The 115,343-nt window shown below is 38.9% G+C and carries 116 protein-coding genes and 1 riboswitch (1 of these 117 cut by a window edge); of the genes, 78 read left to right on the forward strand and 38 right to left on the reverse strand.

Annotated features, from left to right (window positions below):
- From J2X77_RS13130 to J2X77_RS13155, 6 genes are all read right to left on the reverse strand, one after another.
- Positions 1 to 931, reverse strand: the 5' end (the start) of a protein-coding gene (locus tag J2X77_RS13130) for a DNA repair ATPase (RefSeq protein WP_209577631.1). It extends 3,914 nt beyond the left edge of the window; the window shows 931 of its 4,845 coding nt (coding positions 1–931); the start codon lies at positions 929 to 931; its stop codon lies beyond the left edge, outside the window.
- Positions 932 to 1,033: 102 nt separating this feature from the next.
- A complete protein-coding gene (locus tag J2X77_RS13135; RefSeq protein WP_209577633.1) occupies positions 1,034 to 3,151 on the reverse strand; it encodes a flotillin family protein in 2,118 nt (705 codons plus the stop codon).
- Positions 3,152 to 3,239: 88 nt separating this feature from the next.
- Positions 3,240 to 3,965 carry an OB-fold-containig protein gene (locus J2X77_RS13140; protein WP_209577635.1) on the reverse strand — a complete coding sequence of 242 codons (726 nt, stop codon included), beginning with the start codon at positions 3,963 to 3,965 and terminating at the stop codon, positions 3,240 to 3,242.
- A 12-nt stretch (positions 3,966 to 3,977) separates the two neighbouring features.
- Positions 3,978 to 4,172, reverse strand: a complete 195-nt coding sequence (locus J2X77_RS13145) for a DUF4177 domain-containing protein (protein WP_293882039.1) — start codon at positions 4,170 to 4,172, stop codon at positions 3,978 to 3,980.
- Positions 4,159 to 4,866 (reverse strand): PspA/IM30 family protein, encoded by a 708-nt coding sequence (locus tag J2X77_RS13150; RefSeq protein WP_209577639.1) that lies wholly within the window; start codon positions 4,864 to 4,866, stop codon positions 4,159 to 4,161. The genes J2X77_RS13145 and J2X77_RS13150 overlap by 14 nt, the downstream gene beginning before the upstream one ends.
- A gap of 4 nt (positions 4,867 to 4,870) precedes the next feature.
- Positions 4,871 to 5,260 carry a YbjN domain-containing protein gene (locus tag J2X77_RS13155; RefSeq protein ID WP_209577641.1) on the reverse strand — a complete coding sequence of 130 codons (390 nt, stop codon included), beginning with the start codon at positions 5,258 to 5,260 and terminating at the stop codon, positions 4,871 to 4,873.
- Between the two features lie 91 nt (positions 5,261 to 5,351).
- Here J2X77_RS13155 and J2X77_RS13160 point away from each other — a divergent pair, with 91 nt between their 5' ends.
- Entirely contained in the window at positions 5,352 to 6,011 is a 660-nt protein-coding gene (locus J2X77_RS13160; RefSeq protein ID WP_209577643.1) for a helix-turn-helix domain-containing protein, read from the forward strand.
- A 111-nt stretch (positions 6,012 to 6,122) separates the two neighbouring features.
- Here J2X77_RS13160 and J2X77_RS13165 read toward each other — a convergent pair whose 3' ends face one another.
- The gene (locus J2X77_RS13165) at positions 6,123 to 6,518 is read right to left on the reverse strand and encodes a single-stranded DNA-binding protein (protein ID WP_209577645.1); all 396 of its coding nucleotides are present in this window, start codon (positions 6,516 to 6,518) and stop codon (positions 6,123 to 6,125) included.
- Positions 6,519 to 6,692: 174 nt separating this feature from the next.
- Here J2X77_RS13165 and J2X77_RS13170 point away from each other — a divergent pair, with 174 nt between their 5' ends.
- A complete protein-coding gene (locus J2X77_RS13170) occupies positions 6,693 to 7,058 on the forward strand; it encodes a hypothetical protein (RefSeq protein WP_209577646.1) in 366 nt (121 codons plus the stop codon).
- Positions 7,059 to 7,089: 31 nt separating this feature from the next.
- Here J2X77_RS13170 and J2X77_RS13175 read toward each other — a convergent pair whose 3' ends face one another.
- Positions 7,090 to 7,680: a helix-turn-helix domain-containing protein gene (locus tag J2X77_RS13175; RefSeq protein WP_209577648.1), complete on the reverse strand. Its 591-nt coding sequence runs from the start codon at positions 7,678 to 7,680 to the stop codon at positions 7,090 to 7,092.
- Positions 7,681 to 8,103: 423 nt separating this feature from the next.
- Between J2X77_RS13175 and J2X77_RS13180 the strand changes: the two genes are divergently transcribed.
- Positions 8,104 to 8,634, forward strand: a complete 531-nt coding sequence (locus J2X77_RS13180; RefSeq protein WP_209577650.1) for a tetratricopeptide repeat protein — start codon at positions 8,104 to 8,106, stop codon at positions 8,632 to 8,634.
- Positions 8,635 to 8,729: 95 nt separating this feature from the next.
- Here the strand turns inward: J2X77_RS13180 and metE are convergent, their stop codons facing one another.
- The 3 genes from metE to J2X77_RS13195 all read right to left on the reverse strand — a co-directional run bounded on the left by metE (position 8,730) and on the right by J2X77_RS13195 (position 14,032).
- A complete protein-coding gene (gene metE / locus J2X77_RS13185; protein WP_310081068.1) occupies positions 8,730 to 11,042 on the reverse strand; it encodes a 5-methyltetrahydropteroyltriglutamate--homocysteine S-methyltransferase in 2,313 nt (770 codons plus the stop codon).
- Between the two features lie 77 nt (positions 11,043 to 11,119).
- Positions 11,120 to 11,223, reverse strand: a riboswitch (SAM riboswitch).
- A 185-nt stretch (positions 11,224 to 11,408) separates the two neighbouring features.
- Positions 11,409 to 12,098 carry a response regulator transcription factor gene (locus J2X77_RS13190; RefSeq protein ID WP_209577652.1) on the reverse strand — a complete coding sequence of 230 codons (690 nt, stop codon included), beginning with the start codon at positions 12,096 to 12,098 and terminating at the stop codon, positions 11,409 to 11,411.
- Between the two features lie 101 nt (positions 12,099 to 12,199).
- Positions 12,200 to 14,032, reverse strand: a complete 1,833-nt coding sequence (locus tag J2X77_RS13195; RefSeq protein ID WP_209577654.1) for a sensor histidine kinase KdpD — start codon at positions 14,030 to 14,032, stop codon at positions 12,200 to 12,202.
- A 400-nt stretch (positions 14,033 to 14,432) separates the two neighbouring features.
- Here J2X77_RS13195 and J2X77_RS13200 point away from each other — a divergent pair, with 400 nt between their 5' ends.
- On the forward strand, positions 14,433 to 14,765 hold the full coding sequence (locus J2X77_RS13200; RefSeq protein ID WP_209577656.1) for a hypothetical protein: 333 nt from the start codon (positions 14,433 to 14,435) through the stop codon (positions 14,763 to 14,765).
- Between the two features lie 44 nt (positions 14,766 to 14,809).
- Here J2X77_RS13200 and pyk read toward each other — a convergent pair whose 3' ends face one another.
- On the reverse strand, positions 14,810 to 16,237 hold the full coding sequence (gene pyk, locus J2X77_RS13205) for a pyruvate kinase (RefSeq protein ID WP_209577658.1): 1,428 nt from the start codon (positions 16,235 to 16,237) through the stop codon (positions 14,810 to 14,812).
- Between the two features lie 134 nt (positions 16,238 to 16,371).
- On the reverse strand, positions 16,372 to 16,836 hold the full coding sequence (locus J2X77_RS13210; RefSeq protein WP_209577660.1) for an IPExxxVDY family protein: 465 nt from the start codon (positions 16,834 to 16,836) through the stop codon (positions 16,372 to 16,374).
- Between the two features lie 317 nt (positions 16,837 to 17,153).
- Here J2X77_RS13210 and J2X77_RS13215 point away from each other — a divergent pair, with 317 nt between their 5' ends.
- The 8 genes from J2X77_RS13215 (at position 17,154) to J2X77_RS13250 (ending at position 25,770) form a co-directional block, all read left to right on the forward strand.
- Positions 17,154 to 17,390 (forward strand): acyl carrier protein, encoded by a 237-nt coding sequence (locus J2X77_RS13215; RefSeq protein WP_028070665.1) that lies wholly within the window; start codon positions 17,154 to 17,156, stop codon positions 17,388 to 17,390.
- A gap of 27 nt (positions 17,391 to 17,417) precedes the next feature.
- The gene (gene fabF, locus J2X77_RS13220) at positions 17,418 to 18,671 is read left to right on the forward strand and encodes a beta-ketoacyl-ACP synthase II (RefSeq protein WP_209577662.1); all 1,254 of its coding nucleotides are present in this window, start codon (positions 17,418 to 17,420) and stop codon (positions 18,669 to 18,671) included.
- 84 nt (positions 18,672 to 18,755) lie between these two features.
- Positions 18,756 to 19,496 (forward strand): ribonuclease III, encoded by a 741-nt coding sequence (rnc, locus tag J2X77_RS13225; RefSeq protein WP_209577664.1) that lies wholly within the window; start codon positions 18,756 to 18,758, stop codon positions 19,494 to 19,496.
- Positions 19,497 to 19,520: 24 nt separating this feature from the next.
- Positions 19,521 to 20,903, forward strand: a complete 1,383-nt coding sequence (gene hisS, locus J2X77_RS13230; protein ID WP_209577667.1) for a histidine--tRNA ligase — start codon at positions 19,521 to 19,523, stop codon at positions 20,901 to 20,903.
- 243 nt (positions 20,904 to 21,146) lie between these two features.
- Positions 21,147 to 22,142 carry a pyruvate dehydrogenase (acetyl-transferring) E1 component subunit alpha gene (gene pdhA, locus J2X77_RS13235; protein ID WP_209577668.1) on the forward strand — a complete coding sequence of 332 codons (996 nt, stop codon included), beginning with the start codon at positions 21,147 to 21,149 and terminating at the stop codon, positions 22,140 to 22,142.
- 29 nt (positions 22,143 to 22,171) lie between these two features.
- Positions 22,172 to 23,800: a pyruvate dehydrogenase complex dihydrolipoamide acetyltransferase gene (locus J2X77_RS13240; RefSeq protein WP_209577670.1), complete on the forward strand. Its 1,629-nt coding sequence runs from the start codon at positions 22,172 to 22,174 to the stop codon at positions 23,798 to 23,800.
- 377 nt (positions 23,801 to 24,177) lie between these two features.
- Entirely contained in the window at positions 24,178 to 25,368 is a 1,191-nt protein-coding gene (locus tag J2X77_RS13245; RefSeq protein ID WP_293938464.1) for a serine hydrolase, read from the forward strand.
- A gap of 42 nt (positions 25,369 to 25,410) precedes the next feature.
- Complete coding sequence (locus tag J2X77_RS13250; RefSeq protein WP_209577672.1) at positions 25,411 to 25,770, forward strand: CoA-binding protein; 360 nt, start codon at positions 25,411 to 25,413, stop codon at positions 25,768 to 25,770.
- Here J2X77_RS13250 and J2X77_RS13255 read toward each other — a convergent pair.
- From J2X77_RS13255 to J2X77_RS13265, 3 genes are all read right to left on the reverse strand, one after another.
- Positions 25,767 to 27,017: an ROK family transcriptional regulator gene (locus tag J2X77_RS13255; RefSeq protein WP_209577674.1), complete on the reverse strand. Its 1,251-nt coding sequence runs from the start codon at positions 27,015 to 27,017 to the stop codon at positions 25,767 to 25,769. The genes J2X77_RS13250 and J2X77_RS13255 overlap by 4 nt on opposite strands.
- A 151-nt stretch (positions 27,018 to 27,168) precedes the next feature.
- Positions 27,169 to 30,570, reverse strand: coding sequence for a DUF1080 domain-containing protein (locus J2X77_RS13260; RefSeq protein WP_209577676.1), 3,402 nt, complete (start codon positions 30,568 to 30,570; stop codon positions 27,169 to 27,171).
- A gap of 12 nt (positions 30,571 to 30,582) precedes the next feature.
- A complete protein-coding gene (locus tag J2X77_RS13265; protein WP_209577678.1) occupies positions 30,583 to 31,851 on the reverse strand; it encodes a Gfo/Idh/MocA family oxidoreductase in 1,269 nt (422 codons plus the stop codon).
- A 560-nt stretch (positions 31,852 to 32,411) separates the two neighbouring features.
- Between J2X77_RS13265 and J2X77_RS13270 the strand changes: the two genes are divergently transcribed.
- Complete coding sequence (locus J2X77_RS13270; protein WP_209577679.1) at positions 32,412 to 33,659, forward strand: glycoside hydrolase family 88 protein; 1,248 nt, start codon at positions 32,412 to 32,414, stop codon at positions 33,657 to 33,659.
- Positions 33,660 to 33,787: 128 nt separating this feature from the next.
- Here J2X77_RS13270 and J2X77_RS13275 read toward each other — a convergent pair whose 3' ends face one another.
- Positions 33,788 to 37,681 carry a response regulator gene (locus J2X77_RS13275; RefSeq protein WP_310081077.1) on the reverse strand — a complete coding sequence of 1,298 codons (3,894 nt, stop codon included), beginning with the start codon at positions 37,679 to 37,681 and terminating at the stop codon, positions 33,788 to 33,790.
- 136 nt (positions 37,682 to 37,817) lie between these two features.
- Between J2X77_RS13275 and J2X77_RS13280 the strand changes: the two genes are divergently transcribed.
- The 8 genes from J2X77_RS13280 (at position 37,818) to J2X77_RS13315 (ending at position 48,259) form a co-directional block, all read left to right on the forward strand.
- Positions 37,818 to 41,138, forward strand: coding sequence for a TonB-dependent receptor (locus J2X77_RS13280; RefSeq protein WP_310081079.1), 3,321 nt, complete (start codon positions 37,818 to 37,820; stop codon positions 41,136 to 41,138).
- Between the two features lie 107 nt (positions 41,139 to 41,245).
- Complete coding sequence (locus J2X77_RS13285) at positions 41,246 to 43,138, forward strand: RagB/SusD family nutrient uptake outer membrane protein (RefSeq protein WP_209577687.1); 1,893 nt, start codon at positions 41,246 to 41,248, stop codon at positions 43,136 to 43,138.
- A gap of 110 nt (positions 43,139 to 43,248) precedes the next feature.
- Positions 43,249 to 44,514, forward strand: coding sequence for a DUF2264 domain-containing protein (locus J2X77_RS13290; protein WP_209577689.1), 1,266 nt, complete (start codon positions 43,249 to 43,251; stop codon positions 44,512 to 44,514).
- Between the two features lie 44 nt (positions 44,515 to 44,558).
- The gene (locus J2X77_RS13295; RefSeq protein ID WP_310081081.1) at positions 44,559 to 45,833 is read left to right on the forward strand and encodes a glycoside hydrolase family 88 protein; all 1,275 of its coding nucleotides are present in this window, start codon (positions 44,559 to 44,561) and stop codon (positions 45,831 to 45,833) included.
- Positions 45,834 to 46,134: 301 nt separating this feature from the next.
- Complete coding sequence (locus J2X77_RS13300; protein WP_310081083.1) at positions 46,135 to 46,353, forward strand: hypothetical protein; 219 nt, start codon at positions 46,135 to 46,137, stop codon at positions 46,351 to 46,353.
- Between the two features lie 96 nt (positions 46,354 to 46,449).
- Complete coding sequence (locus J2X77_RS13305; protein WP_310081085.1) at positions 46,450 to 46,773, forward strand: hypothetical protein; 324 nt, start codon at positions 46,450 to 46,452, stop codon at positions 46,771 to 46,773.
- 115 nt (positions 46,774 to 46,888) lie between these two features.
- The gene (locus J2X77_RS13310) at positions 46,889 to 47,035 is read left to right on the forward strand and encodes a hypothetical protein (RefSeq protein WP_209577693.1); all 147 of its coding nucleotides are present in this window, start codon (positions 46,889 to 46,891) and stop codon (positions 47,033 to 47,035) included.
- A gap of 213 nt (positions 47,036 to 47,248) precedes the next feature.
- Positions 47,249 to 48,259 (forward strand): YafY family protein, encoded by a 1,011-nt coding sequence (locus J2X77_RS13315; protein WP_310081087.1) that lies wholly within the window; start codon positions 47,249 to 47,251, stop codon positions 48,257 to 48,259.
- Between the two features lie 50 nt (positions 48,260 to 48,309).
- On the opposite strand, the gene J2X77_RS13320 is transcribed toward J2X77_RS13315, so the two are convergent.
- Complete coding sequence (locus tag J2X77_RS13320; protein WP_209577697.1) at positions 48,310 to 48,780, reverse strand: DinB family protein; 471 nt, start codon at positions 48,778 to 48,780, stop codon at positions 48,310 to 48,312.
- 334 nt (positions 48,781 to 49,114) lie between these two features.
- Between J2X77_RS13320 and rplC the strand changes: the two genes are divergently transcribed.
- The 34 genes from rplC to J2X77_RS13490 all read left to right on the forward strand — a co-directional run bounded on the left by rplC (position 49,115) and on the right by J2X77_RS13490 (position 69,292).
- Positions 49,115 to 49,732: a 50S ribosomal protein L3 gene (rplC, locus tag J2X77_RS13325; RefSeq protein ID WP_046674864.1), complete on the forward strand. Its 618-nt coding sequence runs from the start codon at positions 49,115 to 49,117 to the stop codon at positions 49,730 to 49,732.
- 5 nt (positions 49,733 to 49,737) lie between these two features.
- Entirely contained in the window at positions 49,738 to 50,367 is a 630-nt protein-coding gene (gene rplD, locus J2X77_RS13330; RefSeq protein ID WP_209577699.1) for a 50S ribosomal protein L4, read from the forward strand.
- A 1-nt stretch (position 50,368) separates the two neighbouring features.
- Positions 50,369 to 50,659, forward strand: coding sequence for a 50S ribosomal protein L23 (gene rplW, locus J2X77_RS13335; protein WP_046674866.1), 291 nt, complete (start codon positions 50,369 to 50,371; stop codon positions 50,657 to 50,659).
- Positions 50,660 to 50,665: 6 nt separating this feature from the next.
- Entirely contained in the window at positions 50,666 to 51,493 is an 828-nt protein-coding gene (rplB, locus tag J2X77_RS13340) for a 50S ribosomal protein L2 (RefSeq protein WP_046674867.1), read from the forward strand.
- A complete protein-coding gene (gene rpsS, locus J2X77_RS13345; RefSeq protein ID WP_002997495.1) occupies positions 51,493 to 51,759 on the forward strand; it encodes a 30S ribosomal protein S19 in 267 nt (88 codons plus the stop codon). Before rplB ends, rpsS begins: the two co-directional genes overlap by 1 nt.
- A 6-nt stretch (positions 51,760 to 51,765) precedes the next feature.
- A complete protein-coding gene (gene rplV / locus J2X77_RS13350; protein WP_070570408.1) occupies positions 51,766 to 52,200 on the forward strand; it encodes a 50S ribosomal protein L22 in 435 nt (144 codons plus the stop codon).
- An 11-nt stretch (positions 52,201 to 52,211) separates the two neighbouring features.
- Positions 52,212 to 53,006: a 30S ribosomal protein S3 gene (gene rpsC, locus J2X77_RS13355; protein ID WP_046674869.1), complete on the forward strand. Its 795-nt coding sequence runs from the start codon at positions 52,212 to 52,214 to the stop codon at positions 53,004 to 53,006.
- Positions 53,007 to 53,067: 61 nt separating this feature from the next.
- The gene (gene rplP / locus J2X77_RS13360; RefSeq protein ID WP_046674870.1) at positions 53,068 to 53,490 is read left to right on the forward strand and encodes a 50S ribosomal protein L16; all 423 of its coding nucleotides are present in this window, start codon (positions 53,068 to 53,070) and stop codon (positions 53,488 to 53,490) included.
- A gap of 91 nt (positions 53,491 to 53,581) precedes the next feature.
- On the forward strand, positions 53,582 to 53,800 hold the full coding sequence (gene rpmC / locus J2X77_RS13365) for a 50S ribosomal protein L29 (protein ID WP_153844935.1): 219 nt from the start codon (positions 53,582 to 53,584) through the stop codon (positions 53,798 to 53,800).
- Between the two features lie 13 nt (positions 53,801 to 53,813).
- On the forward strand, positions 53,814 to 54,068 hold the full coding sequence (gene rpsQ, locus J2X77_RS13370) for a 30S ribosomal protein S17 (protein ID WP_046674872.1): 255 nt from the start codon (positions 53,814 to 53,816) through the stop codon (positions 54,066 to 54,068).
- Position 54,069: 1 nt separating this feature from the next.
- Positions 54,070 to 54,438: a 50S ribosomal protein L14 gene (rplN, locus tag J2X77_RS13375; RefSeq protein WP_046674873.1), complete on the forward strand. Its 369-nt coding sequence runs from the start codon at positions 54,070 to 54,072 to the stop codon at positions 54,436 to 54,438.
- Positions 54,439 to 54,440: 2 nt separating this feature from the next.
- Positions 54,441 to 54,785 (forward strand): 50S ribosomal protein L24, encoded by a 345-nt coding sequence (gene rplX, locus J2X77_RS13380; RefSeq protein WP_070570406.1) that lies wholly within the window; start codon positions 54,441 to 54,443, stop codon positions 54,783 to 54,785.
- Entirely contained in the window at positions 54,785 to 55,354 is a 570-nt protein-coding gene (gene rplE / locus J2X77_RS13385; protein WP_046674875.1) for a 50S ribosomal protein L5, read from the forward strand. The genes rplX and rplE overlap by 1 nt, the downstream gene beginning before the upstream one ends.
- A complete protein-coding gene (gene rpsN, locus J2X77_RS13390; protein ID WP_209577701.1) occupies positions 55,347 to 55,616 on the forward strand; it encodes a 30S ribosomal protein S14 in 270 nt (89 codons plus the stop codon). Before rplE ends, rpsN begins: the two co-directional genes overlap by 8 nt.
- 136 nt (positions 55,617 to 55,752) lie before the next feature.
- On the forward strand, positions 55,753 to 56,154 hold the full coding sequence (gene rpsH, locus J2X77_RS13395; protein WP_223584601.1) for a 30S ribosomal protein S8: 402 nt from the start codon (positions 55,753 to 55,755) through the stop codon (positions 56,152 to 56,154).
- Positions 56,155 to 56,175: 21 nt separating this feature from the next.
- A complete protein-coding gene (gene rplF, locus J2X77_RS13400) occupies positions 56,176 to 56,730 on the forward strand; it encodes a 50S ribosomal protein L6 (protein WP_310081114.1) in 555 nt (184 codons plus the stop codon).
- A complete protein-coding gene (gene rplR / locus J2X77_RS13405) occupies positions 56,727 to 57,089 on the forward strand; it encodes a 50S ribosomal protein L18 (RefSeq protein ID WP_370877906.1) in 363 nt (120 codons plus the stop codon). Before rplF ends, rplR begins: the two co-directional genes overlap by 4 nt.
- Before the next feature lie 12 nt (positions 57,090 to 57,101).
- Complete coding sequence (rpsE, locus tag J2X77_RS13410; protein ID WP_209577706.1) at positions 57,102 to 57,620, forward strand: 30S ribosomal protein S5; 519 nt, start codon at positions 57,102 to 57,104, stop codon at positions 57,618 to 57,620.
- Between the two features lie 5 nt (positions 57,621 to 57,625).
- The gene (gene rpmD, locus J2X77_RS13415; RefSeq protein WP_046674880.1) at positions 57,626 to 57,805 is read left to right on the forward strand and encodes a 50S ribosomal protein L30; all 180 of its coding nucleotides are present in this window, start codon (positions 57,626 to 57,628) and stop codon (positions 57,803 to 57,805) included.
- A gap of 119 nt (positions 57,806 to 57,924) precedes the next feature.
- Positions 57,925 to 58,371, forward strand: a complete 447-nt coding sequence (gene rplO, locus J2X77_RS13420; RefSeq protein ID WP_046674881.1) for a 50S ribosomal protein L15 — start codon at positions 57,925 to 57,927, stop codon at positions 58,369 to 58,371.
- Positions 58,372 to 58,374: 3 nt separating this feature from the next.
- Positions 58,375 to 59,712: a preprotein translocase subunit SecY gene (secY, locus tag J2X77_RS13425; protein ID WP_310081116.1), complete on the forward strand. Its 1,338-nt coding sequence runs from the start codon at positions 58,375 to 58,377 to the stop codon at positions 59,710 to 59,712.
- A gap of 9 nt (positions 59,713 to 59,721) precedes the next feature.
- Positions 59,722 to 60,504, forward strand: coding sequence for a type I methionyl aminopeptidase (gene map, locus J2X77_RS13430; protein ID WP_209577710.1), 783 nt, complete (start codon positions 59,722 to 59,724; stop codon positions 60,502 to 60,504).
- A 73-nt stretch (positions 60,505 to 60,577) separates the two neighbouring features.
- On the forward strand, positions 60,578 to 60,796 hold the full coding sequence (gene infA, locus J2X77_RS13435) for a translation initiation factor IF-1 (protein WP_002997456.1): 219 nt from the start codon (positions 60,578 to 60,580) through the stop codon (positions 60,794 to 60,796).
- A gap of 45 nt (positions 60,797 to 60,841) precedes the next feature.
- The gene (gene ykgO / locus J2X77_RS13440; protein ID WP_013665024.1) at positions 60,842 to 60,958 is read left to right on the forward strand and encodes a type B 50S ribosomal protein L36; all 117 of its coding nucleotides are present in this window, start codon (positions 60,842 to 60,844) and stop codon (positions 60,956 to 60,958) included.
- 30 nt (positions 60,959 to 60,988) lie between these two features.
- Positions 60,989 to 61,366 (forward strand): 30S ribosomal protein S13, encoded by a 378-nt coding sequence (rpsM, locus tag J2X77_RS13445; protein ID WP_209577713.1) that lies wholly within the window; start codon positions 60,989 to 60,991, stop codon positions 61,364 to 61,366.
- A 10-nt stretch (positions 61,367 to 61,376) separates the two neighbouring features.
- Entirely contained in the window at positions 61,377 to 61,766 is a 390-nt protein-coding gene (gene rpsK / locus J2X77_RS13450; protein ID WP_046674885.1) for a 30S ribosomal protein S11, read from the forward strand.
- Positions 61,767 to 61,826: 60 nt separating this feature from the next.
- A complete protein-coding gene (rpsD, locus tag J2X77_RS13455; protein WP_209577715.1) occupies positions 61,827 to 62,435 on the forward strand; it encodes a 30S ribosomal protein S4 in 609 nt (202 codons plus the stop codon).
- A gap of 95 nt (positions 62,436 to 62,530) precedes the next feature.
- Positions 62,531 to 63,523, forward strand: a complete 993-nt coding sequence (locus tag J2X77_RS13460) for a DNA-directed RNA polymerase subunit alpha (protein ID WP_046674887.1) — start codon at positions 62,531 to 62,533, stop codon at positions 63,521 to 63,523.
- A 130-nt stretch (positions 63,524 to 63,653) separates the two neighbouring features.
- Positions 63,654 to 64,157, forward strand: a complete 504-nt coding sequence (gene rplQ, locus J2X77_RS13465) for a 50S ribosomal protein L17 (protein WP_209577717.1) — start codon at positions 63,654 to 63,656, stop codon at positions 64,155 to 64,157.
- 157 nt (positions 64,158 to 64,314) lie between these two features.
- A complete protein-coding gene (locus J2X77_RS13470; RefSeq protein ID WP_293887612.1) occupies positions 64,315 to 65,460 on the forward strand; it encodes an aspartate aminotransferase family protein in 1,146 nt (381 codons plus the stop codon).
- A 132-nt stretch (positions 65,461 to 65,592) separates the two neighbouring features.
- Positions 65,593 to 66,555, forward strand: a complete 963-nt coding sequence (locus J2X77_RS13475) for an acetylornithine carbamoyltransferase (RefSeq protein ID WP_310081143.1) — start codon at positions 65,593 to 65,595, stop codon at positions 66,553 to 66,555.
- 51 nt (positions 66,556 to 66,606) lie between these two features.
- Positions 66,607 to 67,404: an acetylglutamate kinase gene (gene argB / locus J2X77_RS13480; RefSeq protein WP_293884702.1), complete on the forward strand. Its 798-nt coding sequence runs from the start codon at positions 66,607 to 66,609 to the stop codon at positions 67,402 to 67,404.
- A gap of 27 nt (positions 67,405 to 67,431) precedes the next feature.
- Positions 67,432 to 68,238, forward strand: coding sequence for a pyrroline-5-carboxylate reductase (proC, locus tag J2X77_RS13485; RefSeq protein ID WP_293938481.1), 807 nt, complete (start codon positions 67,432 to 67,434; stop codon positions 68,236 to 68,238).
- A complete protein-coding gene (locus J2X77_RS13490) occupies positions 68,228 to 69,292 on the forward strand; it encodes a M20 family metallo-hydrolase (protein ID WP_293938483.1) in 1,065 nt (354 codons plus the stop codon). Before proC ends, J2X77_RS13490 begins: the two co-directional genes overlap by 11 nt.
- A gap of 36 nt (positions 69,293 to 69,328) precedes the next feature.
- Here the strand turns inward: J2X77_RS13490 and J2X77_RS13495 are convergent, their stop codons facing one another.
- A complete protein-coding gene (locus tag J2X77_RS13495) occupies positions 69,329 to 69,802 on the reverse strand; it encodes an Lrp/AsnC ligand binding domain-containing protein (RefSeq protein WP_046674894.1) in 474 nt (157 codons plus the stop codon).
- A 385-nt stretch (positions 69,803 to 70,187) separates the two neighbouring features.
- Between J2X77_RS13495 and J2X77_RS13500 the strand changes: the two genes are divergently transcribed.
- Positions 70,188 to 71,234, forward strand: coding sequence for a hypothetical protein (locus J2X77_RS13500; protein WP_293938484.1), 1,047 nt, complete (start codon positions 70,188 to 70,190; stop codon positions 71,232 to 71,234).
- Here the strand turns inward: J2X77_RS13500 and ruvC are convergent, their stop codons facing one another.
- Positions 71,235 to 71,801, reverse strand: a complete 567-nt coding sequence (ruvC, locus tag J2X77_RS13505; protein WP_209577727.1) for a crossover junction endodeoxyribonuclease RuvC — start codon at positions 71,799 to 71,801, stop codon at positions 71,235 to 71,237.
- A 100-nt stretch (positions 71,802 to 71,901) separates the two neighbouring features.
- Here ruvC and J2X77_RS13510 point away from each other — a divergent pair, with 100 nt between their 5' ends.
- Positions 71,902 to 72,876 (forward strand): lysylphosphatidylglycerol synthase domain-containing protein, encoded by a 975-nt coding sequence (locus tag J2X77_RS13510; protein ID WP_293938486.1) that lies wholly within the window; start codon positions 71,902 to 71,904, stop codon positions 72,874 to 72,876.
- Positions 72,860 to 73,990, forward strand: coding sequence for a glycosyltransferase (locus tag J2X77_RS13515; protein WP_293938488.1), 1,131 nt, complete (start codon positions 72,860 to 72,862; stop codon positions 73,988 to 73,990). Before J2X77_RS13510 ends, J2X77_RS13515 begins: the two co-directional genes overlap by 17 nt.
- A 7-nt stretch (positions 73,991 to 73,997) precedes the next feature.
- Here the strand turns inward: J2X77_RS13515 and J2X77_RS13520 are convergent, their stop codons facing one another.
- On the reverse strand, positions 73,998 to 74,732 hold the full coding sequence (locus tag J2X77_RS13520; protein ID WP_293884696.1) for a lysophospholipid acyltransferase family protein: 735 nt from the start codon (positions 74,730 to 74,732) through the stop codon (positions 73,998 to 74,000).
- A 123-nt stretch (positions 74,733 to 74,855) separates the two neighbouring features.
- Between J2X77_RS13520 and J2X77_RS13525 the strand changes: the two genes are divergently transcribed.
- Entirely contained in the window at positions 74,856 to 75,179 is a 324-nt protein-coding gene (locus tag J2X77_RS13525; protein WP_293938490.1) for a DUF2089 family protein, read from the forward strand.
- Positions 75,180 to 75,390: 211 nt separating this feature from the next.
- Positions 75,391 to 76,764, forward strand: a complete 1,374-nt coding sequence (locus J2X77_RS13530; RefSeq protein ID WP_293938492.1) for a S9 family peptidase — start codon at positions 75,391 to 75,393, stop codon at positions 76,762 to 76,764.
- Between the two features lie 112 nt (positions 76,765 to 76,876).
- Here J2X77_RS13530 and J2X77_RS13535 read toward each other — a convergent pair whose 3' ends face one another.
- From J2X77_RS13535 to J2X77_RS13545, 3 genes are all read right to left on the reverse strand, one after another.
- Positions 76,877 to 77,584, reverse strand: a complete 708-nt coding sequence (locus tag J2X77_RS13535) for an SDR family oxidoreductase (RefSeq protein WP_293938494.1) — start codon at positions 77,582 to 77,584, stop codon at positions 76,877 to 76,879.
- A 1-nt stretch (position 77,585) separates the two neighbouring features.
- Positions 77,586 to 78,500 (reverse strand): lysylphosphatidylglycerol synthase transmembrane domain-containing protein, encoded by a 915-nt coding sequence (locus tag J2X77_RS13540; RefSeq protein ID WP_293938496.1) that lies wholly within the window; start codon positions 78,498 to 78,500, stop codon positions 77,586 to 77,588.
- An 88-nt stretch (positions 78,501 to 78,588) separates the two neighbouring features.
- Entirely contained in the window at positions 78,589 to 78,921 is a 333-nt protein-coding gene (locus J2X77_RS13545; RefSeq protein ID WP_310081153.1) for a hypothetical protein, read from the reverse strand.
- Between the two features lie 54 nt (positions 78,922 to 78,975).
- Between J2X77_RS13545 and J2X77_RS13550 the strand changes: the two genes are divergently transcribed.
- From J2X77_RS13550 to J2X77_RS13560, 3 genes are all read left to right on the forward strand, one after another.
- Positions 78,976 to 79,530 carry a lipocalin family protein gene (locus tag J2X77_RS13550; protein WP_293938498.1) on the forward strand — a complete coding sequence of 185 codons (555 nt, stop codon included), beginning with the start codon at positions 78,976 to 78,978 and terminating at the stop codon, positions 79,528 to 79,530.
- A 242-nt stretch (positions 79,531 to 79,772) separates the two neighbouring features.
- A complete protein-coding gene (gene gmd, locus J2X77_RS13555; protein ID WP_209577742.1) occupies positions 79,773 to 80,924 on the forward strand; it encodes a GDP-mannose 4,6-dehydratase in 1,152 nt (383 codons plus the stop codon).
- Positions 80,925 to 81,014: 90 nt separating this feature from the next.
- Positions 81,015 to 81,941, forward strand: a complete 927-nt coding sequence (locus J2X77_RS13560) for a hypothetical protein (RefSeq protein WP_209577744.1) — start codon at positions 81,015 to 81,017, stop codon at positions 81,939 to 81,941.
- A gap of 207 nt (positions 81,942 to 82,148) precedes the next feature.
- Here J2X77_RS13560 and J2X77_RS13565 read toward each other — a convergent pair whose 3' ends face one another.
- From J2X77_RS13565 to J2X77_RS13585, 5 genes are all read right to left on the reverse strand, one after another.
- The gene (locus J2X77_RS13565) at positions 82,149 to 85,901 is read right to left on the reverse strand and encodes an ATP-binding protein (protein WP_293938500.1); all 3,753 of its coding nucleotides are present in this window, start codon (positions 85,899 to 85,901) and stop codon (positions 82,149 to 82,151) included.
- Positions 85,902 to 86,067: 166 nt separating this feature from the next.
- On the reverse strand, positions 86,068 to 86,841 hold the full coding sequence (locus tag J2X77_RS13570; RefSeq protein WP_293938502.1) for a succinate dehydrogenase/fumarate reductase iron-sulfur subunit: 774 nt from the start codon (positions 86,839 to 86,841) through the stop codon (positions 86,068 to 86,070).
- Positions 86,842 to 86,855: 14 nt separating this feature from the next.
- Entirely contained in the window at positions 86,856 to 88,790 is a 1,935-nt protein-coding gene (locus J2X77_RS13575; protein ID WP_209577748.1) for a fumarate reductase/succinate dehydrogenase flavoprotein subunit, read from the reverse strand.
- Positions 88,791 to 88,847: 57 nt separating this feature from the next.
- Positions 88,848 to 89,618 carry a succinate dehydrogenase cytochrome b subunit gene (locus J2X77_RS13580; RefSeq protein ID WP_209577750.1) on the reverse strand — a complete coding sequence of 257 codons (771 nt, stop codon included), beginning with the start codon at positions 89,616 to 89,618 and terminating at the stop codon, positions 88,848 to 88,850.
- 171 nt (positions 89,619 to 89,789) lie between these two features.
- Positions 89,790 to 90,398, reverse strand: a complete 609-nt coding sequence (locus J2X77_RS13585) for a porin family protein (RefSeq protein WP_293938505.1) — start codon at positions 90,396 to 90,398, stop codon at positions 89,790 to 89,792.
- Positions 90,399 to 90,485: 87 nt separating this feature from the next.
- Here J2X77_RS13585 and J2X77_RS13590 point away from each other — a divergent pair, with 87 nt between their 5' ends.
- The 6 genes from J2X77_RS13590 (at position 90,486) to pruA (ending at position 94,918) form a co-directional block, all read left to right on the forward strand.
- Positions 90,486 to 90,695, forward strand: coding sequence for a hypothetical protein (locus J2X77_RS13590; RefSeq protein WP_209577754.1), 210 nt, complete (start codon positions 90,486 to 90,488; stop codon positions 90,693 to 90,695).
- A complete protein-coding gene (locus tag J2X77_RS13595; protein WP_209577756.1) occupies positions 90,692 to 91,033 on the forward strand; it encodes a tRNA-binding protein in 342 nt (113 codons plus the stop codon). The genes J2X77_RS13590 and J2X77_RS13595 overlap by 4 nt, the downstream gene beginning before the upstream one ends.
- Positions 91,034 to 91,042: 9 nt before the next feature.
- Positions 91,043 to 91,510, forward strand: coding sequence for a nucleoside deaminase (locus tag J2X77_RS13600; RefSeq protein WP_209577758.1), 468 nt, complete (start codon positions 91,043 to 91,045; stop codon positions 91,508 to 91,510).
- A 100-nt stretch (positions 91,511 to 91,610) separates the two neighbouring features.
- A complete protein-coding gene (locus J2X77_RS13605; RefSeq protein WP_209577760.1) occupies positions 91,611 to 92,219 on the forward strand; it encodes a superoxide dismutase in 609 nt (202 codons plus the stop codon).
- 248 nt (positions 92,220 to 92,467) lie between these two features.
- Positions 92,468 to 93,121: a peptide-methionine (S)-S-oxide reductase MsrA gene (msrA, locus tag J2X77_RS13610; protein WP_310081158.1), complete on the forward strand. Its 654-nt coding sequence runs from the start codon at positions 92,468 to 92,470 to the stop codon at positions 93,119 to 93,121.
- Positions 93,122 to 93,280: 159 nt separating this feature from the next.
- Complete coding sequence (gene pruA / locus J2X77_RS13615) at positions 93,281 to 94,918, forward strand: L-glutamate gamma-semialdehyde dehydrogenase (RefSeq protein WP_209577764.1); 1,638 nt, start codon at positions 93,281 to 93,283, stop codon at positions 94,916 to 94,918.
- A gap of 307 nt (positions 94,919 to 95,225) precedes the next feature.
- On the opposite strand, the gene recA is transcribed toward pruA, so the two are convergent.
- From recA to J2X77_RS13635, 4 genes are all read right to left on the reverse strand, one after another.
- Complete coding sequence (recA, locus tag J2X77_RS13620) at positions 95,226 to 96,251, reverse strand: recombinase RecA (protein ID WP_209577765.1); 1,026 nt, start codon at positions 96,249 to 96,251, stop codon at positions 95,226 to 95,228.
- A 68-nt stretch (positions 96,252 to 96,319) separates the two neighbouring features.
- Entirely contained in the window at positions 96,320 to 96,997 is a 678-nt protein-coding gene (gene nth / locus J2X77_RS13625; RefSeq protein WP_293884705.1) for an endonuclease III, read from the reverse strand.
- Positions 96,998 to 97,159: 162 nt separating this feature from the next.
- Positions 97,160 to 97,351, reverse strand: a complete 192-nt coding sequence (locus tag J2X77_RS13630; RefSeq protein ID WP_209577767.1) for a hypothetical protein — start codon at positions 97,349 to 97,351, stop codon at positions 97,160 to 97,162.
- Positions 97,352 to 97,431: 80 nt separating this feature from the next.
- A complete protein-coding gene (locus J2X77_RS13635; protein WP_209577769.1) occupies positions 97,432 to 99,057 on the reverse strand; it encodes a S8 family serine peptidase in 1,626 nt (541 codons plus the stop codon).
- Between the two features lie 338 nt (positions 99,058 to 99,395).
- Here J2X77_RS13635 and J2X77_RS13640 point away from each other — a divergent pair, with 338 nt between their 5' ends.
- Positions 99,396 to 101,504 (forward strand): S9 family peptidase, encoded by a 2,109-nt coding sequence (locus J2X77_RS13640; protein ID WP_209577771.1) that lies wholly within the window; start codon positions 99,396 to 99,398, stop codon positions 101,502 to 101,504.
- A gap of 24 nt (positions 101,505 to 101,528) precedes the next feature.
- Here J2X77_RS13640 and J2X77_RS13645 read toward each other — a convergent pair whose 3' ends face one another.
- A complete protein-coding gene (locus J2X77_RS13645) occupies positions 101,529 to 101,792 on the reverse strand; it encodes a hypothetical protein (protein ID WP_209577773.1) in 264 nt (87 codons plus the stop codon).
- A gap of 575 nt (positions 101,793 to 102,367) precedes the next feature.
- On the opposite strand from J2X77_RS13645, the gene J2X77_RS13650 reads away from it, so the two are divergent.
- The 4 genes from J2X77_RS13650 to J2X77_RS13665 all read left to right on the forward strand — a co-directional run bounded on the left by J2X77_RS13650 (position 102,368) and on the right by J2X77_RS13665 (position 107,322).
- The gene (locus J2X77_RS13650; RefSeq protein ID WP_209577775.1) at positions 102,368 to 103,084 is read left to right on the forward strand and encodes a GNAT family N-acetyltransferase; all 717 of its coding nucleotides are present in this window, start codon (positions 102,368 to 102,370) and stop codon (positions 103,082 to 103,084) included.
- 183 nt (positions 103,085 to 103,267) lie between these two features.
- Positions 103,268 to 104,452 carry an argininosuccinate synthase gene (argG, locus tag J2X77_RS13655; protein ID WP_209577777.1) on the forward strand — a complete coding sequence of 395 codons (1,185 nt, stop codon included), beginning with the start codon at positions 103,268 to 103,270 and terminating at the stop codon, positions 104,450 to 104,452.
- A gap of 100 nt (positions 104,453 to 104,552) precedes the next feature.
- On the forward strand, positions 104,553 to 105,566 hold the full coding sequence (argC, locus tag J2X77_RS13660; RefSeq protein ID WP_209577779.1) for an N-acetyl-gamma-glutamyl-phosphate reductase: 1,014 nt from the start codon (positions 104,553 to 104,555) through the stop codon (positions 105,564 to 105,566).
- Positions 105,567 to 106,029: 463 nt separating this feature from the next.
- Positions 106,030 to 107,322 (forward strand): DUF3472 domain-containing protein, encoded by a 1,293-nt coding sequence (locus J2X77_RS13665; RefSeq protein ID WP_209577781.1) that lies wholly within the window; start codon positions 106,030 to 106,032, stop codon positions 107,320 to 107,322.
- 399 nt (positions 107,323 to 107,721) lie between these two features.
- On the opposite strand, the gene J2X77_RS13670 is transcribed toward J2X77_RS13665, so the two are convergent.
- Positions 107,722 to 108,558, reverse strand: a complete 837-nt coding sequence (locus J2X77_RS13670; protein ID WP_209577782.1) for a hypothetical protein — start codon at positions 108,556 to 108,558, stop codon at positions 107,722 to 107,724.
- A gap of 273 nt (positions 108,559 to 108,831) precedes the next feature.
- Between J2X77_RS13670 and J2X77_RS13675 the strand changes: the two genes are divergently transcribed.
- The 4 genes from J2X77_RS13675 to J2X77_RS13690 are packed head-to-tail and all read left to right on the forward strand — an operon-like array spanning position 108,832 to position 111,152.
- Positions 108,832 to 109,347 (forward strand): RNA polymerase sigma factor, encoded by a 516-nt coding sequence (locus J2X77_RS13675; protein WP_209577784.1) that lies wholly within the window; start codon positions 108,832 to 108,834, stop codon positions 109,345 to 109,347.
- 42 nt (positions 109,348 to 109,389) lie between these two features.
- A complete protein-coding gene (locus J2X77_RS13680; protein ID WP_209577786.1) occupies positions 109,390 to 110,073 on the forward strand; it encodes a hypothetical protein in 684 nt (227 codons plus the stop codon).
- Between the two features lie 6 nt (positions 110,074 to 110,079).
- On the forward strand, positions 110,080 to 110,601 hold the full coding sequence (locus J2X77_RS13685) for a DUF4252 domain-containing protein (protein WP_209577788.1): 522 nt from the start codon (positions 110,080 to 110,082) through the stop codon (positions 110,599 to 110,601).
- 5 nt (positions 110,602 to 110,606) lie between these two features.
- Entirely contained in the window at positions 110,607 to 111,152 is a 546-nt protein-coding gene (locus J2X77_RS13690; RefSeq protein ID WP_209577789.1) for a DUF4252 domain-containing protein, read from the forward strand.
- A gap of 98 nt (positions 111,153 to 111,250) precedes the next feature.
- On the opposite strand, the gene hemL is transcribed toward J2X77_RS13690, so the two are convergent.
- The 3 genes from hemL to hemC all read right to left on the reverse strand — a co-directional run bounded on the left by hemL (position 111,251) and on the right by hemC (position 115,228).
- Positions 111,251 to 112,561, reverse strand: coding sequence for a glutamate-1-semialdehyde 2,1-aminomutase (hemL, locus tag J2X77_RS13695; protein ID WP_310081168.1), 1,311 nt, complete (start codon positions 112,559 to 112,561; stop codon positions 111,251 to 111,253).
- Positions 112,562 to 112,564: 3 nt separating this feature from the next.
- Positions 112,565 to 113,548, reverse strand: coding sequence for a porphobilinogen synthase (gene hemB / locus J2X77_RS13700; protein WP_209577791.1), 984 nt, complete (start codon positions 113,546 to 113,548; stop codon positions 112,565 to 112,567).
- Positions 113,549 to 113,641: 93 nt separating this feature from the next.
- Positions 113,642 to 115,228, reverse strand: a complete 1,587-nt coding sequence (gene hemC / locus J2X77_RS13705) for a hydroxymethylbilane synthase (protein WP_209577792.1) — start codon at positions 115,226 to 115,228, stop codon at positions 113,642 to 113,644.
- Positions 115,229 to 115,343: the final 115 nt, after the last annotated feature.

The following is a 115,343-nucleotide window of genomic DNA, read 5'->3' on the forward strand; positions in this document are numbered from 1 at the left end:
CATTCGAGAAAATAATCCCTTGGTTGTCTGGTAACAATATTGCGGATTCATTCAGTGATTTGAGGTTGACAACTTCCTTAGTCCGTTGGTTATAGACAAAGGCTCTGAAATCTTCCTGATAAGGCTTGATGCGAACTGCGATAAGATTGCCAAGATCAGCATAGTAATAATCTGCATCATCCAGTTGTTGGTCTGCATTGACCACTTTTTCGGAATAGATCCCTTTGCCGCTGTCTGTGTTGTTTTCGATCTTGAAGGTGATGTCACCATTGATTGCTTCGATAAAGATCTTATCCATAATCGATATATGGGGATGCTTACCGAGCCGACGGTCTTCAAGCGTGGTTTTCGTCCAGTCAAATTCAAATTGATTGGGCAATTTGACTTCGTGAATGCTGCGGTCATCCTGATATTGGAGCTGACCATCTTTGATTAACCATTTGAATGCTTTCAGATCAGCGGGATTTTTGCTGGTCTGAAAGATCATGTACAAATAATTCTCCGTCCTACGAAATTTGGAGAATATGGAGTCCCGATAGTATTTATATAGATTTTGATAATCTGAGATGAAATTTTGATCATTGATCAGGTCGAGGGGCTGCGGAATAAATTGATTATTCTCAAATGCGTAAACACTGAAAACATCTTCCAGCTTAATCTCGGTCCGCAGTCCGAAGTGCACATTATACCCAAAAATACATTGATTATCCAAGGCCAGAATGCCGCGGGCAACACAGTTGTTTTCTGTGGTGATCCGTTGATTGGCCTTGAGGACAAAGCTCGTTGAATTGAAGACTTCTTTACGGGCTTCATTCAACTGTTGGAGCTTGGTCGCAAGTTCTTCTTTTTGTGTAAGAAGTCGTTTTCGGATAATCTCATATGCACCTTGATCAAGGCTATCGTTCTGATTTATTACGTTTTCTTCTGGCATAAAATGGACAGTTCTCTACTGTATTGCTGTGAAAAAATCAATGTAGTGCGTGTGAGAAGTTTTCGCTTATCTCACACGCAGTATGTGTTGGCTTAACATGTATTAAGACAACTTCTTGTTTGAAATGCCTAAGTTTTTTGCCAACCCAAATAGGGAATTGATAAAGCCTGCATCTTCACCGTTCTCGGCATCTGTAGCTGCCTGTTGCAATTTGATCAACGCAGCAGAAACTGTTAAGTTCTTGATGTCATTGGATGAGATCCCATATTTATCTGCTAATCCACGTACTTTTTCAGCAAGATCACCTTTGCCGTCTGGGCCCAATAGTGAATTCTTGATATCAGTAGCATGTTTAGAATTGTCGATCAGATGGTCAAAACCTTTGGCATTGGATACCTGACGTACAATGTTTTCGAAGAACATGGTTTCACCACCAACGATGTCAATCTTCGCTGTTTTAAGTGCTTCGGACAATACACCAGCCTGTGCTTGTGCAATATCCTTTTGGATATTGATCTGTGCAAGTTCGATGTCACGTTCTTTCTGTAACTGTAATTTGAACTCCTCGTGGTCTTTACCCACACCATCCAGTTTTTTCATGGCCTCGGCTTTCTCTTCGATACCTTTTGCCTCCGCAAGTGCTTTTTCACGAACAACTTCCGCCTGTGCTAAACCTTCTTTGCGCATCGCTTCGGCTTTTTTCTCGATCACATTTGCCTGTACTGTACCTTGCTTTTCTTCGGCTTCGGCTTTTGCCACCATTACTTCGGCTTCTGACAAGCCTAATGCGGCTTCTTCTTTCGCCTGCGCTTCAGCTATGATCTTACGGCTTTCAGCCTCTTTGAGTGACGCTTCTTTTTTCGCTTCGGCGTCTATTAATAATTCCTGTGCACGTTTTTCAGCAATCTTACGTGCTGCTTCAGCGTCGATCACTTTTTTCTCAGCTTCTTGTTCTGCCGCAATTTTCGCTGCTTCAGCAGCTTTTACCGTAGAAATTAATTTCTCTTCGGCTTCTTGTGATGCTGCGATAACGCCTGCTTGTTTCTTCCGTTCTACTTCGCGGAATACTTCAATATCTCGGACTCCCTGTTGTTCTTCAATAACACCCTTCTCCAATTGTACGCGTTCCTTAATAACCCCTTGGATGCTTTTCTTTTCGGTCTCAATCGAACGTTCTTTGTCAATCTGAGCCAAGGTGACTATACGCTCACGTTCGGTTTGTTCCAATGCACGATCTTTCTCTACACGTTCTGCTTCGACAGCATCTGTCCGTTGTTTGTTTTTCTCGGCAATGATGATCTGACGTAGTTTATTTTCTTCCTGTACGGCCAGCTGCTCTTCGGTCGAAATGCGGACGCTTTCATATTTCAGGCGCTCTTCCTCACGTACTTTTGCGATCTCCGCCTCTTCCCGTGCCTTGATATTATCAATTTCACGCTTTTGTTTTTCTTCTTTTTCAGCAAGTTGGCGATCCAGTTCTAAGATAGCCTCGCGCGCTTCCACGTTCTGCTTTTTAATCAGTTTCTCTTCATCTCGACGGATGAAGTTGGCATTGATATTTTGTTTTGCAGTCAGCTCGGTAATTTTCTTAATACCTTCACTATCCAGGATATTGCTGGGATTTAAGTGTTCAATATCTGTTTGTTCGAGATAGTCGATCGCACAGTCATCAAGGATATAACCGTTCAGGTCTGTGCCAATGATGTCGAGGATTTCATCGCGAAACTCACGACGGGCTTCATACAATTCGATGAAGTCAAATTTCTTCCCTACAGTCTTGAGTGCTTCAGAAAATTTAGATTCGAAGATGCTCTTTAATGTTTCAGGTTCGCTGGCACGATCACAGCCTAGGTTCTGGGCAACGTTGATTACATCGTCCACATTTTTGTTGACGCGGACAAAAAAGGCCACCTTAATATCAGCACGTATATTGTCTTTACAGATCAGTCCTTCGCCTTGCATCCGGGCAATCTCAATTTTTTTGATGGAGATGTCCATGATCTCCATCTTGTGGAAAACCGGGACGACATACATACCCTTGTTGAAGGCAACTTTCGTGCCGCCGACACCTGTCCTGACAATCGCCTTACCCTGTGGTATTTTTTTATAGAATGCACTCAGTACAACAAAGAATGCAAAGATTAAAAAGACAGTTAAACCGACAATCAGCAATATAATTCCGTTTAAGCCGCTTAAAAATAAAAGAGGTTGATATAGCATATGATTCGTATTTATTTAGATTTTAGTATTTAAATTTTGCTTGCAGAAGCTTCTGAATGACACGGCGATTCTGTTTTCCGCATCGATTTTAAATATTGTCTATGGTGATTTCCTTTGTGACATAATAATATTTTTTGTCCCTAGATTCGTCGACAATAATAACGTCATCTCCATAAGCGATTTTCTCCCCATTGTGGCTGACTACATTGAGGCGGATGGGATCCTGTTGAATGATAAATTCTGCGGAGCCTATTTTTTTACCTTCAATGCTTGCGCGCATTTTGCCCATGCGACCAAGGAAATCATGGCTTTCTTCGCCATTGTAACCGATGCTTTTAAACATTTTAGCTAGTGGCTTAGTGAGAAAATGCATTAAAATAAAGGTGATAATGAATACCGGTATTAGGATTAAGACCGACTTTATACCCCATGAAGCAACGTCGATAAAGAGTGAGGAAACGATGGTAATAATCCAGCCTATAAATTTAAACAAGGTCACAATCAGCATGATCGGCACTTTTCCAACATTGATGTAATCCATCGCCTTTGCGAAGAAACCTGGTTCTCCATGACTATCGGTATTTGTATGATGATGGTTTGCATGATCGGATCCCTCAGGTGCGATATCATGGGTGCCGTCAACATCAGTAACATCGGGGGTAGGGTGAAGGTCTATATCTGCATCTGCATCAAAGAAATTCACTCCGTCACCCATCAAAAACATAAATAACCAATACACTACAGACAGGCCTGTTAGTACTGTCATAATTCCATTAGATAATGGATTAAATAAGATATTGATTAGTTCTGTCATCGTATTTTTCTTTTAAATTCTTTCTCGTTTGAACGTGTAATGAAACGACCAAGAGTGACCATTGACCTCCAAGTCTTGCATCGCAACTAATTCCCAGCCCTGATTACCTAAATCATTCAGGATCTCGTCGATTTTGTCCGGATCCAATTTGGTTCCCCAGAAACCTTTGGGCTCGATTTTGACTGTTTTATACTCAAATCTCCGCATCGCCATTTAATTTTCGTTTTAACTCTTCCAATTCATTGTTGACGGAGTCAGAACCACTGAGGTTCTCATTGATCTCATCTATCTTGCTTTTGTTGCTCGTTGCGATTTCACCATATGCTTTGGCCAAGGCTTCATCTTCTTCGACCTTTTCTTTCATGCGCTCCAACATAGAAATTGTACTGTTAGAATCGATATTAGCGAGCTGTTTATTGACCATTTTGGCTGCATTGGAAACTTTAACACGTGCTTTTAAAGTTGAAAGTTCACTTTCCCACTTCGATATGTTGAATTTTAGAATGTCTACATTTTTGTGTAGCTCGTCGGCTGAACTTTGATGAATCACTGCTTGTTTCTCTAATTCTCCAGCTTCGATTAATAACTGTTTTTTCAAAAGCAATGCTTCTTTTGCCAAGCCTTCTGCCTTTTCTGTTGTCAGCTCGCCCTTTTGTGCTTTTTGAAGTAAAAGAATAGCTTTGTTTTCAAATTCATGGGCTTCTTCTTTTTTCTTTTCACCATTGTTTTGGGTGCGTATGGCCAACGCTTTCACTTTGGCATAGGCTTCCAACGATTGTTCTAGGTCCTCTTTCATCTCACGGATACCTTGTTCCGTCATTTTGATGGGGTCTTCCATTTTATCCACGACCGCGTGAATTTCTGCTTGACCGATTCTGAAAATTCTCTTAAAAATATTCATTATTCTATAATTTTGAAAAACTTATTAACTGATTATAATATTCACTCATTAAAAGACTCAGCGAATTGATGGCAGCATCAAATTCATTTTGGTCGAGATTGTGTATTTGTAATGTATATCGAAATATAACTTTGGTACCGTCTTCTGTCAATGCAAAACCGCCGTGGATAATATCTCTATTTTTTATCAATAATGATTTGAACATATCGATGTTCTCATTGCTTATGGTAAAAAGGTATTGCTCAAAAATAACGATGGGTTGTGCAACGCCTACGATGAGGTTACGAATTCCATCATCTTCATTTTCGATGACAAAAACCCCCTCTTTTTTATCCTTATGAGTAATGGTATAACCAATATTGGCGATATAATTTTCAATTTTTGAGAAGTACATAATCAAGTTTTTTATATATTGCACATATTCTTTGCATAAAGATAATAAAATGCAAAAATATTTTGCAAAAATAATTCAATTTTTTTTTAAAATGAGTCACGTAGGAAACAACATTAAGAAATTAAGAAAAGTGAAAGGAATGAGCCAACAGGCTTTCGGGGATGTTTTTAATCTTACTAGAGGGAATATTTCTTCTTACGAAGAAATGCGTGCAGAGCCGAAAATTGAAATTGTTCTAAAAATTGCAAATTATTTTGGCATTCCTGTGCAGCACCTCATTGAAAGGAATCTTTCTGTCAATGAAATTCTCAATTTCAATGATTATTTTCAGGCTAATGTACCGGTGATCGGGAATAAGAGGTTTTTGCAAATTCCTTTTTTGGAGAGGGAAGCTGTTCTCGAAGCGAGCGCTCATTTTTCAAAATTCAACGAACTTCCGGTAATTGAATTTCCTGTGCAAAGCCGCAATAGATGTATAGCTATTGAGTTTTCGGATGCTATTCCCGCGCCAAGTGATTTCATAGTGAACTCGCATGTAATTTTGTTTTTCGAAGAGGTCGATATCGAAAGTTTGCATACCCTGGACAACGCTTTTGGTTTATACTTCTCCGCTCAAGAATTTTTTATTGGGAAATATAGTTTAGCGGATAAGGAAATTAATCTGGTCCTAAATGCTTGGAAGAAAGTTGATTTTATATTGACTGAGAAAGAATATTTTTGGAAGTTATATGGTAAATATGAGCGTATCTGATGAGGGCAAGTCTTCAGTGGCTAAGGGTGTTTACCGTTTAAAAACAAATGTATCAGCAATGGATATGTAGTTTAAGGTAGGACTAATATCTTGTCCTACCTTTTTCTTTTATTAGAAGGGGAGATCATCTTCACTTTCATCTTCAAGGGTAGGAGGTTCTTCTTTAGCGCTGTTAGGGTCTGATAAAACCATGAAACTATCCACTTTAATTTCAGTGACATATTGTTTTACTCCTTCTGCGTTCTCATAGTTGCGATAGGTGAGCTTACCTTCAACCATCAGCTTCGTTCCGCGTTGACATTTCTTTTCTATGGTCGTATTTTGATTTCCCCATACTACGAGTGTATGCCACTGGACTTCCTCGACCCATTCTCCGGCTTTGTTCTTAAATAGATCATTGGTGGCGAGACGTAATATGGAATAATTTGTACCTGTGGAAGTTGTTTTGATGATCGGGTCATTTCCAAGATGACCTACTAACTGTACTTTGTTACGTAATGTGCTCATGTGTCTAATTTTTAAATGTTTTTAATAATTCTTATTTTAGTTGATGTTCATTGGCTTTTGACACCGAATGATCTAGAGCAAAGATGAGAAGGGACATACATCTTATTCGTCTATTTACCATTTGTATTCGACTGTAGTCGATTGTAACCGTTTGTTGTCGTTTAGTAATTTTCTATGAGTTCTGTTGAGAGAGTTTGCCTTGAATGTGGCAAGGGTATACGTGGCCGTTCTGACAAGCGATTTTGTGATGATGCTTGTCGGAATGCCTATAATAATAAATTAAATAGCGACCAAACCAATTTGGTGCGTAACGTGAATAATATCCTGCGAAAAAACCGCCGTATATTGTTAGATACCTTGAACGGGGAGGGGATGGTCAAAATACAGCGTGAAAAGTTAAAACAATTGGGGTTTGATTTTAAATTCCATACTCATATTTTTTCCAACAACAAAGGTCAAACTTACCAGTTTATTTATGAAACAGGCTATCTGTTGCTTGAGAAAGATTGGGTGTTAATCGTTCAAAAGAAGCCGCTGTGATTTTGACTGCAATAGATTCATTTGTATTGGTTTAGTTTGCAGAACTGAGCTTGGCCTTTCTTATTGCGATATAATTAGAAATAGTAAACGCTAGAATCACGATGTAATAGCATACCGGGATGAGTAAAAAATAGGCACTATTGAAGATATCGCTTAAAAAAGACGGTAGTGCAATCTTAAAAAAATCTGCAATAATGATATAGCCTATGAAACTTCCTAGAAAAAATAGTCCAACAGCATGTATTACAATTATTCTTTTTAGGTGCTTACTGTATAAAGCGTCTTTGTTTTGTTTCGTATAGCCCATAATTGCTGGGACCAATAAACCTAATAATGGATTGATCAGAAAGGTAAGCGATGCTAAATATAAAGCTTTAATACTTCCTGTTTGATTGTTGTCGATACTGATTTGATTTACATTTGGCATAATGAGTTGTTCTAGAGGTATTTCTAAAATTTGACTAATTTGTTTGAGACTAAATCCACTAATTTCTTCAGTGCCTTTTTCTATGCGTTGCACCGTTCTTAGCGATACCCCTGCTTGATCGGCGAGTTCCTGTTGCGTTAATCCCTTACGTTTTCTTGATAGTTTGATGAATTGATTAGCTGATTGATTTTCCATAGTCCAAATATGAGGAAATAGTCGTTAAATTTTAGCGAAATTGATGCGACAATAATGCGCCAATAGCACGTTGTAGGATTTAAGAGATTAATAATCACAAGTTTTTGGGAATTTGGTAAATATTTTGAATCTTTGTAATTCAATAGATTAATTAATAAAAACGGAAGAATATGTTTGCTATATTAGAAAATCCCGCTTCGTCCACAGAGAAGATTCTCGGGAATATTCTTCGGAATACGGCCCTTTCCTAATCTTCTTTCTTAATACGTTAAATAACCTACGTTGCTATTGGCTAAAACTTGGCGCTCTAAATAGTAGTCCATTTTTCCAATGTGCTTAGCTTATTATGGAATTTTAAAAATCCAGTTACTTTCAAGTGTTATTATGAAAGCTGGATATGAATGTTATGTTTTAGAAAATTTTATGAATTCAGTAAATAAATATGTCCTTCAGGCGCTGGATAACTATCCTATATATTTGGAGGAGACCATGGAGTCCTTATCCTATGCACTGTCTTATGATGAGTCCAATACAATGGCGCTGTGTTTGATGGGAAGAGTTCACGCCGAGCAGTTGTTTGATTATGAGCAGGCAAAAAGGTATTTCCAGGAAGCTTTGGCGCATAATGTGCAGGCAGTGGAAGTATATCCTTATTTTATTCAGACATTGATTGATATGGGAGAATATGAAGCTGCAAAAAAAACGATTAAATTTGCTTTGACACTTCCGGCGATGCCCTTAGCAGGGATCTGGATAAAGAAAGCACTTCTATTTGAAAAAATGAGAAAATACAAAAAGGCGTTGAAGGCGTTAAAGATGGCGAAACTTGAAAATGTTGATCTTGATTTTTCGTCAAGCCTGAAGTCAATTGAGGATCGGATTAAGGGGAAACAGGAAATTAGTAAAGGAAGTGGGAAAAATAGTAAGAAAGAAAGTAATACTGCTCTTAAGTAGGATCACGATCTGGATACAATTTTAGATTAATATGAGTACAATAAAAAAGCCCTAGGTGAAATTTCACCCAGGGCTTTATCAATATAGTTTAAGAATTATTCTGCTCTTAAGATTTTGGCAGCTTCTACCATAGACTCTAAAGCTGCTTTGGTCTCTGGCCAAGCACGGGTCTTCAATCCGCAGTCAGGATTAACCCAAAGTTGTTCTGCCGGAACTACTGCTTTTGCTTTACGCAATAGATCTACCATCTCGTCTTTGCTGGGTACACGTGGAGAGTGAATATCATAAACACCTGGACCAATATCATTTGGATATTTAAAGTCGCCAGCGAAAGCATTCAATAATTTCATTTGAGAACGTGAAGTCTCGATCGTGATAACATCAGCGTCCATTGCAGCGATATCTTCGATTACATTATTGAATTCTGAATAACACATGTGTGTGTGGATTTGTGTATCGTCTTCTACATTTGAAGAAGAAACACGGAAAGCACGTACTGCCCAGTTCAAGTAATCTTTTTGATCAGCTTTACGTAAAGGTAATCCTTCACGGATAGCTGGTTCATCAATTTGGATAATTTTGATACCTGCTTTTTCCAAAGCTTGTACTTCATCCAAGATGGCCAAAGCAATTTGGTAAGTTGTTGTTGAACGCGGTTGATCGTTACGAACGAAAGACCATTGCAAGATTGTTACAGGCCCTGTTAACATACCTTTCACCGGACGGTTTGTCAATGATTGTGCGTAAGATGACCAACGTACAGTCATGTCCTCTGGACGGTAGACATCACCATAGATAATTGGAGGTTTAACACAGCGAGAACCGTAAGACTGAACCCAGCCGTTTTGTGTGAAAGCGTATCCGGCTAATTGTTCACCGAAGTATTCCACCATGTCATTACGCTCGAATTCCCCATGTACCAAAACATCGATGTCCAATTGCTCTTGAAGACGGATGGTGTTTTCAGTTTCTTCTGCGATTGCTTTATCGTATTCCGCTTGTGTAATAGCACCTTTTTTCAAATCTGCTCTCCATTTACGAACATCTTTTGTTTGTGGAAAAGAACCTATCGTTGTGGTAGGGAATGCCGGCAAATTAAATTTCGCTTGTTGCGCTGCTTTACGGTCTGCAAATGCTGAAGTACGTTTTGCATCGTCATCAGTGATATTGCTTGTACGTGTTTTAACTTCAGGTTTGTGAATTAATGGAGAAGTGCGACGGCTTTCAGCAGCAGCTTTGTTCGCTTCAAAACGTTTCGCTGTTTCCGCACCAACTTCGCCTTCTGCCAGTACAGCTAAGTCTTTCACTTCAGCTAATTTTTGTTTGGCAAAGGCTAACCAATTTTTTACTTCAGCAGGTAATGATTGTTCATTATGCTCATTATCTAGGTCAAAAGGAACATGCAATAACGATGAAGAAGGAGCCACCCAAACGCGGTCTTTTCCTAATGCATCAACTGCTTGCTTGATTTTAACCAATGACTTTTCGTAATCGTTTTTCCAGATGTTACGGCCTTCAACAATACCTAAAGATAATGTCAATGAAGCGGGAACTTTAGCTAAAACGGTATCCAGTTGGTTTTCACCACGGACAAGATCCAAATGTAAAGCATGAATAGGCAAATTAACCGCGATATCTTCGTTATCTTTTAACGCTTCGAAATAAGTGGTAGCGATTAATTTGATGTTTTTTGCTGCTGCAGCTAATTTTTCAAAAGTAGGCTGATATAGCGCTTTTACTTTAGCATCTAAATCCAATGCTAAGAAAGGTTCGTCAATCTGAACATATTGCGCACCAGCTTCAGCTAGTTTAGACAATATTTGCTCGTATACAGGGACAAGTTTATCCAATAAATCGATCCTGTCGAAGCCAGCTTCTTTTTCTTTACCGATTAATAGGTAAGTGATCGGACCAAGTAAAACTGGTTTAGTATCAATGCCCAATGATTTTGCCTCGTTGTATTCATTTAAGAATTTTTCAGAAGTCAATTTAAACTCTTGATCTTTTGTAAATTCTGGTACCATGTAGTGGTAGTTGGTATCTAACCACTTGGTCATTTCCATTGCTGTCACGTCGATGCCCTCTTGTTGGAAACCGCGTGCCATTGCAAAATATAAGTCTAAGCTGTAGTTGTTGTCTACTTTATTCAATAAGGAATGGTAACGGGCAGGAATTGCACCAACCGTAAGGGTTAAATCCAATACTTGATCGTAAAAAGAGAAATCATTGGAAGGGATTAAATCTATTCCAGCATCTTTTTGTGTTTTCCAATTGCCTTCACGTATTTTTTTTGCGGTGTCCAATAATTCCTCAACAGAAGATTTTTTAGCCCAATAGGCCTCATTGGCTTTTTTCAATTCGCGGAACGCGCCCACACGAGGGTAACCTAAATTGTTAGTCAATAACATAATGAATGTTTTTAATATTTTTTTTCAACTATATTTCTTGCTAGAGAGAGAAGGACACACTAGAATTTGGTGACTTCGGCTTATCATTCCCATCTACTAATGGGTAGAATTTAGCACCTTGTCAAGGGACAGGTTGCTAAGGCTTCATCGGGTCTATTCCCTCTGCCTTTCTCTATAAGCGATGCTAAGGTAGCGCAATTATTTTAAAAATGCAAATTTTTTATGAAAGTGCACCTATTTTTTATATTCTACTAAGAATGAAATTCTTTTTTTCTCTTCTTTTCATCGAATCATTCCTTTATTTCATAATTCAATGCATTACAGACAAAAAAATGGGAATGATCGTATGACTCATTCCCACTGTTTTTAGCTTACCAAAAGTTTGTAACCTTTTCCATGCACATTTACAATCTCAACTTTACTATCCTCTTTCAGGTATTTTCGAAGTTTACTGAGAAAGACATCCATACTTCTACCAGTAAAATAGTTGTCATCATGCCATATTTTTAATAAAGCCTCCTCTCTTGTCAATACATCATTTTTCTTTAGGCAGAGCAGGCGTAAAAGTTCAGCTTCTTTAGTCGATAGTTTCTGCATCTGCCCTTTATAGGAAATCTGCTGACTTGTGTAATCAAAGAAATAATCGCCAATTTCAAATTTGTCTGCAACTACCTCTTCTTCTTTATCCCGAACACTGCGTTTTAGCAGGGCATTGATGCGAAGTAACAATTCCTCAACCCGAAACGGCTTAGTGATATAATCATCCCCTCCAAGTTCAAAAGCTTCAGTTTTATCTTCCATCATACCTTTCGCTGTGGCAAAGATTATTGGAACAGTATTGTTTGTTTTTCTGATTTCACGTCCAACAGAGAAGCCGTCTTTCTTAGGCATCATGACATCGAAGATGCAGAGGTCATAGTTATTTTTCTTGAATTGGGATATTGCTTCATCACCATCTGTACATAGTGTGACGTCAAATTTTCCCTTTAATTCGAGATAGTCTTTTAAAAGATCCCCCAAATTAGGATCGTCTTCTGCTAATAATATCTTTTGCATAATGAATACTTTAATTTTAACGAATTCCCTTGATGCTGATAAATCAGCTTCCTCTACCTTTGAAATTCTTTTACAGAGGAAATATACAAAAAAGGAACCTTTTATTTTTTTGTAGGCAAAATTACTTCAAAGGTCGTGCCCTTATCTTTTTCGCTTTTAACCGTAATTTTTCCGTTCAGTCTCCTCAGAATATCTTGTACATAACTTAGACCAAGACCAAATCCTTTTACATTGTGGACATTGCCTGTCGGTATCCGGTAAAATTGGTCAAAAATCTTTTGCAGGTGATCTCGGCTCATACCGATACCGTTGTCAGCTATAGTGACCACAATACTATCACCGACGTTTTTTGATTGTATACTCACATGTAGATCACCTTTATTGTATTTAATTGCATTATCCAATAGGTTATAAAATACGTTTGAGAAATGCAGTTCGTCGCCAACGACGACATCTTTCGTGGCTGCCAGATCAATACTGAATTTTCCGCCAATATTTTGCATTCTCAGTTGCATACTGTCCGTAACAGCAGAAACAAGATCGTTAATATGAACATCTACCTGATCTAGTTTTAAGGTTTCTTTTTCTAATCGGGCTAAATCAAGTACACGTTCAATGTGATTTCCTAACCTAACGTTCTCGTCGTAGATGATATTGGCTAATTTTTGAACGCGTTTATGATCGGCATTGATATCGGGGTCCTTAAGCGATTCACTAGCAATCATGATAGTCGCAACTGGCGTCTTAAACTCATGTGTCATATTATTGATAAAATCGGTTTTCATCTCCGAAACTTTCTTTTGTCTAAAGATGATAATCAGCGTGTATGCAAAACACCCCACCAATAAAAAAAGTAGCGCAAGCATAGGCAAAAGTAGATAACCCATATTATCTGCGATGATCGCCTTTTTGTTTGGGAAATAAATCGTTAATTTTCCCGGTGCAGCACCAATGTCGCCTTTAAAGAGAGCAGTGGAGTACCGGGTTGTATTTGAAGGATTTTTTAAAGCCGCTTCGTCAAGGATATTATTGAGTAAAATATTGTTTGTGCTCCATATTTCGATATTAAATGGCGCTTTAATGTCGCGTTGAGCCAATTCCTCTTTGATAAGCTCTTGAACGATGATAATATTCAGTCGATCTTTCAATGGGCGTTTAGCTAATTCCATTCCAATAGCGACATCTTCAATATAGTCAGCCTTTTTACCCCCCAACATGGCAACAGAATCATAAACGTTAAACCCCGACCAAGAGTTCTTTTTATTAAGCACATCCAGTCTTTTTTCTAAATCAGCGATCGTTTTTGTAAGTTTTGCATTCTCTCTTGGAGGTAAGGTGGCTACCCTGAATTTGGTTTGCTGATCAACCAGGCCATCGAGCAAAGGAATAACAAAGCGCGTACTATCATCTTTTCCGCTCACCTGATCATCTACCTTCGATGCGTTTAGCATGATGAAGGCTTGTACTAAATTGTCATCGGTAAGCTCATTTGAAACAGAAAATTTGATGTATTTTTGGTACTCCGGTCTCTTGATGTATGTTTCATAAAATGAATTTTTAATTTCGATGACATTCGGATATAACGCACGTAATTGATCTTCTTGCTCTTTGAAGTTGGAGAAAATAGTATGCTGCTTGTTTTTTAACTCTTCAATTCTATATTGGATTTCGAGTTGCTCGGCTAAAAGGCGTTGTTTTGCCTGCTCTTGTTTGGATTTTTCAAGATTTCGTTCCTGTTGAACTTTAGCAAAGTCAACAACTTCCCGCCGTTCCAACTTTCCCGCAACAGCTGTTATCGCAGCATTCACGGATTCATCAAACAATTGGGATTTTTGACGATAAGAATCTCTTAAAAAATAGAATTGCATAGCCAAAACACCGATAAGGGCCAATGACATCAGTCCAATGATTAATACAATGCTATTTTTCTTCATTTGAATAGAGGGTTAAATAAATATAATTTTTACTGTATCACAAAGTTTATAGCGTATCGTTTGTTTCCATTTGCATATTTATCCTGAGGCCTACTTCTGATAGCCCCATGATTGACAGCTCATTTTCTAAATTGTTACAAATATAAAGATGCTAATGTGTTTTGAAGCCGTTTTAACAATGTTTAACAGCGATCTATTTAAAAATAGATGTGGTTGTTTGTAAATTAGTGTGGGTAATAGCTTATATGAAGAATTTTACCGTATTATAGATATATAATCTAATTAAGCTAATGTAAGCTATTTTCATTTCAATTTAAGATAACCAAGAGTCAATAAGCATGGATAAAGCATATGCTGATCCCACATGAGCTTTGGGACTCTTAAAAAAAAGGATATAGAGATGAAAAATTACGTATTATCATTGGTATTGGCTTCTATCGGTCCCGTTGCTTTGGGGCAAGAAGCTAAGGTGAAACCGCAGCTTCCTCTAGTGGAGGAAAAGAAATCGAAAATGCCTATTCTAAAATTAGACTCCTCAGATGAGAAGTATCACATGCCCGTTAAAAAGTTAAGGCGTATGGATAGTCTAGCTCCGATGCCCGGGACGGAAAAGATGCCTAAAGCAGATGGACAAGCTGCTGATCTTCCGCTCAAACGAATAAGCGATTCACTGAAGATGGAGGGCTTTAAATTAAAGATAGATTCCTTATATAAAAACAGACAAAAAAAATAGCGTTCCAAATAGAACGCTATTTTTTTTGTCCATATGTTTACCTTCTACAACTGGGAAACACGGATTGTATTTGTTTTACCTTTTTCGATCAACGGAGTTGAAGCGGTATTAATAATGATCGCTCCGGGCTGAACGTAGTTGTTTTTTACAATAAATTTGTTAACATCATGGATAGATCCGTCGGTGCTTTCGAACTTGTCATAAATAAAAGTTTTTACGCCCCAAAGTAAGCTGAGCTGTTTTAGCAATTTTTGTGTTCCTGTAAAAACTAAAATATCAACATTTGGTCTATAACTGGTAATTTCAAATGCTGTTGCTCCTGAAGATGTCAATACAGCAATTGCAGAAGCATTTGTTTTTTGAGCAAGATAGACTGAGGAAGCACAGATAGCATCAGGAATAAGTGTACCATCGTGGATTTCACTAACTTTCTCATTATAATAAGGATAAGAAGTTTGTTCCACGTGAATAATGATTTTGCTCATTGTTTCGATCACAATTTCAGGGAATTCACCTACAGAAGTTTCTCCACTTAACATAACGGCGTCAGCCCCATCTAATACAGAGTTGGCTACGTCATTTACTTCTGCACGTGTAGGACGAGGTGTAGTGATCATGCTTTCTAACATTTGCGTTGCAATGATCACTGGTTTAGAAAGATCTCTACATTTTTGTACAATGATCTTTTGAAGTCCTGGTACTTCTTCCATGGGAAGTTCGACACCTAGATCTCCGCGAGCAACCATAACAGCATCTGTTGCTTCGATAATTGCATCAATATTTTCGATCGCTTCAGGCTTTTCAATTTTTGCGATTATGCGCGCATGACTTCCTTTTGCTGCGATGATTTTTTTACATTGGGCAATATCTTCTGCTGAGCGTACAAATGACATGGCTATCCAGTCTGCACCATGGTCCAAAGCAAAGTTCAGGTTATCTAAATCTTCTTCTGTCAATGAAGGAATAGATACTTTGGTATTTGGTAAATTAACACCTTTACGCGAAGTAAGGACACCACCGTGTACGACTTCACAAGTAACTGTATCTTTATGATTGGTCTCTAAAACACGAAGTTGAAGTTTTCCGTCGTCAAGTAAAATGATTTCGTTGGCTTCAACATCGTTTGGAAAGTTTTCGTATGTAATGTAAATTCTGTTTTCGTCTCCGATAAGTTCGTGTGTGGTGATTTCAACTTTTGAACCGTTAACCAGAACAGCTCCACCTTCTTTCATTTTTCCGATCCGAATTTTCGGACCTTGTAAATCGGCTAAGATGGCAACATTGAATCCTGTTTCATTATTTATTGCATTTATAGTTTCGATTACCTTAAGGTGATCTGCCTGGCTGCCATGAGAGAAATTCAACCGACACACATCAACCCCTTTAGCAATCATGTTGGTCAAAACTTGTTTGTCTGCCGAGGCAGGGCCTAATGTTGCGACAATTTTAGTCCTTTTTTGAACTTTTTCCATCTGTTATTTTGTATTTTAAATGTTCTTCATTAATCACAACAGATAGCGAGCTATGTTGTTGTGTTTTGTCAAAACTAAATCGAATTAATTTAGATCTAAACGGAAGTGTATTTGCTACACTAACCTACAGTTTGCTAAAATATGAGATTTTCTTTAGATTTCAATATTTTTGGTGATATTTCTTTTGCGATGACGACTTCGGGTAATTTGCTGATCCTTTTGATCATATGCGCTACATCTTCTTCGCAGATGAAGTTTTTGATAATGATAAAAAAATCAAAGTGCGGGTTTTCAGGAATTAAATAAGTTCCTTCGATGCTCTTATTGTTGATTAGGAAATATTCTGTGTCAGCGTCGGGTATAAGATAATGAAAAGCAGTGAAGTGGTAGTTGATTTTTTTCTTTGGGTCAAAGACAATATGATATTCTAGCTCCTCTTCGGATTTATTTTTTTGTCGTCCGTCATGATCATATTTGCTCTCCTTGCCTCTGGAAAAATTCAGGTTAGTCTCCTTGTTGATGAAGTGACAGAGTCGGTAATCTTTCAACGGGCAGGTGATGGCGAGTAGGGTGAAATCCAACTCTTCTTCCATGTCCATGTCTAATCTTGTTACTAACTTATTGACCACTTTAATGCTTAAATTTATCTCCCTTTTATAACGAAGGTACTAATAATTTTAAGGTTGGAATATACTTTTTGTGTAAAATTTGAGTTAATTAGCTGAGTGTTTGGAATACAAAATATTTTTTGTTATACTTGAACTAAGTTAATATAGAGTGGGTTAGCTAGTATAATACGCGAATTAGTTCGGTCGCCTAACATGGTGACTTTCATCTAAATATCAATTTAGGTTTGAATTTTGATGAAATTTATTTTTCTTTGCACAGATTTATTAAACAATTAAACTATAAAATCATGTCAGATATCGCTTCAAGAGTAAAAGCAATTATCGTTGAAAAATTAGGTGTTGACGAAAACGAAGTAACACCAGAAGCTTCATTCACTAATGATTTAGGTGCTGATTCACTTGACACTGTTGAGTTGATCATGGAGTTTGAAAAAGAATTCAACGTTGCTATTCCTGATGATCAAGCAGAGACTATTGGTACTGTTGGTCAAGCAATCGCTTATTTAGAAAAAAACGTTAACTAACTAATTTAATTAGGCTAATCGTAATAAATGGAGCTTAAAAGAGTAGTAGTAACAGGATTAGGCGCCCTTACACCAATTGGTAATACCGTCTCAGCTTACTGGGAGGCTTTAATAAATGGTGTAAGCGGGGCTGCTCCTATTACGCATTTTGATGCGTCAAAATTCAAAACTCAGTTTGCGTGTGAGGTAAAGGGGTTTGATCCACATGATTTTATGGATCGTAAGGAAGCTCGTAAAGTCGATCCTTTTGTACAGTATGCAATTGCGTCAACGGATGAGGCAATTAAAGATGCTGGCTTAGATTTTGAAAAATTAGATACAAACCGTATCGGAGTAATTTGGGGTTCAGGAATTGGGGGCTTAACAACCTTTACTGAAGAAGTTGCAAATTTTGCAAAAGGAGATGGAACCCCGCGTTTCAATCCTTTCTTCATTCCTAAGATGCTCGTTGATATTGCTCCAGGACATATTTCTATGCGTCATGGTCTTCGTGGACCTAACTTTTCTGCAGTGTCGGCTTGTGCGTCAGCTACCAATGCAATGATAGATGCTTTCAACTATATTCGTATGGGGAAAGCTGATGTGATTGTTACGGGTGGATCCGAGGCAACAGTTAATGAAGCTGGAATTGGTGGATTTAATGCAATGCACGCTTTGTCAACTCGGAATGACGATCCAAAAACAGCCTCACGCCCTTTTGATAAGGATAGAGATGGTTTTGTTTCTGGTGAAGGTTCAGGTGCTTTGATTTTAGAAAGTTTAGAGCACGCTTTGGCACGTGGAGCAAAAATCTATGCAGAGATTGCTGGTGGTGGAATGAGTGCTGATGCACATCATATCACGGCCTCGCATCCTGAAGGTTTGGGTGCTAAACTAGCCATGACAATGGCAGTCAACGATGCAGAGATGGATTTTTCAGATATTGATTATATCAATGTTCACGGAACATCTACTCCTGTTGGTGATATTAGTGAAACTAAGGCTATTGTCGATTTGTTCGGTGAACACGCATATAAACTGAATATCAGTTCAACTAAATCAATGACTGGGCACCTTTTGGGAGCTGCAGGAGCGATAGAAACTATTGCTTCTATTCTTGCTGTCCAAAATGATATTGTCCCACCGACAATCAATCACTTTACGGATGATCCAGAAATTGATAATAAATTGAACTTTACATTCAATAAAGCGCAAAAACGAACTGTTAACGCAGCATTGAGTAACACATTTGGTTTCGGAGGGCATAATGCTACCGTTATTGTGAAAAAATATAAAGCTTAATGTTTGATCCTTCAAACATGGTTTGATAATATGAGCTAGCGACAGGTTCTTTAATTAGGACTTGTCGCCTTATTTTTAGAAGAGATGCCTTTTGCTAGGATATATAAATTATATATTTCGCCGGAGCGGGAATACGTTAGAAAACTAAAAAACCTGCTTGGATTTGTGCCCGGAAATGTACACTTGTACAAAATGGCTTTCAGACATAAGTCTGTGGCTATTACAATTAAAGAGGGCGCAAAGAATAGCAACGAACGTTTGGAATTCTTAGGTGATGCTGTTTTGGGTTCGGTTGTCGCCGAATTGTTATTTAAGAAATATCCTTATAAAGATGAAGGTTTCTTGACCGAAATGCGCTCGAAGATTGTCAGTAGAGCAAATCTGAATCAGCTGTCCCGAAAATTAGGATTTAATGAACTGATTCAGTTCGATGCACGAATGATCAGTTTTCCGAATAAACAAGGGTCGTTACTAGGCGATGCTTTCGAAGCATTAATAGGAGCCGTATATCTCGATAAAGGCTATGTTTTTACAAAAAGCTTCCTGCTAAATAGAATCATTAAGCAGCATGTTGATATTCTTCTATTGGAACAGACTGAAACAAACTTTAAAAGTAGGTTGATTGAATGGTGTCAGCATACGGGCAAAGAGATCGTATTTCAGCAAACAGACAATCCGCAGGGTGAATCTTCTAAAATGTTTAGTATTGAAGCCGTCGTTGATGGTGTGGTATGCGGACTAGGTCGCGATTTCAATAAAAAATCTGCAGAGAAATCAGCTGCGGAGAAAGCCTGTGAATTCCTTAAAATTCTAGAAGTAGAATAAAGGATTTTATTAACTTTGCCAAATATGGCAGTAGTAAAACCTTCTTTGGCAAAAGGAACGCGTGATTTTTCGCCTTCCGAAATGATCAAACGCAACTATATTTTCGATACACTGAAAACGGTATTCAGAAAATATGGCTATAGTGAAATACAGACCCCTTCATTTGAAAATTTAACAACACTTACCGGTAAATATGGCGATGAGGGTGATAAGCTGATCTTTAAGATTCTTAATTCGGGTGATTACATGGCAAAAGCGCCAGACAGCCTGCTTCAAGATAAAAATTCCAATAAACTCATTCCACATATTTCAGAGAAAGCGCTAAGATATGACCTTACTGTGCCTTTTGCACGTTACGTCGTAATGCACCAGAATGATATTGCTTTACCATTTAAGCGTTTTCAAGTACAACCCGTATGGCGTGCTGATCGTCCACAGCGCGGAAGATATCGTGAGTTTTATCAATGTGATGTGGATGTGGTTGGATCTGAAAGTTTACTGAATGAAGCAGAGTTCATTCTGATTTATCAAGAGGCCTTCGAGCGTTTTGGACTGAAAGACTTTACTATTAAAATCAACAACCGGAAAATTCTATCAGGTATTGCCGAAATTATCGGAAAGCCGGAGTTGATTGTCGATATGACTGTAGCGATCGACAAATTGGATAAAATCGGCTTGGATGGAGTCAACAAAGAATTGCTTGAGAGAGGCTTTACAGAGGCGGATCTTGCTATTTTAAAACCTATCATTTTATTGGAAGGCTCGAATGAAGAGAAACTGTCTTCCTTAAAAGCGATTTTAGCAACTTCTGCTGTCGGTTTAATCGGTATTGCGGAAATTGAAGAAGTATTTGATTATGTCGGCAAATTAGGTGCTGAAGAAAAGTTGCTTAATCAAATCATAGATCTGGACATTACATTGGCTCGTGGTCTAAATTATTACACGGGTTGTATTTTTGAGGTCAAGACCAATGAGGTTGCTATGGGAAGCATCGGTGGCGGCGGTCGTTATGATGATCTCACAGGGATGTTTGGACTGAAGGGGTTGACCGGAGTCGGGGTTTCTTTTGGTGCTGACCGAATTTATGATGTACTCGAAGAATTGAATCTTTTTCCAACCGGTAAAGCAGAAACCACAAAACTTCTTATTATTAATTTTGATAAGCAACTCGAAGTGTATACACTTCGCTTACTGAACAAACTTCGTCAAGAAAATATTGCTTCGGAACTTTATGCTACTCCTGTAAAATTGAAAAAGCAAATGGGGTATGCGGATGGTAAAGGAATTCCCTATGTGTTATTGGTAGGGGAAGAAGAGGCTGCTTCGGGGCAATTGTCTTTAAAAGACATGGAAAGTGGTGAGCAAATAAAGCTTACTGAAAGTGAGCTGATCCAAAAACTTCGATAACGAGCAGTTTGTGTAAAATAGATTAAGCCAAATGATTATTAAGTCGTTTGGCTTTTTTATTTTCATAAGTTTTTGATTTATTTGGTTGTGCCGTTCATTTATTTGTAATCAAATGCTTTATACTTTAAATCAAATGTCTTAGAAGTGTCTTAAAGTAGAAATAAAATTGATTTTTGGACAAGGAAATTCGTCCAAAATTATTAGATTTGTAGTCTAGAATAGTAAGAAAATCAAAACTTTGAAATGAGTTCAACACCTATAACAAAAGAGACATATTTGGAGTGGTATAAGTCGATGTTACTTATGCGTAAGTTTGAAGAAAAAGCAGGTCAACTTTACGGACAGCAAAAGATTCGTGGTTTCTGTCACTTGTACATAGGACAAGAAGCAGTTGTCGCTGGAACGATGTCGGTTATTAAACCTGAAGATTCTTTAATCACTGCTTATCGTGATCACGCCCACGCTTTAGCTAAAGGCGTTTCTGCCAATGCTTGTATGGCTGAATTATATGGAAAGATCACAGGTTGTTCCAAAGGTAAAGGAGGCTCTATGCACTTCTTCTCCAAAGAGCATAAATTCATGGGTGGCCATGGTATTGTTGGTGGTCAGATTCCTTTAGGTGCTGGTATTGCATTTGCTGAGAAATATCTTGGTACAGATAATGTGAACATCTGTTATATGGGCGACGGAGCTGTACGTCAAGGTGCATTCAACGAAACACTTAACATGGCGATGTTGTGGAAATTGCCTGTTATTTTTGTTTGTGAAAACAATGGTTATGCTATGGGTACGTCTGTACAACGTACAACTAATATGCAGGATATTTACAAGATGGGCTTGGGCTTTGATATGCCTTCAGCTCCAGTAGATGGAATGGATGTTGTTGCTGTACATAACGCGATGGATGAGGCTGTTCAACGTGCTCGTGCGGGCGAAGGACCTACATTCTTGGAAATTCGTACTTATCGCTACAAAGGACACTCGATGTCTGATCCAGCGAAGTATCGTACTAAAGAAGAACTGGAAGCTTATAAAGACCGTGATCCATTGTTGTCGACTAAACATGCTATCTTAGAAAACAACTATGCTGATGACGCTTGGTTTGCTGAAGTAGAAGCTGATGTGAAAAAAGTAGTTGAGGAATCGGTTAAATTTGCAGAGGAATCTCCTTATCCAACTGTAGATGAGTTGTACAAAGATGTCTATGTACAACAAGACTATCCATTTATTTTAGATTAATACTCTTTAACTTGATAATATAACAAAGAATGGCTGAAGTAGTAAGAATGCCGAAAATGAGCGATACAATGACCGAAGGGGTTATCGCGAAATGGCACAAAAAAGTTGGTGATAAAGTGAATTCTGGCGATTTAGTAGCAGAGATCGAAACGGACAAAGCTACTATGGACTTTGAGTCTTACCAAGAAGGAACTCTTTTATATATTGGTCCTAAAGAAGGCGAAGCAGTAGCTATTGACGCTGTTATTGCAGTTTTGGGAGAACCAGGAGAAGATTTTCAAGCGCTGTTGAGCGGAGATGCTCCTGAAGCTGAGAAAGCACCAGAAAAAACTGAAGACAAAAAAGAAGAAGAAGTTTCTGCTCCAGAATCTTCGGCAAGTACAGTAACTCCTGAGGAATTAGGATGTACCGTAATCACAATGCCGTTGTTGAGTGATACCATGAAAGAAGGTGTTATTGCACAATGGAACTTCAAAGTTGGTGATACGATCAAATCTGACGATGCCATTGCAGATGTAGAAACGGATAAAGCTACGATGGAAGTTACTGCCTATGCTGACGGTACCTTGTTATATGTAGGTCTTGAAGCTGGAGAAGCTGCAAAGGTTAACGACATTATAGCAATCGTTGGTCCTGCTGGAACTGACATTACTCCTTTGTTGAATCAAAAATCTGATGCGCCAAAGGCCGAGACGACTGAAGCTCCTAAAGCTGATGCTACTTCAACTGCATCATCTCCTGCGGCACCGACTGTTAGCAACGACGATTCTCGTGTGAAGGCTTCACCTTTAGCACGTAAAATTGCGCAAGAAAAAGGGATCAACTTAAGTGATATTAAGGGTTCTGCAGATGGTGGCCGTATTGTGAAGAAAGACGTTGAGTCATTCGTTCCTGCTGCTGCACAACCTGTAGAGACTAAATCCGCAGCTGCTCCTGCAGAAGCAAAAGCGATTACTTTACCTACGTATGTTGGGGAAGAACGTTACACGGAAAAACCAGTTAACCAAATGCGTAAAACTATTGCGCGTCGTTTGGCTGAGTCATTGTTTACCGCACCGCACTTCTATTTGACAGTATCTATAGACATGGATAATGCTATGGCTGCTCGAGCTCAAATCAATGAAGTTGCTCCAGTAAAAGTTTCTTTCAATGACATCGTTGTAAAAGCTGTCGCTGTTGCATTGAAAAAACATCCTGCTGTAAACTCTTCATGGCAAGGCGATAAAATACGTTTCAATGAGCATACCAACATTGGCGTAGCCATGGCTGTTGAGGATGGTTTATTAGTTCCTGTTGTACGGTTCGCAGATGGCAAATCATTGTCTCATATCTCTGCAGAAGTAAAAGACTTCGCTCAAAAAGCGAAAGCTAAAAAATTACAACCTGCCGATTGGGAAGGATCTACATTTACTGTTTCCAACCTAGGGATGTTCGGAATTGACGAATTTACATCCATCATAAACTCTCCAGATGGGGCAATCCTTTCTGTTGGAGCAATTCAGGCTGTTCCTGTTGTTAAAAATGGCGCAGTAGTTCCGGGTAATGTAATGAAAGTAACATTGGGCTGTGATCACCGTGTGGTAGATGGCGCAACTGGAGCTGCATTTTTACAGACATTAAAATCTTTGGTTGAAAATCCAGTAAGATTGTTAGCATAGTCCTTTAACAAAGGAATGAAAGCCACTTTAGCAATAAAGTGGCTTTTTTTGTTTTTTTAATTAGTTTAAGCTCGTTGAAGCGAAAGGCTGGCCATTTAATCTTGGGAATGCCATCGAGATGTTGCACCTAAAAAGGCTTGAATGTTTTTAAAAGGAAGACCGTAGCAAGTAGACTAGGTAACATAAACGATGAATAACAATATAGTGAGGAAAAAATTCGTTTTTTTATACTAAAATCTTCATTTTAGCATTATTATCAATACGCTTGATCTTCGATTACTAACTTCGATAATTTTATATCATTTAATAGAAGAGAAATAGGTGATATTTATTGATATACAATACAGATAATACAAAAATCCGGGAGACATCATATAGTGAAATTATTTTTTTTAAAGGGAATGGTCGCTCTTTTGTTGGCATCTACAGTTGCCTGTAGCTCAAAAGAGAAAAAGCAGAAGGAAGCAGCAATAGCGCAGGCAAAAGTAGATAGTACAAGACTGGTTTATAATCCCAATAATGCAGATCTGAAAATCGATGCTTTTATGAAGAATCTTCATTCAAAAGCTGCATTCAACGGAAATGTTCTTATTGCCAAAGATGGAAAAATTTTATATCAAAATACATTTGGCTGGGCTAATTACCTAAAACGGGATAGCCTAAAAATTGACGACAAATTTGAGTTGGCTTCCGTTTCTAAACCGCTTACAGCCGTGGGGACTTTAAAGTTGGTGGAGGCTGGAAAGTTGCGCCTCGATCAAACGATCAATGACTTTTATCCTGATTTTCCATATCCAGGCATTACCATAAAAATGTTATTGACTCATCGTTCGGGATTACCTAATTATGTCTACTTTTCAGAAAAACACTGGCCTGATCGTAAGAAGGGGATGACTAATCAGGATGTAATGAAAATGCTGACCGAGTTTAAGCCTAATCGCTATGGGGCACCAGGGGGACGTTTTTTTTATAATAACTCGAACTTTATGGTCTTAGGAGCTATTATAGAGAAGGTGTCAAAGCAAGACTACGCTACTTATATGAAAGATAGTGTGTTCAATGTTGCAGGGATGACAAATACGGCTGCACTTTCAAAGGCTGTATATGATAAGATTCCTACCAACGTTATTGGACACGATAAGATATGGAGGAGATCCGTTGTACAAAATTTTCAGGATGGACCACTCGGTGACAAGGGGATCTATAGTACCGTTCGTGATCTTTATCGCTTTGACCTCGCTTTGAGGGATGGAAGGTTGTTAAAACAGTCCACATTAGATTCGGCATACAGAGGATATCCCGATGCGAAAAAAGGGATTTTTAGCTATGGTTATGGCTGGCGTACGTTTGAGCATGGCAATGAACATATTGTCTACCATACAGGTTGGTGGCACGGTTTTAGACATATTTACGTAAGAGATCTAAAAAGAAATATTGTTATTGTTCTGCTTTCTAATATGACTAATGGAAGTTTGGTTAAATTGGATGAGCTTTATAAAATCTTGGGAATGCCCATATTGCGTAAAAATGCCTATAGTAGTCACGGCGATTTTATCATTGATGAGTAAGTTTCCGGGGGCGATCAATAGGTGATATAAACGAATATAAAAATGAAAAAAACATTGATTTTGGGTGCTAGTAGCAACCCTTCTCGTTATTCGAATAAAGCCGCAAATATGCTGCATAGGTATGGACATGATATTGTTAATATTGGTCTGAGTGGTGGTGAAGCAGCTGGAGTTTCTATTGAAAAGAAAGGCGTGGTCTACCCCGATATTGATACTGTGACGATGTACGTCGGTGAACATAATCAGAAAGAATATTATGACTATATTTTGGCAACGAAACCGAGACGGATTATATTCAATCCAGGCGCAGAGAATCCTGAATTAGAGCAGCTCGCAATGGAGCACGGTATTAAAACTGAAAGAGCCTGTACCCTGGTTTTATTGAGTACAGGACAATTTTAGATTTTAGATTTCCGAAGCAGTTCAACCGATAAGTACTTTGTGATAAAATAGTTTGTAAGACCCACAGTATTGCTGTCCAGATTCAAGCTGGAAACTTTTATTTCACAGTGTTCTTTCAATATTGCCATGGTATACGAATTAATAGCCTGTTGTATCGGAATAGTGATCAATTCATTTGCTTTTGCAATTTTTCCACCTAACACGATTAATTCCGGATTGAGCAATTGTATCAGCGATGCGAATGCTTTTCCAAGATTTGTGCCCAGTTTGGAAATCTGATTGATTGCAAATTGATCCCCTTTATTTGCAGCTTCAATAATATGAGTTGGTGTTAAATGTTGTAGATCTTCTGCTAGTAATTCATTTAATTTAGTCAGTTCTCCTTTTTGGATTTCCTGCTTGGCATTGTTAACCAATGCGATGCCCGAAGCAACAGTCTCTAGGCAGCCTCTTTTTCCACAGTAACAAAGTTCACCGTTGTCGATAAAAGGCATGTGACCCACTTCACCAGAGTAGCCATCCCGGCCAAGATATACTTCACCATTTGATACAATTCCTAAACCTATTCCCCAATCCATTAAAATAATCAGGCTGTTTTTGGTGTTTTTTGCCAAACCAAATTTCAATTCAGCGTACGCTGCTCCTTTAACATCATTCAGAATGAAGACTGGCTTTTTATATTTAAGCTCGAAATAGTCGGAAATAGATTGATTTTCATCGTGTAAAAATGTCTCATTGGTACCTTCTTCTGCATTGATCAATCCAGGCATGCCAATAATCAATCCTGTCAAGTTTTCGATATCAACAGATTTATCGATCAGGTATTGATCAATAATTTGTGTAATGGTTACTAGATTTTCTGCATTGCGGGATAATTCATTTTCAAGCTCGATCGTTTCTGCAATTACATGCTGATTATTATCCATGATGCTCATAGTAATCGAGAAGCGTTGAAGCTCAATCGATAAAACCTGAAACAATCCATCCCGTAATTTATATAAATTAGGTTTGCGCCCACCAATAGATTCTCCTTTGTCAAATTGACGTATGAAATCATCTTCCAGTAATTCTGCGATCAAGCTATTCACTGTAGGCAGGCTTAAATACAGGTTTTTAACAATGTCATTTACCGATACAGATCCTAATTCGGCTATTAATTTTATAATGGAGAGTTTATTGAATAGATTTTTCTTTTCAGGTTTACTCTCCAACTTTTTGTTAATCAGTAAATTTACGGCTTTAGTCATAAAACATCATATTTTTGAAATAGAATCCTCAGGGCTTTAATTTAGCAAAAGTTTTGGAATCATTTGGTTATTTTCTTAATCGGTAAGTAAGTTGGCTATTTAGCAAAAAGGGGATAAGATACCTTATCCCCCCGCTGCTTATACATCTATACTATTTGAGTTTTTTTACCCGAATGTCTTTGAAGAATACTTCAGTACCGTGCCCCAAGAATCCGATATGACCAGACGTACGTTTAAGTCCAGGATGTTGTTTTCCGTCCAGGGTACCGTTTTTACTTGCCTCTGCGATATCTGCATCCACAATGACAGTACCATTCAGGGTAACTTTGATGCGATTCCCTTTCACGATTATTTCTTCAGCGTTCCACTCACCAACTGGTTTTAAGTAGCCTTTTTTAGCAGGAACAACGCCATAAATTGAACCGTGATATTGATACTGTTTCAAGTCTTTATAGACATCTGCATCATCATCCAGCACCTGGATCTCCATGGATTCATAGGCGGCGTCTCCTTCCAAAGGTGCTCGTATTCCTACGCCATTGTTGGCTCCGGGAGTCAATTTGAAGTCGAAGCGGAAAATGAAGTCAGCGTATTCTTCTTTTGTATAAAGATTGCCACCAAATTTTGCATTTGGGTATACCCAGATATAACCTTCGTCATTGATCACATAAGCTTGGTTTTCTGTCCACTTGTCGAGATTTGTTCCATCAAAAAGTACTTCAAAACCTTCTTTTTTCTCTTGATCGTTCAACTTAAAGATTTGTTTTCTTGGGAATTCCTTGATAAAGAGATCTCTATAATAGACGACCGAACCATGCGCTTGTAATTCAATTTGTTCAGTGGGGAAGATTGATTGGTTTCTATCCCAGTAGTTTTCGAGAGGGACATTATCGGTTACCAACTGCCCGTTTAACCAAACTGTGACTTTATCGTCCACCATCTTGATTTTAAACGTATTCCATTCACCAGTAGCATTATCGGCAACTTTCAGGGGTTTGCTTTCATTTTTCTGGTTGTTATACAATCCGCCAGATCCCACTTGGGCGCCTACTCTTGTATTGGCGATATCCCAAATTTGTACTTGCGGCGTGCCTCTCAGGTAAATGCCAGCATCACCCTCTATTCCACCATAGTTTTCCAATTTCCAGTCTACCAGCATTTCGAAGTCACCATATTGTTTTACGGTTGCGAGATTGTCACCTTTTCCGCTGAATACAATTTGACCATTGGCTGCTGTCCAGCCTTTGCGCATGATATCGTCCGCTTTAGCTTGCGCTGTTGCTAAAGTTTTTTCGTTCATCTTACTGCGTTTGATCGGGTCGGCGACCAATCCTTTCCAGCCAGTGAGATCCTTTCCGTTGAAAAGAGCGACATAGCCTTCTTTGATGGGCATTTCAGCAAGATAACGAACAACAGCTTCTTTGAGATATCCACTTTCGCTACCGGACAATTTACCGATTACCTGTTCCAAAACTTCTCTGACCTTCTTACCGTAGAATTTATTGTCCATTGCAATGTTCATCGCTACATTAGTTGCTGTTCCGGCAAGTTGAGCATCGTTCATCAGGTCAGCTGCGAAAACGAAAGACTGATATGTTCCTGTTGGTTGCAATGCCGATAGCGCAGCTCTTTTCTGTTCTGCTGTTTTGGCGACACTGAATGCATCTCGCAACAATAAAGTTTTCTGTTCAGGTGTATTTGAAGAAGAAGAGATTGATTTGATCAATCCTCTGTATACTGTATTGAAAAGATTATCGTCTTTTTCTGTTCTGGATAGTGTTATTAATTCTGGTAACGCGTTTGCGGAAGACCAGGTAGCCAACGACTCGATTGCTGCTGATCGTAGACTTGTGTTAGAGTTGTTAAGATATGCAGTTACAGCTTTCAATGACTGTGCGTCGCCCAGTCCAGCAAAAATAGGGAAATATTTGGCGGTATTTGTCGCGGCTGAGTTCGATAGGCGAGCGGCGATTTTTTCAGTTAATCCTTTTGAATCTGCGCTCGACCGAATCACGTTGACTAGGGCACGTTGCAATAGCGCAGCAGATTTACTGTCTGTCGTATTGTTTAATCTATTGAAGAGTTCTTCTAAATCTGCTTCCTGCGCTACATTGGGGAGAGCTTTATTGATCCCTTCTTCTACAGCAGGATTTACACTTTTTATTGCCAATACAGCTTTGGATGACGCATTATTGGAACGTTTACTCAAAATGTCCAGCAATTGAATCTTCTTGTCGTCGTCTACATTTGCAAGGGCATTGTTGACATCGGTAACGACATTTGCATCTTTAGATGAGAGGATCAATGCCTTTACCGAATTGTTGAATTGTTGGTCGGTATTAAGAGCTTGGATTAAAGTATTGGTTTCTTTTCCCTGTGAAAGCGTATTTAATGCACTCAATCCAGCCAATTTAGTTGCCGGAGACTCAGTCTTATTGACTAACCCATGGATTAGCTTTAAGCTGCTTGCAGAACCATTGTGCGCTAAATAGTTCAATACACTTTCTTGAACTTCCGGTGTACTTTTGCTCGCTAAAGCAAGCAAGCTTTTTGCGTCACTGCCTTTGCCATATTTTCCGAGTAATTGCAATGCGATATTCCGGTAGGCATCATTATCGCTCTTTACTGCAGCCAATAAGTTCTTTCGCTGTTTCGCTGGGTCAATTGTTGTCAATAATTTGAGCGATGCAATCTGACCGTTGATCGATTTTGCTTTTTGGGATTCCTGGAAAAATTTGTTCAGAAACTTGATCGCATCTTGATCATGCTTGTTGTCGATCAGTGCTTGGGCATAGTCAATGCCAAGTCCAACTGCATCAAATTTGTCGTAGCTATACCCGGCAGCATTTAATTTTTCCTGGAATAGCGATTCAGAAGCTGTGCCCCCGATTTTGCTCAACGCGATTAATGCAGTCCGTTGGAAGCCATCCGAATTATATTTTTGTGTCAATCCTAAAATGGCACTTTCGGCATTTTTATCTTTTAGATCTCCGAGCGCGGTAACTAAGGCAATAGTAGTTTTCTCTGTCGTTGACGCAGGCAAAGCTTTTTCTAATGCTGCTGTCGACTCAGGGGTACGAATAGATACAAGGGTTCTCGCTGCAGCATCGGCAAGATAATCGTTTGCCAAACAATTTGCGACAGCAGGTATAGCGGTATTATCTGCGCATTGACGTAATAGGCGTAGGGCAAAGACCTGATTTGTTGGTTCACTCAATTGTGCTAGGGATTTTGCCAATCCTTCAACAAAAACTCTTTTTTGTTGCTCTTTACCTGGTTGATTTACATAGAATGAATAGCTGTTTGCCGCAAATTCTATCGGAGCATTATTGCTACCTGGTGCTTTAAGTCCCTTAAGGAAAGTGACAACATCGTCAGCAGAGAAGCCTTCTAGCTCATGCATTGCAAGCAAAAACTTTTCTTTTTCTTCGGCAGGCTGCTGTGCCAATACGTCTGCTATTTTGGTTGCAGTCGTTCTATTTTGTGGTTGCTGAGCGTAGGTTGCACCAGATATAAGAAGCAATACAGTCAGCGAATTGAATATTCTTTTCATTAGGATATCTTTTTAAATAGACCAAGGGCCTCTCATTGGTTGGTGAATTAATCTATTTGCGGCATCGTCGTTAATAAATAGCTCATTTTGGGAGTCGTACTTTAGTGATCGGTTTAGTCGCAATGCTGCTAATCCCATGTTGACCAAAGTACAAGAACGATGTCCATTGATTTCATTCAGTGCAAACTTTTCTCTTGTGCGTACAGATTCCAGGAAGTCGACAATCTGTGGTGCAGGTTCAGGGTATTGTGCAAGCTTTCTTTCCAAATCGGGTATATCAGACTGAAATCCTCTATATAATTTACCTTTTGGTCCTTCGATATAGGCTGCCTTTTCATCCTTTGCATCGCCGTCTAGAATGATCTGGCAACCATCGGTATAAGTAAATGTAATGCGTCGCCATGTACCCACAGCATCCGGATGTTGTTGCGGAGCATCAACATCGACAGTAATGGGACTTTCGTTGTCTTTACCTAAAAAGTATTGAACAGGATCCATATAATGTTGTCCCATATCTCCAAGACCACCGCCATCATAATCCCAATATCCTCTAAAGGTCGTGTGAACACGGTGCTTGTTGTAAGGTTTGTATGGCGCTGGACCTAACCAAAAATCGTAGTCAAGTTCTGCTGGTGCCTTTTCCTCCGGTAAATTTTCCTTTCCTACCCAATAGAATTTCCAGTCAAAACCCGTATGCTTGCTTATCGTGACTTTCAACGGCCAGCCCAACATGCCTGTATCGACTAATTTTTTGATTTTGCTTACGGGAACATTCATGCCATAAAAGTCGTCCTTGAAACGAAACCAGGTATTTAGACGAAAGATATTGCCGTGCTGAGCGATGGCTTCTTTCACTTTTTTACCTTCACCAATAGTTCGCGTCATGGGTTTTTCACACCAGATATCCTTTCCTGCTTTTGCTGCTTCAATAGACATCAATCCGTGCCAATGTGGGGGAGTAGCGATATGCACAATATCTACTTCTGGAGATTTAATCAACTCCCTAAAGTCATGGTATTCCTTCACGCCACCGCCTAAGTCTGCTTGTGCTGCCGCCAGATGAGTTTTGTCCACATCACAAATGGCTACTGTTTTAGTTCCGGCATAGCCAAAGTGTCCACGGCCCATATTGCCGACACCAATGACACCTTTGGTTAGATGGTCGCTCGGAGCAAGATAGCCCTGTCCTCCGAGTACAAAGCGTGGTACGATAGAAAATGCCGCAGCACCGACCACGGATTTTTTTATGAAATCACGCCTTGATGAATTCTGTTCTTTCATTTTGGTTGGATTAGTTGTTTTATAATTGATCCTCTATTAGGCTGTTAAAATTAACGGCATTGGATATTTAGTCTTAAAAATAGATAAAAAACTGATGAATGTAAACTGATAACTAAAATTTTACGTATTGTTTATTTATGTTTTATTAAAAAATGACAAAAGAATAGCTGTGAATCTATTTCTTTCCAATATAGTATGCGATTGTGTACCTACGATGTCATTTTTGTCTGAGAATTGTTACATTTCAGTACAATAGCAAGCCGCCGCGACAATGTGTTAGTCCAGTACGTTTCAATTATACTTAATCGTTTTCGTAAAAGGAGCTTGATTCCGGTAAAATATTGCAGCATCTTTATTGTCGCTCTGATAGCAAATCCTAAAAGATGAATTCAAGAATACCAATTTTTTGGATTGTAGAATAGGTTGTAAAATCATATGGATGTAGCTAGAAGCTGCACTTCCACGATTTGTTAATCAATTCAATTTGTGTTAGGGAGAAAGGTAATTATGTCCGATCAAATTGATTCGCGGGCATCGACTGACTAAAAATCTAATAGATAATGAAACTAAATCAATCTTTTGTGTTAGTATTAGCCGCATTGGGCATATGCCCGATTGTCCAGGCGCAGACAGTGAAACCGAATTTGTCCAAAGCCTTTATTCAGGAACAGCTGGACGCTGCTGCGAATCAGATAAAGGTTCTTGCGGCAGAAACTCCTGCAGAAAAATTTCCGAAAACCTTTGAGCAGGGTGAACACGTATTTTCTTCTTCGAGCTGGTGGTGCTCGGGTTTCTATCCAGGGACGTTATTGTATCTATATGAAGGTACCAAAGAAAAAGCATTATTGGAGAAAGCAACAGAAACATTGACGTATCTGGAGAAAGAAAAGAACAACAAAGGTACACATGATTTGGGTTTTATGCTTTTCTGTAGTTTTGGTAATGCGCTTCGTCTTACCGGTGATACGCTAAAGTATATACCCATATTGAGCACTGGTGCCAATTCCTTGGCGTCTCGCTACAGCCCGATTACCAAAACAATACGTTCTTGGGATCATGGATCATGGCAATATCCGGTAATCATTGATAATATGATGAATTTGGAGTTTTTGACACAAGTATCTAAGGTGACCGGAGATAAAAAATGCTATGATATTGCGGTATCTCATGCTGAAACAACCTTGAAAAACCACTTCAGAAAAGATTATAGTTCCTACCATGTGATCGATTATGATAAGAAGACCGGTAAGGCCATCGGAAAAAAGACACATCAAGGAGCATTTGATGAGTCGGCCTGGGCAAGAGGACAGGGATGGGCACTATACGGTTATACCATGATGTATCGTGAAACAAAGAAGAAAGAATTCTTGAAGCAGGCACAGCAAATCGCAAAATACATACTAAGTAACCCAAATCTGCCTGCTGATTTGGTTCCTTATTGGGATTTTGATAAAGATAAAATTGCGAAGTCGGATAAAATGTATCCGAACAGAGATCTAAGGGATGTATCTGCGGCAGCATTATATGCTTCAGCATTATTGGAGCTCTCACAATATACAAAAGGAACTGAAGCTTTGGATTATTTTAATAAGGCGGAAACGATTCTTAGAAGCCTTTCGAAGGCACCCTATCTCGCTCCTTATGGTCAAAATGGTGGTTACATCTTGCAACATAGTGTTGGAGCACTACCGTTGAATTCGGAAATTGATGTCCCATTGACCTATGCAGATTATTATTATGTGGAGGCTTTGGTGCGGTATCAACGTTTATTGGATGGTGAACCAATGATTAAAGCGATTGCTAAATAAAGCGATCAAAAAATAAGGCAAATTCTTGGGAGAGGAACTCGTTTTAATGACACCGGAATAGATCAAAAAGAGATGCTCTGAGCATCTCTTTTTTGTGGAACAGGATAGCGATTTCATTGAAAATATAGCTAAGATTTAGTCGTTTGGCTCGAATTTGCTGTTTGTTCTGATGGATTATGTCCAAACTGTTTTTTAAATTCCTTACTGAAGTATTTTCTATCGGAAAATCCCACAGCGTAGGCAACCTCACTAATGTTCATGGCCGAATTCAGTAATTCTTTCGCTTTGTTTAGCCTATACATTTTCACATAGTTATTGAGCGATAAGTTGGATATCGCTTTCAACTTACGATAGAGGATTGGCGCACTCATCCCCATTGTTCGAGAAATAAAATTGACATCAAAACCGTCCGATTGAAGATTTTTTTCGATCAATTGATTTAAGGAGGAAATGAATTGTGCATCAAGTTCATTGTCGAAAGTAGTTGTCTTGACCTGAAACGCCTTACTTTTCGCCTGACTGATAGCGAGGAGATTTTGCGCAGAAAGAAAGAGTTGTTTATTATCAAAAGGCTTTGTCAAATAGATATTTGCGCCGTTTTCCAACGCTAAAGTCTGCGTGTTGCTATCAGTAACTGCGGTCAGCAAGATGAATGGGATATGGCTAGTGATTATATTTTTTTTAATGGCTTCGCACAGTTGAGCACCATCCATATAAGGCATCATCAGATCCGAAATAATCAGATCGGGGACATATTCCAATGCCCTCGAAAGAGCCTCTTCACCATTGTGAGCTGTAATGATCGTGTAGGCATCTTGAAACAGACCCACCACTGTTGCCATTAATTCTTTATTGTCTTCAACAATTAAAATAGTTTTTTGCACGGAGGTATCAAGGATGCTTAGGGCTGGTATTCTAACGTCTTCTATTTCCTTTGCAGGAGTCTCTATGAGCTGAGTATCTGGCTGATTATCTGATTTGTGTCCAAGATCTTTCGGTAGATTTATGGTAAACACAGTCCATTTTCCTTTTTCATCGTCCTGTGTAAGGCAAAAGATATCCCCCTTGTGCTGCTGTACAATATGTTTGGTTAACGCAAGTCCGATTCCAGTGCCTATTGCATCTTGAGCTTGTTCTTCGCGATAGTACTCTTCAAATATTTTGAATTGGTTATCGCTTGCGATCCCAATTCCATTATCGACGATGTTAATAGTTATTGTGTGGTTGTTATCGACCAAATCCAGATAAACAGTGCCTTGTTCAGGTGTGTACTTAATCGCATTTGACAGCAGGTTGAACATGACTTTATCAAATTGTATTGTATCTATGGATTGTAAGCCTACGGAATCCAACTGCCTGATGTAATAGTTGAGATGCTTTGCTTTGGCAAGATCATTTAATAGGTAGAAGGTGTCTTCTATGTATTCCCTAAAAGAGATGTCCGTTTTTTTCAGGACAAAGTGCTTGTCGTCGAACTTTTTAAAGTCGAGTAATTCGTTGATGACTCCTAGGAGTTTGTTGGCATTCTTTTTTATTCGTTTTACTTTATTTTGGGTAGCGGTAAGATGAGCTGTTTCTGATATAATTTCATCTAACGGAGCAGTAATTAAAGTCAACGGAGTACGAATTTCGTGAGATATCTGCGTGAAGAATTTTATTTTCTTTTCCTGCTCCCGTTCCGAATTGATTAACATCTTCCTTTCGACGACAAACTTAATAACCAGATGTACGCCCAGAGAAAATAATCCTGCATACATTAGATAGGCCCACCACGTTCTCCAAAATGGAGGTTGAATGTCGATAATAATCCGTAGCGGTGTACTGCTCCAAATGCCATCATTGTTACTCGCGAATATGGTCAGTCTATGTGTACCTACTGGAACATTCGTATATCGTATTGAAGGATTACTTGTTTCGATCCAATCCTTGTCAAAACCGTCGAGCTTGTATCGATACCTATTCTTTTGCGGTTTGATGAAATTAGAACCTGAGAAATTAATAGTAAGAAAGTTTTCATCGTGTCGGAGGCTGAGCTGATAGCTGTTTGCATCTTCCGTTTTCTGAATCCTTCCGTAGTTTAGTGGAGTCTCTTCGAGGAAGATATTTCGGAGGAGGACATTGGGGATGTTTTGATTGAAGGTTATTTTTCGAGTATCTAGGGAAATTACACCGTTGAGTGTGGTGACAAATAATGTTCCTGTTTTGTTGGCAAAGACTTTAGCTCCAAGAAGATTTTTAACCGGTAAACCATCATATTGATTGAGCAGATAGCTATGTTTTGTTTCGGGATCAAAGCAGATGAGACCATCTTTACTGGTAAGCCATACCTTATTGTTCACATAGATGGGCCAACCTAGTGCGTTGCTTGGAAAGTAAGATACCTTGGTTAAGTGACTATGCTGATCAAAATGATATAAATATTGGTTGGATGTTAACCAGATATCCCCATTCGGATGAACATAAAATCCTCCTACCGTCAATGTATCCAATTGTTGTATCGCTTTTATGTTTGAGTCATTAGGTTTTCTTCGAAAAAGCGAACCTCCGCTCAGAAAGTAAATGTACTGTTTAGCATCAGCTTGTATATCATCGATTGTAGCTGTCTTTAAAACGGGATTATATTGCGGCTGTTTCCCTGGATCCACGGTATAGAGTCCTTTATTGGTTCCAAGGTAAATACGATGCGTAGGATCGACGTAAATACTGTAGATGTTATTTTTGAGATTTAGGCGATCTTTTTCCAGATAAAAGTGTTGCGCATTTCCAGATTGGGCATCGATAATGGAATAACCGCCACCATATTGTGCTGCGTAGATTTTGTTATCTTTTGCGTATAAGTCCTTAATCAGATTCGACTGGGTCAATTGTGATAATGGAGAGGTGGCTTCTGTTCGCTTGTCAATTTTATTGATTCCTTCTTCCTCCGTTCCGATCCAATACGCATTTTCTGATTCTGCGAAACTACTGGCAATATCGCTATTGAGTCGAAGACCAAAAAGCGAACGGGTTGAATAATGCTGTATGGGGATAAGATTGGGGTAAATAGCATTTATTCCACCAAAATAGGTTCCTATCCAAGTGATTTGTTGCCGATCGATAAAAATATCATAGATCGAATTTTGGCTCAATGAGTTTTTAACGGAAGTATTATGTTTATAGTTTACGAACTGTGCCGATCCGTTAAAGATTGAGAGTCCTTTTAAGGTACCAATCAGTAGTTCACCATTTTTTGTCGGCACAATTTTCCGGACGTTATTGCTCAATAGATTACTATTGGTTTCATTCAAATTATTCCATGTGTTATCCGTGAAGTTAAATTGGAATATTCCATGCAATTTTGTCCCAAGCCAAAGCATATTTTGATGAAGATATAGGGTACTGAAAATACGTTCTCTTAAGGGGAGCGGGGGCAGCATTAGATCCCGGATATGGGAGATCTGATCATTTTGCAGAGAAAAAGACTCAATGCCTTTGTAACTTGCTATTATATAAGTAGTGGGGCTGGTTTGAATAATGGATTGTACATAGGGACGGTCCAGAATTTTTTGGAGATTGTAGGTCCCGGCGGTCAGGATTGCCTGATAAAGCCCCTTGTCCGTGCATAGAAATATTTGGTCTGATAAAAATTGGATGTCGGTGACGACGATTTTTTCCTGAAAAGGTTTTCCCTGTTTCAATACAGCTTTGCGTTTGTCGATGTCAAAAATAAATAATTGAGTTGCCGTAGCGATGAAAAGGTGATTCTTTGCATTGATACCAATCTTATTAATATAATCTACTTTTTTAAAAGCAGTATCCTGCACTAAAATATTAGTGATATTCTGCGAGTCGTATACAAATAGGTTGGGGCCGCCGCCAAACCAAAGTTTACCCTGTCTATCTTGAGCAATTGTCAATATCGCTTGTTTATCCAATACATTATCCTGGCTTAGTGTCTCAAATTTAAGATCTTGGGCATAACAAAAGGAAATGATGGATATCAACAGCAGAAATTGTCGGCACAAGATAGGTAGTATGCTCATGGTTATGGGGTATTTGTGTCAAATTTAAGATTTTACCCCTAAATATTTAAGATTTTTACCCCCCATAATTCGCTCATAGACTCATCTTTGGCTTATTAAACAACCAATTTTTATTATAAAACTAATTTCCTAAAGTATGGCAAAGTTTTACAAAGTTGGACTGTCTGCTATGATGATGTTTACTGTGGGTGCGAGTATGGCACAGCAGAAAATTTCAATTACGGGGCGGATTACAGACAGTCAAGGAGCACCTTTAGCGGGTGTAACGATTCGGGAGAAGGGTGGAAGTGCTTCTACTTCGACAAATGAGGTGGGTCAGTATACCCTCTCTGTTTCAGAAAATGCTACAATCTTGATCTCATACATAGGATATCAGGATCAAGAAATCAATCCTAAAGGACGTTCGGTCATTAATGTTACGCTAGAAAGAAATACTTCGGCGCTTGATGAAGTTGTCGTTGTAGGTTATGGTACACAGAAAAAAGTCAATTTGACAGGATCTGTCGCTACCGTTGGTGCAGATAAGCTCACCAATAGGCCAATTATGAACCTTGCTGCGGCTTTAGGCGGCACTGCTCCTGGTATACGAGTTACGCAAGGAAGTGGAAATCCCGGTGGTGAATCCGTTTCTATTCGAGTGCGTGGTACGGGATCATTTAATAATAATGATCCACTGATTCTTGTTGATGGCGCTGTAGCCGATATGGTTCCATTAAATACAGATGATATCGAGAGCATTTCTATTTTGAAAGATGCGGCTTCGGCAGCAATTTATGGATCTCGTGCCGCTAATGGTGTAATTCTTGTGACCACCAAAAAAGGGAAGAAAGGTGAAGCGCCTAAAATCACATTCAACGCTTTATATGCTCGTGAACAAGCGCAAACTGATTTGAAGTTTATGTCGAGTACAGCGGATTGGATGGAACTACATAATATCGCTAAGGTAAACGCTAATCCAACATCAACATCTCCAGATTATACGCTTTCAACTATAGAAGACTGGCGCAAAGCAAATGCCGATCCCAATGGTCTATACTTTAATCCAATAACCGGCAATAGCATTCCAAATTGGTTGGCATATCCAAATACAGATTGGGCCCAGGTTCTCTTCCAACCTCAATATTATCAGCGCTATGGCGTTTCGGTAACAGGAGGAAGTGATAAATCTTCTTATCTCCTGTCAGCAGGGTATCAAAATAATCCTGGAACATTGGCGAATACGGGAATGAAAAGATTTAATATTCGGACCAATGTAGAAACAAAAATTGCGGATAGAATTACTTTCGGTACACAGACCTATGCAACAAAGGAGTATAAGCAGCCGGGCAGCACTTCAATGACCTATTTGCTGCAGGCTTTTCCTGGAATGACACCAATTTATGAGGGAAAATATGGTTCCAGTGAAGATCCTAACACAACAAATAAGGATAATATTCTGCAGCAGGTAGCGTCAAATGGGGGAGAAAACAACTACACACGTATCAATAGTACATGGTATGCTAACGCAGATATTTGGAAGGGAATTATTGCAGAGGCTCGCTTTAACTACAGTGAATATATGCGTGAGGATGAAAATTATTCCCAAAATTTGCCGAGGTATAGTTTTAGAGAAAGCTTTGAGAAGCCCAAAGAGGGGATAGGAAATCTGGACCAGGCAACGACTTATAGATACGCTTATAAATCATCCAATTATACAGCTAATGCATTGTTGCGTTATGCTCATACTTTTGGAAAACACGATGTTGGTGGTTTAGCGGGGTATGAACAGTATTATTCCAAAACAGGCGGATTCAGTGCTACAAAACGCGGCTTACTAGACTGGGACGTAACCGATATTACCTCTGGCGCAACCATGGAATCAATTGGAGGAGATGCAAAGGCAGAGAATGCCATGGTTTCTTATTTCGGTCGGGTAAACTATGCCTATGATGGTAAATATTTGTTCGAAGGAAACTTTCGTTCGGATGCTTCGTCCAAGTTTGCTCCGGGACATCGTACTGGCTTTTTCCCTTCTTTCTCGGCAGGTTGGGTTATCAGTAACGAACGTTTTTTTGATCCAGCCAAAACAACGGTTAACTACTTAAAGCTTAGAGGGTCCTATGGAACTTTAGGAAACACGATAAGTGGGAATTACGACTGGCAGACCCTTTATCAGAAAGTGAATAATGTATTCAACGAGTCGGTTGCAAATGGTGTGATTCAACAAACCATTCAGAATCTGAGTTTATCATGGGAAAAACTGACCACGTATAATTTGGGGTTAGAGGCCAGTTTCTTGGATCGTCGTTTGAGTGTCGAGGCCGATATGTATTCCCGAAAGACTTCTGATATCTTAACTGCAGCGATTATTTACATGACAATGGGAAACATCAATGCGCCGATGTCCAATACCGCTTCAATGAATAATAAGGGGATAGAGCTTAATCTGGGTTGGAACGATAAAATTGGAGATTTTAGGTATGGCGTAAATGGCAACATTTCCTACAACATGAACAGAGTTTCGGGTTTTAAAGGCACATTAAAATATGAACAAGATCCATCGACTCTCGATATTTGGGGTAACCCAACTTGGCGCTATACGAATTTAGCAGATGTATCTACGGGAGGGAACGAACGTCGTGTGGAACAGCATATGCTTGATGAATGGTTTTTGAGGAGGCCTTATGCCGGTACTGGAACTTATCTGAAATCTGATGGAAGTGTAGATCCCAATGGAGGGCCTACAGATGGAATGATTCGTACTAAAGCCGACCTGGAATGGGTAAAATCCATGATTGCCGCAAACTATTCTTTCAATAACAATTCAGTGGGGCCTGGGGCAGCAAATATTTGGTATGGACAAATGCTTATGGCAGATGCGAATGGTGATGGTAAGTACGGTAATGATGATGACCGTGAATTCACCGGCAAGTCTTCTGTTGCCAAATTTGTGTTTGGCCTAAATCTGACAGCCGCATACAAAGGATTTGATCTAAATATGTTGTTGGCTGGTCGCGTTGGCTCTTACCATTATATTAATGAGCGTGGATCAAACGGATCAATATTAGCGAATACAGGTGACCAATTGCCAGCAGACGCTTGGAAAAAATACTATTCCTATGATGCCGTAAGAGCCAATAGCGATTATGATAATTATGATCCTGCTACAGATCCAAATGCAAATATCAATGGTAAATATCCACGTTTGCTTTCTTCAAGTTCAATCATGCAGGCTAATACATTCTATTTGTACAATACCTCGTATTTAAAGTTAAAGTCTTTGCAGTTAGGCTATACATTTCCTAAGAAATGGATGAATCAAGCTAAAATTAAGGACTTAAGGGTATTTGTAACAGGAGAAAACCTGTTGACTTTTAAACATAAAGATTTTCCGGGAGTGGATCCGGAACTAGGCGGTTCACTGATCGTTTATCCGATTGCGAAGCTATATTCCGCTGGGGTATCGGTAACTTTTTAACTTAATCTCCGAACAGAAGGATGAGTTAATTTGAGTTTTCAATAGCGTAAGACTAGACTAACGTCTTCGTTTTAAACGCTGTTTAGTCAAATAAAATAAAAATAGAGATGAAAAAAATATTAAAATCTGTCATAGCAATTGGTATAGCAAGTTCTTTATCGTCTTGTACAAAAATATTGGACCTTACACCTAATGACAAAATATCGTCGGGAACAATGTGGTCATCTGAAACGTTGGTTGATCAGGGGGTAATAGGCGTTTATTATTCGTTACAACGTCCGGTAAGAAGTGATGGAATTGTAGGGACCTCTGCCAATATTGGGTATTATGCTTATGAGGCCTTTGGTATGACTGGACAAGGGGAATATAATTTAAACAACCTTTTTTCCAGTGCCGTTAATCCAAGTAATTCCTATTTTTCATTCCAATGGAAATGGTTGTATGATGGGGTACACCGCGCTAATGATGCTATAGTTCACATACCAGATGCAGCGATGGATCAGCAAAAAAAGAATAAGCTGGTCGCTGAATGCAAAGTCTTGCGGGCATTCTTTTACATGCGGCTTAATGAACTGTATGGCCGGAATGGTTTGGGTGTTCCTATTTACACAGAGCCTATTAGTCCAGCAGAAGGTAATAAAGGCCAAAGTTCAGAAGAAGAGGTTTGGGCACTTATTGTTAAAGATTTGTCGGACGCAATTAATGAAAGCGCTTTGCCAAACAATCAAATTCAAGGGGAGGGGAGAGTAAGTAAAGGTGCGGCCTATGCATTACGTGGACGTGCTTATCTCATGACAAAAAAATATGATTTGGCCGTCGCTGACTTTGCAAAGGTTGGTGAGAGTGGTTATAAACTTTTCGCCAATTATAAGCAATTGTTCAAAGTAGCAAATGAACGTTGTGAAGAGATGATTTTGAGCGTTCAGTATATTGAGGAACCATCGGGATATGGTTCAGCTGTGCAGAAATACACAGCGGCGTTTCAACAGGGAGCAAAAGATAGTCGAGGATGTTGGACAGATTTACAAGTAACTCCAGCTTTGGTCAATTTATATGAAGAAATTATTGACGGAACTACTGTCCGTCCGTTTAGTTGGTCGGATTACATTCCTGAATGGAATACAGTAAATGCTTTAGGCGCTCCCAATAGAAAAGTCTTTTTTATACGAGATCAAAAAGTTAATGGAAATGATGTTCACCCAACGGTGACCACAGTAATCAATACGGAATTAAATAAATTGAATAGTACTGCGCGGGCATTTTATCTGCCAGAAGGTAATGAGGCGCGACTGAAAGCAGCCTACGCAAATAGAGATCCAAGGTTAGCTTATAATGTCTTGACACCTTATGCATCTTTTCAAGGCGTAAATAGCAATTCTACTGCTGCAGGTGTGTATACCTATAGATTCCCCGTCACTGGTAAGTATTATGTAGACCAATCTGGAGCTGAACCCAATTTGAATAGTAGTTTGCCCAGCACTTATTATACTTCGGGAAGTGCAAATGCACAGGCCGAGTTTAAGTATATCCATCGTAAGTTTGTGGGCGAAGGATTAGAATATGCCCGTCGTGAGCAAAATCCGGTAGACGAGCCTATTATTCGTTATGCCGATGTTTTGTTGATGTGGGCAGAAGCATTAGTAGAGATGAATGACCTATCCGGTGCTATGGCAAAAGTAAAACAAGTCAGGGATCGAGTTGGAATTCCAACAATGGCTTCTTCTTTTTCAAATCAAACTAATGCACGTAATTATGTACGAGATGAACGACGTCGTGAATTAATTGGGGAGGGCGTTAACTTTTTTGATGAAATGCGTTGGAAGACGCTGAAAGAGACAAAGTTTGATCAGAAATTTTCGCAACATGCGTGGGGAGGTAGTGAGAACACTGGAGGTACTACTTATGAATGGATAGGTGATCAATGGTACACTTGGCCAGTTCCAAAGGCCGAAATAGAATTAAATAGAAATCTGAAACCGACACCAGGATGGATTTATTAAGGAGGAAGTTTGTTATCAATCGCTCATGCAGTCGTTTGCTGAAGCGATTGGTTTACTTCGGCTAGTATTTTTATGTACAATAGATATTTTTAATTTATAAACCCTTATCAATGAAGAGAAGATCCTTATTAAAATTGTTAGGCGGAGCTGGAGTAGGCGCATTAACGGCGTCTTTACCAATGGAAGCAAAAGCAAGTACTTTAGACGATAAAAGAAATTTGACCGAAAATGACCGGGCTTATTGGGTATCTATCTTACATAAGATGGCAGCCCCCATATTGAGCAATATTAGTAAACAACAGTGGCGTAAAAATATGCCGATGGAGGTAAGTCCAACTTTTGATAGCAGGGATCCCGGAGTGGGATATCTGGAAGCCTTCGGGCGCTTGTTGGCCGGAATGGCACCTTGGTTGGCCCTACCGGATGACCTAACTGAGGAAGGGAAACTGCGAAAAAAATTGAGAGAACAGACGCTGCTCGGTATACAATATGGAGTAGACCCCAAATCCCCGGATTATTTTACTTGGCGAGGACCTTCCTCTCAGACTCTTGTGGATGCAGCGCATCTTGCACTGGCTTTTTTGAGGGCTCCAAAAGCTTTATGGGAACCTTTAAACCAAGTGACTAAAAAAAGAGTCGTTGAGGAGTTCAAACTATTGCGCAAGATTAAGCCGAATGAGAGCAATTGGCTGCTGTTTGCCGCAATGACAGAAACGTTTCTTTACAGCATAGGAGAGCAATTTGTACGGGAAAAGATCGATTATGCGGTCAATAAATTTGATCAGGAATGGTATGTGGGAGATGGCTGGTATAGTGATGGTGCCCATTTTAGTTTTGACCACTACAATGGTTATGTGATCCATTGTATGCAGGTGGAGTCGCTGCGTCATAATATCCCAGCTGGTGGAAAATACAAGGAGATGTATGAGCGGGCCTATAAACGCATGCAGCGCTATGCGCATCATCTGGAACGCATGATCTCGCCGGAAGGCCATTATGTCGTTGTTGGACGTTCCTCAACGTATAAGAATGCCGCATTCCAGCCGCTGGCAACAGTTGCTTTGGAAAATAAGTTGCCCGAAGACATTTCGAAAGGACAGGTCAGGGCTGCATTAACCACGATACTTCGTCATATTTATATTGACAAAACCTTTGCGCCCTCGGGATGGCTGCGTATGGGCGTGGTAGGTGATAAACAATCCAATCTCGCAGATTACTATACAAATGCAGGTTCAATGTATGTGGCCTCTCTTTCTTTCCTGCCCTTGGGGTTACCGGCAGAGGATGAGTTCTGGACCTGTGCTCCACAACCATGGACTTCCCAAAAATGCTGGAAGGCAGAGCAATTTCCCAAAGACTATTATGTAAGTTATTAAAACGAAAAAGGAATAAAAAAGCAAAAGATTAAGGATTGGATAAAATGAAGATACAACACTATATTACGGGGGCTTTGATAATTGGGCTGGGAATGCAGGGAGTCTCCTGTTCCAGTCAGCGGAACTTGACGGCGGTGAAATTGGGGCTCGACAAAGAATTTGTCCGCTCCAATTTAGAAGATGCACACAAACAAATTGCCTACCTGGCAGCATCGATCGATGAATCGGATATGCCTACAACCTATAAAGATGGCAAATATGTAAATTGGGGTTCGAGCTGGTGGTGTTCTGGCTTTTATCCCGGTACAGTGTTATACTTATACGAGTATACCAAGGATGAAAAGCTTTTGACGGAAGCCAAAAGTAAACTGAAGCAACTGGAGAAAGAAAAATATAACAAAGGAACACATGATTTGGGCTTCATGTTGTATTGTAGCTTTGGGAATGCATTGCGCTTGACGGGTGATTCGGCGTCCTATAAAGAAATTTTAAGTACTGGAGCAGCGTCGTTGGCGACACGTTTCCATGAAGCACCGAAAACGATTCGTTCATGGGACGGTGGAAAAAATTGGGATGGCCAGTCTTGGACCTATCCGGTGATCATCGACAACATGATGAACCTGGAATTTTTGACGGAAGTTTCCAAGATGACAGGTGATCAGCGTTATCGGGATATTGCGGTGCAGCATGCCAATACAACGATGGTCAACCATTACCGAAAAGATTATAGTTCCTACCATGTCGTGGATTACAATCCGAAAGATGGAAGTATTATTTCGAGAAAGACTGCGCAAGGAGCTTTTGATGAGTCTGCATGGGCCAGAGGGCAATCCTGGGGGCTTTATGGTTATACGATGATGTACCGCGAGACCGGCGACAGGAGGTATTTGGAGCACGCTCGACATATTGCACAGTTTTACCTGAATCATCCCAATCTTCCGAAAGATCTCATACCTTATTGGGATATGGACCAGAACAAGCTTACTCCGGATAGTAAATATTATAGCCAGAAAGACCTTCGTGATGTATCGACCGCTTCGGTGACCGCTTCGGCTTTGCTGGAACTTGCACAATACACAACAGGTAGTGAAAGCCAGCTCTATATCTCAAAGGCTGAACAAATGCTGCGGTCGCTTTCTGCTAAACCTTATAAAGCAGATTTCAAAGAGGCCGGAGGGTATATTTTAAAACATAGTGTCGGTTCTATTCCACATAAAACAGAAGTTGATGTTCCGTTAACCTATGCGGATTACTATTATGTAGAGGCATTGGTGCGCTATGACCGATTGCTCCGTGGAGAGAAGGTTATCAAGCCCTGACGAGAGGATTCTTGAGTTTTCAACAAAGTTGTTAACATCCTGTGGAAAAAGTGAAGTACTTATTTCGTACATCCATCTCGTACGCTCAAATAACTACCAATTTAACACCAATTCCTATATTGACAAGGGATTTATAGGGGGTTAACAGGGGGATAACAGGGGGTTAACAGGGGGATTACCCCTGTTAACCCCCTGTTAATACTTTGTAAAAGTAGTGTTACTCCTCTTTTAATGGGCAATTTGATGTTATATTAGTAATAAGTTATATACCATCAATTATAGACAAAAGGAGAAAAATTTTATGGCAATTTTACAAAATGGTCCGAACGGTGCTATTGTTGGGAAATTTGGTTCGGTGAGTGCTTATCTATTGAAAGGCCAAAATGTCGTACGTGGCGGCAAAAGAAAAAAACGAACGTCTCCGCCGAGCGAGGCCGAACTTTTAAATAGAGAAAAACAAAAAGTTGCAGGTAAGTTTGCTGGCGCCAATAAAGTAATTCTAGAGTTTGGTTATCAATGACTCGCGACAAAAGGAGGTCGTGTAGGAGCTTTCCAATTGGCGCAGCGCCACATTTTTAAAGAAACTCTTGAATTAGGTGAAAATAATAAGCCTTTTGTGAATCCTGAAAAACTCCTCCTGTTTTCAGGTCCGCTTACCCCATTAGCTAACTGTCAAGTAAGTTTGGATGGTGATCGGATTGATCTTAGCTGGACTGTAGATGATGAATATAGAAGCAGTATATATAAAATCAATGTGGGATTGATAGACATAGAGGGCGAGTCGCGGTTGAAAATATCTATTGCCAATGTAAATCAGGGTTCCTGCTCATTTGAAGTTGAGGGGATAAGCAAGAAAGCATTCGATTGCCATGTTTATGTAGGTGTATGGGATACACTCAAAGACGACTTTTCGAATTCCATTTATTGTGGGGTTATATAGTTGTTTTCGACGGAATCCATAAGCTGGATTAGAAAAGTGTTATGCTTAAAGATAAAGTGTTATGCTTAAAGATAAGTTTAATGGCAAGGCTTTATGATGTAAAGCTTTGCCATTTTTGAAATTATTCAACGATAACGTTTATGCCAGCCATGCTGGCCTTGTATTTGATTTTTTCGATCAACCCGTAGTAGCTCCAATTGCGCAGCAGGAACTCGTCTCCTTTAGCAATTTCTTCTTTATTGGATTGGTTGACCAGAAGTAGGGTGCCAGCTTCGGATTTAACACAGATGTCAATGAGACGGCGACTATATAGATGAAGGGCAGAGATATCGATTCCAAGGCTGGGTTCGTTGTTAATTCAAGGGAATTTGTGCGAGATTTGAGTGATGAATTGAAAAAGTATTCAGCGCTATACCTGTGAAAACATATCTTTATATTTGTTAAAGAAAATAGAATAACTCGTACCTTTATCCCAATGACGGATATCCAGAAAAGATTTGATCGTATACTCGCTATTTATATGCATCTACAGGCCAAACCTGTTGTGACAGCGGGGGCTTTGGCAGAACGCTTTGAAGTGAGCCAGCGTACAATTTACCGTGATATCCGCTCCTTGATGCAGGCTGGAGTTCCAATCTATGGCGAAGCCGGAAGCGGATACTCTTTAGTGGAGGGGTATAAAATGCCACCCTTGCAATTTACAAAAGAAGAAGCATTAAGTTTTGTCGCAGCGGAGAAACTGGTTGAAAAATATACGGATCGGAATCTTGCCAATCATTTTGCCACAGCATTGCTTAAAATGAAGGCGATACTGAGAGGCAACGAAAAAGAGCAAGTCGCCCTAGTCGGAGATAAATTTCTTGTCCGGGGTGGGCGACATCAGTTCAACGAAAAGCTAACGCATGGCACCAACATATTGATCGAAAGTATCGCTGCAAAAAAGTGCGTAGAGATTTATTATACCAAACCGTCGGACAAAAATCCTGAGAAAAGGGAAATTGAAGCTGTTGGTATCTTTGTTGAAAGTAAATTCTGGTATATCCTCGCATTCTGTAAACTACGAAAGGATTATAGGCAATTTCGATTGGACCGTATAAATAATATCCGAATACTTACAGATGATTTTGGAAGAGAACATCCTGAGCTATCTTTCTTTCTCAACAAACGACATGAAGATCCGACTACTAAAGTCGTGGTACGGGTGGATAAGGAAATGGCAAGGTATATGGAATGGGACCGTCATTATTTCGGCTTTCAGCAGGAAGTGATTGCGGAAGATTATGTTGAAATGCATTTCGAATGTGTAAATATGGAAAATGGATTTGCACGTTGGTATTTGATGTTTGCTGACAAAGGAAATATTATCGAGCCCGAGTCGTTGAAAGGAGTGGTAAAACGATTGCTGTCATCAGCTTTAGAACAGCTTAATCATGACAAGGTGCAGGCAGGCTTCAGCTGTATTGAAGTGGGCAAGAATACTTGCTAGGTTCTTCCTGTTGGATCCAAGCAAGTATTCTTGTCGGGTTATGTCCGAAATTATCCCCTTTCCCAAAAAAACGGTGGTTGAATGCCAAGCAAGCGCAGGTAGACAAATCCCTGCCCGCGGTGATGGATTTCATTATCTATAAAATAAAGAATGCTGTGGACGACCGGCGATTTGTACTGTCCAAACAAATTGAATTCCTCAGCAAAGCGTTCTTCCGAGATTTTGTTAAATAGATCGATGAGTATTGGAGTTGCCTCGTCCCACGCTTGTAAAAGCTGGGCTTTTGTTGAATAGCTGAAATTTTCGTTTAGCTCACCACTTTTGTTATCTACGATCTCCTGTAGGCCGGGAACGGCAATTGCCAATAATTCTTTCAGCATATCCGCAAAAGTTCGCATGCCTTCTACTTTATAATTGAACAATTCTTCTTCGGGAAATTTTTCAATAGTTTGGCGGGTCAATTTTCTATGGCCCAACCAGTGTTCAAGTAATTCTTGTTTCGAAATGATCGCTGTACTCATTTTTTCGTATTTAAAATTTAAAAATTTACATCGCCTCTTGCGCTGTAATATGCCACAAATTTAGGTGGCCCAATGACAACTGTATGGCAGTATAAATTTTGAAACTCATTTTTTTTATTTCTTTTTCTTCGAACGTTGTGATTCTTGTTGATAGGCGAAGGGGGGCAGGAGGGGTTAAGGCAGTTTTCCTGCTACAGGATAAAATAAAAAAATAATTCATTAATTATTTGACAGTTATAAAAATGTTTGTAACTTTGCAATCCCTTAAAGGGGAAAGTATGTCTTGAGCGAAGCCCTACTGCTTCGAAGGACTTTTAATTAATTAATTTACAACATGTCAGGTATTATTGGAAAAAAAGTAGGAATGACGAGCCTGTTTAACGCTGATGGGAAAAATATTCCTTGTACAGTGATTCAGGCCGGGCCGTGCGTGGTTACGCAGATACGTACGGAAGAAAAGGATGGCTACTCGGCAATTCAACTTGGTTTCGACGAAGCTAAGGAGAAAAACACGACAGCTCCTTTGAAAGGGCACTTTGCGAAAGCAAATACAACGCCTAAGCGTAAGTTGGTAGAGTTTAAAACTTTCCCAGATGCAAAACAACTTGGTGACGTAGTTGACGTTACTCTTTTTGAAGAAGGTGAGTACGTAGATGTAGTCGGTACTTCAAAAGGTAAAGGTTTCCAAGGTGTAATGAAACGTCATGGATTTGGTGGTGTAGGTGGTGCGACTCACGGTCAGCACAACAGATTGCGTGCTCCAGGTTCATTAGGTGCTTCATCATGGCCTTCACGCGTATTCAAAGGTATGCGCATGGCAGGTCGTACAGGTGGTGACAGAGTTAAAGTTCAAAACTTACAGGTGTTGAAAGTTTACGCTGAGCAAAACCTTATCGTTGTTAGTGGTTCCATTCCAGGAGCTAAAGGTTCTTATGTAATCGTAGACAAATAGTAGAGATGGAAGTTAAAGTTTTAAATTTATCAGGTAAAGAAACAGGTGCCAAGGTGCAACTTCCTGAGTCGGTATTTGGGTTAGAGCCTAACGATCATGCGATCTATTTGGATGTGAAACAATACTTAGCGAACCAACGCCAAGGAACTCACAAATCTAAACAACGTAACGAAATCGCGGGTTCTACTCGTAAATTACACAAACAAAAAGGTACTGGTGGTGCTCGTGCGGGTTCTATCAAATCTCCATTGTTTAATGGTGGTGGTCGTGTATTCGGTCCTCAACCTCGTGACTACTCGTTCAAATTGAACAAGAAATTGAAACAAGTAGCACGTAAATCAGCGTTGTCTTACAAAGCAAAAGATAATAACATTGTGGTATTGGACGAAGTGAAATTCGATGCTATCAAAACTAAAAACTATGTTGCTTTAATCGATGCGTTGAATGTAGCTGATGAGAAAACATTGTTGGTATTGCCAGCTTACGATGAAATTGTTTATAAATCAAGCAGAAACTTGAAAAAAGCAAAAGTTATTGTTGCATCTGATTTAAATACATATGATGTATTGAACGCAACAAAATTATTGTTGACAACAGATTCTGTTAAATCTTTGGAGGAAGCATTAGCTAAGTAATATGGAAATTATTAAAAAACCTATCTTGACTGAGAAAGCTTCTTTGTTAACGGAAAAATTAAACCGTTACGCTTTCAAAGTAGATCACAGAGCAAACAAAATCCAGATCAAAGCAGCTGTTGAGGCTATGTTTGGTGTTACAGTTCTTGCTGTAAACACTGCAGTAGTAGCTGGTAAAGCAAAAAGCCGTTACACAAAAGCAGGTTTCGTATCTGGTAGAGCTCCTAAGTATAAAAAGGCTGTCATTACTATTAAAGACGGCGAAACTATTGACTTTTACAGTACTATATAATAAAAAATGGCAGTTAAAAGATTCAAACCGGTAACCCCTGGTACTCGTTTTAGAGTAGGCGCAGACTACTCTGATGTTACTACAAACGTTCCTGAAAAATCGTTAGTAGTTAAAATCAACAAGAAATCAGGCGGTCGTAATAACTCCGGTAAAATGACTATGCGTTATCTCGGTGGGGGACATAAAAAAGTATACCGATTAATTGATTTCAAACGCGATAAAAAAGATATCCCTGCAAAAGTAGCTACTATTGAGTACGATCCAAATCGTACTGCTCGTATTGCATTGTTGCATTATGCAGATGGTGAAAAACGTTACATTCTTGCTCCAGCTGGTTTAGTAGTTGGTCAAACTGTAATAGCAGGTGATAAAGTTGCCCCAGAAGTTGGTAATACATTACCATTAGCAAACATTCCATTGGGTTCTATCATCCACAACATTGAATTAAATCCTGGTCAAGGTGGTTCAATTGCTCGTTCGGCTGGTACTTATGCTCAATTGTCTGCTCGTGATGGTAAATATGCAATCATCAAATTGCCTTCGAGCGAAACACGTATGATCTTATTGACTTGTGTTGCTACGATTGGTTCAGTATCGAACCATGAAAGATCTAACCAAGTGTTAGGTAAAGCAGGTCGCAAACGTTGGTTAGGTCGTCGTCCAAGAGTTCGTGGTGTTGCGATGAACCCAGTAGATCACCCTATGGGTGGTGGTGAAGGCCGTACTTCAGGAGGTCACCCACGCTCACGTACAGGTGTATTAGCTAAAGGCTTCAAAACACGTTACAAGAAGAAAACATCGAATCGTTACATCATTGAGAGAAGGAAAAAATAATGGCTCGTTCAATTAAAAAAGGTCCTTATATCGATCACAACTTAGAGAGAAAAGTTCTTTCTATGAATGAAACTAACAAAAAGTCAGTTATCAAAACATGGTCTCGTAGATCAATGATTTCCCCTGATTTTGTTGGCCATACCTTCGCAGTGCACAACGGGAATAAATTTATCCCTGTTTATGTAACAGAGAATATGGTAGGTCACAAGCTTGGTGAATTCGCTCCTACGCGTACATTCAGAGGCCACGCAGAAAAGAAAAAATAATAGGTAATGGAAGCAACAAAAAAACTTAAAAAGTCTGTCTTAATTAGACAACGCAAAGAGCAAGAGAAAGCTCAAAAAGGAGGAGCTTCGGATGCCAAATTATTGAACTGCCCGACTTCGCCTCGTAAGATGCGCTTAGTGGTAGATTTAATTCGTGGTCAACGTGTTGAAAATGCATTATACATTTTAAAACACTCAAGTAAAGAAGCTGCTGCTCGTGTAGAAAAATTATTATTATCTGCAATCAAAAACTGGGAAGCCAAAAACGAAGGTAAATCAGTGGAAGAAAGCGAACTAATTGTAAAAGAAGTATCAGTAGGTGGTGGTCGTCAATTGAAAAGATTACGTCCGGCTCCTCAAGGTCGCGGATACAGAGTTCGTAAACGTTCAAATCACGTTACGTTGGTAGTTGATAGCAAATTAAACGTTGAACAAAACTAATTTATTGAGAAATGGGACAAAAAGCAAATCCAATAGGTAGCAGATTAGGAATCATCAAAGGTTGGGATTCTAACTGGTTCGGAGGTAAAAACTATTCCGATAAATTAGTTGAAGACGAAAAAATCAGAAAATATCTTTCTGTTCGTATCGCAAAAGGTGGTGTAGCTAAAGTTGTTATCGAAAGAACGTTAAAACGTATCACTGTTACAATTCACACTGCTCGTCCAGGTATCGTTATCGGAAAAGGTGGTCAAGAAGTTGACAAGATCAAAGAAGAGTTGAAGAAACTGACTAAAAAGGATGTTCAAATCAACATTTTCGAGATCAAACGCCCTGAGTTAGATGCTAAGTTAGTAGCAGAAGGTGTCGCTAAACAATTAGAGGCACGTATTTCATTCCGTCGTGCAATGAAAACTTCAATCGCTTCTACCATGCGTATGGGTGCAGAAGGTATCAAAATCATGTGTTCTGGTCGTTTAGGCGGTGCTGAAATGGCGCGTACTGAACAATACAAAGAAGGAAGAACTCCTTTGCACACATTGCGTGCTGATATCGACTACGCTTTAGCTGAAGCATTGACTACATACGGTAAAATTGGTATCAAAGTTTGGATCTGTAAAGGTGAGGTTTACGGTAAACGTGACTTATCTCCAAACATTGGTCAAGCATCTGGTGTAAAATCACGTGGCAACCACGAAGGTGGTGGCGAACGTCGTGACAACCGCAATAACAAAGGTGGTCGCGGTGGAAACAACCGTGGTGGAAACAACCGTGGTGGAAGCAACCGTGGTCCGAAAAAAGATTAATAGTTTTATTTAGATTACAACAAAAACCTGCTGAAGAAGCAGATTTAAAAAGTATACGAACATGTTACAGCCAAAAAGAACGAAGTTCAGAAAGATGCAGAAAGGCCGCATGAAAGGTAACGCTTCTCGTGGAGCGGAGTTAGCTTTCGGTTCTTTCGGTATCAAAACAATGGAGCAAGCATGGATCACTAGTCGTCAAATCGAGGCAGCTCGTATTGCGGTTACACGTTATATGAAACGTGAAGGTCAAGTTTGGATTCGTATTTTCCCTGACAAACCGGTTACGAAAAAACCTGCAGAGGTACGTATGGGTAAAGGTAAGGGTGCTCCAGAATACTGGGTAGCAGTAGTACGCCCAGGCCGTATGTTATTTGAAGCAGAAGGTGTGCCTTTGGAAATTGCCAAAGAAGCTTTACGCCTTGCCGCTCAAAAACTTCCGGTTCAAACTAAGTTTGTGATTCGTAGAGACTACGTTGAAGCATAAAATCTTGGTAATGTCATCATTTAAGCGTTAGGGCCGTTACCCCTAACGCTATATATAAACCGATGATAACCCAAATAACAACTGAAAAAACATGAAAAATTCAGAAATTTTAGAATTATCTAATGAGGACTTAAAAGCTCGTCTTGTAGAAGAGAAAACAGCCCTTACAAAATTGAAATTTGCACATGCTGTTTCAGCTATTGAGAACCCTAACGTGATCAAAGCAGCACGCAGAACTATCGCTCGTATCAGTACAGAGATCAGTGCACGCAAAGCTGCAGCTAAAAATGAAACAGCCTCTGAGGCATAAATTTAAAGTCGAAATGGAAAGAAATTTAAGAAAAACAAGAATCGGCTTAGTAGTTAGCAACAAGATGGACAAATCTATCGTGGTATCAGTGGAGCGTAAAGTGAAACACCCGATCTATGGTAAGTTCGTTAAAAAAACTACTAAATTTAAAGCTCATGACGAAACTAATACCTGCGGTATCGGCGATACGGTATTAATTATGGAAACTCGTCCGCTGAGTAAAACAAAAAACTGGAGATTAGTTGAAATTATAGAAAGAGCTAAATAACATGGTACAACAAGAATCAAGACTTAATGTAGCTGACAATAGCGGTGCTAAACAAGTTTTAGTAATCCGTGTATTGGGCGGTACGCGCAAGCGTTATGCATCAATCGGAGATAAGATTGTTGTATCGGTGAAAAGCGCTATGCCTTCAGGAAACGTGAAAAAAGGTTCCGTTTCTAAAGCAGTAGTCGTTAGAACGAAAAAGGAAATCCGTCGTAAAGATGGTTCATATATCCGTTTCGATGACAACGCCGCTGTATTATTAAATAATAATGATGAACCACGTGGTACACGTATCTTTGGCCCTGTGGCTAGAGAGTTGCGTGAGAAACAGTTCATGAAAATTGTATCATTAGCACCGGAGGTTTTATAATTATGGCACAGAAAACAAAAACAACTACGCACAAAATCAAAATTAAAAAAGGTGATTTAGTGAAAGTTATCGCTGGTAACTCTAAAGGTGTTCAAGGAAAAGTATTAACTGTTTTAGTGGATAAAAATAGAGCTATCGTTGAGGGCGCTAACATCGTGAAAAAACACACTAAACCAAGTGCAGCTAATCCTAATGGTGGTATCATTGAGAAGGAAGCTGGTATTCACATCTCTAATTTAGCTGTTATCGATCCTAAAACGGGTGCAACTACACGTGTAGGTCGTAAGTTAAACGCAGATGGTAAATTAGTTCGTTACGCTAAAAAATCAGGGGAGGAAATTAAATAATGACTTACGTACCAAGATTAAAAGTGAAATATGCGGAGGAAATCCGTAAAGCACTTCAAGAAAAATTTCAGTATAAAAGTATTATGCAGGTTCCTAAACTTGAGAAAATCGTTGTTTCACAAGGCGTAGGAGCTGCAACAGCTGACAAAAAATTAATCGATAACGCTATCGCTGAGTTGACTTTAATTACAGGTCAACAAGCTGTCGCTACAAAATCGAAAAAAGATATCTCGAACTTTAAATTACGTAAAGGTATGCCTGTAGGGGCACGTGTTACTTTGCGTGACAACAATATGTTTGAGTTCTTGGATCGTTTGGTAGCCGTATCGCTTCCACGTATTCGTGACTTCCGCGGTATCAACGATAAAGGCTTTGACGGACGTGGTAACTACAACTTAGGTATCACTGAACAGATCATTTTCCCTGAGATCAACATTGACAAAATCAACAAGATCCAAGGTATGGATATCACTTTCGTGACTTCTGCTCAAAATGATGTTGAGGCTTTAGAATTGTTGAAACAATTCGGTTTACCATTTAAAAATCAAAATACTAATAACAATGGCTAAAGAAGGATTAAAAGCACGCGAAGTAAAACGCGCTAAATTGGTAGCTAAATATGCAGCAAAACGTGCAGAATTAAAAGCTGCTGGCGATTACGCTGCATTAGATAAATTGCCTAAAAATGCTTCTCCAGTACGTTTACACAATCGTTGTAAATTGACTGGCCGTCCTAAAGGATATATGCGTCAATTCGGTATCTCTCGTGTAACATTCCGTGAGATGGCTTTAGATGGCAAAATCCCAGGGGTGAAAAAAGCTTCTTGGTAATTTAAAAAAAATACTTAATTTTGCCCGGGCAATTCAACTTAGGATTGCCGGGTTTTTTGCATTTTAAAATCGTTTAACAGATAGAAGGTCCCATACCAACGGTTGGGAGGGAAACCGCTGTCACAAATTTTCATATATAATGACTACAGATCCAATTGCGGATTACCTTACACGAGTAAGGAATGCCATCAAGGCCAACCACAGGGTTGTTGAAATTCCTGCATCGAACCTAAAAAAAGAAATCACTAAAGTTCTTTTTGATAAAGGTTACATTGCTAATTACAAATTTGATGAGAATGGCGTACAGGGTACGATCAAAATCGCATTGAAATATAACCCAATTAGCAAAATTCCGGCTATTCGTACGTTGACACGTGTGAGTAAACCTGGTTTAAGAAAGTATGCAAGCGTTGATACTATGCCCCGTGTTTTGAATGGTTTAGGTATTGCTATCTTGTCAACATCTAAAGGTGTAATGACAGATAAAGAAGCTAGACTTCAAAATGTTGGTGGTGAAGTTTTATGTTACGTTTATTAATCTAGGTAAAAGCACAAAGAAATGTCAAGAATTGGAAAAGCGCCTATCGCTATCCCTGCTGGGGTAACTGTTACTATTTCGGACAAAAACTTAGTTTCAGTAAAAGGTCCTAAAGGCGAATTAACACAACAAGTTGACCGTGACATCACGATTGCTCAAGAAGAAGGCAATATCGTTGTAACACGTCCAACTGATCAAAAGAAACACAAAGCATTACACGGTCTATACCGCTCCCTGTTGGCTAACATGGTTTACGGTGTGACTGAAGGTTACAAAACTACGCAAGAGTTAGTCGGTGTAGGTTACCGTGCTTCAAGTACTGGTAACGTATTAGAGTTAACTTTAGGTTTCTCTCACCAGATTGTTTTTGTATTGCCAAACGAAGTTAAAGTATTAACTACTGCTGAAAAAGGTAAAAACCCTACAATCACTTTAGAGTGTGCCGATAAACAATTGATCGGACAAGTAGCGGCTAAAATCCGTGGCTTCCGTAAACCAGAACCTTACAAAGGAAAAGGTGTTAAGTTTGCAGGTGAAGTATTGAGAAGAAAAGCAGGTAAATCAGCTAAAAAATAATAATCATGGCAGGACAAAAAGCATCTCGTAGAGAGAGAATCAAAAAAGGAATCAGAAAAAACCTTGCTGGAACGTCTGAACGTCCACGTTTATCGGTTTTTAGAAGTAACAAAGGTATCTATGCGCAAATCATCGATGACAATGCAGGTAAAACATTAGTTGCTGCATCTAGCTTATCAAAAGAATTTGCTGCATCAGGTAACAAAGTGGAACAGTCTAAAGCTGTCGGTAAATTGGTTGCTGAAAAAGCAGTAGCAGCAGGTATTAATAAAGTAGTTTTTGACCGTAATGGGTACTTATACCATGGCCGTATCAAATCTTTGGCTGAAGGTGCTCGCGAAGGCGGTTTAGACTTTTAATCATAGAAAAAAATGGCATTAAGCAATATAAAAAGAGTAAAATCAAGCGAAATTGAATTAAAAGATCGCTTAGTAAGTATCCAACGTGTAGCAAAAGTTACTAAAGGTGGTCGTACTTTCAGCTTCTCTGCAATTGTTGTAGTAGGTGATGAAAACGGTATTGTTGGTTATGGTTTAGGTAAAGCTAAAGAAGTAACTGAAGCAATCACTAAAGGTATCGATGACGCAAAGAAAAACTTGGTAAAAGTTCCTATTATCAAAGGTACTGTTCCTCACGCACAATATGGTAAATATTCTGGTGGTTCAGTTTTGATTAAACCAGCAGTAGGTGGTACAGGAGTTTTGGCTGGTGGTGCAATGCGTGCAGTATTGGAGTCTGCTGGTATCAAAGATGTATTGGCTAAATCATTAGGTTCTTCTAACCCACACAACGTGGTAAAAGCAACTGTAGCAGCTTTATCAGATATGCGTGATGCATATACAGTAGCACAACACCGCGGTGTCGATTTGAACAAAGTATTTAACGGTTAATTATCATGGCAAAAATCAAAATCACCCAGATAAAGAGCGTTATCGACAGAAGCGAGCGCCAAAAGAAAACTATTGAGGCATTAGGTTTGAAAAGAATCAACCACTCAGTAGAAGTTGAAGCTACTCCATCAATTATTGGAATGGTACGTAAAGTAAACCATTTAGTAGCTATCGAAACTATTTAATATTAGCATATGGAAGAGGTCTTTGGACTTCTTCCATTACTTGTTATTAATAATCATTATTTTTTAATCGCTAGTACCTGTTTAGTGAGAGCGAAGGGCTAGCACAATTTAGTTTAAAAATGAACTTAAGTAATTTAAAACCTGCAAAAGGTGCAGTAAAAAGTAGCAAACGTATTGGCCGTGGTACTGGTTCTGGTCGTGGTGGTACTTCAACACGTGGTCACAAAGGTGCTGGTTCTCGTTCAGGTCACTCTACGAAAATCGGTTTCGAAGGTGGTCAAATGCCTTTGCAACGCCGTGTGCCTAAATTTGGTTTCAAAAACATCAACCGTGTTGAGTATAATGGTGTAAACTTAGATACTTTACAAGCGTTGATCGAGAAATACAATTTGACAGCTGTAGATTTCGACGCATTGAAAGCTCATGGTTTAGTGTCTAAAAATGACAAAGTTAAAATCTTGGGTCGCGGTGAGTTGAAAGCTAAAGTTGAAGTAACAGCGCACGCGTTTACTGCTTCTGCTCAAAAAGCTATTGAAGCTGCAGGCGGTTCTATCGTTAAAATTTAATAAATGAAGAAACTAATCACAACCTTAACCAATATTTGGAAAATCGATGATTTACGTACGCGTATTCTAAATACCTTACTTTTTCTTTTGATTTACCGTATTGGATGTCACGTGGTATTACCAGGTGTAAATCCTCATGCGCTGGCTTCTGGTCAGAAAGAGGGTTTATTGGGCTTACTGGATATGTTTGCGGGTGGTTCATTCTCCCGTTCAGCTATCTTTGCTTTAGGGGTAATGCCATATATTTCGGCATCCATTGTTGTTCAATTGCTGGGCATCGCGGTTCCTTATTTCCAAAAGATGCAGAAAGAAGGGGAAAGTGGTCGTCAAAAAATGAACCAAATTACTCGCTATTTAACTTTAGGGATTACTTTGCTTCAAGCTTTTGCCTATGTGCGTACTCAGATCGAGCCAAGTGCTAAGACAATTGCAGATCCATTGTTCACTATTCTTACTGCAGTAGTTTTGACAGGCGGTACTTTATTTGTGATGTGGTTAGGGGAAAAAATTACAGATAAAGGTATCGGTAATGGTATTTCTTTGATCATCATGACTGGTATTATCGCTCAATTGCCAAGTGGTATCACTGCGGAATGGGTTTCGAGAATGGCGAAAGGTGGTGGTGGTCCAATTCCATTGTTGCTCGAATTTGTGGCTTTGTTCTTTGTTGTGATCTTTACGATTTTGATCGTACAGGGGGTTCGTAAGATCCCTGTACAATACGCGAAGAAAATTGTTGGAAACAAGCAAGTCGGTGGGGTGCGTCAGTATATTCCTTTAAAGGTAAATGCTGCAGGTGTAATGCCTATCATTTTTGCGCAGGCGATTATGTTTGTGCCGATGAGTTTGGGGCAGTTCTTCCCAAATCTTCAATCGGAGTTTTTGACTTCGTTGAGTAACTATACTTCTGTAGCGTATAACGTAACATTTGCGGTGTTAATTATCGCATTTACGTTTTTCTATACAGCAATCATGGTGAATCCTCAACAGATGTCGGACGACATGAAGAAGAACGGAGGTTTTGTTCCGGGTATTAAACCGGGATTAGAGACGAGTAATTTTATAGACCGCGTAATATCAAATATTACATTTCCTGGCGCGATTTTCTTAGCGATCATTGCTATTCTTCCTGCTATTGCAAGTTTGTTTGGTATTAATAATCAATTTGCGCACTTCTATGGAGGTACGTCTTTATTGATTTTAGTAGGTGTGGTGTTGGATACTTTGCAACAGATTGAATCTCATTTGTTGATGCGTCATTATGATGGATTAATGAAAGCAGGTCGTATTAAAGGCCGTTCGGCTGCGTCTGTTGAGGGAATGGATCATTCGGCAATTTAATTTCTTTAGATGTCTAAAGTATTTTATAAGTCAGCAGAAGATATAGAGCAATTGCGAAAGTCAGCAGATGTTCTTTCGCAATTGCTTGGTGAAATCGCAAAAGTGATTAAGCCCGGGGTAAAGACTATATCTCTTGATAAATTAGCTTATGAGTATATTCATGATAATGGTGGGACGCCAGCGTTCTTAAATTATCAGGGATTTCCATATTCTTTGTGTATATCTGTCAACGATCAAATTGTACACGGTTTTCCCAGCGATTACGAAATTAAAGACGGAGATCTTGTTTCAGTCGATGGAGGTGTTAATTTGAACGGTTTTATCAGTGATTCTGCTTATACCTTTGGTGTAGGTGAAATATCTGAGGAAGCACAATTGTTGTTGGATGTAACAAAGGAATCATTGTACAAAGGTGTTGAGCAGGCTGTTGCTGGTAAGCGTGTTGGAGATATTTCTTCGGCTGTCCAGGAATATGTGAGCAAATTCGGATTCGGAATTGTGCGGGAACTGGTAGGACATGGTGTAGGTTACCACTTACACGAAAAACCCGAGGTTCCTAATTATGGAAAACGAGGTGCTGGCCCAAAACTGGAAGAAGGTTTGGTTATTTGTATCGAACCGATGATCAACGCAGGGCGTGCTGGGGTTCGTTTTTGGGACGATGGTTGGACAGTAAGTACAGTGGATGGAAAATTATCAGCGCACTTTGAACAGATGGTTGCAATCCGAAAAGGAGAACCCGATGTGTTGCTGACATTCGAACATGTTGAGAAAGTTTTGGGTAAAAAGTAATTGGTTTTCAATTATTTTATTTATCTTTGCACTCCTGTTCGCAGGCTTTTAAATTAAATTTAATCGAGAATATATGGCTAAACAAGCCTCAATAGAACAAGACGGTATAATTAGAGAGGCACTTTCTAATGCTATGTTTAGGGTAGAGTTGGAAAATGGACATGAAATCATTGCCCATATTTCTGGTAAAATGCGTATGCACTATATCAAAATTTTACCTGGTGATAAAGTTAAATTGGAAATGTCTCCGTATGATTTGACTAAAGGAAGGATTACTTATCGCTACAAATAGCAGTAAGCCCTTGTATTAGCACAAGCTTTTGAAAAAATAAATATCATGAAAGTAAGAGCATCAATAAAAAAACGTAGCGCGGACTGTAAGATCATCCGTCGCAAAGGTAAAGTTTTTGTAATCAACAAAAAGAATCCTAAGTTTAAACAACGTCAGGGTTAATTCATTAAAAAAATAATAGCTTAATATTATATGGCAAGGATAGCAGGTATTGATTTACCTAAAAACAAAAGAGGTGTGATCGGCCTTACCTATATTTTTGGTATCGGTCGTACAAGAGCTGAATATATCTTGGAAAAGGCTGGTATCAGCGAAGATGTGAAGGTACAAGAATGGAATGATGACCAATTGGCAGCAATTCGTACTATCATTAACGACGAACTGAAAGTTGAAGGAGCATTGCGTTCCGAAGTTCAATTAAACATCAAACGTTTAATGGATATCGGTTGTTACCGCGGATTGCGTCACCGTAAACATTTACCAGTTCGTGGTCAACGTACTAAAAACAACTCACGTACTCGTAAAGGTAAACGTAAGACAGTTGCAAACAAGAAAAAAGCTACTAAATAATAAATAAGAAATGGCTAAAACTAAAAAAGCTGCAAAAAAGCGTATCGTTGTTATCGAACCTGTAGGTCAGGCTCACATTAACGCAACGTTTAATAATATCATTGTAACTTTGACGAATAATCAAGGTCAAACTATTTCTTGGTCTAGTGCTGGTAAAATGGGTTTCCGTGGTTCTAAAAAGAACACGCCATATGCTGCTGGTCAAGCTGCACAAGACTGTGGAAAAGTTGCACACGACTTGGGTCTACGTAAAGTTGAAGTGTTTGTAAAAGGTCCTGGTGCTGGTCGCGAATCTGCAATCAGAACATTACAAACTGTGGGAATTGATGTGACTACTATTAAAGATATCACTCCACTTCCTCACAACGGTTGTCGTCCTCCAAAACGTAGAAGAGTTTAATTAATTTAAAGATAAGATTCATTGGCTATAGGCTGATAGATACTTTAATTGTAAAAAAAAATGGCTAGATATACAGGACCTAAGTCCAAAATTGCCCGTAAATTTAGAGAGCCGATCTTCGGCCCAGATAAAGCGTTAGAAAAGAAAAATTACCCTCCTGGACAACATGGAGCTTCTAAACGCAGAGGTAAACAATCTGAATATGCTATTCAGTTGTTGGAAAAACAAAAAGCGAAATACACTTATGGTGTATTGGAGCGTCAGTTCGCAAATCTATTTGTTAAAGCTTCCTCTAAACAAGGTATTACAGGTGAGATCTTCTTAAAATTACTAGAAGCTCGCTTGGACAACGTAGTTTACCGTTTAGGTATTGCTACTTCTCGTGCCGCTGCTCGTCAGTTGGTATCCCATAAACATGTTACTGTTAACGGCGAAGTTGTTAACATTCCATCATATAGCTTACGTCCTGGTGACGTTGTAGCAGTTCGTGAACGTTCTCAAACGCTTGAGGCCATTACAAATTCAGTTGCAGGTCGTACTGTAAATAAATTTTCTTGGTTAGAGTGGAATGCGAAGGAATTGAAAGGTACTTTCTTAAGCTATCCAGAAAGAGCTGATATTCCTGAAAACATTAAAGAGAACTTAATCGTTGAGTTATACTCTAAATAATAAATAAAATAGAAGAATGCATAGTCCAATTTTGGGGTATGCATCTTCTATTGTATTACTATTATTATTACAAATAAAAAATTAAAAGAAAATAAATGGCAATTTTAGCATTTCAAAGACCGGATAAAGTTATCATGCAAAAATCTACGGATTTTGATGGTACGTTTGAATTTCGTCCATTGGAGCCTGGTTTTGGTGTAACCATTGGTAATGCTTTGCGCCGTATTCTATTGTCCTCTTTAGAAGGATATGCAATTACGTCGATAAGGTTTTCTGGCGTTTCGCACGAATTTTCAACGATAAAAGGTGTTGTTGAAGACGTAACTGAAATTATCTTGAACTTGAAACAAATCCGTTTCAAAAAAACAGGTGAGATTGGCGACAACGAAAAGGTATTTGTAGTAATCAATGGTCAAGAACAGTTCTTAGCTGGTGATATCACCAAGTTCTCTAATAACTTTACGGTCTTAAACCCTGACATGGTAATCTGTAACATGGATAATTCAGTGACAATTGAATTGGAATTGAGTATTGCCAAAGGTCGTGGATACGTAAATGCTGATGAGAATAAAGTCGTTGATGCGCCAGTAGGTGTTATCGCAATCGATTCGATCTTTACTCCGATCAAGAATGTTAAATATACCATTGAGAATTACCGTGTAGAGCAAAAAACTGACTACGAGAAATTATTGTTGGATATCTCTACTGATGGCTCAATTCACCCTGAAGAGGCGCTGAAAGAAGCTGCTAAAATCTTAATTCAACATTTTATCTTGTTCTCTGATGAGAATATGCTTCTTGAATCTCAAACTAAAGAAGAAACGAAAGTTGTTGATGAAGAAATCTTACACATGCGTAAGATCTTGAAAACAGAGTTAGTAGATCTTGATCTCTCTGTGCGTGCATTGAACTGCTTGAAAGCTGCTGATATTCGCACATTAGCTGAGTTGGTTACTTACGACGTAGCTGATATGTTGAAATTCAGGAACTTCGGTAAAAAATCGTTAAGTGAAATTCAAGAGTTGGTGAAATCGAAAGGTTTGTCATTCGGAATGAACTTGGCAAAATACAAATTAGACGAAGAATAATTATTTAATAAGCGACCACTATATATAATTCCTCTTGTGCTAATGGCTCAATTTGATGGAATATAAACCATTGAATGTGTAGTAGATTAGGGAATGCAAGAACGGTATATGTAGTATAATAAAATCCAAAATGAGACACGGAAAAAAAGTAAATCACTTAGGCCGTACGGATAGCCATAGAAAAGCAATGTTGGCTAACATGGCAACGTCATTGATCAAACACAAACGTATTACAACTACTTTGGCTAAAGCAAAAGCGTTGCGTACGTATGTTGAGCCTTTGATTACTAAATCTAAAAATGATACGACTCACTCTCGTCGTACAGTATTCGCTTACTTGAAAGATAAAGATGCAGTTTCTATCTTATTCCGCGAAGTATCTGAAAAAGTTGCTAATCGTCCAGGTGGTTATACACGTATCATCAAAATGGAAAACCGTTTAGGTGATAATGCAGAAATGGCTTTCATCGAGTTAGTTGATTACAACGAAATCTACGGTAAAAAGGCTGCTGCTTCTGAGAAAAAAGCTACTCGCCGTCGTGGTGGTGCTAAGAAAGCTGCTGCTGCCGAAACTGAAGCTCCTGCAGAAGTTAAAGCTGAAGTAGAAGGTGAAGAAAAAGTTGACGGAGAATAGTCTTCTTCTGATATAGCATAAAAAAGTCCTCTTTTTAAGGGGACTTTTTTTATTTTATAACCATTCCTACCGTTATAACTAATATATTTGTATTGCTAAAATCTGATAGCTTTTTCTATTACTAGCTATTTCGTTTATCAATCTATAATTCATTAAGATGAAACCATTTAATGTTTATCCCATTAATCCCATTAACATTGTAAAGGCTAATGGATCGACGGTGTGGGATGCCGAAGGAAATGCTTACTTGGACTTGTATGGTGGCCATGCGGTGATATCGATCGGACACACGCACCCACATTATGTACAACGTATCACAGAACAATTGAACCGTATTGGCTTCTATTCAAATTCTGTTGAAATTCCAATTCAGCGTGAACTTGCCCGATTACTAGGGGAGGTTTCCGGTAAGGTTGATTATGATGTATTCCTTTGTAATTCGGGCGCGGAAGCAAACGAAAATGCGCTTAAGCTAGCTTCTTTTTATAACAAACGGAAAAAGGTTATAGCGTTTTCAAAAGCTTTTCATGGCAGAACATCACTTGCAGTGGCAGCAACAGACAATCCAAGTATCGTGGCGCCCGTTAATGAGACAGACCATGTTGTATTCCTTCCTTTTAATGATGAAGAAGCTTTAAAGGCCGCCTTCGAATCATATGGCAATGAAATTTCGTCTGTGATTATTGAAAGTATTCAAGGGGTAGGAGGGATCAGAGAAGCCTCAGTCTCCTTTCTTCGCTTGATCCGATCTCTTTGTAACCAATATAAGGCTGTGTTTATTGCCGACGAAGTACAATGTGGGTATGGAAGAACTGGCTTGTTTTATGCGCAAGACTACTCCGGAGTTGATGCAGATATTTATACCATGGCAAAGGGTATGGGAAATGGTTTCCCTATTGGCGCAATTAGTATTTCACCGAAATTTGAGGCTAGTTATGGCAGCTTAGGAACGACATTTGGAGGAAATCATATGGCCTGCGCAGCTGCATTGGCTGTATTGGAGGTTATCCAACAAGAGAAGCTTATGGAAAATGCTGCTCAGGTGGGACAATATCTTATTGATGAACTTAAACAGATTGAGGAGATTATAGAAGTAAGAGGTCGAGGTTTAATGATTGGTATAGAATTGCCGGAATCTTTGGCTCATGTAAAGAAAGATCTCTTGTTAAAGAATCGTATATTTACTGGAGAAGCTAAGCCTTTTGTCATTCGCTTGCTGCCTGCTTTGAATATTACGAAGGAGCATGCTGATCAATTTTTAGTAGCATTGAAGAAGCAGATCAGTGCAGTAACGGTTGCATAAGACTGTCGCTGGGTTTAATCCATGATGGTTTAGCCTGAGCAGATTTTATTGTGTTGTATTAGTTTAAATATATACTGAGTGTGACGTGTCTAAATATTGTCCGTTGAAGTGCACTCGAATAAATAAATATAGATGAAAAGATTTTTCTCTGTTAAGGATGTACCTAGTATAGCTGACGTTGTTCATGAAGCGTTGGTTTTGAAGGCTGCACCCTATGATAATCAGGAACTTGGTCAGCATAAGACGTTAGGACTTGTTTTTTTGAATCCGAGTTTGCGTACGCGTTTAAGCACACAAAAAGCGGCGATGAATTTGGGGATGAATGTCATGGTCATGAATATGGATAAAGACGGCTGGGCTCTTGAGACACAGGATGGTGTTGTGATGAACGGGACAACTGTTGAACATATTCGTGAGGCCGCAGCTGTAATGGGTGAATATTGTGATATCTTGGGACTACGGTCGTTTCCAAAACTGAAAGATCGGGAAGAAGATTATAGCGAAGACCTCTTTAACAAATTCATGAAGTACTGTGGCGTTCCTGTTGTTTCCTTAGAGAGCGCAACACGTCATCCGTTACAGAGTTTGACGGATATGATTACCATCACGGAGTACAAGAAAGTTGAAAAACCAAAGGTAGTATTAGCTTGGGCTCCCCACGTTAAGGCTTTACCTCAAGCAGTACCCAATTCTTTTGCAGAGTGGATGTGTAAAGCACAAGAGGAAGGATTGGTCGATTTCACGATAGCTCAGCCTATGGGATACGAGTTAAGTGAAGAGTTTACTGCTGGTGCAACAATATCAAATAATCTCGAGGAAAGTTTAAATAATGCTGATTTTGTTTATGTAAAAAATTGGTCTTCTTATCAGGAATATGGTGAGGTATATGGTGTGGAAGATAATTGGATGATGGATAATAAGAAGCTAAGTTTGACGAATGACGCTAAAGTCATGCATTGTCTGCCTGTAAGAAGAGATCTGGAGTTATCATCTGAGATTTTGGATGGGCCAAATTCACTTGTGATTAAGGAGGCTAGCAACCGTGTATGGGCTGCTCAGGTTGTTTTGAAACGTATGTTAGAGGATTTGGTATAATCCAGTCCTATTGATTATTGAAAAACTATTTTTATTGGGAAAAGTTGCGTAATGGCTAATAGTGTATTAAATATAATTAAAATTGGTGGCAATATTATTGATGATGAGCACCAATTGGATTCTTTTTTAGAAAAGTTTTCCGCATTGTCAGGAAAGAAAATTCTTGTCCACGGCGGGGGTAAAATTGCGACTCGTTTAGCCAATGAATTGGGGATTCAAGCCCAAATGATTGAGGGACGTCGTGTCACAAATGAGGAAATGTTACGTGTGGTAACGATGGTATATGCTGGATTGACAAACAAGACTATCGTTGCCAAACTACAAAATCTGAAATGTGATGCTGTTGGATTAACAGGAGCGGATGGTGATGTTATAAAAGCTATAAAGCGTCCCGTTAAGGATGTCGATTACGGTTTTGTGGGTGATTTGCTCCATGACTCTGTGAACACCCTTGCGATTAAGAAATTTCTAGAAGCCGGGTTTGTTCCTGTATTTTCAGCGATTACTCACAATGGCCTTGGTCAATTGCTTAATACCAACGCGGATACCATCGCCTCCTCATTGGCGGTGTCTTTGGCTTCGTTGTATGAAACGTCTCTGGTTTACTGTTTTGAGAAGAATGGTGTTTTACGTGATGTAACAGATGAGAATTCTGTCATCCCAACCATCAAGTCTGAAGAGTTTGAACAGCTGAAGGAATCCGGTGTCGTTCATGAAGGAATGATTCCTAAGCTGCAAAATGCATTCAATGCTATAAATAAAGGTGTTCAAGAGGTCTATATTGGAAATGCTAATAATTTGCATTTATTCCAGCAAGGGCAGTTTGGTACCTGTTTGACATTAAAATAAAAATCTAACCTAAACCTAACGATCGCTATGAAAAAGGTCACCATTATCGGAAGTGGTAATATCGGTCTTTCTTTGGCAAAGGGACTTGTAAAAAGTCAATTTGCGCATGCTGCTGATATTACATTGACAAGGAGAAATCTGAACGCTTTGGCCGAAGAAGCGAGCCGTGGCTTTTCAGTAAGCAATGATAATAAAACCGCAGTACAGGGGGCTGATATTGTCGTCTTTGCTATCTTACCGCAACAGCTTAAAAAGGTGCTGCTAGAAGTAGCCCCTGTAATTGAAAAGACAAATCAAATTTTTGTGTCCATTGTATCGGGAGTTTCCTGTGCTGATTTAAAAGCAGAGTTGGGTGAGGATGCCACGGTAATACGTGCGATGCCAAATACGGCAATAGCAATAGGTCAATCAATGACATGTATTGCCAGTGACAATGCTACGGACGATAGTTTGAAAGAGGTTGAAAATATGTTTGAATCGGTGGGTTCAGTGGTTGTCATTAATGAAGATCTCATGACATCGGCGACGGCATTATGTGCGTGCGGTATCGCTTTCTTTCTTCGTGCTATTCGTGCGGCTTCACAAGGCGGAGTTGAAATTGGATTTCATGCACATGACGCACTTAAAATGGCTGTTCAGACCGCAAAGGGGGCTGCTGACTTGTTGCTGCATACCAATGCTCATCCTGAAGGAGAGATTGATAAAGTAACCTCACCTAAGGGCTGTACAATTGCGGGACTAAATGAGATGGAACATAACGGTTTTAGTTCTGCCTTTATAAAAGGGATTAAGCTGTCTGCAGATAAGGCAGGAGGATTGTATCATGAAGGATAAGGAATGCCTGTTTGAGGATGCCTTAAATCTTTTGAAACAATTAATTGGATTATCCTCTTTAAGTAGAGAAGAGGAACTTACAGCAAATCTTATTTATGGTTTCTTTGAGGAACGAGGCATCAAAACCTATCGAAAGGGCAATAATATTTGGGTGTATAATGCCCATTATGATCGTGCTAAACCAACAATACTGCTCAACTCTCATCACGATACAGTAAAACCAAATACAGGTTATACAAGGGATCCGCTAAAGGCTACGGTAGAGGACGAGAAATTGTACGGTCTGGGAAGTAACGATGCTGGTGGCTGTCTGGTTTCTTTGATCGCAACTTTCTTGTATTTTTACCAGCAATCGGATTTAAAATATAACTTCTGTCTCGTTGCAAGCGCCGAAGAAGAGATTTCTGGTAGGAATGGTATAGAATCTGTTTTGGATGAAATTGGTCCTATTGATTTTGCTATTGTGGGGGAGCCCACCTTGTTGGATTTGGCTGTTGCAGAGAAAGGATTGATGGTATTGGATTGTACCACTGTGGGAACCGCTGGACATGCTGCGCGTGATGAAGGAGATAATGCGATCTATAAAGCGATCAAAGATATTGATTGGTTTCGGAATTATTTATTTGAGAAAACTTCACCAACCTTAGGTCCAATTAAGATGTCGGTAACAGTTATTCAGGCGGGATCGCAGCATAATGTTGTACCGGCTACTTGTAGCTTTGTTGTTGATGTGAGGACTACAGACGCTTATTCGAATGAAGAGACATTAGCTATTATCAAAGCTCATGTGAAATCGGAGGTCTCAGCGCGTTCGACACGTTTGAAGTCGTCTTCGATTTCTGACACCCATCCAATCGTTAAAGCGGGTATTGCACTGGGACGTAAAGTTTATGGCTCACCTACGATGAGTGATCAGGCTCTTATCCCTGTTCCCTCTTTGAAGTTAGGGCCTGGCGATAGCGCACGCTCACACATGGCGGATGAATTTATTTATATTGACGAGATTAGGGCTGGAATAGATCTCTATATCGGCATGTTAGAAATGATAGTATAAAAAAAGCTTCCATTTTTGATGGAAGCTTTTTTTATACTAGACCAAGCTGATTTGACGTTTTATACTCTCTTCTAGAGAGATAATGGTCTCTGTACGTTGGATTCCAGGCACAGATTGAATATCTTCATTCAGTACTTTTCTGAGGTGCACTGTATCTCTACAGATTATTTTGGCAAAAATACTGTATTGGCCAGTACAATAATGTAATTCGACCACTTCTTTGATTTCTTTCAATTTATCTACTGCATCTGCATATTGTGAACCTTTTTCAAGATAGATACCCAAAAAAGCCGTAATATCAAATCCGACTTTTTGAGGATTGATAATCAGATTTGATCCTCTAATGATACCTAGTTCTTCCATCTTCTTCATTCTAACGTGAATTGTACCACCTGATACGATTAGCTTTTTTGCTATTTCGGTATAAGGAATAGAGGCATCGTTCATTAGAATAGACAAGATTTGGATATCCAAATTGTCTAGATCATAGTTTGCATATTGATTTTCCATTAACAATGGGTTTTGTGTTCATTAACTGGCCGTTGCATCAGAATCGGACCAATAGCTAAAATAATTAAATTTATTTCAAAATTACTAAGAATTTTCGGTTTATAGATGTAAATTTAATAAAAAATACGAATTGATATTGATAATGTTATATGTTTTTGATAGAAAGTGGTTATACTTATTTTAGCGCATATTTTGTTGTTGGATAAGTAATTGCTATCATGGACGATAGCAATATTGGGCTAGATTATTTAAGTATATATTGCGAATAATTAAAGAATATCGATTTACTGTACTATAAATTTGATGATTTTGTTTTATCGTATGATCATTTAAAAATTTGAACGCCATATTTTGGTAGAGTAAATAAAATAAAGCGGAAAAGGAGATGGAAGAAGTTCAAGACGTAAAGATTTCGAAGAAGAAACCAATTTTTGAAGTTGGTGAGGGACTTCATAAATATCTTAAGCTGTATCAGCGCGATGAAAAGCTGCCAATAGGATATAAGGATCTTCTGAATTTCACGGAAACAGTACCTGTCATGGATAAATTTGGCAACGACACCTTTTGGGAGACTCCACTATATCCACCCTACTTTATGGATCAATTGTATGACGGACTAAAGGTGATTTATGCAAAATTGAAAGCATCGGGTAATACGCGTATAGTACAACATAAATATATTGATCGTGTAGAATATTGCGGTTTTGGTAATACGAAGCCATTTCGTATACGGATCGTAAATCGTCTAAATGATGTTTACGATTATTTCTACATCAAACAGGCCGACGCGTCGAGAATATATGGATTGGAGCTGGAAGAAATATTGTCTCCCAATCAGGTAAATTACATGGTAGACCACGATACGCTGGTTGAAGAACATATTGTCGGAATCCCTGGAGATACGTTTTCAAAAACACGGATGTTTTCTCCGGATTATAATTTGACCCGAATTTCCAAAGAGTTTGTAAAATTTAATGAGAGATGTATTATTACCTTATTGGGTGATATGCGAGCCTATAATTTCGTCATGCAGATTACGCCTGATTTTGATGATTTTCAATTTAGAATTAGAGCTATTGATTTCGACCAACAGTTTTATGAGGGGAATCCGAAAGTTTATATGCCTCAATTTTTTAAGGAAAACCTTCCCTATGTTAAGCTGGCCATGGAACATTTGAACGAAAAGACAGTATTACAATATCAACAAGAGGAGCGTTCTTCCATTGTACACAGAGTTCGAAGCGAAAGACACCGAATTGCTGATTTGAGGGATGCTTCGCAGACGCAGGTACTCTCCACTTTAGAAAATATTAAACAGCTACGCGAGGGCTATGCGGAATTCTATCAGAATAACTCCTACCTCAAATGTAAAACGATGACCGATATCGTCGAGTTAAACGTAAAAAGTGTGATTCGTCAGGTGCAGATGTAATTACTTGACGCGATCCTTATTGTCTTTGATGAAGGAGGACCATCCTGAGTAGGATTTACTGCTGCCAGATACCGCATTCTTCTGAAAAGAATGGCACACAGCAATTGCCAAGCCGTCAGTAGCATCTAGAAACTGAGGTGTTTCTTCAAATTTCAATAGATTCTTTAACATTGCAGAAACCTGCTCCTTCGTGGCATTTCCATTCCCTGTGACAGATTGTTTTATCTTTCTTGGAGAATATTCAAAAATCGGAATATCTTGTGCAAGTGCTGCCGCCATGGCAACACCCTGTGCTCGTCCTAACTTAAGCATTACCTGTATGTTTTTGCCATAGAACGGTGATTCGAGTGCTACACAGTCGGGATTATATTCTTGCATCAAAGCAGAGGTTTTTTTGAAAATACGTTGTAGTTTTAGTGCCTGATCATCTAAATGGCCCATTTTGATCACACCCATGGAGATCAGTGATATATTATTGCCCACTTCTTTGATGATACCATATCCGAGTACGACTGTTCCAGGATCGATTCCTAAAATTATTCTTTCTTTCGCCTTTTCCTTCTGCATATGCAATAATACAAATTTTGCGTTTTATTCGTGGATTGCATGCGACAAAACTTAATCATTTGGCTAAAATTTAGTAACATTGCTCTCTAATTATCAAAAGTTGACTGGAATACAAAAAAAATACGTCAGTCTTTTATTGAAGATATTGGTGTTCGCCCTAGCGACCTGGTATATCGTCGTGAAAGTATCTGATAAAAATAATATTGAGAAGTTTAAGACACTAATTGCTGGCTTGGAACAACATTCTGTTGCATGGACGCTTGTCCTGATCGTAGTATTAATGCTTGTCAATTGGTTGCTTGAGGTCGTAAAATGGCGATACCTCGCATCTAAATTGGAAAATATTTCTTTTTGGAGGGCATTTCAGTCAGTTTTTTGCGGACTCTCATGGGCTATTTTTACCCCTAATAGGATTGGAGAGTATGGCGGGAGGGTACTTTTTCTACAACCCAAGCATAGGGCTAAGGGCGCTGTGGCGATGGGAGTAGGATTATTTGCGCAATTGGTTTTGACAAGTGTTGCCGGCGCGTTGAGTATTGCTTGGTTTGTCTGTAGATTTCTTTCGCCCCCTTTATCGGTACAATTTGGCGTATGGCTGCTCGCTATAATCTATGCTGCTGGATTTGTCATATTATATTTCAACGTAAAATGGATTGACTTGTTGGTCGGTAAAATTAAGTTTTTGACCCGTATTAAACCTTTTTTTGAAGTATTAGAGCATTATTCAATGTCCGAACTCAGTATTGTTCTTTTAAATTCCTTAGCACGATTTATTATCTTTACATCTCAGTATATCATCTTAATGAAGCTTACATTGCCTGAACTGCCGCTGTTATCCATGATTCTGATGATTTTTATCCTGTTTTTTGTCCAGGCCGCCTTACCAACATTGGATATTTTTGATTTCAGTGTAAGAAGTTTTGTAGCAAGTAATCTATATAGTTATATCACGACACAAGAAATAGCTGTCATGGCTATTGTTTCCTGTATTTGGTTTGTGAATTTGATTCTTCCGGCAGTATTTGGTTCTATTTTTGTTTTTAAGATTAATTTTTTCGGTGATACAAATACTTAACTATTTATTGATCAGTTTTGCTTGCGTTTACGCAATCCTGGTTTTATGGATGCGTAGAGGCTGGGCTTTAATCCCAGTACCCAGCAATCTTATTCAGCCAACAAAAGCGATTTCTGTGATTATAGCTGCGCGGAATGAAGAGCTAAACATAGGCCGTACCATTGACTGCATATTGGCGCAGAATTATCCGGCAGCACTCTTGGAGCTTATTATTATTGACGACCATTCAGACGATAATACGTCGTTGATTGTGAAGAAATACGCTGGAAAAGGGGTGAGGCTAATTCAATTGAATGAAAATGGTCGTTTGAATTCATACAAAAAACTGGCAATTTCAAGGGCTATAGCATGCTGTAAGGGCGAAATTATTATAACCACTGACGCAGACTGCCGTATGGGACCAAATTGGTTAGCAACGGTCGTCGGTACATTCGAAAAAGAAAATGCCTATTTACAGTCTTCTCCAGTAGTGTATTCAGAAGAAAAGGTATTTTTTGAACGACTCCAGACCTTGGAATTCCTTTACTTGATAGGCCTTGGCGCTGCGGGTATTGGAAATAAGAAACCAACAACTTGTAATGGGGCGAATCTGGCATATCGGAAAGATATTTTTGAACAGATGGGTGGATTTAAAGGAATCGATGAGCTTGCCTCGGGAGATGATGAACTTTTCTTACATAAAGTCGCAGAACAGTATCCTGAAAAAATAACGTTTTGCAAATCAAAAGATGCTATTGTTTACACGGATGCCAAACCAGATCTAAAGTCATTTATCAGTCAGCGCCGACGCTGGGCTTCGAAAAGTACTAAATATAAAAATAAAGGTGTGATCGCCTTGGGAATTTCCATTTGGTTTTTTAATGTATTGATTTTAGTTGCTTTGGTTCTCGCTCTTTTTGGCGTAAATTTCGTTGCCTGGGTCGTACTTTTTGCATTGCTGTTAAAGATGATCGTCGAATTTCTTTTTATTCGGCCCTTAACTGTATTCGCAAGCAGAAAGGAACTCTTATGGTATCTGCCTTTACTGAGCTTAGCGCATATCTTTTACCTAACTTATATCGGTATATTGGGTAATGTTGGGAAGTATGACTGGAAAGGTCGGCAAGTCAAATAATTTTTTCCTATTTTTCGACCCTCAATCTTATGGCTTCTTCAGCTGATTTTACGATTTCCTCAATTGTCTTACCTTCCGTATCTAAGGGATTGAGTACCTCCCACGTCATATGGAGAAACGGTGTCAGTGGGTACATCCCATATTGTACCATTTCGTAGGACCCGGTGATGGCAACCGGAACAACGAGTGCATTTGGATTTTTCTTTAATAATGTGGCAATTCCACCAACATGGAAGGCCTTCATTTTCCCCGTCTTTGATCGCGTTCCTTCCGGAAAAATAAACGCCGACCAGTTTTTGGTTTTCATATTGTTGGCGAGTTTCAGTATCTCGGCAATAGATTGTTTGGGGTCATTGCGATCGATATTTGCGGCGCCGCCATGTTTCAGGTTAAAGGAGATGCTCGGTATACCACTAGCAAGTTCTATTTTGGAAATAAACTTCCCATGAAATCTACGTAAGAAATAGATCATTGGGGGGATATCAAACGTACTTTGGTGATTGGCTACAAACACAATGGGCTGTCCCGTTGGAATATTTTTATTGTCGATAAATGTCACGCGGTTAAAGAGCGTGTAATAGGAAGCGACAAGACAGGCATTTAATATATCTACACTCCTTTTATGGGCATTGTATCCTCCTAGCTTCAAACATAGCCACTGTATGGGGTGGAAGATAATCAAGGATAAACCAAAACAGAACCAAAATATTATAGATAGGAAATAGCCTAAAAACTTCTTCATAAACGTTATTTAATGATACAAATATATCATTAAGCAATGGTTTTTGAAAGATATTGATTTTATAGTGTTTTGTTTTAACATTATTAATGTTATCTTTAATAATGTTAATATACATATTGTTTAATGAAAAAAATACCAATTGATTGTCCCTGTTGTGAAGCGAAGTTAAAGGTTTCTAAGTTGGTGTGTGACTCCTGTGAGACTGAGGTTGTCGGTAAATTTTCATTGCCCTTACTCATGCAGCTCACTGTCGAGGAACAGGAATTTGTCATGAACTTTTTGAAGTATTCAGGAAGTTTAAAAGAAATGGCAAATCAGATGGGAAAATCCTATCCGACAGTCCGTAATATTCTCGACGATCTGATTTATAAATTGAAATCTCTTGCTAGTACAACGACCTATACAAACTCGCCGATTAAGGCTGATAGCGGTGCAAAAGGGCGATGATACATTGGAGGGAGCTGATAAAAATGGAGATCCTCTTGTTGGGTATCTTTGCGATCGGCAGCTTGTTATCCCTATTTTATCACTTCAATTTGTTGGTGAGGGGTATGAATGTGATCGTTAACAATAAGAAAATGGAGATCAGTAAACTATTTGTGGCATTATATTTTATATTGGATCTAAGTAACAGTTATATTTTTAGTAAAAAATGACAATGAGAAAAATTTTGTACCTATTTATCATTTATTTCCATTTTTCATGTTCCCATGCACAGACATTTGATGGCTCATGGAAGGGCGAGGTAAGTGTTTCGGGGCAGAAGTTGCTACTGGTATTCAATCTACAGCAAGATAGCACAGGAAATTGGAATGGAACCTTTGAAAGTCCAATGCAAACTTCACAAAAATTTGCAATAAGCCAAATACGGATCCAACACGATTCTATTTGGATGGATGTGAAAAATATCGGTTTAGCTTATGCTGGTTTTTTGGATCGGGACAAAGATGTGATGAAAGGCGGCATGAAGCAGGGAACTTTTGAATCTGCGATGATTCTGGTTAGGAGCGAAAATGAACAGAGTGGACTGTCTCGTAAGCAGGATGTTTTTCCTCCCTATAACTATATGGAAGAGGAAGTATCATTTAAAAATAACAAAGGTAATTCATTTTTAACGGGATCCTTAACCTATCCAAAGGGTGAGGGACCATTTCCTGCAGTGGTATTGGTCAATGGTAGTGGACAACAGAACAGAGATTCTGAAATGTTTGGCCACCGACCTTTTAAGGTTCTCGCTGATCATCTTACTAAAAATGGTTTTGCGGTACTGCGTTATGATGACCGCGAAATAGGTGGATCGAAAGGCGAAGTGAATTTAGCGACAACGATCGATTTTGCTTCTGATGCGAGCGCCGCAGTAGATTTTTTAAGCAAAAAAAACATCGTTGACGTTGATAAAATCGGGATGATTGGCCATAGCGAGGGTGCTTTAATTGCTGAAATAGTCGCATCCGAGAATGATAACGTAAAGTATATTGCACTGCTATCTGGACCGGTATTAAAAGGAGACTCATTGTTAATCTTACAGAGTTATGCTTTAGGAAAGGCGGGTGGATTGTCGGAAGCGGCATTAACGATCAATAAAGCAAACAACAGAAAATTATATACTATTTTAATGAGGGATGAACCACCAAAGGTTTTGGCTGAAACTTTGGAACAGGAACTTATTCATCAAAATAACAACAATCCGTTGACTCCCGATATGAGAATTAAACTCAGTCCGATGATGAGTCCTTGGTTTATGACTTTTCTCAGAATTGATCCGGCTTATTATCTGAAGCAGCTGAAAGTACCTATTTTTGCTTCTTTTGGCGGGAAAGATGTTCAGGTGCCTGCAAATGAAAATATTTATAGCCTTCAGCGTCTGCACCTAAATACGACAGATGTGACAATTAAAAATTATCCAAACTTAAACCATCTTTTTCAAAATACTCAAACGGGTAAAATCGAAGAATACTTTGAGAATTCAGAAAGCTTTAACGAGCAACTGATGGATGATCTGACAAAGTGGCTTAAGATGAAGACCAAGTAATTCATTATCTATCCGCATAGTTTTAAACAAAAAGAAGGTAATTTAGCCGCTTATTAAATTACCTTCTTTTTGTTTTTGTACTGATTTTAAGTTGGGGCAGATCGTATACTTACTAAGGTGTTGTATTCGCTACAGGAAGTATTTTTCCATTAAAATAGCGATGTCCATTTTGAGCGAAATCCGCGATATAGCGTCCCATTTCGAAGGCCAATGTACCGGCTTCAACACCCGGAAAAGCGGCCTCAAACATTTCAGTCTGAGAAGATCCCAACGCTAAACAGTTAACCTTAATTCCCTTTTCCTTAAATTCTTCTGCCAAACACTCTGTGAGTATCGATAATGCTCCTTTGCTGGCTGAATATGCTGAAAGACCAGAAAACTTCATGGATCCCTGGAAGCCGCCCATGCTGCTGATATTTACAATATGTGATCCTGCATGCATCATGGGGACAACATGTTGTATCATATTAACGTGCCCCATTACATTGATCTGCAACATTTCAGCAAAATCTTGTCCATCAGTTTCCATAAATGGCTTATAGATGAGTGCACCCGCATTGTTTATCAAAATATCAACCTTATCAAATTTTGACTGAATGAAGGGGACTAGCGTAGCATAGTCGTCGTAGACAATATCAAATTGGGCAGGATATAACGCTCCGCCATCAAAATTGAGTTGGCCTGCAATTTCGTGAAGCTTTCTTAGTTTGTCCGCTGATCTAGCCAATGCAATTACGTTGTTGTCCTTTTTAGAGGTCAAATCCAATACCGCTTCAAATCCAACACCACTGCTGGCTCCTGTAATAATAATATTTGCCATGTTATTCTTCTAGTTTTTGACTTTGTTCAACTTCTTCGACAGTAGGCAATTTATCTTCTCCGATGGCTTTGGGATGGAAGATATAATAAATTCCCGAAAGCGCAACGAGAGCAGAAATAATATAAAATAACAATGTGATTAATACCGCATTGTGTGAGTCGACATGAAAGATACCAGCTCCCCACATAATCACAAGTTCACGCATGCCTAAACCTCCAACGGAAAAGGGGATGATTGAAACTAGTGAAGAGGCTAGGAATAAAAACAGGTAAGGGGAGAATTTGCCGCTAAAACCCAAAGCATAAAGTATGAGGATAGCTGCGATAACTTGCATCGACTGTACGCCGATGGCCTTTAAATGCGCTTTTAAAAATGTTGATTTGTATTCCTTAAAGAACTTGGTGACGATAAAATAATAGAGAATGCTCCCTAAAATAAATAAAATAATGGTCAGATAGTTTGGAATTCCCAGCTGTGGCATATAGGTTACCAGTGCTGCAATGATAAGGCATAATGCCCATAAACCACTTAATCTGTCTAAAAATAGAGCCGTAAATAGTTTTCTTCCTTTAATATTAAATCGTTTCCTGAGGAAGAATATCTTGTATCCATCTCCGCCCACACCACCAGGTAAAATAAGGTTATAAAATAGACCGAGTTGATACAATTTTAAATTATATCTTTCAGTGACATCCAGGCCGATCGCTTTTAAAAACGTCAATAAGCGCGAAGAGGAAATAAAAATAGAGATACTATACGCGACTAAAGCAAAGAATAGATAAAGTGGGTTGGAATGGATGATGGCTTCTTTTAGATCTTTTACCGATACCTTGCTGAATACCCAATATAAGGCGCCCACCGTAACAACAATCTTTGCTATATTTTTGGCTATTTTGAGCCCCTTCTTTCTATCCATATAAAGTTATGCGTTCAATCCTCTTCGGCTGTAATTAGCGATTTGGCGAATCCAAAGTTAGAAACTTTGTGGAAATGTGCAATTGTGCTTAAGCAATCGTTGGGTAAATTCTTGAATACAATAATATCAAATACAAAATACCAAAGATAGTCGCGAGCGAAAATAGCCAATTTAGGTCAATTCTGTTATATTTGTGCTTGAGTACAGCAATCATTAATCCAATGATGATGCAAAATAATAAAATAGGCGCTAAAAGGGCTATCTTATTCGTAAATGCAAGGCTTATCTGATCCAATTTGCTTTTTGCTTCCTGTCCTAAGAAAAGCGGATAAGTAGCAAAGGCCAATAAAATGACAAATAACCGCAATAGAGTTTTTGCTATTATTTTGCTTATGGTATGATTTTTGGCTGTAATCTTCATGATTTGTGAATTAATTTACTCCAAAAATACAATTTGAAATTAAAATTTATACATATGAATCGATTCGTTTTATCATTAGCAACTGTTTTTGCTACCGTGACCTTATTTTCTTGTGGAGCACAAAAGCAAGGTACATCAACTGGAAATCCTTCTTCCAATACGAGTGCAGCTTCTGGTCCAAGCGCTTCTGATTGGAAATCTGCCGTTAAAGGAACTTGGACATTGAATACAATCGATAGAGAGAATTTACCATCTTCATTCACAATTAAAAGTGTTTTTGAAGAAGCCCCTGCAGAATGTTTTGTAGGCAGTACATGGAATTTTATTGGAAATGGCAAGGGGTCAATTACCTTTAACGCTCAGGGAACTTTGTGCGCTCCAGGTGCATCACGCGAGATCTTTTGGTCTATCTATAATCCTGGAAAAGGTCTAGGGGAACCACAGTTTCAGTTAAAAAAAATCTATGCAGGCGACAAAGCAAAGAACGTAACGACTGGTTATCGCTTAGATTTATCTTATTCGGATGGGAATAAATTAGTTATGCGCATGCCATTGACAGTTGCTAATGGAGAGGCGTATTTAGTCTTTAATTTCACGCGCTCTAATTAATCGCAAAACGATAAAAGTAGAAAAACATTAAGCTATAGGATTTCCTATGGCTTTTTTTGTTTAAAATTTAATACTTTTACATTCCCAATTCATTATGATTATTTACGCCATAGCTGGGGGGATTCACAACATTTTGAAGCAATGTATGCATAGAATCTTGTGGACGGATACGCTTATCGTAGATATGATGATGGGACAAATACCTGGTGATTCGTCGGGTATTGCATAATCTAGAGAGAAACATGGCTGAACAACACACCAAAACTGCTTTAATAACGGGTATAACAGGACAAGATGGTGCCTATCTAGCAGAATTCTTATTAAAAAAGGGGTACAAAGTACACGGCTTAAAGCGTCGAAGTTCTTTATTTAATACGGATCGTATTGACCATCTTTATCAAGACCCTCATCTTGACAATAGAAATTTTACTTTGCATTTTGGCGATTTGACTGATTCAACCAATTTAATTCGTATTATACAAGAAACCCAACCGGATGAGATCTACAATCTTGCTGCTCAGTCTCACGTAAAAGTTAGTTTTGACACCCCAGAATATACTGCAAATGCAGATGGTATCGGTACATTACGTATTCTTGAAGCGGTGAGGCTATTGGGGATGATTGAGAAAACCCGGATTTATCAGGCGTCTACTTCTGAGCTTTATGGTTTGGTGCAAGCGGTTCCACAAAGCGAAACAACACCTTTTTATCCCCGAAGTCCTTATGCTGTAGCCAAAATGTATGGTTATTGGATTACTGTAAATTACCGCGAAGCCTATAAGATGTATGCCTGTAATGGTATTTTATTTAATCATGAGAGCCCGGTAAGGGGAGAAACCTTCGTGACACGTAAAATCACCAGAGCAGTTGCAAAGATAGCTCTTGGACTTCAGGATAAGCTATACCTCGGTAATCTATCCGCGCAACGCGACTGGGGGCATGCGAAGGATTATGTGGAAGCGATGTGGTTGATTCTTCAGCAGGAAACACCCGAAGATTTTGTAATAGCAACAGGTGTGACCACTACCGTTAGAGAGTTTGTGCGGATGGCATTTGCTGAATTGGGTATTGAGATTGAATTTAGTGGAAAAGGAGAACAGGAAAAGGGTGTTATTATCGATATTGATGAAGAGCGTTTGCTGCAGTTGAATATCGATCAGTCAATGATTAAATTTGGTCAGACTGTTGTCAAAGTTGATCCTGCATATTATAGGCCGACTGAGGTCGACTTACTTATTGGTGATCCGACAAAAGCAAATACAAAACTTGGATGGCAGCCAAAATATGATCTCCAGATGCTGGTAACAGATATGGTACAATCTGATCTTCACTTGATGAGGAAGGAAGAATACTTGAAAAAAGGAGGATTTGAGACTTTAAATTATTTTGAATAAGTTACAATCTGTAGCAGAAAATAAAACTGGAATAATTTTTGTTTAAACATTCAATGGTATAGTTGTATACTATGAATATGACAGTATATTATGATAAATTCAGACGTTGTTTCGAGTAAGAAAGAAGAAGAAAAAAAGAAAGATTCTTCGAAAATTTACTTCTTTATCATTGCGATAGCAGCATTACTTGCAACGAATATATATTTTTATGTTAAGTTTAAAACCAACGGTGAAAAGGTTTATACGCTTACAGTAGAAAAAGAGAATCTTCAGGTACAGATAGATCGTATTGAAGCTGAATTGGATAAAATTGATGTAGAAAATGTGCAATTGACTCCTGAGATGACGCTGCAAAAAGAGGATTCCAGAATGGAGATTGCGGTGCTTCGTAAGAAGCTCGAAAATAAAAGTATTACTCCCAAAGATATCGATGAAGCGCAACACAAGATCAACCAGCTTAAAAAACAGGTTGATACCTATCGCGTAAATGTTCAAAGGCTGATTCAGGAAAATCAAATTTTATCCAAACAAAATATCAATCTGAACGAATCTGTAGTCGAAAAGGAGAAGCAAATTACTTCATTGGTTACTTCAAATTCTGAATTGAAAGAGAAGGTTGCAACAGCTTCTGCCTTGAAAGTTTCAAGCATTAGTATGAATGGCCTTGAAGTCAAAAAAAATGGAAAGGAATTAGTAGAAGAACGTGCGAAGAAAATTGATAAGTTAAAAATCAGTTTTACCATTGCTGATAATCCTTTAGCAAAAAATGGAGAACGTGATATATATGTTAGAATTATCGACCCACAAGGAAATCTAGTCGTGCAGGACGATAATATTTTCTATGTACATGGCGAGAAATTACAGTATACATTTAAACATAATATTTTGTTTACCAACAAGGGTGAAGATTATATCATTTATTGGGCAGCAGAGCAGGGATTTTCTAAAGGTGCCTATACGGTATTGTTATATGAAGATAATGCAATCATGGGACGATCTACGATTGTATTGCGTTAAAAGGAGATAAACAAATAAACTAAAAGCTCTTTACATGATTGTAAAGAGCTTTTTTGTGAAGTACAAATTCTTACTATATCGATCCGTAAGGATAAGGGTATGGCTATCAAGTAGCTTTAACGTATTAAACACCATCATTATTGAGCTATAAGCCGGATATACTTGGTTTCTCCAATTTCTCTTATCTCTGTTGTGGCTAAATCACTATTAAGATTCTGCCTGCTGTAAGGGAAGCAGGATATGAAATGTCGTGCCTTCGCCTTCTACGGTCTCAAAATAGATCTGACCGTTACTGGCTTCGATTGTTTTCTTGACAAGTACCAATCCTAAACCATTTCCCGAACTTTTTGTGGTGAAATTTATCTGGAAAATTTTATCCTGCATTTCCTTCGGAATTCCATACCCATTGTCTTTGACATCGATTTTAACAAAATTATCCGAGTAGCGTTCAATGGAAATTTCGATCTTCATGTTTTTTCGGCCATAGCCACCCTCGATAGCATTTTTTATTAAATTATTGAACGTCCGCAAGAGTTCATTACCATCAGCTTTTACAATCAATGTTTTGTGATCAGCGTTATTGATGAGACGGATACTTACACTCGGCGTATTATTGTATAACGAAATAGACTTTGTTATTTTTTCAACGATATTGATATTCTCCATCATCGTATTTGGAAATTTTGCAAAATGCGAAAATTCGGATGCAATATGCGTTAGAGCATCGATTTGCTCGATAAATGAAATAGAGAATTTATTAAATCTGTCTGGAAATTTAGGATCATCATCTTTGTAAGATCTGCGTAGTTGCTGAATACCCAATTTCATTGGTGTCAATGGATTTTTAATTTCATGTGCTATCTGCTGAGCCATCTCACGCCAGGTGGATTCCCGCTCCGTATCTTTGATTTTATTGGCATAGTCTTCAAGTTTTATGATCATGAGGTTGTATTCTTTGATCAATGTACCTATTTCATCATTTCGCTGCCAAAATAACGGCTCATTGGGTTGTCCCAAGCGCAGCTGTGAAATTTTCTTACTGATGATGCTCAGTGGATTGGTGACACTGTTGGCAACAAACGTGGCATAAAACCCAAAGCCAATGATGATCAGCGAATAAATATTTACTATGGTATTTAAAAGAAGATTTTTATTGATATTTTCTTCTTTTTGAAGGGAGAAGTTTGGTATGCCAATATAAGCCAGGGTATTGTAATTTTTGTCCCTGATGGTGGCATAACTAGTCTCAAATTGGAAAGTACCTATCCGCTCATCTTCAATCGTCTCCGACTTTTTTAATATCGATAGATTCTTCAGTGCAGCGGGATTGATGAATGTAGAGAAAAGCTCCAAATCGTAAATTCTACGCTGTGAACTATACAGCAACCTGCCTGATTTGGAATAAAGATTGAAGTCCTTGGAAATTGTTTCGGACAATGTCTTTAGAATGCTGATGAGTTGAGTTTCGGTGGAAATTTCATCCGTATATGTCAGCATATTTTCCATCCGTTTGCCAAGTTCAATTATAAAACGCTCTTTACTTGTTTTATTGTTGTTATAGAGTTGTTTATTGATACTGATATAAGAAATTACACCTGAAATAAGAATAGCGAGTATAACGGAGGAGATAATAGATGTTTGAATACGTGTAGAATATTGTATCTTATTCACAATTCTGTAGAACTGATACTTTAAATTTCGGATAGTAAGCTTGGTGTTTTTAAGAAAAATATAGAGTGATTTTATGAAGTGGTACAGCATGAAAATCATAAAGAACACCAGGAATAGAAAAGATGTAGTTGCTAAATAGTCCCAAAAAGAAGGTTTTTGTTTACTGATAACATAGGTTGAAAATTTATTGGCGATGTAGGCCATGTGCAGGTATGCATCTTTGTCTAGAATCTCAATATATTCTCCAGGAGTACCTTTGAGACCTCTTAAATTGTTTTCATATGTGTATTTTCCAAATTGTGTTATTAGAGAACCTGCTTTATAAAGGGCTATCGAATAATCTCCTTTATTATAATACTGTGAGTTGTTGATCCGCATATCGGTAAGGATTTCGGGATAAGGGACCGTGTAACTGAAGTCTTTATTGGAGAGATTGATAATAACGTTGACGATTCTATTTTGGTCAATCGACACTGGAATGATAGAAAAGTATTCATGTGTACCGAGTTCTCCGCCGGCACGATAGAAGTTTTGAGTTACTTTTATCGACTTATTGATCACTTTTTCGCGATACTCATTGAGCTTATTCTGGCTTGCAGCATTCAGTGGATTATTGTTCTGATCATAATAATAGGCTTTGAATTCGTATTTGGAGAGATAGCCGCTAAAGTATTTTTTCTTAATGAAGTCGTTGATGCCCTCCGTGTTTGTGTAGGGTAGACTGATATTAAATAGATGCTTTAATTCTTGATCGTTTGCCAGACTACTTTCAATATCGGAGAATAACGACACGGCATTTGCATCATCTTCGGACTGTAGGTTGCCCAACAATATCTTCATGTCAATCAAGTTTCTTTCCTGGTAGAAACGAGCGTGCGTAATAGCACTTATGATTGCCCAAAGTATCAGTACCGCGATATAGTTTGTGAGTATATGCCGATTGAAATACTTCTCACCGAATGATTTAATAAGGATAATTAGCGCGAGTAGTAAGTTGACAAGGCTATTTTTTTCTATATAAAAGGAAATGATCAAAATGACAAAGATGACGCATGCCAGTTGGATATTTAGTAACTGCGTTGGCTTTAACTCTAATTTTTTAAGAAAAAAGAGCACAAGGTCGATGTAGATACTTAAGGCCAAAATACCTATGCCGACAATGCCAAGATCGACCCAACTTAAGAAATGTAAATCGACCAGTTTTGTAAAATCAAAATAAATATTATTGGAGTGCGTAATTAACGTTCCGGCGATATCGTATAATAGCGCGAACGACAGGTATATACTCAGAATAAATCCGATGGCTATGGGCACTCTAAAGAGCCGGATATTTTTTATTTTGTCAAAATTAAGCTCTTTGCGAATTGAATAGATAAATAGAATGAGCCATAATATTAAAATTGTGGTGGACATGACCGACCAGATGTTCGGGAAGAAACGATTATAGGCATAGTTGCGCGAGTCGAAAATTGAAAATGTCGCATTTTCAGATAGCAAATTCCATTTAAGATCGGCGAATTTGACCAAACTAAATATCGCCAATAGCAATAGTATAGACCACCAAGCCCTGCCTGTTTTGGCCATATGAAGGCAAAGACTATTGAAGAAGATCAACCACGCAATTAAAGCAAGTAACCAGCAGAAAAATTGCAAAATTGTATAAGCATTTTCATGCTCTCCGTCTTTGAGCTTAACAGAAAAAAGGTAAGACCCCTCTTTACTGTAAATGTTTTTAATGGTTACCGTATCTGTATAGGAGGCAATATCGATATTTCTGGAGTCGAAGAAGTTTCTCCGCAGTGAACTGCTTAAATAGAGATTGTTGTTGTTGGTATATCCTTTTACAATAATATAGGCGAGTATACTGATATTACCAATTGTTTTCTTTCTAACGACGTAAGAGCGGTTATCATCTTGGATAAAATTGGATTTTTCAGGAAATCCCTGATCAGTAATCGGTACAAATAGATGTGTGCTCCACATCTTCGGCTCATGGTCCTTAAAAAGAAATAGATAGACATTTTCTTTGGTTTTGAATTTTTCAAAGGCCTGATAAACCGCGATTGGATACTGATCGTAGTTTTTGAAAGTTTTGAGCAAAAGAGAATCGTTGAAAATACGGTCGACTTTTTTCTCTTGTTGAGCGATATAGTTATTGAGTGATTTTGTATCAATGTCTAATATTTCCTTATTGGTAACAGATTCTTTGATGGTGATAGCTGTTCCTATAAAGCATAGCGTTAAGATAAGTAAGAGTAGTCGAATTTTTATACCAGAATTCACATTCATCAATTTACATTATTGTAAATATAAAAAAAAGTCCTTGCTTTCTTATGGCAAGGACTTTTATATTATTTTTCTATATGACCTCCTTTGATTGGTCAGAGAGAATTTTTGCACTGTTTTCGCTGCTTTGTAAGCTATTGAAAACACGAAAGGTATCGAATGCCAATAATTAAACGTGAGGCTCTTCTTGTCGGAAGATTTTAGCAGTCAAATACTCGCGGTTTAGGCGAGCGATGTTTGTTAGTTTAATGCCCACAGGACATTCAGCTTCACAAGCCCCAGTATTTGTACAGTTACCGAAGCCTTCTGCATCCATTTGATCTACCATCGCCTGCGCGCGTTCATATCGCTCAGTTTGCCCTTGTGGTAACAGTGCAAATTGAGATACTTTTGCCGATACGAATAACATAGCAGAAGCATTTTTACATGCTGCGACACAAGCGCCACAACCGATACATGTCGCTGATTCGAAAGCTTCGTCAGCAATACGTTTAGGGATAGGAATAACATTGGCATCAGGAACACCACCTGTATTGATATTTACATATCCACCTGCCTGTTGAATGCGGTCAAAAGAAGTACGGTCAACAGCAAGGTCTTTTAATACAGGGAATGCAGCAGCTCTCCAAGGCTCAATCACGATCGTTTGTCCGTCGTGGAAGCTACGCATGTGTAATTGACACGTTGTAGTACCTTCTTTCGGACCATGCGGGCGACCGTTGATCACCAATGAGCACATCCCACAGATACCTTCACGACAGTCGTGATCGAAATATACGGGATCTTCTCCTTTACGAGTCAACTCTTCATTGACAATATCAAGCATCTCTAAGAAGGACATATCATCAGCGATATTGTTTGCCTGATAAGTTACAAATTGACCTTTATCTTTATCATTTTTTTGACGCCAAACTTTTAGCGTTAAATTCATATGTTGTGCCATGATAATTTTCTTTCTTATTTATAACTTCTTTGTGTTAACTGAACGTTCTCGAATACCAGGTCTTCCTTGTGTAATTCCTCAGGTACATTGTCTCCTTTGTACTCCCAAGCAGATACATATGCGAATTCATCGTCATTACGTTTTGCTTCACCTTCTTCGGTTTGGCTTTCCAAACGGAAGTGACCACCACAAGACTCTGCGCGTTGTAAGGCATCCACAACCATCAATTCGCCCAATTCTAAGAAGTCAGCTACGCGGCCAGCTTTTTCTAACGAAAGATTTAATTCTTCATTTTCTCCAAGCACTCTAACATTCGTCCAGAACTCTTTTTTCAACTCTTGAATCAAACCTTGCGCTTTTTGCAAACCTTCAGCTGTACGAGCCATACCACAATATTCCCACATAATGAGACCTAATTTTTTGTGGATATCATCAACAGTTTGTGTACCGTTTAAAGACAATAATTTGTTGATTTTCTCTTCAACTTCCTTGCGGGTAGCTTCGAAAGCGGGATGATTATGATCTACTGGTGCAAATGAACCTAATTTTGCTAAGTAATCTCCCACAGTGTAAGGAATGACGAAGTAACCGTCGGCAAGACCTTGCATTAATGCCGATGCACCTAAGCGGTTTGCACCGTGATCAGAGAAGTTACACTCACCCAAAGCATATAAGCCAGGGATTGTTGTCATCAAGTTGTAATCAACCCAAACACCACCCATTGTGTAGTGTACAGCTGGGTAGATACGCATTGGTTGTTTGTAAGGGTTCTCGTCAGTGATTTGATAATACATGTCAAATAAGTTACCATATTTAGCACGTACAGCGTCCTCTCCTAGACGACCGATAGCTTCTTTGAAATCCAAGAATACCGCGAAGCCAGTTTTACCAACACCACGACCATCATCGACAGCTTCTTTCGCATTACGAGAGGCCACATCGCGTGGTACCAAGTTACCGAATGAAGGATATTTACGCTCCAAGAAATAATCTCTGTCTTCCTCTTTGATATCATTGGCTTTGATCTCACCTTTGCGCAATCTTTCAGCCATCTCCTGAGTTTTAGGAACCCATACACGACCGTCATTACGTAAAGACTCTGACATCAATGTTAACTTCGATTGGTGATCGCCAGTTACAGGGATACAAGTTGGGTGAATCTGTGTATAACAAGGGTTAGCGAAGTAAGCGCCACGTTTGTGTGCTCTCCAAGCAGCTGTAACATTACAACCCATCGCATTTGTAGACAAGAAAAATACGTTACCGTAACCACCTGTACACATCAATACTGCGTGTGCAGCATGCGTTTCTATTTTACCTGAAACCAGGTCACGAGTGACGATACCTTTAGCATGACCATCGATCATAACAAGGTCTAACATCTCATGACGCGTATAGGATTTTACTTTCCCTTTTTTTATCTGGCGGTTCAATGCTGAATAAGCACCTAACAATAATTGTTGTCCAGTTTGACCACGGGCATAGAACGTACGGCTTACTTGCGCGCCACCGAAAGAGCGGTTATCTAATAAACCTCCATATTCACGTGCAAATGGAACACCTTGAGCGACACATTGGTCGATGATATTAACAGATACCTCTGCCAAACGGTAAACGTTGGCCTCACGGGAGCGGTAATCACCACCTTTGATTGTATCGTAGAATAAACGGAAAACAGAGTCCCCATCGTTTTGGTAACTCTTTGCTGCATTGATACCACCTTGTGCTGCAATAGAGTGTGCACGACGTGGTGAATCTTGATAACAGAATGTAATTACATTGTATCCTAACTCGGCTAACGACGCTGCTGCAGATGCACCAGCAAGTCCTGTACCAACAACAATAACTGTAAATTTACGTTTGTTAGCAGGGTTAACCAGCTTCAGATTAAATTTATGATTTGACCACTTTTGGGCTAATGGGCCCGCTGGTACTTTTGAATCTAACATATCTCTTAATTTTATATTGATCGATAGAGCCGGAGCTTTATCTTAAAAGATTCTGAATTATTTAAAGAAGAAAAACAATGGCATTATTGCAAAGCCAATTGGAATTAATACCCCAAATACCCAAACACCGATTGCTCTGACAATTCCAATATATCTTCTGTGGTTAAAACCTAAAGTTTGGAATGCAGATTGGAAACCGTGAATTAAGTGGAACGCCAAAGCTGCCATCGCAATAACATACAAAGCTACCAATGCAACATTTTTGAAAGCAAAGTCAACTTGCTTGTACAAATCTCTTGCTTTTACGATTTGAACATTGTTTTCTACCGTTTCTTGGTAGTCATGAAATTCAGATGCTTGAAGTTCTCTCGCTGTGGTTTGCCCTGTTGCCAAATCAGTACGGTATTCGATGTACGGCACTTCATCATTGTGAAACTTCCACCAAAAATTAGACATGTGTGTCGCTAAGAATACTAAAATGACAGTACCTAAGATACCCATGTTGCGTGAATTCCACTTGCTGTTTGCTTGACCATCATATTTGGCATAACCAATAGGACGGGCGGCCTTGTTTTTCATCGACAATGTGATAGCATAGATGACGTGAACAATTACCGAAGCATACAATAAGTAAGAAACAACTTTGATTGGTGTAAAGTGAGTCATAAAATAGGCGTACTTGTTGAACGCTAGACCCGCATCATCTTTAAATAATTGCAAGTTACCAACCAAGTGAACAACTAGGAATAAACATAGGAAGATTCCTGTTAAGCTCATGATTAGCTTCTTCCCAATCGAAGAACTGAAAACTGGCTTTGATTTACTCATTATCCTTGTAATTTAATTTTAATTAGGCAAATCTACTATTTGCTATTAAATATGATACCATTTTGACAAGAAAAAGCAACAATTTAGAACGGTTCTAAAGTTTATTGAAATAAAAAGTCCGTTTTGAATAAAAACGGACTTTCGAACGGTATATAAACTAGGCTTAGCCTACTATAGAATACTGAATAATCTATAGCCTAAGCCAATACTCCACATGTTGATTTTTGGATTTGCCTGGCTCTCATTATTGACTTTATTTAAACCCATTTCATAACGGAGGTCTACACGCAAACTGGAAACATCAGCGCCTACACCAAATGCCCATGATGTACCACTCTTTTTATAGTTATTTGGATTTAATTGATCAATGAATTTAGCCTGCTTGTCATCTACATTAAATGAAAATATTGGACCAGTTTGAATCCGTGCGCCAATCGGTCCCAAACCAAAACGTTTACCCAATAAAACGGGAACATCAATACTGGTGAATTTAACATTGGTGGTAGTTGTCGAGCCATTTTCATCCTTTCCATTAACAGTCGTGTTTTTACCTGTTAAATATACCTCAGGTTGAATATGGAAACCTAATACACCAACACGGCCATAAAGACCCGCTTGGTAGCCAGCTTTCGTGTCAGAATTGAAATATTTGCCATCGCTTTTAAGCTTCGAGAAGTTTAAACCTCCTTTTACACCTACCTCAAATCCGGGCAGAAGCTGCGCCTGTGCCGTTGCAACGCTACCACAAATCAAAAGTAATGCTGGTAAAATCTTTTTCATAATCTTTTATTTATGTATATATTGTATCTTTAAAGAAACTTTTACAGTCTGGTAAAGATATACAAATTTTATACCTAAATCTTAGTTATGCTGAAAATTAACGAAGAACAATGGCAAGTAGCCAAAGAAAAACTCCGCCGCAAGTACAACCATTTAACTGATGAGGATTTAGCTTTTCAAACAGGGGAGGAAGATAAACTAATCAGTAGATTGTCCTTGCGTTTGCGGCGGAAACCCTCCTATGTTTTATTTACGATAGGTAAAGAGATTCAGGATATTAGTAGCAACAGATTATGAAGAGTACCATTAGTTGGAGCGAATTCGAAAAAGTTGACTTAAGGGTAGGAACTGTCTTGGAGACGAAAGAGTTCCCTAAAGCACAAAAGGCAGCTTATCAACTGAAAATTGATTTCGGAGATGAAATCGGTATTTTACAAAGTAGTGCCCAAATTACAGTACGCTATAGCAAAGAGGAATTAATCGGAAAACAGGTGGTTGCAGTGGTAAATTTCCCTCGAAAGCAGATCGCCAATTTTTTTTCTGAGTGCCTAGTGACAGGATTTCCAGATGAAAATGGGGATATTATTTTGACCTCTGTCGATAAAAAATTACCAAATGGATCTAAACTTAGCTAAGTTTGTGCCATGACATTTATAGATTTTGAAGGAACACAACTGATTGATGGTGACGAGTCATTTATGCGTATGGCTTTGAACGAAGCAAGGGTAGCCTATGAAGAGGGAGAGGTACCCATTGGTGCAGTTATTGTTCATCGCGGCCGTGTGATAGGAAAGGGGCATAATTTGACGCAACGATTGAATGATGTAACAGCCCATGCAGAAATGCAGGCTTTTACAGCCGCTGCAAATTATCTCGGCGGTAAATACCTTGATGAATGTACATTATATGTCACTATAGAGCCTTGTATTATGTGTGCTGGAGCAGCTTATTGGACGCATATCGGGAAAATAGTGTATGGAGCCAAAGATGAAAAACGCGGTTATTCACATTTTCATGATAAAATATTGCATCCCAAAACTGTAATTTCCCATGGTGTTTTGCAAGCAGAATGCGCGGATTTAGTAAAATCATTTTTTCGTCAAAAACGGTAGTAAGATATTGAATTTATTGTAACACATAAAAACATAACGTTATATATTGTGTTATATTTGTATATATAAACAAAGTAATAAACATTTAAATTAAATAGATATGGCATTTGAATTAGAAGCGTTACCATACGCAGCCGACGCATTGGAACCACATATTGATAAGACTACAATGGAAATCCACCATGACAGACACCATCAGGCATATGTGGATAATTTAAATAAAGCAATCGCTGGCACAGACGCAGAGAATCTATCGTTATTGGATATTATCAAAAATGTAAGTAAATATTCTGCAGCTGTACGTAACAACGGTGGTGGTCACTACAACCACTCTTTGTTTTGGAAAGTTTTAGGTCCAAACGCGGGCGGAGCTCCAACAGGTGAGTTAGCTGAAGCAATCGATGCTACTTTTGGCTCATTCGATGAGTTGAAAAAACAACTTCAAGCGGCTGGTGCCACTCGTTTTGGATCTGGTTGGGCTTGGTTAATCGTTGATGCTGATGGAAAATTAGCTGTAACTTCTACACCAAATCAAGATAATCCTTTGATGGATGTTGCTGAAGTGAAAGGTACACCAATTTTAGGTATTGACGTTTGGGAGCACGCTTATTATTTGAAATTTCAAAATAAGCGTCCAGCATATCTGGAAGAGATTTTCAATGTGATCAATTGGGATGCCGTAGCGCAGAACTATGCTGCAGCAAAATAAAAGTTGATTTGATAGTAAATCAGAAAAAGCGACAATTCAATGTATTGTCGCTTTTTTTTTCTGAAAGTTTCCCGTGGTGTTGGCTATAAAGAAGTTTCAGTTCGCTCTCCTTGCTGTTTGTAGCTACAAGATCACGAAGGTTTATTTCAGTAAACTGGGGCTATTTTTTATATTATTTAGATTTGTACAGCGTTGCTGATAAAACCAGCACGGTATCTAGTGTATACAAACAAATTGACAATATGCATATGAAAAATCTTTATATAATGTTGGTGGCACTTGTTGTTTTTACATCCTGTCAGGGGCAGGAACAGCGAGCAAAGAGAACAGACTTTTCAAAATTACCTAAAAAAAATACGGCTAAGCTGGATACGGCGACATTTGCCGCAGGCTGTTTTTGGTGTACCGAAGCACAGTTTAAAGAACTGAAAGGTGTTGTAAATGTTGTTTCAGGATATACTGGAGGATGGACCAAGAATCCGACCTATACCCAAGTTTGTAGCGGGAGCACCGGGCATGCTGAAGCAACGAATATTATTTTTGATCCCGGTGTGATCAGTTACGATAAGCTATTAGAGGCATTTTTTGTAGCACATGATCCTACTGAACTTAATCGACAAGGAAACGACGTTGGTACGCAATATCGGTCTGCTATATTTGTGCATACTAAAGAACAGCTTGATAAGACGCGGTATTATCTTTCGGCTTTGGAAAAAGAAAAGGTTTTTAATAAACCTATTGTAACCGAAGTAGTTCCGGCGACGATATTTTATCCGGCAGAAGACTATCATCAAGATTATTATCGCTTAAATGGAAAGGAACCTTATTGTCAATTGGTCATTAAACCGAAATTGGAAAAATTTAAACGTATCTTTTCCAAGGTGGTGAAAGAGAGGCAGTAACTTTGGGTATTCATAATATTTAAGGTAATTTTACGCTATTAGCGCTATTTAGTTTCAAGTTAATAAGTTGAAGTCATGGTCTTTTATACCAAATAAGAGGGTGGATAGACTTCATGATTAATAAATAGCATTTTTGATTGAATAATAAATACTTGTAATATGTCTAAAGGATTTTTTACAGTTCCTGTTCCTACCAATGAACCGGTGTATACTTACGCTGTCGGAACAAAAGAACGTAAATTGTTGAAAGCAGCAATTGATGAGGCACGTTCAAAACAGATCGATATCCCAATGTATATTGGCGGTAAAGAAATCACTACTTCTAAAAAAGTAACAATAGCTCCTCCACATGACCATCAACATATTTTAGGTCAATACAACCAAGGTGATAAATCTCACGTAACAGACGCAATCAATGCCGCTTTAGCCGCAAAAAAAGATTGGGAAAATCTTGCATGGGAAGATCGTGCGGCGATTTTCTTAAAAGCTGCTGAATTGATTTCAGGAAAATACCGTTATGAGCTGAATGCTGCGACGATGTTGGGTCAATCTAAAAACCCCTATCAGGCAGAAATTGACTCAGCATGTGAGATCACTGACTTTTTGCGCTTTAATGTGCAATACATGACTGAGATCTATAAGCAACAACCTCCTATTTCAGGAAAAGGTGTTTGGAACCGTGTGGAACAACGCCCTCTGGAGGGTTTCGTATTTGCATTAACGCCATTTAATTTTACAGCTATTGCAGGTAATTTACCTTCATGTGTCGCCATGATGGGAAATGTCGTGGTATGGAAACCGTCCAATACACAGATCTATTCGGCGAATGTACTAATGAAGATCTTCCGTGAAGCAGGACTTCCCGATGGAATTATTAACTTGGTGTACGTTTCTGGTCCTGATGCAGGTGATGTGATTTTCCAACACCCTGATTTTGCAGGTATCCATTTTACAGGTTCAACAGGAGTATTCCAGGATATCTGGAAAACGATTGGTAATAATATTCACCGATATAAAACGTATCCACGTATTGTTGGTGAGACAGGTGGTAAGGATTTTATCGTTGTTCATCCCTCGGCAGATCTGAAAGTTGCTAATACGGCATTGGTTCGTGGCGCCTTTGAATACCAAGGTCAAAAATGTTCAGCAGCATCACGTGCCTATATTCCTAAATCATTGTGGCCTGCATTGAAAGAATCTATGACGAACGATGTGAAGTCATTTACAATCGGTGGAACAGAAGATTTTACAAACTTTATCAATGCTGTTATTGATGAGAAATCATTTGATAAATTGGCAAAATACATCGATAGAGCTAAAGAATCTACTGATGCAGAAATTGTAGTCGGTGGTACTTACGATAAATCTAAGGGCTATTTCATTCATCCAACAATTATTGAAGCTTCAAAGCCAGATTACGAGACCATGGTTGAAGAGTTGTTCGGGCCAGTTTTGACTATATATGTTTACGAGGATGCTAAGTTTGAAGAAACATTAGCTATCGTCGACAAAACTTCCATTTATGCGCTAACAGGTTCAATTATTGCACAGGACCGTTATGCTATCAATTTAGCGACAGATAAATTAAGACATGCTGCGGGTAACTTCTATGTGAACGACAAATGTACTGGTGCTGTCGTAGGTCAACAGCCTTTTGGTGGTGCTAGAGGTTCTGGTACAAATGACAAAGCCGGGTCAATGATCAACTTGCTTCGTTGGGTGTCTCCACGTACAATCAAAGAGACATTTAATCCGGATACAGATTATAAATATCCTTTCTTGGAAAAAGGAGAATAGGGAAGCTAAGCTACCTTGATAAATAGAAAAGGACGCTTTAAGCGTCCTTTTCTATTTTTAAAAGAATTTCACTTCTCTACGCACATTTATTCTATTTGAATAGGATTAATTTTTATTATAGCATTAGGCGCGGTCAGCGAATTTTTTAGTGCGTTTGATTGAACATAATAGTATTCGATTTCTTGTAGCTTTACGGACTCAACCTTTGAATTTTTTAACCTTGTGGCAAGGTGTCAAGATAGGTCCTATAAAAAAGTAGCCATCCTATATAGAATGGCTACCTACATTATACTAATTTTTACAGCAACTAGTCTTCGTTTTCCTCGACGTTAAGCATTGGATCTTCTCCTGTCACTTCGGCGCGGATTTTTCCCTCAAGTTCATCCATTAAATCAGGGTTGTCGAATAACAAGGATTTGACAGCATCCCGGCCTTGTCCTAGTTTCGTGTCACCATAGCTAAACCAAGAACCTGCCTTTTTTATGATGCCGTATTCAACACCCAAATCGATGATTTCACCGACCTTAGAGATACCTTCACCAAAAATGATATCAAATTCTGCAATACGGAATGGAGGGGCGACTTTATTTTTTACAATCTTAACTTTTACGCGGTTACCCGATACTTCATCAGAGTCTTTGATTTGTGATGTACGACGGATATCTAAACGAACAGAAGAATAGAATTTAAGTGCGTTACCACCCGTTGTCGTTTCTGGGTTCCCAAACATTACACCAATTTTTTCACGCAACTGGTTAATGAAAATACAACAGCAGTTTGTTTTTGAAATTGTACCCGTCAGCTTACGTAAAGCTTGGGACATTAAACGAGCTTGAAGTCCCATCTTAGAGTCACCCATCTCACCTTCGATTTCGCCTTTTGGTACCAAAGCTGCAACGGAGTCAATAACAATAACGTCGATTGCTCCAGAACGGATTAGGTTATCCGCAATTTCTAAACCTTGTTCACCGTTATCTGGTTGAGAAATCAATAAATTCTCCACATCTACGCCTAATTTTTGAGCGTAGTATTTATCAAAAGCATGTTCAGCATCGATGATAGCTGCAATACCGCCTTTTTTCTGTGCTTCGGCAACAATGTGTGTTGCTAAAGTAGTTTTACCTGAAGATTCTGGTCCATATATTTCAATGATACGGCCTTTTGGTACACCACCTATCCCTAAGGCGATATCCAAACCAAGAGATCCTGTAGAAATAGCCTCGATAGGCTCAACAGCAGTATCTCCTAATTTCATAATTGAACCTTTTCCAAAGTTCTTCTCTAATTTATCTAACGTCAGCTGTAACGCTTTTAGTTTATCTGTGTTGCTCATATTTTTAGTATATATTTCTCAAAATTAAAAATTAAAAATCATAAACCAACTATTATTCACTAAAAAAATTAGCTTTTTATTTCTAGCTTATCCGAAACACTTTTGATACGATGATTTTTTTCGAAATATTTGCACATATAAGTGATCGGGCATTTCTCGCAGCGTGGTTTTCGGGCTAGACAGATGTATCGTCCATGTAAAATTAGCCAATGATGCGCAATCGCGATCGTGTCTTTAGGCAAATTTTTCACCAACTGTTTTTCTACGGCCAACGGCGTTGTGGCGCGATAGGTTAGGCCTAAACGATTTGCTACACGAAAAACATGTGTGTCTACGGCCATCGCTGGATTATGATAGACGACAGAAGAAATGACGTTAGCAGTTTTTCGACCGACACCCGGAAGTTTCACAAGATCCTCGATTTTTTCCGGCACTTTATTGTCGAACTGCTCAAGCAGCATTTTAGCCATGCCGACAAGGTGTTTAGCTTTGTTATTCGGATAGCTTACCGATCGTATATAGCTAAATACTTCTTCTACGCTAGAAGCTGCCAAACTATGTGCATCGGGGTAGCGCTCAAACAATTTGGGCGTGACCTGATTAATCCTTTTATCTGTACACTGTGCAGATAAAATAACCGCAACAAGTAATTCAAATGCATTACCATAATTGAGTTCTGTCTGTGCATCAGGACTATTTTTGGAAAAATAATCTACGAAAGCCTTGTATCGTTCTTGTTTTAACATTGCTTCAAAACTAGCCAAAATTTCCATCAAAAAAGAAATTTTGGAATGCATTACATGGGGAATAATCTACCCTTAGATTACAAGGTGCAAAAAAACTGTCGCTGGTTTAGACCAATTGCTACTAGCGATGTAAGTTTAAAAAAGAAAGGCCTAATCTCGAGATTAGGCCTTTCTTTTTTCCAGTTGTTTAGAATATGCGAGTATATTCTTAATACATCTTTTGCTTGGATGAAGCAACATTTTTGGTAATTGAAGTTTCAATTCATTTTCAATGTCCTCGTCTGTCATTACCTTTTCATTTTGGGTGATCAAATTTTGAACTTCGTTTTCTGATTGGGTAAAATTTTCTACCATAAGCATCTTGTGTTTTGTCTCTGTAAGTTAAATAATTAAACGGACAAAAGATGGTTTTGGTATAAAAAACGAGAAAATATTTATTTTTTCTTTCTATTGGTATATTCCTCTGCTTTAATAATCGCATTATAGGCATTGACAATACCTCCAGTGACGGATATATCGGCTAAGCGAACCGTTTTTGTTGCATCTTCACCAACTTTCACGCGTACCAGTTGGTCTGGCTTTTCCACAGATTCCATAATAATCTTTTTGGTCTCCACAGCACTTAAAGTTGGATAATAAGAACGGATCATTGCGGCTAAACCGGCAACAACGGGAGCAGCCATACTAGTACCCTGTTCTTCTTTATACTTCGAATCCGGTATGGTTGAATTGATGCGCACACCAGGTGCAAAAACATCGACAGTTTTTTTGCCATAATTGGAAAAATCCGCAAGAAGTTCGTTGTCCAGGTGGAGGCCAGTTGCACCTACTGTGATCCAAGCATTGGCAGCTCCGGTTGTATCCCCTTTTGCATCAGTATAATATTTCATCGGAAAATTAGGTTCAATATCGTTATCTTCACTGTCATTCCCTGCAGCATGGATCATCAATACATCTTTTGATTCAGCATATTTGATTGCATCATCTACCGTCTGTTTATTATAGGCGTAACCCTTTCCGAAGCTCATATTAATTACTTTTGCGCCGTTGTCTGTTGCATAGCGAATCGCATTTGCCACATCTTTATCGCGCTCATCACCATCAGGGACAAGTCTAACGGTGAGTATCTTAACATTGTCTGCTACTCCGTTAATACCAATGTTGTTATTACGTTTTGCACCAATAATTCCCGCTACATGGCTTCCATGTAATGCGTCTGGCCCTTTCACATCGGCATTACCATAGTATCGCTCCGAAGCATCCTCGTAATCATCACCAACGATAGGTCGAGAATTGTACGTTTTATTTAAATGGTAATCTACCTGGTTATTGAAATATTTTGCGCCTTCGGTAATATCATCGAAAAATTTGGCAAAACCACCATTTTGTATTTCATCTTTTGCATAGCCAAGTGCAATCCGTTGGGTGCTCGAGGTTGCTTTAAAATTGTCTATATCTTCTTGCGTGATGTCTTCGGGTTTCTTACCGATTTCACGCACGACAGCATCTATATTGCGTTTAAGCGCATCATATGAAAACTGTCCCATCTTCGCTTCTTCGAGTTTGTTTTTATATTCAGCAGTCATCTTTCGATAGTTGGCGAAGGCTTTTCGGCCTACGTCATTGAGTTCAGATGCAGCTGTGATGTTAGCAAATTTTTGATCCAATGCCTTAAGCAGCCTTGTCAATTCCAAGTTGTCAAACTGAACATTCTTTCCATCAGCGTTTCCGATAAAATTCCAGCCGTATTTATCGTTGATATAACCATTTCCATCATTGTCCACACCATTGGAGAGACTATCTTTCGTATTGATCCACACCACATCTTTGAGATCCTCATGATGAATATCCACCCCACCATCCAGTACACCAACAATGACTGGGATAGATTTTTTTCCTTTCAACAAAGTTTTATATGTTTTTTCGGTACTGATTCCCATTACCCCGTCCGTTTTATAATCCAGATTGAACCAATTTGCTGGAATGGTATCCGACTGCCCGAAAGAAAAGAGGGGTAAAGCGCCTAAAGTAATGAGATATAGTGATTTCTTTAAATTCATATGCAAATAATTATTAATAAGGTGTCTGCACTCATTTTTTTCATTGAAGCTATGACACATGATAAGCTATTGTGTTTATATTAAATTTTCTTCCTGCGCATGTTCTTCCTACGCAGGTAAGTGCAACAACGCCTGACTGAAGTAGGATAGCAAAGATAATGCTAATGGCTCTTCTGAAACTGTTAATTTTTATTAAAAGTGCTTATAATCTATCCCTTCACGCCGAACTGTTGAAGAAATATCTTAAATTCAACCCATTTATAAACAAATTCTGTTTTACTCCAGTGAAACAGTCCGTTTCCTAAAAATAGTTCATCAAAATAGCATATTAAAAGAGCATGCAACACCATAAAAAAATATATTGGCCTAACGTGATGGTCCCAAAAGCAGCTGTTTATCCCCATATCAGAAAGGTACATAATGATACTGTTCAAGATGATTATTACTGGATGATCGATTACTTTAAAAAGGGAGAAAAAGCGCAAGAAGTGATTGATTATCTAGAGGAAGAGAATTCTTATACCAACTTGATGCTTGAAGATACTGCGCACCTGCAGGAAGATCTATTTCATGAACTTAAATCCCGTATTAAAGAAAAAGACGAGTCAGTGCCTTATTATAAAAACGGCTACTATTATTATAGCCGGACAGAAGAGGGAAAACAATATTTTAAATTCTGTCGGAAAAAGGGTACACTCGATGCCGAAGAACAAGTATTGCTAGATGTCGACCAGCTTGCTCAGGGACATGCATATTACACAGCAAAAGGATTTTCAGTGAGTCCGGATAACCGGTTGCTTGCTTTTAGTGTAGATACCGTTTCCCGTAGAGAATATACGATATATGTGAAGGATCTGGAGACTGGAGCAATTTTCCCCGATCAGATAAGGAATACCGAGGGGGCGGCAATTTGGGGAAATGATAACCTAACCCTTTTTTATACCGCAAAGAACCCTATTACGTTGCTCAGTGAAAAGATTATGCGGCATACATTGGGAAGTGATCCGGCTTCGGATGTGGCTGTTTATGAAGAAAAAGATAACACAAATTATATTGCAGTTGGTAAATCGAAAAATGGAAAATATATCTTTATCAACTCGGAGGGAACATTATCCTCGGAAATCTGGTTATTGAATGCGGATTTCCCGCAGTCAGCATTTCGTGTTTTTCAGCCTAGGATTCACGATGTTCTTTATTCTGTTGTTGTATTGGAAGATCGGTTTTTAATTCTTACGAATGATGGGGCTATTAATTTTCGAATCATGCAATGTCCATTGGATCGCACCGAGCGTATTCATTGGCAAATATTCTTAGACCATCGACCAGATGTATTGATCAGTGATATCGAAGAATTTAAGGATTTCTTGGCGATTGCTGAACGGAAAAATGGATTGACTCAATTAGCGATTTACAATTTAAACAGTCATCAACAGCACTATTTGGATTTCGGAGAAGTTGCCTATACGGTATACCCGGGTATTAATGTTGAATACAACAGTGATAAGTTACGATATGGTTATACCTCTTTAGTGACGCCAAATTCGGTTTACGAGTATGATATGGCCGAACAGCGTAAAGTGTTATTGAAGCAACAGGAAGTTTTGGGGGGGTATGACCAAGCAGCCTATATTACCGAACGTATCTTTGCTATTGCAAGAGACGGTGTTCGGGTACCTATATCTATTGTATATAAGAAAGGAACCAAACTGGATGGCACAGCCCCTTTATTGCAGTATGCATATGGCTCCTATGGGGCTTCGATGGATCCTACTTTTTCAAGCAATAGGCTGAGTTTACTGGATCGTGGATTTATCTACGCCTTGGCACATATTAGAGGTGGAGAAGAAATGGGGCGTCAATGGTATGAAGAGGGAAAAATGATGCACAAGATGAATACCTTTTATGATTTTGTGGATTGTGGTCAATATTTGATTGACCAGCATTATTGTATATCGGAACATCTCTATGCGCAAGGAGGTAGTGCCGGAGGTCTGCTAATGGGAGTAGTTGCTAATATTGCACCCGAGCAATACCATGGCATTATAGCTCAGGTTCCTTTTGTGGATGTTGTGAATACGATGCTGGACGATACAATACCGTTGACGACAAATGAATATGATGAATGGGGTAATCCAAATTATGAGGAGGCTTATTTTTATATGAAAAGCTATTCGCCTTACGAGAACATTGAACCGAAAGAGTATCCAAATTTGCTTGTTACCACAGGGCTACACGATAGTCAGGTGCAGTATTTTGAACCGGCTAAATGGGTGGCCAAACTGCGTGCAACAAAAATTGGGGATGCGGTTTTACTTTTGAAAACAGATATGGATTATGGCCATGGTGGAGCCTCTGGTCGGTTTGACTATTTAAAGGAAATCGCATTGGAATATGCTTTTCTCTTTAAATTGGAAGGAATTATTCCAGACTATGCAAACGAACAATAAAAAAAGCGGTATTAACCGCTTTTTTTATTGTCGAGCATGATTAATACTATCCTGTTGTTTTTGTAAACGCTCTTCTCGTTCGATTTCTCTCGAATCGATCTGATGCTGTTGATAATTGTCCATTGCCACTTTACTGGCTTTCTGCGACACGTAGATAGCCAATATGGCAACGATAGTAATGATTGCTATCCCCCAGGCATACTTATGCTTGTCTTGTTTAACGAGCCAATACATAAATACAATGTAAGGGACCGCAAAAATAATATAGAAAATTAAACTCGGTGACATATTATTCTCCATTAAATGATCCTTACAAAAGTATCGTTTTTGACTAAAAATAACGAACCTATAGAGAAAACAACAATTTCAATTGATAAAGCGTTAAACCTTTATCTGTTTTATTGTCAAATTAACATCGCTAATATGTGCAGTATAGTCCCGTATTGTTGCGGATTAATCGCTTGAAAATGAAGCTTACATAGCAGCTTTTGTGTTAGATTTTGAATTTTTAATTTTTGCAAAAAATCAATAAGAATATTGTGGAAAAGAAAAAAATATTTTTATACATTTGCATCGTCAGAAACAATTGACAGATCATAAAAAATGAAACAGAACAAAAAGAAAGATTATTCTTATACGCAAACTTTTGAAAAGTTTATGAAGAAGGTCTTCTGTGCTTTCATTTTCGTAGAAATACCTGTTTTACGCTTCCGACGACCCATACTACCTCGGGCTTGATTTGAGGTAGTGAATCTTTCCAAGTAAGACCATGATTGTCCGATGGTTTTGAATCCGTTATTTTAATTTATTTAGTCAACAAAACACGGCGGTAGTTGTTGTTTTATTATTAGGGTCGTAAGTCAATGACTATATCAGATTTTTTAATTATCCCGGCTAAACCTGAGCATGCACATTATGCAGAGGTTATTTGCGACGAAATGTTCGAGTCTGCAAAGGCTCGTGGCACTGGTATTGCGCGTCGTAAACCAGAGTACGTTGCCAACAAAATGAATGAAGGTAAAGCAGTGATTGCTTTACATAAAGATGGCCGATGGGCAGGTTTTTGTTATATAGAAACTTGGGGACATGGTGATTATGTTGCCAACTCCGGTCTGATTGTAAATCCCGAATTCCGAAAAGTAGGTTTGGCCAAAGCAATCAAAAAAAGAGTCTTTGACCTTTCTCGTGAAAAATACCCCAAAGCAAAGATTTTTGGCTTGACAACGGGATTCGCCGTAATGAAAATCAATTCGGAATTGGGTTACGAACCGGTTCCATATTCCGAACTGACTACAGATGATGAATTCTGGAAAGGCTGCCAGAGTTGTGTCAACTATGAGATCCTGATGAGTAAAGACCGTAAAAATTGTATGTGCACAGCCATGCTTTGGGACCCGGAAGAAAAGGAACGTGAATTGCGTGAGAAGATCCAGCGTAAGCATGAAGCCAAGGAACGCTTGGAAAGAATTACACAAAAACAATCTTTGTTAAAACGTATACAGGCGAAGTTCTGGAAATCGGCAAACAAGTTTGCGTCTATCAATTTGTCTAAGCACAACAAAGTCGCAAAGGGATTTTGATAAGTTTAATAGGAGCGATTTGATGTCATACATCGTTCTCCACAATTTCATACATAGTATGTCAACTGGCTTAGCAGCCAGTGAAAATAAATAATGAACAGTGATGAAACAGCAAGCTTCAGGCTTAATTAGAGCCGGTCGCTTAAGAAGAGTTTCAGCATAATAAAAAAACAATTTATCTCAATGAAAAAAGTAGTTTTAGCATTCAGCGGAGGATTAGATACTTCGTTTTGTTGTATTTATCTTACGCAAGATTTAGGTTTAGAGGTTCATTCCGTCGTTGTAAATACAGGTGGTTTTTCGGATGAAGAATTGAAGAATATTGAGGCACGTGCTTATGCATTAGGTGTAAAATCACATACGGCGATTGACGAAACAGCAGACTATTACCGCGAAACTATTAAATACTTGATCTTCGGTAATGTGTTAAAGAATGCGACTTACCCATTGTCAGTTTCTGCGGAGCGCGTATGTCAGGCTACTGCTATCGCAAACTATGCAAAGCAAATCGGCGCTGAATGTGTCGCCCACGGCTCTACAGGTGCAGGAAATGATCAGGTTCGTTTTGATATGATTTTCCAGACATTAATCCCAGGGGTTGAAATTATTACGCCTATCCGCGATCTACAATTGTCCCGTGAAGCAGAAATAGAATATTTGAACAAACATGGGGTTGAATATTCCGCCGAAAAAGCGAAATATTCGATCAATAAAGGCCTTTGGGGTACCTCTGTTGGTGGAGCAGAAACATTGACATCCAATCAATATCTGCCAGAATCGGCTTGGCCGACTCCAGTGACATCTTCAGAACCACAGCAAATTACAATAGATTTTGAAAAGGGCGAGCCAGTAGCTTTAAACGGAGAAAAAATGGCTTCTGTTAAGGTCATTCAGGAATTGCAAGCTATTGCTCAACCTTATGGAATCGGTCGTGATATTCATGTCGGAGATACCATCATCGGTATCAAAGGGCGTGTGGGTTTTGAAGCCGCAGCTTCAGTGATTCTAATTAAGGCACATCACACCTTAGAAAAGCATACCTTAACCAAATGGCAATTATCCTGGAAAGATCAGATCGCTGCTTTCTACGGTAATTATATGCACGAAGGGCAGATGCACGATCCGGTTATGCGCGATATCGAAGCATTCTTACAATCCTCACAAGAGACTGTGACTGGCCGCGTGATAGTTGAACTTCATCCATATCGTTTTGTGGTTATCGGTGTGGAGTCTGAGCATGACTTGATGTCTAATAAATTTGGTAGTTACGGTGAAATGAATAAAGGTTATACAGGTGACGACGTGAAAGGTTTCTCCAAAATTTTTGGAAATCAAACGATCATTTGGCACAAAGTGAATCAAAAATAAACCATGTTTTATGCAATGTATTTTTCCCTATGACGAAATTAATAGAAAAAAATGCATTGCATAACATTTTAAATCATACCTAAATACTAAATTCAAGAAAATGATAAGAGTTGGGATAATTGGTTCGGCAGGATATACCGGTGGTGAGTTATTACGTGTGTTGATTTACCATCCTGAGGTGGAAATCGTATTTGCCAATAGTGCTTCTAATGCCGGAAATAAGTTATATGAAGTACACAATGATTTATTCGGAGATACGGAATTGACGTTCTCCTCTGATTTTCACTCTGATATTGATGTCTTGTTTTTATGTGTTGGCCATGGCGATGCACGTAAATTTTTGGATGCAAATGCAGTTGATGCATCTGTGAAGATTATTGATCTTTCACAAGATTACCGGCTCCGGGCAAATACGGCTTATCAAGGACAGCAATTTGTATATGGGCTTCCGGAATTAAACAAAGAAGCAATCAAGATCGCACAATATATTGCAAATCCAGGATGTTTTGCAACAAATATACAGTTGGCGCTGTTGCCATTGGCTAGTAAAGGTTTGTTGCCAAATCAGCTTCATGTCAATGCAACTACTGGATCTACGGGAGCGGGACAGAAACCAGGAGCGACGACACATTTTTCTTGGCGCAACAATAATCTTTCGGCCTACAAGTCTTTTGAGCACCAGCATTTGCAGGAAATTTCCGAGTCGCTGGATCAGCTTCAAGCGGGGTTTTTACCTGTGTCCAGCAAGTCATTACTGGAACGTGCCGCTGAAAGAATTAATTTTGTGCCGCAGCGTGGTGATTTTGCCAGAGGAATTTTTTCGGCAATTTATGTTGATACGGACTTGTCCGAAGAAGAGGCTTACGAAGTATATGAGACGTATTATGCAGCCCACCCTTTTACGCATGTCAGCAAAAAAAATATCGACCTCAAGCAGGTTGTCAATACGAATAAAAGTATTATCCACCTCGAAAAGCATGGAAACAAGTTGCTTATTTTAAATGCAACAGACAATCTGCTGAAAGGTGCGTCTGGACAGGCGGTGCAAAATATGAACTTAATGTTCGGTTTAGATGAACGTACAGGATTAAATTTAAAGAGCGTTGGTTTTTAACGAATCAGCTCAGTGATAACCTTACAATCGAAGTAATGTTATTAACATAGTTATTAACATCGTGTGGAAAAGTGAAGAGTCAAGCCCTTCACTTTTTTTATGCATTGGTCTTTTGTAGTACAAATCTTCGTGGTTTGATACCTTTTATCTACTTTTCTCATCAATCGATTACAGCTGGAATCTTCTTCTTTTATGGCTGTTTTTTTACACAATCGATTGATATACATTTGATTTCTTTTTCTTTAACTCTAACCCTTATCTTCATCCAATAATCCGGCTCAGGAACCGATACCATCCTTATTCAATAGTAAGGTGAAGGATAGCTTATACGTCAAATTTCAGAACGGATATAGCAGTTGGGCTCTGTGAGGGGGTCGGGTATAACGGTAGCTTGAATTCATGGAAAGCATGAATGACCAAGTTGGTATACTAATCTGTGCATATATACATTGATAAATAAAATATGAAAAGAAAACACTTTATCCAGTACTTCTTTATGGGGGCCTTATTCTGTGGGTCCATTGCGAGTATCGCGCAGACAGCGCAACAGACTTTTACAGTTCCGCTTGCAGGCAATGCTTTCATTACCGCAGGACAAACTGGTAATGCAGAGATTTCTGGTCGAAATGGTCTTGTGAGATGGTCCAGCGACAAAGGAGTGGCATCGGTCTATTTTAGAGCACAAAAAGCAGGCAAGTTAACACTAAAGCTGAAAGCAAAAAATGATGGTGGTAGATCTAAAATCGAAATCGCAGCATTGGGAAAAAAAACGATCGTAGATGTAGAAGGTACTGAACTATCGGAAACAGCTGCTTTATTAATTGATATCAAGGTTCCAGGTTATGTACAGGTCAACTTAACAGGAGTAAGTAAATCAGGTCGTCGCTTCGCCGATGTAACAGAATTAGTTGTTAGTGGAGAGGCTGCATCCAATGGTCTTATCTACTCGAATGATCCCGAATATTATTACTGGTCCAGAAGAGGGCCTTCCTGCCATTTAAATTACACAGTACCTACAGCAGGCAATGTCAGCTACTATTACAATGAGGTGACGGTTCCTCCAGGAGAAGATAAAGTTGGTTCCTATTTTATGGCCAACGGTTTTGGAGAAGGATATTTTGGTATACAGGTAAATTCGGAAACAGAACGACGTATTCTTTTTTCAGTATGGAGTCCATTCCATACGGATGATCCGAAAAGTATTCCGGAGGAACAGAAAATCCATTTGCTGAAAAAAGGAAAAGAGGTGCATTCCGGAGAATTTGGCAACGAGGGTTCTGGCGGACAGAGTTACCGCAAGTATTTTTGGAAGGCGGGGGTAACCTATAAGTTTCTCTTGAAAGGAGAGCCCGATGGAAAAGGAAATACTGATTATACCGCTTGGTTTTTTATTCCGGAAGAGAATGCCTGGAATGTGATTGCAAGTTTCAAACGCCCACAAACGAATACCTATCTGAAGCGATTCCACAGTTTCTTGGAGAATTTTAGCCCTAATCAAGGGTATCTAGGTAGAAAGGTTGAGTTTGGCAATCAATGGGTATATGATGGGCAGTGGAAGGCTGTTCAAGAGGCGTCATTGAGTGTTGACAATACGTATCTTGCCAATCAGCGAATTGATGCAATGGGTGGTATAACAAAAAATGGTTATTTTCTAAAAAATGGTGGTTTCTTTAATGAAATCGTTAAGCCAGGCAGCAAATTTGAATTTGTCAATAAGGGAAAAGCTCCAAAAATTGACTTTGATAAATTACCTTAAAACTTATGTTTAATTTTCTTTTAAATATTTAGTAATCAATGGGCGTGATTGGATTAAAGTTGAACAGGGGATTTTTACAGGAGCGTTGGATGCCCAATATCATTATAGATATGATCTGCAATTTAGAGATGGCAAAATTCGATTCGAACCCATTTTTGATTGTGTAAAATATGGCTCCAGTACAACGTTAAGTTTAGTTGGAAAGAAAACATTCGGATCATTGGCAAGCGGTCTTTTTACTGAAGAAGGAAAATAATTAGTAAAAGAGAGGTGCTGCTAATTGACAAAAATGTAAATGAATTTATTCATTCGTTGAAAGAAAAAATTGCATCAATTACTAGTAATAATTAGTAAAAAATAAAGAGTCGCATCAAAATGCGACTCTTTATTTTTTAACCTCTATTTCTCAATGAGCTTAATATCTCGTTCTACCGAAACATTATCACCTGTAATTGCATTACCTTCTTTGTCTACCAAAGTCAGTTTTACTTTAGTATCGCCTAATGGTAAGCCTTTTATTTCATAAGGCCCCCATTTATCCAATGTAAATGTCTGCCCGTTGATATCCGCTACGACCTTATTTCCATCTGGTGCAAGTTTAGTATTGACCAAGTAAAAATCCAACAATAGATTTTTTGTTTCATCACCCTTGTACTCACCTTTAGGTCGAGAATAGAATAGTGACGGTTCCTTGGGCATCGCATCCGTTGTCAATTTACCTGTGGCATCAATTTTAAATTTTACCAACTTAGACGCTTCAGTAGTTTTTATGGACTCATGATACGATCTCGATAAAAAAGAGAGTAGATAATGCTCCGAATTTAACGCTACAGTCACGGAGTGCTCTGGCTTATAAAGAGCCGTGTAAGGTTTATTATCTAAAATAAAATGAATGTGTTGTCCATCGTGTGAGTTTGCCATGTGAGTAGCATGGGCATCATCGGTCATTTCAGTTAACTTGAAATTTTTAATTGCATATTTTACCGATACTTTTGCGGAGTCAGTACCTACCTTTTCCGAACTGATCGATGCGATCTGTAGATCAGCTCCAGGAAATTCTTTGGAGTCTGCAATCGGGCTAACCGTGATAGCGTCCATTTTTTGTGCGGTATTGGTATCAATACTGGTGCTTGAGTCAGCCCCATCTGTACTTTTTGTAGAAGAGTTGTTACATCCGATAGCGCCTGCCATCAACGCTAATGCAGCAGTAATACCTGTAATTTTGTAATACTTCATAATTTTTCTGTTTAATTTTTTAATCATTCAGCATCTTAAGTAACAGTTGGTATGCATGTTTTGTTTGTAATAAGGTTAAAAATAGGTCTTTTTCAATACCGATTTAGGAACAATCTACTGTGAAATAAATAATCTGAAAAAAATAGTCATATTAGATGTAATAAATCAATATGCTGAAATGTCTTGATGATATAAAAGGCGGAGGTGATATTGAGATGGTGCAAAAGCCGATTAGAAATTAAAAACAGAGTAAATCTCAATATTGATGATAGCATGAACCAAGAGCAATTTAAAAATACCGTTTTCATCCATAAGGATAAGCTATTTCGCTTCGCGAAACGGATCTTGGTCGATGATGATGAAGCTTTTGATGCAGTACAGAATGTGATGATGCGGTTGTGGCAATTGAAAGATCAGTTGCTTCAATATAAAAACATGGAAGCTTTCTGCATGCAGAGTGTAAAAAATGAGGCATTAAATCGGATTAAAAAAGGTAAAGTTAGATCGGATTATGTCAATCAATACCAGGCGGTTTCGACAACAGAGTATACTATTGGAAATACAAAGGAAATTATTGTCAAGATGATCAATTCACTCCCAGAAAAACAACGCCTTGTCATGCATCTGCGCGATGTTGAGGACTATGACATTGATGAAATTGCTGAGGTATTGGAGATGGGCGAGTCGGCAGTGCGGGTTAATCTGATGCGCGCAAGACAAAAGGTGAAAGAGCAGCTGACAAAATTATTCGATTACGAAACCGCGCGTATTTATTCCGACAGAAAATAGCTGTTATGGTTTCCAAATCAATGAACAATAAGATATAGAGTGATGGAAGATAAAAGGTTAAAGGAATTGAAAGACAAATACTTTAATGGGCAGTCGTCATTAGAGGAAGAAAAAGAATTGAAAAATTCGGAGGATTTCTTTTTTCAATCATTGAACGAAGAGAAGAATCTCAAGATGGAATGGTCCTTCGAGGATTTTGAAAGCAACAGCAACGAAAGTAAAAAGGGGAATATGTGGTGGAATGATAGCTGGATAAAATACGCAGCAGCGGCAGTGCTTTTGATGAGTATTGGGTTAGCATTATTTCTAAACCAGCAATCAGCAATACAATCGCCTTTGCTCGCGGAAAAGGAAATAAATGATCTCAAACCAGCTGACAATGTGCCAGTCGAACATCAGAGCACAGAAATAGTACATCCTCATACTGAGGATAGGATCCAGGTAATTAAACGTACTAAAACATTACAGACAGCTGAGACAGTCAAACGTCCAAGAATTGGAAAACAAACCGAAAGTCGGGCAGTGAAGAAGGAAGTAGCAACTGAAAGTTTGGAATCGGAAACGTCCTATCAGGCAGATTATGTTGTCTTGAACGGTAAGCCTGTCGCTAACGAACAGGAAGCCGTCGAATTGACGTTAAAGTCATTAGGCCTGCTGGCAAACAACCTGGAAAATGGCGTAGATAAAGCAATGAATATAAAACAAATGTCAATAACGATTAACTAAAATAATATGAAAGGTTTTTTAATAGCTTGCCTTCTACTTGTAGCAAGTATGGCAAATGCACAAATTTCAAAATTGGATAAGCTCTTTGAACAATATCAGGGAAAGAAAGGTGTAACAACACTTAAAATCGGAGCACCGATGTTCAAACTGTTGGGCAATTTGAAAATAGACGATGATGATATGCAGACCATCAGCCCGCTGCTAAAGAACGTTAAATCGCTGCGTATGCTCATCGTTGAGGATGGTGAAGATAAAGCCTTGACAGATATTATTCGGGGGGCGGTTTCCAACTTAAAGTATGAGGAACTCATGTCGCTCAATAGCGAAGGTCAGGATATCCGGTTTATGGTGGAAAATATGTCTGTAAATGCCGATATTTTAAACAATCTTCTACTCACAATCAATGGAGATGGACAAAATCTATTTATGATCCTTGATGGGGAAATACCGTTGAAAGACGTAACTAACTTGGTCAATGAAGGCAATAATAAAGCCAATAAGAACAAAGGCGATAACGAGAAAAAATAAGAATTATGAAAAGATTACTAACCTTGTTATGTCTCGTTGGCGTTCTATTGTCCATGCAGTCCTGCATGATAAAAAAAACGTCGAATATGGATTTCATCAATCGGTCTAATGTCTCTGACAAGGCCGAGATTGTTGCCATCAATTTACCGATGTGGTTAACAAAACCCTTTATGAAAAAAGCGTTAAAGGATGAAAGCGATGAAGACGCTCGCGCCATGGCCGCGATTGTAAAGAAATTAAAAAAGTTCAGGATGCTGACGCTTTCCAATAATGATAAAACGAAGAACGCACGCATTTTGGACGACTACCATAAGTTTTTAAGGAAGAATAAATTTGAGGAACTTTTGGTTGTCAATACCGATGGACAAGAAATATCATTGAACGCCCGTATTGATAAAAACAATGTCATTCATCGTGTTTCCCTACTGGTCCACGACAATGAAGACGAAAGTGTATTCATGGATATCAAAGGCAAGTTTTCATTGGATGAACTTATCGCCGGACTGAATAAGATGAGGTCTAAAGATAAGAAGTTGGCCAACAAACTTTAATAGGGACGCTGATTCCATAATCCACATTTTACTCATCTTTAAAAAAATGCCCTCTAACCATATGGTTAGAGGGCATTTTTTTAAAGATAGCAAAGTCTTTATGCGCTGAAAACAATATCCAAAGCATCAAAAATATGTTGTTTTGCCTGGTCAAGGTCTGCTTTCGTATGTGCGTCAGAAACAAAACCAACTTCATATCCAGATGGACCAAAATAAACACCACGATTTAATAATTCGCGGTGCATTACTTTATACGATTCCATTGATTTAGGATCGATCTCACTTGCTTTTTGAATTTCTTGCTGTTCTGTAAATGCAAACCAAAAAATAGAAGCTACGTGGAAAAGTTGAACTTTATATCCTTTCTCGGCAATGTAAGCACGCATATCATTGACGAAAGCTTCTGTTTTGGCATTTAAATTTGTGTAAAAATCTTTTTGAGCTAAGATGCCCAATGCTGCAATACCGGCAGCCATGGCAACTGGATTGCCAGATAAAGTTCCGGCTTGGTAAACGGCACCGTCAGGAGAAATACAAGCCATCAACTCTTTCGATGCGCCATAAGCTCCGACAGGCATTCCACCACCAATAATTTTCCCGTAGGTGATAATATCCGGTTGTATATCATAGTAAGCCGAAGCACCTTCAAAGCCGATGCGGAATCCGGTAATCACTTCATCCATTATCAACAACGCACCATTTTCTTTGGTGATCTCACGCAAGAAGTGAATATATTCCTTGGACTGCAACAATAATCCATTGTTTGCAGGGATACCCTCAATAATAACTGCTGCGATCTGATCCTTAAATTCTGCAAATGCAGCTTCTAAAGCTTGCTTATCGTTTAATTCAATAACGATGGTTTCATCTGCAAATGCTTTAGGAACACCCGCCGAGGATGTCTCGCCAAAGGTGACCAAACCCGAACCAGCTTTCACCAAAAGAGAGTCGGAGTGCCCATGATAACAGCCGTCAAATTTGATGATCTTATCCCGTTTCGTGTAACCTCTAGCCAAACGTATAGCAGACATTACTGCTTCAGTTCCCGAACTCACAAAGCGAATTTTTTCAATAAATCTATTGTTTTCAATAATCAATTCAGCCAATTGGTTTTCCAATGCCGTAGGAGCGCCAAAGCTTAATCCTTTGCCTAGTTGCGCGGCTACAGCCTCTCGAACCTGCTCATTGTTGTGCCCTAAAATTAATGGGCCCCATGAGCAGCAAAAATCGATAAATTCATTCCCATCAACATCCCAAAGATGTGCTTTATCACCACGTTCAATAAACAATGGGGTACCATATACAGATTTGAAAGCCCTAACGGGAGAGTTTACGCCTCCAGGGAAATATTGTTTTGCTTTTTCGAATAGCTCAGCAGATTGTGCTCTTGATATATCAGGTGCTTGCATAGTCTAAATAGTTGAATGCGGAATAAAACCTTTCTCCAATACTTCTTTGGAGTGGTAAGATAGGATGGCAGTGGCGCCGGCACGTCTGAAACTTAATAACGTTTCTAGGATGACACGTTCGTCTAACCAGCCGTTTTGAATTGCGGCTTTTAACATCGCATATTCTCCGCTGACATTATACACTGCAATCGGAAGATCGAAGTTGTCCGCTAGAAGTTTAACGATATCTAAGTAGGGAAGTCCAGGTTTTACCATCAGAAAATCAGCTCCTTCTTGTGCATCAAGCTGGGCTTCGATAAGCGCTTCTTTTGCGTTTGCAGGATTCATTTGGTAGGTCTTCTTATCCCCATGTTTAGGCGCAGAACCTAAAGCATCTCTAAAAGGGCCATAATAAGCCGAAGCATATTTTGCCGTATAAGACATCAAAGAAACTTTGGTAAAACCATTATGGTCCAGTAGCTCACGGATGTAACCGATGCGGCCATCCATCATATCCGATGGAGCGATAATATCAGCCCCCGATTGTGCATGTGCCAAGGCCATTTTACCCAATACTTCTAATGTCTCATCGTTTAGGATTTCACCGTTTTCGACAATGCCATCATGGCCATCGCTACTGTAGGGATCCATGGCAACATCTGTTACGATGCAAGCCTCCGGAAAATTTTTCTTGACAGCGGCAATCGCACGTAGGTATAAACTTCCGTCACGGTAACTTTCTGTAGCATACTTGTCTTTTAGTGACTCTTCAATATTTGGGAAAAGATCAAATGAGCGTAAGCCCAGTTTTAAGCAGCTTTCTACCTCTTTCAATAGATTGTCTATAGAATAGCGATAGATGCCCGGCATCGATTTAACCTCAGTTTTTTGATTTTGCCCATCAACAATAAAAAGAGGGAAAATCAAATTTGACGCGTCTAAACGTGTCTCTTGAATCATGTCGCGAATCACGGCAGATTTACGATTTCTTCTCGGACGTTGTAACATTATATTAAGATTATTTATGATCTAGTGTTGTTTAAATGCAAATGCGGTAAAACCATTAGCTCAGTTTGACGTACGAACGGCTTTATCCAATCACTAATACTCCAATCCAAAAACGGCTTCGGAAAGACCAATTTCATCCGGAGAATAAGGAAGTGTATAAGAAACATTCATCGCATCAAATTTTGCGCCTGTAGAACGACCAATACAGATTACTTTCTGGCCAGGTTCCAATAGATTGTCCGCAAAATAAGCTTCCACATTGCTTGGGCTCGTAAACACCAAGACTTCCGCGTTCGATGGATCTACATTTTCTTCTAAAACAGTTTCATACACCGGCATATTGATGATTTTCGTCTCAGCACTCAATGCTTTTTGGATTGTTTCCAGAGACTCTTTTGCCCGTGGAATAAGTACGGTACCACCATTCGCCAGTTCTGCAAATTTCTTTGCAATTTCTTCCATATTAATCCCCTCGCTGTCACCAGAAAAGTCCGCGACGCGATCATACTTGCGTAAAACCTCTTCTGAGCCGCGACCGATGACACCGATCTTAGTCTTTTTACTCAAACGAGGTTCCAAATTGAAGAAGTGCTCAATACCATTTTTACTTGAAAATATGATCCAATCCACGTGTTTCAAAATGAACGGATCCAATTTATTGATGATAGGAAATATTTTAATCAACGAACGGCCTTCAATTGCAATATTATGTTTGGCCATGGACCTTGCGAAATAGGAATTCTCGTCTACCTCCCGGGAAATAAATACAGACTGCGGCAGTTTTCTGTCCTTCGAATATTTGCTGAAGATGCGCTCTGCTAAACGTATTGTGTCGGTATCTCTCAGGTAAACCCGGTCAGGGAAGTCTTCACTTGTTTCGGCAATAGAAGCCCAAGCTTCATATTCATCGCCGCTTTTGCGGCAATAACAACCAAGCGGAGCATGACAGCCTGCGTCAAATTTATTCAATACCAAACGCTCTACAGCGATTGTTTTGGATACTTCTTCATTATTCAATGGCTGCAAAGCGTCAAAAAGCTCCTGATCAACTTCGCGAATCTGGATCGCCAACACTCCCTGCGCTGGAGCGGGGATAATTTCAACAGGAGGGATTTCTTCTACATGGAAATCACTGATATCCATTTCAATACGGCTAATCCCTGCCTTTGCAAGCACAATAGCGTCATACTGCTCGTCCCGTAACTTTTGCATCCTCGTCTGCAAGTTACCCCGGAGATCGTCAAATTCCAGATCAGGGCGTAGCGCTGATATCTGAGCTTTCCTACGGTTGGATGATGTGCCAACAGTCGCATTGTGCTTCAATGAAAGACGCTTTTTAATGTCCACACAATCTTTGTGAATAATCAATAACTCCGACGGATCTTCGCGCTCAGAAACCGCTGCAATAATCAATCCCGGTGGGTTGACTGTAGGTAAATCTTTGTGAGAGTGAACAGCTAAATCGATGGTCCCGCTTAAAAGTTCTTCTTCAAGCTCTTTGGTGAAAAATCCTTTGCCTTCCAATTTATCCAAACGAAGGTGTTGTATGATATCACCCTGTGTTTTTATGACTTTTAATTCTGCTTCAATTCCAATTTCTGCCAATCGATCTTTTACAAAATTTGCCTGCCACATGGCAAGAACACTTCCCCGGGTACCAATAATTAGTTTTCTATTCACGTTAATTTTACTTTACCTATTAAAACGATCACAAAAATGTTCTGCCGATAGCTACAAATGCTTTGCGCACTGGGCGCGTTATTGATTCAATTCAGCTTCGGAAATGAACAGTTTC

The sequence above is a fragment of the Sphingobacterium sp. 2149 genome (assembly GCF_031455655.1).
Taxonomy (GTDB): Bacteria; Bacteroidota; Bacteroidia; order Sphingobacteriales; family Sphingobacteriaceae; genus Sphingobacterium.

Excerpts from the sequence above, each read along its gene's own strand:
- J2X77_RS13135 (WP_209577633.1), bottom strand. The coding sequence starts at position 3,151 with ATGCTATATCAACCTCTTTTATTTTTAAGCGGCTTAAACGGAATTATA.
- J2X77_RS13140 (WP_209577635.1), bottom strand. The coding sequence starts at position 3,965 with ATGACAGAACTAATCAATATCTTATTTAATCCATTATCTAATGGAATT.
- J2X77_RS13145 (WP_293882039.1), bottom strand. The coding sequence starts at position 4,172 with ATGCGGAGATTTGAGTATAAAACAGTCAAAATCGAGCCCAAAGGTTTC.
- J2X77_RS13150 (WP_209577639.1), bottom strand. The coding sequence starts at position 4,866 with ATGAATATTTTTAAGAGAATTTTCAGAATCGGTCAAGCAGAAATTCAC.
- J2X77_RS13155 (WP_209577641.1), bottom strand. The coding sequence starts at position 5,260 with ATGTACTTCTCAAAAATTGAAAATTATATCGCCAATATTGGTTATACC.
- J2X77_RS13160 (WP_209577643.1), top strand. The coding sequence starts at position 5,352 with ATGAGTCACGTAGGAAACAACATTAAGAAATTAAGAAAAGTGAAAGGA.
- J2X77_RS13165 (WP_209577645.1), bottom strand. The coding sequence starts at position 6,518 with ATGAGCACATTACGTAACAAAGTACAGTTAGTAGGTCATCTTGGAAAT.
- J2X77_RS13170 (WP_209577646.1), top strand. The coding sequence starts at position 6,693 with ATGAGTTCTGTTGAGAGAGTTTGCCTTGAATGTGGCAAGGGTATACGT.
- J2X77_RS13175 (WP_209577648.1), bottom strand. The coding sequence starts at position 7,680 with ATGGAAAATCAATCAGCTAATCAATTCATCAAACTATCAAGAAAACGT.
- J2X77_RS13180 (WP_209577650.1), top strand. The coding sequence starts at position 8,104 with ATGAATTCAGTAAATAAATATGTCCTTCAGGCGCTGGATAACTATCCT.
- metE (WP_310081068.1), bottom strand. The coding sequence starts at position 11,042 with ATGTTATTGACTAACAATTTAGGTTACCCTCGTGTGGGCGCGTTCCGC.
- J2X77_RS13190 (WP_209577652.1), bottom strand. The coding sequence starts at position 12,098 with ATGCAAAAGATATTATTAGCAGAAGACGATCCTAATTTGGGGGATCTT.
- J2X77_RS13195 (WP_209577654.1), bottom strand. The coding sequence starts at position 14,032 with ATGAAGAAAAATAGCATTGTATTAATCATTGGACTGATGTCATTGGCC.
- J2X77_RS13200 (WP_209577656.1), top strand. The coding sequence starts at position 14,433 with ATGAAAAATTACGTATTATCATTGGTATTGGCTTCTATCGGTCCCGTT.
- pyk (WP_209577658.1), bottom strand. The coding sequence starts at position 16,237 with ATGGAAAAAGTTCAAAAAAGGACTAAAATTGTCGCAACATTAGGCCCT.
- J2X77_RS13210 (WP_209577660.1), bottom strand. The coding sequence starts at position 16,836 with ATGGACATGGAAGAAGAGTTGGATTTCACCCTACTCGCCATCACCTGC.
- J2X77_RS13215 (WP_028070665.1), top strand. The coding sequence starts at position 17,154 with ATGTCAGATATCGCTTCAAGAGTAAAAGCAATTATCGTTGAAAAATTA.
- fabF (WP_209577662.1), top strand. The coding sequence starts at position 17,418 with ATGGAGCTTAAAAGAGTAGTAGTAACAGGATTAGGCGCCCTTACACCA.
- rnc (WP_209577664.1), top strand. The coding sequence starts at position 18,756 with ATGCCTTTTGCTAGGATATATAAATTATATATTTCGCCGGAGCGGGAA.
- hisS (WP_209577667.1), top strand. The coding sequence starts at position 19,521 with ATGGCAGTAGTAAAACCTTCTTTGGCAAAAGGAACGCGTGATTTTTCG.
- pdhA (WP_209577668.1), top strand. The coding sequence starts at position 21,147 with ATGAGTTCAACACCTATAACAAAAGAGACATATTTGGAGTGGTATAAG.
- J2X77_RS13240 (WP_209577670.1), top strand. The coding sequence starts at position 22,172 with ATGGCTGAAGTAGTAAGAATGCCGAAAATGAGCGATACAATGACCGAA.
- J2X77_RS13250 (WP_209577672.1), top strand. The coding sequence starts at position 25,411 with ATGAAAAAAACATTGATTTTGGGTGCTAGTAGCAACCCTTCTCGTTAT.
- J2X77_RS13255 (WP_209577674.1), bottom strand. The coding sequence starts at position 27,017 with ATGACTAAAGCCGTAAATTTACTGATTAACAAAAAGTTGGAGAGTAAA.
- J2X77_RS13260 (WP_209577676.1), bottom strand. The coding sequence starts at position 30,570 with ATGAAAAGAATATTCAATTCGCTGACTGTATTGCTTCTTATATCTGGT.
- J2X77_RS13265 (WP_209577678.1), bottom strand. The coding sequence starts at position 31,851 with ATGAAAGAACAGAATTCATCAAGGCGTGATTTCATAAAAAAATCCGTG.
- J2X77_RS13270 (WP_209577679.1), top strand. The coding sequence starts at position 32,412 with ATGAAACTAAATCAATCTTTTGTGTTAGTATTAGCCGCATTGGGCATA.
- J2X77_RS13275 (WP_310081077.1), bottom strand. The coding sequence starts at position 37,681 with ATGAGCATACTACCTATCTTGTGCCGACAATTTCTGCTGTTGATATCC.
- J2X77_RS13280 (WP_310081079.1), top strand. The coding sequence starts at position 37,818 with ATGGCAAAGTTTTACAAAGTTGGACTGTCTGCTATGATGATGTTTACT.
- J2X77_RS13285 (WP_209577687.1), top strand. The coding sequence starts at position 41,246 with ATGAAAAAAATATTAAAATCTGTCATAGCAATTGGTATAGCAAGTTCT.
- J2X77_RS13290 (WP_209577689.1), top strand. The coding sequence starts at position 43,249 with ATGAAGAGAAGATCCTTATTAAAATTGTTAGGCGGAGCTGGAGTAGGC.
- J2X77_RS13295 (WP_310081081.1), top strand. The coding sequence starts at position 44,559 with ATGAAGATACAACACTATATTACGGGGGCTTTGATAATTGGGCTGGGA.
- J2X77_RS13300 (WP_310081083.1), top strand. The coding sequence starts at position 46,135 with ATGGCAATTTTACAAAATGGTCCGAACGGTGCTATTGTTGGGAAATTT.
- J2X77_RS13315 (WP_310081087.1), top strand. The coding sequence starts at position 47,249 with ATGACGGATATCCAGAAAAGATTTGATCGTATACTCGCTATTTATATG.
- J2X77_RS13320 (WP_209577697.1), bottom strand. The coding sequence starts at position 48,780 with ATGAGTACAGCGATCATTTCGAAACAAGAATTACTTGAACACTGGTTG.
- rplC (WP_046674864.1), top strand. The coding sequence starts at position 49,115 with ATGTCAGGTATTATTGGAAAAAAAGTAGGAATGACGAGCCTGTTTAAC.
- rplD (WP_209577699.1), top strand. The coding sequence starts at position 49,738 with ATGGAAGTTAAAGTTTTAAATTTATCAGGTAAAGAAACAGGTGCCAAG.
- rplW (WP_046674866.1), top strand. The coding sequence starts at position 50,369 with ATGGAAATTATTAAAAAACCTATCTTGACTGAGAAAGCTTCTTTGTTA.
- rplB (WP_046674867.1), top strand. The coding sequence starts at position 50,666 with ATGGCAGTTAAAAGATTCAAACCGGTAACCCCTGGTACTCGTTTTAGA.
- rpsS (WP_002997495.1), top strand. The coding sequence starts at position 51,493 with ATGGCTCGTTCAATTAAAAAAGGTCCTTATATCGATCACAACTTAGAG.
- rplV (WP_070570408.1), top strand. The coding sequence starts at position 51,766 with ATGGAAGCAACAAAAAAACTTAAAAAGTCTGTCTTAATTAGACAACGC.
- rpsC (WP_046674869.1), top strand. The coding sequence starts at position 52,212 with ATGGGACAAAAAGCAAATCCAATAGGTAGCAGATTAGGAATCATCAAA.
- rplP (WP_046674870.1), top strand. The coding sequence starts at position 53,068 with ATGTTACAGCCAAAAAGAACGAAGTTCAGAAAGATGCAGAAAGGCCGC.
- rpmC (WP_153844935.1), top strand. The coding sequence starts at position 53,582 with ATGAAAAATTCAGAAATTTTAGAATTATCTAATGAGGACTTAAAAGCT.
- rpsQ (WP_046674872.1), top strand. The coding sequence starts at position 53,814 with ATGGAAAGAAATTTAAGAAAAACAAGAATCGGCTTAGTAGTTAGCAAC.
- rplN (WP_046674873.1), top strand. The coding sequence starts at position 54,070 with ATGGTACAACAAGAATCAAGACTTAATGTAGCTGACAATAGCGGTGCT.
- rplX (WP_070570406.1), top strand. The coding sequence starts at position 54,441 with ATGGCACAGAAAACAAAAACAACTACGCACAAAATCAAAATTAAAAAA.
- rplE (WP_046674875.1), top strand. The coding sequence starts at position 54,785 with ATGACTTACGTACCAAGATTAAAAGTGAAATATGCGGAGGAAATCCGT.
- rpsN (WP_209577701.1), top strand. The coding sequence starts at position 55,347 with ATGGCTAAAGAAGGATTAAAAGCACGCGAAGTAAAACGCGCTAAATTG.
- rplF (WP_310081114.1), top strand. The coding sequence starts at position 56,176 with ATGTCAAGAATTGGAAAAGCGCCTATCGCTATCCCTGCTGGGGTAACT.
- rpsE (WP_209577706.1), top strand. The coding sequence starts at position 57,102 with ATGGCATTAAGCAATATAAAAAGAGTAAAATCAAGCGAAATTGAATTA.
- rpmD (WP_046674880.1), top strand. The coding sequence starts at position 57,626 with ATGGCAAAAATCAAAATCACCCAGATAAAGAGCGTTATCGACAGAAGC.
- rplO (WP_046674881.1), top strand. The coding sequence starts at position 57,925 with ATGAACTTAAGTAATTTAAAACCTGCAAAAGGTGCAGTAAAAAGTAGC.
- secY (WP_310081116.1), top strand. The coding sequence starts at position 58,375 with ATGAAGAAACTAATCACAACCTTAACCAATATTTGGAAAATCGATGAT.
- map (WP_209577710.1), top strand. The coding sequence starts at position 59,722 with ATGTCTAAAGTATTTTATAAGTCAGCAGAAGATATAGAGCAATTGCGA.
- infA (WP_002997456.1), top strand. The coding sequence starts at position 60,578 with ATGGCTAAACAAGCCTCAATAGAACAAGACGGTATAATTAGAGAGGCA.
- ykgO (WP_013665024.1), top strand. The coding sequence starts at position 60,842 with ATGAAAGTAAGAGCATCAATAAAAAAACGTAGCGCGGACTGTAAGATC.
- rpsM (WP_209577713.1), top strand. The coding sequence starts at position 60,989 with ATGGCAAGGATAGCAGGTATTGATTTACCTAAAAACAAAAGAGGTGTG.
- rpsK (WP_046674885.1), top strand. The coding sequence starts at position 61,377 with ATGGCTAAAACTAAAAAAGCTGCAAAAAAGCGTATCGTTGTTATCGAA.
- rpsD (WP_209577715.1), top strand. The coding sequence starts at position 61,827 with ATGGCTAGATATACAGGACCTAAGTCCAAAATTGCCCGTAAATTTAGA.
- J2X77_RS13460 (WP_046674887.1), top strand. The coding sequence starts at position 62,531 with ATGGCAATTTTAGCATTTCAAAGACCGGATAAAGTTATCATGCAAAAA.
- rplQ (WP_209577717.1), top strand. The coding sequence starts at position 63,654 with ATGAGACACGGAAAAAAAGTAAATCACTTAGGCCGTACGGATAGCCAT.
- J2X77_RS13470 (WP_293887612.1), top strand. The coding sequence starts at position 64,315 with ATGAAACCATTTAATGTTTATCCCATTAATCCCATTAACATTGTAAAG.
- J2X77_RS13475 (WP_310081143.1), top strand. The coding sequence starts at position 65,593 with ATGAAAAGATTTTTCTCTGTTAAGGATGTACCTAGTATAGCTGACGTT.
- argB (WP_293884702.1), top strand. The coding sequence starts at position 66,607 with ATGGCTAATAGTGTATTAAATATAATTAAAATTGGTGGCAATATTATT.
- proC (WP_293938481.1), top strand. The coding sequence starts at position 67,432 with ATGAAAAAGGTCACCATTATCGGAAGTGGTAATATCGGTCTTTCTTTG.
- J2X77_RS13490 (WP_293938483.1), top strand. The coding sequence starts at position 68,228 with ATGAAGGATAAGGAATGCCTGTTTGAGGATGCCTTAAATCTTTTGAAA.
- J2X77_RS13495 (WP_046674894.1), bottom strand. The coding sequence starts at position 69,802 with ATGGAAAATCAATATGCAAACTATGATCTAGACAATTTGGATATCCAA.
- J2X77_RS13500 (WP_293938484.1), top strand. The coding sequence starts at position 70,188 with ATGGAAGAAGTTCAAGACGTAAAGATTTCGAAGAAGAAACCAATTTTT.
- ruvC (WP_209577727.1), bottom strand. The coding sequence starts at position 71,801 with ATGCAGAAGGAAAAGGCGAAAGAAAGAATAATTTTAGGAATCGATCCT.
- J2X77_RS13520 (WP_293884696.1), bottom strand. The coding sequence starts at position 74,732 with ATGAAGAAGTTTTTAGGCTATTTCCTATCTATAATATTTTGGTTCTGT.
- J2X77_RS13525 (WP_293938490.1), top strand. The coding sequence starts at position 74,856 with ATGAAAAAAATACCAATTGATTGTCCCTGTTGTGAAGCGAAGTTAAAG.
- J2X77_RS13530 (WP_293938492.1), top strand. The coding sequence starts at position 75,391 with ATGAGAAAAATTTTGTACCTATTTATCATTTATTTCCATTTTTCATGT.
- J2X77_RS13535 (WP_293938494.1), bottom strand. The coding sequence starts at position 77,584 with ATGGCAAATATTATTATTACAGGAGCCAGCAGTGGTGTTGGATTTGAA.
- J2X77_RS13540 (WP_293938496.1), bottom strand. The coding sequence starts at position 78,500 with ATGGATAGAAAGAAGGGGCTCAAAATAGCCAAAAATATAGCAAAGATT.
- J2X77_RS13545 (WP_310081153.1), bottom strand. The coding sequence starts at position 78,921 with ATGAAGATTACAGCCAAAAATCATACCATAAGCAAAATAATAGCAAAA.
- J2X77_RS13550 (WP_293938498.1), top strand. The coding sequence starts at position 78,976 with ATGAATCGATTCGTTTTATCATTAGCAACTGTTTTTGCTACCGTGACC.
- gmd (WP_209577742.1), top strand. The coding sequence starts at position 79,773 with ATGGCTGAACAACACACCAAAACTGCTTTAATAACGGGTATAACAGGA.
- J2X77_RS13560 (WP_209577744.1), top strand. The coding sequence starts at position 81,015 with ATGATAAATTCAGACGTTGTTTCGAGTAAGAAAGAAGAAGAAAAAAAG.
- J2X77_RS13565 (WP_293938500.1), bottom strand. The coding sequence starts at position 85,901 with ATGAATGTGAATTCTGGTATAAAAATTCGACTACTCTTACTTATCTTA.
- J2X77_RS13570 (WP_293938502.1), bottom strand. The coding sequence starts at position 86,841 with ATGGCACAACATATGAATTTAACGCTAAAAGTTTGGCGTCAAAAAAAT.
- J2X77_RS13575 (WP_209577748.1), bottom strand. The coding sequence starts at position 88,790 with ATGTTAGATTCAAAAGTACCAGCGGGCCCATTAGCCCAAAAGTGGTCA.
- J2X77_RS13580 (WP_209577750.1), bottom strand. The coding sequence starts at position 89,618 with ATGAGTAAATCAAAGCCAGTTTTCAGTTCTTCGATTGGGAAGAAGCTA.
- J2X77_RS13585 (WP_293938505.1), bottom strand. The coding sequence starts at position 90,398 with ATGAAAAAGATTTTACCAGCATTACTTTTGATTTGTGGTAGCGTTGCA.
- J2X77_RS13590 (WP_209577754.1), top strand. The coding sequence starts at position 90,486 with ATGCTGAAAATTAACGAAGAACAATGGCAAGTAGCCAAAGAAAAACTC.
- J2X77_RS13595 (WP_209577756.1), top strand. The coding sequence starts at position 90,692 with ATGAAGAGTACCATTAGTTGGAGCGAATTCGAAAAAGTTGACTTAAGG.
- J2X77_RS13600 (WP_209577758.1), top strand. The coding sequence starts at position 91,043 with ATGACATTTATAGATTTTGAAGGAACACAACTGATTGATGGTGACGAG.
- J2X77_RS13605 (WP_209577760.1), top strand. The coding sequence starts at position 91,611 with ATGGCATTTGAATTAGAAGCGTTACCATACGCAGCCGACGCATTGGAA.
- msrA (WP_310081158.1), top strand. The coding sequence starts at position 92,468 with ATGAAAAATCTTTATATAATGTTGGTGGCACTTGTTGTTTTTACATCC.
- pruA (WP_209577764.1), top strand. The coding sequence starts at position 93,281 with ATGTCTAAAGGATTTTTTACAGTTCCTGTTCCTACCAATGAACCGGTG.
- recA (WP_209577765.1), bottom strand. The coding sequence starts at position 96,251 with ATGAGCAACACAGATAAACTAAAAGCGTTACAGCTGACGTTAGATAAA.
- nth (WP_293884705.1), bottom strand. The coding sequence starts at position 96,997 with ATGTTAAAACAAGAACGATACAAGGCTTTCGTAGATTATTTTTCCAAA.
- J2X77_RS13630 (WP_209577767.1), bottom strand. The coding sequence starts at position 97,351 with ATGGTAGAAAATTTTACCCAATCAGAAAACGAAGTTCAAAATTTGATC.
- J2X77_RS13635 (WP_209577769.1), bottom strand. The coding sequence starts at position 99,057 with ATGAATTTAAAGAAATCACTATATCTCATTACTTTAGGCGCTTTACCC.
- J2X77_RS13640 (WP_209577771.1), top strand. The coding sequence starts at position 99,396 with ATGCAACACCATAAAAAAATATATTGGCCTAACGTGATGGTCCCAAAA.
- J2X77_RS13645 (WP_209577773.1), bottom strand. The coding sequence starts at position 101,792 with ATGTCACCGAGTTTAATTTTCTATATTATTTTTGCGGTCCCTTACATT.
- J2X77_RS13650 (WP_209577775.1), top strand. The coding sequence starts at position 102,368 with ATGACTATATCAGATTTTTTAATTATCCCGGCTAAACCTGAGCATGCA.
- argG (WP_209577777.1), top strand. The coding sequence starts at position 103,268 with ATGAAAAAAGTAGTTTTAGCATTCAGCGGAGGATTAGATACTTCGTTT.
- argC (WP_209577779.1), top strand. The coding sequence starts at position 104,553 with ATGATAAGAGTTGGGATAATTGGTTCGGCAGGATATACCGGTGGTGAG.
- J2X77_RS13665 (WP_209577781.1), top strand. The coding sequence starts at position 106,030 with ATGAAAAGAAAACACTTTATCCAGTACTTCTTTATGGGGGCCTTATTC.
- J2X77_RS13670 (WP_209577782.1), bottom strand. The coding sequence starts at position 108,558 with ATGAAGTATTACAAAATTACAGGTATTACTGCTGCATTAGCGTTGATG.
- J2X77_RS13675 (WP_209577784.1), top strand. The coding sequence starts at position 108,832 with ATGAACCAAGAGCAATTTAAAAATACCGTTTTCATCCATAAGGATAAG.
- J2X77_RS13680 (WP_209577786.1), top strand. The coding sequence starts at position 109,390 with ATGGAAGATAAAAGGTTAAAGGAATTGAAAGACAAATACTTTAATGGG.
- J2X77_RS13685 (WP_209577788.1), top strand. The coding sequence starts at position 110,080 with ATGAAAGGTTTTTTAATAGCTTGCCTTCTACTTGTAGCAAGTATGGCA.
- J2X77_RS13690 (WP_209577789.1), top strand. The coding sequence starts at position 110,607 with ATGAAAAGATTACTAACCTTGTTATGTCTCGTTGGCGTTCTATTGTCC.
- hemL (WP_310081168.1), bottom strand. The coding sequence starts at position 112,561 with ATGCAAGCACCTGATATATCAAGAGCACAATCTGCTGAGCTATTCGAA.
- hemB (WP_209577791.1), bottom strand. The coding sequence starts at position 113,548 with ATGTTACAACGTCCGAGAAGAAATCGTAAATCTGCCGTGATTCGCGAC.